The 115,343-nt window shown below is 40.9% G+C and carries 93 protein-coding genes and 3 tRNA genes (1 of these 96 running past the window's edge); 36 read left to right on the top strand and 60 right to left on the bottom strand.

Annotated elements, in window-relative coordinates; translation table 11 throughout:
* From BWD42_RS10750 to BWD42_RS10715, 8 genes are all read right to left on the bottom strand, one after another.
* Nucleotides 1–1,563, bottom strand: the 5' portion of a protein-coding gene (locus tag BWD42_RS10750; protein ID WP_077436129.1) for a TIM-barrel domain-containing protein. The gene continues 588 nt to the left of window position 1, outside the view; only the first 1,563 of its 2,151 coding nucleotides appear in the window; it begins with the start codon at nucleotides 1,561–1,563; its stop codon lies beyond the left edge, outside the window.
* Between the two features lie 5 nt (nucleotides 1,564–1,568).
* On the bottom strand, nucleotides 1,569–2,705 hold the full coding sequence (locus BWD42_RS10745; RefSeq protein WP_077436127.1) for a glycoside hydrolase family 105 protein: 1,137 nt from the start codon (nucleotides 2,703–2,705) through the stop codon (nucleotides 1,569–1,571).
* A 118-nt stretch (nucleotides 2,706–2,823) separates the two neighbouring features.
* Nucleotides 2,824–3,993: an NRAMP family divalent metal transporter gene (locus BWD42_RS10740; protein WP_077436125.1), complete on the bottom strand. Its 1,170-nt coding sequence runs from the start codon at nucleotides 3,991–3,993 to the stop codon at nucleotides 2,824–2,826.
* On the bottom strand, nucleotides 3,990–4,748 hold the full coding sequence (locus BWD42_RS10735) for a LamB/YcsF family protein (RefSeq protein WP_077436123.1): 759 nt from the start codon (nucleotides 4,746–4,748) through the stop codon (nucleotides 3,990–3,992). The genes BWD42_RS10740 and BWD42_RS10735 overlap by 4 nt, the downstream gene beginning before the upstream one ends.
* Nucleotides 4,741–5,697, bottom strand: coding sequence for a biotin-dependent carboxyltransferase family protein (locus BWD42_RS10730; RefSeq protein WP_077436121.1), 957 nt, complete (start codon nucleotides 5,695–5,697; stop codon nucleotides 4,741–4,743). The genes BWD42_RS10735 and BWD42_RS10730 overlap by 8 nt, the downstream gene beginning before the upstream one ends.
* Nucleotides 5,687–6,412, bottom strand: coding sequence for a 5-oxoprolinase subunit PxpB (pxpB, locus tag BWD42_RS10725; protein WP_175992025.1), 726 nt, complete (start codon nucleotides 6,410–6,412; stop codon nucleotides 5,687–5,689). Before pxpB ends, BWD42_RS10730 begins: the two co-directional genes overlap by 11 nt.
* A 498-nt stretch (nucleotides 6,413–6,910) precedes the next feature.
* Nucleotides 6,911–8,476 carry a hypothetical protein gene (locus tag BWD42_RS10720; protein WP_139351117.1) on the bottom strand — a complete coding sequence of 522 codons (1,566 nt, stop codon included), beginning with the start codon at nucleotides 8,474–8,476 and terminating at the stop codon, nucleotides 6,911–6,913.
* A 1,203-nt stretch (nucleotides 8,477–9,679) separates the two neighbouring features.
* Entirely contained in the window at nucleotides 9,680–12,901 is a 3,222-nt protein-coding gene (locus tag BWD42_RS10715) for a carboxypeptidase regulatory-like domain-containing protein (RefSeq protein ID WP_077436117.1), read from the bottom strand.
* Nucleotides 12,902–13,368: 467 nt separating this feature from the next.
* On the opposite strand from BWD42_RS10715, the gene BWD42_RS10710 reads away from it, so the two are divergent.
* The 5 genes from BWD42_RS10710 (at nucleotide 13,369) to BWD42_RS10690 (ending at nucleotide 22,628) form a co-directional block, all read left to right on the top strand.
* Nucleotides 13,369–13,845 (top strand): hypothetical protein, encoded by a 477-nt coding sequence (locus BWD42_RS10710; protein ID WP_077436115.1) that lies wholly within the window; start codon nucleotides 13,369–13,371, stop codon nucleotides 13,843–13,845.
* A 666-nt stretch (nucleotides 13,846–14,511) separates the two neighbouring features.
* Entirely contained in the window at nucleotides 14,512–17,637 is a 3,126-nt protein-coding gene (locus BWD42_RS10705; RefSeq protein WP_077436113.1) for a SusC/RagA family TonB-linked outer membrane protein, read from the top strand.
* Between the two features lie 18 nt (nucleotides 17,638–17,655).
* A complete protein-coding gene (locus BWD42_RS10700; RefSeq protein WP_077436111.1) occupies nucleotides 17,656–19,611 on the top strand; it encodes a RagB/SusD family nutrient uptake outer membrane protein in 1,956 nt (651 codons plus the stop codon).
* Nucleotides 19,612–19,649: 38 nt separating this feature from the next.
* A complete protein-coding gene (locus tag BWD42_RS10695) occupies nucleotides 19,650–20,927 on the top strand; it encodes a DUF4959 domain-containing protein (RefSeq protein ID WP_217700056.1) in 1,278 nt (425 codons plus the stop codon).
* A 24-nt stretch (nucleotides 20,928–20,951) separates the two neighbouring features.
* The gene (locus BWD42_RS10690) at nucleotides 20,952–22,628 is read left to right on the top strand and encodes a DUF4998 domain-containing protein (RefSeq protein ID WP_217700055.1); all 1,677 of its coding nucleotides are present in this window, start codon (nucleotides 20,952–20,954) and stop codon (nucleotides 22,626–22,628) included.
* Between the two features lie 147 nt (nucleotides 22,629–22,775).
* On the opposite strand, the gene BWD42_RS10685 is transcribed toward BWD42_RS10690, so the two are convergent.
* The 4 genes from BWD42_RS10685 to BWD42_RS10670 form a co-directional block, all read right to left on the bottom strand.
* Complete coding sequence (locus tag BWD42_RS10685) at nucleotides 22,776–23,606, bottom strand: M48 family metallopeptidase (RefSeq protein ID WP_254846216.1); 831 nt, start codon at nucleotides 23,604–23,606, stop codon at nucleotides 22,776–22,778.
* A 156-nt stretch (nucleotides 23,607–23,762) separates the two neighbouring features.
* A complete protein-coding gene (gene plsY, locus BWD42_RS10680) occupies nucleotides 23,763–24,413 on the bottom strand; it encodes a glycerol-3-phosphate 1-O-acyltransferase PlsY (protein ID WP_077436109.1) in 651 nt (216 codons plus the stop codon).
* A gap of 16 nt (nucleotides 24,414–24,429) precedes the next feature.
* On the bottom strand, nucleotides 24,430–25,287 hold the full coding sequence (gene nadC, locus BWD42_RS10675) for a carboxylating nicotinate-nucleotide diphosphorylase (protein ID WP_077436107.1): 858 nt from the start codon (nucleotides 25,285–25,287) through the stop codon (nucleotides 24,430–24,432).
* 76 nt (nucleotides 25,288–25,363) lie between these two features.
* The gene (locus BWD42_RS10670) at nucleotides 25,364–25,822 is read right to left on the bottom strand and encodes a DUF4783 domain-containing protein (RefSeq protein ID WP_077436105.1); all 459 of its coding nucleotides are present in this window, start codon (nucleotides 25,820–25,822) and stop codon (nucleotides 25,364–25,366) included.
* Nucleotides 25,823–25,996: 174 nt separating this feature from the next.
* Between BWD42_RS10670 and gpmI the strand changes: the two genes are divergently transcribed.
* From gpmI to BWD42_RS10650, 4 genes are all read left to right on the top strand, one after another.
* Nucleotides 25,997–27,529, top strand: coding sequence for a 2,3-bisphosphoglycerate-independent phosphoglycerate mutase (gpmI, locus tag BWD42_RS10665; protein WP_077436103.1), 1,533 nt, complete (start codon nucleotides 25,997–25,999; stop codon nucleotides 27,527–27,529).
* On the top strand, nucleotides 27,510–28,100 hold the full coding sequence (locus tag BWD42_RS10660) for a hypothetical protein (protein ID WP_077436101.1): 591 nt from the start codon (nucleotides 27,510–27,512) through the stop codon (nucleotides 28,098–28,100). The genes gpmI and BWD42_RS10660 overlap by 20 nt, the downstream gene beginning before the upstream one ends.
* A gap of 166 nt (nucleotides 28,101–28,266) precedes the next feature.
* Nucleotides 28,267–28,614, top strand: a complete 348-nt coding sequence (locus tag BWD42_RS10655) for a hypothetical protein (RefSeq protein ID WP_139351116.1) — start codon at nucleotides 28,267–28,269, stop codon at nucleotides 28,612–28,614.
* 257 nt (nucleotides 28,615–28,871) lie between these two features.
* Complete coding sequence (locus tag BWD42_RS10650; RefSeq protein WP_077436097.1) at nucleotides 28,872–31,169, top strand: TonB-dependent receptor; 2,298 nt, start codon at nucleotides 28,872–28,874, stop codon at nucleotides 31,167–31,169.
* A 97-nt stretch (nucleotides 31,170–31,266) separates the two neighbouring features.
* Here the strand turns inward: BWD42_RS10650 and BWD42_RS10645 are convergent, their stop codons facing one another.
* Nucleotides 31,267–31,821, bottom strand: a complete 555-nt coding sequence (locus tag BWD42_RS10645; protein ID WP_077436095.1) for a ferritin — start codon at nucleotides 31,819–31,821, stop codon at nucleotides 31,267–31,269.
* A gap of 211 nt (nucleotides 31,822–32,032) precedes the next feature.
* Nucleotides 32,033–32,683, bottom strand: a complete 651-nt coding sequence (locus BWD42_RS10640; protein ID WP_077436093.1) for a tetratricopeptide repeat protein — start codon at nucleotides 32,681–32,683, stop codon at nucleotides 32,033–32,035.
* Nucleotides 32,684–33,029: 346 nt separating this feature from the next.
* Between BWD42_RS10640 and lon the strand changes: the two genes are divergently transcribed.
* Complete coding sequence (gene lon, locus BWD42_RS10635; protein WP_077436091.1) at nucleotides 33,030–35,507, top strand: endopeptidase La; 2,478 nt, start codon at nucleotides 33,030–33,032, stop codon at nucleotides 35,505–35,507.
* 250 nt (nucleotides 35,508–35,757) lie between these two features.
* Here the strand turns inward: lon and dctA are convergent, their stop codons facing one another.
* The 9 genes from dctA to BWD42_RS10590 all read right to left on the bottom strand — a co-directional run bounded on the left by dctA (nucleotide 35,758) and on the right by BWD42_RS10590 (nucleotide 49,867).
* The gene (dctA, locus tag BWD42_RS10630; protein WP_077436089.1) at nucleotides 35,758–37,011 is read right to left on the bottom strand and encodes a C4-dicarboxylate transporter DctA; all 1,254 of its coding nucleotides are present in this window, start codon (nucleotides 37,009–37,011) and stop codon (nucleotides 35,758–35,760) included.
* 4 nt (nucleotides 37,012–37,015) lie between these two features.
* Nucleotides 37,016–38,071, bottom strand: a complete 1,056-nt coding sequence (locus tag BWD42_RS10625; protein WP_077436087.1) for an alpha/beta hydrolase — start codon at nucleotides 38,069–38,071, stop codon at nucleotides 37,016–37,018.
* A 354-nt stretch (nucleotides 38,072–38,425) separates the two neighbouring features.
* Nucleotides 38,426–40,336 (bottom strand): class II glutamine amidotransferase, encoded by a 1,911-nt coding sequence (locus tag BWD42_RS10620; RefSeq protein ID WP_077436085.1) that lies wholly within the window; start codon nucleotides 40,334–40,336, stop codon nucleotides 38,426–38,428.
* A 120-nt stretch (nucleotides 40,337–40,456) separates the two neighbouring features.
* Nucleotides 40,457–42,334 (bottom strand): Nramp family divalent metal transporter, encoded by a 1,878-nt coding sequence (locus tag BWD42_RS10615; RefSeq protein ID WP_077436083.1) that lies wholly within the window; start codon nucleotides 42,332–42,334, stop codon nucleotides 40,457–40,459.
* A gap of 83 nt (nucleotides 42,335–42,417) precedes the next feature.
* Entirely contained in the window at nucleotides 42,418–43,020 is a 603-nt protein-coding gene (locus tag BWD42_RS10610; RefSeq protein ID WP_077436081.1) for a 2'-5' RNA ligase family protein, read from the bottom strand.
* 75 nt (nucleotides 43,021–43,095) lie between these two features.
* Complete coding sequence (locus tag BWD42_RS10605; protein ID WP_077436079.1) at nucleotides 43,096–45,048, bottom strand: gamma-glutamyltransferase family protein; 1,953 nt, start codon at nucleotides 45,046–45,048, stop codon at nucleotides 43,096–43,098.
* Nucleotides 45,049–45,323: 275 nt separating this feature from the next.
* Nucleotides 45,324–47,000 carry a sodium/sugar symporter gene (locus BWD42_RS10600; protein ID WP_077436077.1) on the bottom strand — a complete coding sequence of 559 codons (1,677 nt, stop codon included), beginning with the start codon at nucleotides 46,998–47,000 and terminating at the stop codon, nucleotides 45,324–45,326.
* Between the two features lie 52 nt (nucleotides 47,001–47,052).
* Nucleotides 47,053–48,381: a xylose isomerase gene (gene xylA, locus BWD42_RS10595; protein ID WP_077436075.1), complete on the bottom strand. Its 1,329-nt coding sequence runs from the start codon at nucleotides 48,379–48,381 to the stop codon at nucleotides 47,053–47,055.
* 1 nt (nucleotide 48,382) lies between these two features.
* On the bottom strand, nucleotides 48,383–49,867 hold the full coding sequence (locus BWD42_RS10590) for a xylulokinase (RefSeq protein ID WP_077436073.1): 1,485 nt from the start codon (nucleotides 49,865–49,867) through the stop codon (nucleotides 48,383–48,385).
* A gap of 121 nt (nucleotides 49,868–49,988) precedes the next feature.
* On the opposite strand from BWD42_RS10590, the gene BWD42_RS10585 reads away from it, so the two are divergent.
* The 4 genes from BWD42_RS10585 to BWD42_RS10570 all read left to right on the top strand — a co-directional run bounded on the left by BWD42_RS10585 (nucleotide 49,989) and on the right by BWD42_RS10570 (nucleotide 53,384).
* Nucleotides 49,989–51,011 carry a LacI family DNA-binding transcriptional regulator gene (locus BWD42_RS10585; protein WP_077436071.1) on the top strand — a complete coding sequence of 341 codons (1,023 nt, stop codon included), beginning with the start codon at nucleotides 49,989–49,991 and terminating at the stop codon, nucleotides 51,009–51,011.
* A gap of 113 nt (nucleotides 51,012–51,124) precedes the next feature.
* Nucleotides 51,125–51,682, top strand: coding sequence for a hypothetical protein (locus BWD42_RS10580; RefSeq protein WP_077436069.1), 558 nt, complete (start codon nucleotides 51,125–51,127; stop codon nucleotides 51,680–51,682).
* 1 nt (nucleotide 51,683) lies between these two features.
* Nucleotides 51,684–52,157 (top strand): hypothetical protein, encoded by a 474-nt coding sequence (locus BWD42_RS10575; RefSeq protein ID WP_077436067.1) that lies wholly within the window; start codon nucleotides 51,684–51,686, stop codon nucleotides 52,155–52,157.
* Between the two features lie 204 nt (nucleotides 52,158–52,361).
* Nucleotides 52,362–53,384 (top strand): WD40/YVTN/BNR-like repeat-containing protein, encoded by a 1,023-nt coding sequence (locus BWD42_RS10570; protein ID WP_077436065.1) that lies wholly within the window; start codon nucleotides 52,362–52,364, stop codon nucleotides 53,382–53,384.
* A gap of 41 nt (nucleotides 53,385–53,425) precedes the next feature.
* Here the strand turns inward: BWD42_RS10570 and BWD42_RS10565 are convergent, their stop codons facing one another.
* The gene (locus BWD42_RS10565) at nucleotides 53,426–55,501 is read right to left on the bottom strand and encodes a Na+/H+ antiporter (protein WP_077436063.1); all 2,076 of its coding nucleotides are present in this window, start codon (nucleotides 55,499–55,501) and stop codon (nucleotides 53,426–53,428) included.
* Between the two features lie 84 nt (nucleotides 55,502–55,585).
* Nucleotides 55,586–56,968, bottom strand: coding sequence for a phosphoglucosamine mutase (glmM, locus tag BWD42_RS10560; RefSeq protein ID WP_077436061.1), 1,383 nt, complete (start codon nucleotides 56,966–56,968; stop codon nucleotides 55,586–55,588).
* 201 nt (nucleotides 56,969–57,169) lie between these two features.
* Here glmM and BWD42_RS10555 point away from each other — a divergent pair, with 201 nt between their 5' ends.
* The gene (locus tag BWD42_RS10555; RefSeq protein ID WP_077436059.1) at nucleotides 57,170–57,751 is read left to right on the top strand and encodes a phosphatase PAP2 family protein; all 582 of its coding nucleotides are present in this window, start codon (nucleotides 57,170–57,172) and stop codon (nucleotides 57,749–57,751) included.
* Nucleotides 57,751–58,578 carry a ZIP family metal transporter gene (locus tag BWD42_RS10550; protein ID WP_077436057.1) on the top strand — a complete coding sequence of 276 codons (828 nt, stop codon included), beginning with the start codon at nucleotides 57,751–57,753 and terminating at the stop codon, nucleotides 58,576–58,578. The genes BWD42_RS10555 and BWD42_RS10550 overlap by 1 nt, the downstream gene beginning before the upstream one ends.
* Here BWD42_RS10550 and BWD42_RS10545 read toward each other — a convergent pair whose 3' ends face one another.
* Nucleotides 58,579–59,028, bottom strand: a complete 450-nt coding sequence (locus tag BWD42_RS10545; protein WP_077436055.1) for a MarR family winged helix-turn-helix transcriptional regulator — start codon at nucleotides 59,026–59,028, stop codon at nucleotides 58,579–58,581.
* 131 nt (nucleotides 59,029–59,159) lie between these two features.
* Here BWD42_RS10545 and BWD42_RS10540 point away from each other — a divergent pair, with 131 nt between their 5' ends.
* The 4 genes from BWD42_RS10540 to BWD42_RS10520 all read left to right on the top strand — a co-directional run bounded on the left by BWD42_RS10540 (nucleotide 59,160) and on the right by BWD42_RS10520 (nucleotide 63,523).
* Entirely contained in the window at nucleotides 59,160–59,399 is a 240-nt protein-coding gene (locus BWD42_RS10540; protein WP_077436053.1) for a ferrous iron transport protein A, read from the top strand.
* Complete coding sequence (gene feoB / locus BWD42_RS10535; protein WP_077436051.1) at nucleotides 59,399–61,501, top strand: ferrous iron transport protein B; 2,103 nt, start codon at nucleotides 59,399–59,401, stop codon at nucleotides 61,499–61,501. The genes BWD42_RS10540 and feoB overlap by 1 nt, the downstream gene beginning before the upstream one ends.
* A 61-nt stretch (nucleotides 61,502–61,562) precedes the next feature.
* Complete coding sequence (locus BWD42_RS10530) at nucleotides 61,563–61,727, top strand: FeoB-associated Cys-rich membrane protein (RefSeq protein ID WP_077436049.1); 165 nt, start codon at nucleotides 61,563–61,565, stop codon at nucleotides 61,725–61,727.
* A 374-nt stretch (nucleotides 61,728–62,101) separates the two neighbouring features.
* Complete coding sequence (locus BWD42_RS10520) at nucleotides 62,102–63,523, top strand: amino acid permease (RefSeq protein ID WP_077436045.1); 1,422 nt, start codon at nucleotides 62,102–62,104, stop codon at nucleotides 63,521–63,523.
* Nucleotides 63,524–63,618: 95 nt separating this feature from the next.
* Here BWD42_RS10520 and BWD42_RS10515 read toward each other — a convergent pair whose 3' ends face one another.
* From BWD42_RS10515 to BWD42_RS10505, 3 genes are all read right to left on the bottom strand, one after another.
* Nucleotides 63,619–64,683: a PA0069 family radical SAM protein gene (locus tag BWD42_RS10515; protein ID WP_077436043.1), complete on the bottom strand. Its 1,065-nt coding sequence runs from the start codon at nucleotides 64,681–64,683 to the stop codon at nucleotides 63,619–63,621.
* Nucleotides 64,684–64,936: 253 nt separating this feature from the next.
* Nucleotides 64,937–66,205, bottom strand: a complete 1,269-nt coding sequence (locus tag BWD42_RS10510) for a hypothetical protein (RefSeq protein WP_077436041.1) — start codon at nucleotides 66,203–66,205, stop codon at nucleotides 64,937–64,939.
* 13 nt (nucleotides 66,206–66,218) lie between these two features.
* On the bottom strand, nucleotides 66,219–67,385 hold the full coding sequence (locus BWD42_RS10505) for a hypothetical protein (protein ID WP_139351115.1): 1,167 nt from the start codon (nucleotides 67,383–67,385) through the stop codon (nucleotides 66,219–66,221).
* A gap of 523 nt (nucleotides 67,386–67,908) precedes the next feature.
* Here BWD42_RS10505 and BWD42_RS10500 point away from each other — a divergent pair.
* On the top strand, nucleotides 67,909–68,655 hold the full coding sequence (locus BWD42_RS10500) for a hypothetical protein (RefSeq protein WP_077436037.1): 747 nt from the start codon (nucleotides 67,909–67,911) through the stop codon (nucleotides 68,653–68,655).
* 106 nt (nucleotides 68,656–68,761) lie between these two features.
* Here the strand turns inward: BWD42_RS10500 and mnmA are convergent, their stop codons facing one another.
* A complete protein-coding gene (mnmA, locus tag BWD42_RS10495; protein ID WP_046672147.1) occupies nucleotides 68,762–69,853 on the bottom strand; it encodes a tRNA 2-thiouridine(34) synthase MnmA in 1,092 nt (363 codons plus the stop codon).
* 188 nt (nucleotides 69,854–70,041) lie between these two features.
* Here mnmA and BWD42_RS10490 point away from each other — a divergent pair.
* Together BWD42_RS10490 and BWD42_RS10485 are read left to right on the top strand one after the other, a co-directional pair.
* Nucleotides 70,042–70,114: transfer RNA gene (locus BWD42_RS10490), tRNA-Phe, on the top strand.
* A 42-nt stretch (nucleotides 70,115–70,156) separates the two neighbouring features.
* Nucleotides 70,157–70,229, top strand: a tRNA-Phe gene (locus BWD42_RS10485).
* Between the two features lie 340 nt (nucleotides 70,230–70,569).
* Here BWD42_RS10485 and BWD42_RS10480 read toward each other — a convergent pair.
* The 8 genes from BWD42_RS10480 to fucP form a co-directional block, all read right to left on the bottom strand.
* A complete protein-coding gene (locus BWD42_RS10480; protein ID WP_077436035.1) occupies nucleotides 70,570–71,361 on the bottom strand; it encodes an SDR family oxidoreductase in 792 nt (263 codons plus the stop codon).
* A gap of 181 nt (nucleotides 71,362–71,542) precedes the next feature.
* Nucleotides 71,543–72,370, bottom strand: a complete 828-nt coding sequence (locus BWD42_RS10475) for an amidohydrolase family protein (RefSeq protein ID WP_077436033.1) — start codon at nucleotides 72,368–72,370, stop codon at nucleotides 71,543–71,545.
* A 25-nt stretch (nucleotides 72,371–72,395) separates the two neighbouring features.
* A complete protein-coding gene (locus BWD42_RS10470) occupies nucleotides 72,396–73,253 on the bottom strand; it encodes a fumarylacetoacetate hydrolase family protein (protein WP_077436031.1) in 858 nt (285 codons plus the stop codon).
* A 48-nt stretch (nucleotides 73,254–73,301) separates the two neighbouring features.
* Complete coding sequence (locus BWD42_RS10465; protein ID WP_077436029.1) at nucleotides 73,302–74,066, bottom strand: SDR family NAD(P)-dependent oxidoreductase; 765 nt, start codon at nucleotides 74,064–74,066, stop codon at nucleotides 73,302–73,304.
* Nucleotides 74,067–74,068: 2 nt separating this feature from the next.
* Nucleotides 74,069–75,382, bottom strand: a complete 1,314-nt coding sequence (locus tag BWD42_RS10460) for an alpha-L-fucosidase (protein WP_077436027.1) — start codon at nucleotides 75,380–75,382, stop codon at nucleotides 74,069–74,071.
* Between the two features lie 21 nt (nucleotides 75,383–75,403).
* Complete coding sequence (locus BWD42_RS10455) at nucleotides 75,404–77,062, bottom strand: UxaA family hydrolase (RefSeq protein WP_077436025.1); 1,659 nt, start codon at nucleotides 77,060–77,062, stop codon at nucleotides 75,404–75,406.
* Between the two features lie 3 nt (nucleotides 77,063–77,065).
* Nucleotides 77,066–77,398: an L-rhamnose mutarotase gene (locus BWD42_RS10450; RefSeq protein ID WP_077436023.1), complete on the bottom strand. Its 333-nt coding sequence runs from the start codon at nucleotides 77,396–77,398 to the stop codon at nucleotides 77,066–77,068.
* A 9-nt stretch (nucleotides 77,399–77,407) separates the two neighbouring features.
* A complete protein-coding gene (fucP, locus tag BWD42_RS10445) occupies nucleotides 77,408–78,673 on the bottom strand; it encodes an L-fucose:H+ symporter permease (RefSeq protein ID WP_077436021.1) in 1,266 nt (421 codons plus the stop codon).
* Between the two features lie 144 nt (nucleotides 78,674–78,817).
* Between fucP and BWD42_RS10440 the strand changes: the two genes are divergently transcribed.
* Entirely contained in the window at nucleotides 78,818–79,681 is an 864-nt protein-coding gene (locus BWD42_RS10440) for an AraC family transcriptional regulator (protein WP_077436019.1), read from the top strand.
* On the opposite strand, the gene BWD42_RS10435 is transcribed toward BWD42_RS10440, so the two are convergent.
* The 8 genes from BWD42_RS10435 to BWD42_RS10400 all read right to left on the bottom strand — a co-directional run bounded on the left by BWD42_RS10435 (nucleotide 79,670) and on the right by BWD42_RS10400 (nucleotide 87,557).
* Complete coding sequence (locus BWD42_RS10435) at nucleotides 79,670–80,638, bottom strand: NAD(P)H-quinone oxidoreductase (RefSeq protein ID WP_077436017.1); 969 nt, start codon at nucleotides 80,636–80,638, stop codon at nucleotides 79,670–79,672. The genes BWD42_RS10440 and BWD42_RS10435 overlap by 12 nt on opposite strands.
* Before the next feature lie 143 nt (nucleotides 80,639–80,781).
* Complete coding sequence (locus BWD42_RS10430) at nucleotides 80,782–83,547, bottom strand: TonB-dependent receptor (RefSeq protein ID WP_077436015.1); 2,766 nt, start codon at nucleotides 83,545–83,547, stop codon at nucleotides 80,782–80,784.
* A 136-nt stretch (nucleotides 83,548–83,683) separates the two neighbouring features.
* A complete protein-coding gene (locus tag BWD42_RS10425) occupies nucleotides 83,684–84,211 on the bottom strand; it encodes a ferritin (protein ID WP_077436013.1) in 528 nt (175 codons plus the stop codon).
* A 385-nt stretch (nucleotides 84,212–84,596) separates the two neighbouring features.
* On the bottom strand, nucleotides 84,597–84,971 hold the full coding sequence (locus tag BWD42_RS10420) for a DUF6686 family protein (protein WP_077436011.1): 375 nt from the start codon (nucleotides 84,969–84,971) through the stop codon (nucleotides 84,597–84,599).
* 310 nt (nucleotides 84,972–85,281) lie between these two features.
* On the bottom strand, nucleotides 85,282–85,641 hold the full coding sequence (hpf, locus tag BWD42_RS10415; RefSeq protein ID WP_077436009.1) for a ribosome hibernation-promoting factor, HPF/YfiA family: 360 nt from the start codon (nucleotides 85,639–85,641) through the stop codon (nucleotides 85,282–85,284).
* 14 nt (nucleotides 85,642–85,655) lie between these two features.
* Nucleotides 85,656–86,537, bottom strand: coding sequence for a tyrosine-type recombinase/integrase (locus tag BWD42_RS10410; RefSeq protein WP_077436007.1), 882 nt, complete (start codon nucleotides 86,535–86,537; stop codon nucleotides 85,656–85,658).
* Nucleotides 86,538–86,640: 103 nt separating this feature from the next.
* Nucleotides 86,641–86,835, bottom strand: coding sequence for a 30S ribosomal protein S21 (rpsU, locus tag BWD42_RS10405; protein ID WP_046672133.1), 195 nt, complete (start codon nucleotides 86,833–86,835; stop codon nucleotides 86,641–86,643).
* 89 nt (nucleotides 86,836–86,924) lie between these two features.
* A complete protein-coding gene (locus BWD42_RS10400) occupies nucleotides 86,925–87,557 on the bottom strand; it encodes an HAD family hydrolase (RefSeq protein ID WP_175992024.1) in 633 nt (210 codons plus the stop codon).
* A gap of 89 nt (nucleotides 87,558–87,646) precedes the next feature.
* Here BWD42_RS10400 and BWD42_RS10395 point away from each other — a divergent pair.
* Nucleotides 87,647–87,720, top strand: a tRNA-Ile gene (locus BWD42_RS10395).
* Between the two features lie 206 nt (nucleotides 87,721–87,926).
* On the opposite strand, the gene BWD42_RS10390 is transcribed toward BWD42_RS10395, so the two are convergent.
* From BWD42_RS10390 to BWD42_RS10340, 10 genes are all read right to left on the bottom strand, one after another.
* A complete protein-coding gene (locus BWD42_RS10390) occupies nucleotides 87,927–88,727 on the bottom strand; it encodes a hypothetical protein (RefSeq protein WP_077436003.1) in 801 nt (266 codons plus the stop codon).
* Nucleotides 88,728–89,136: 409 nt separating this feature from the next.
* Complete coding sequence (locus tag BWD42_RS10385) at nucleotides 89,137–90,114, bottom strand: hypothetical protein (RefSeq protein WP_077436001.1); 978 nt, start codon at nucleotides 90,112–90,114, stop codon at nucleotides 89,137–89,139.
* Nucleotides 90,115–90,222: 108 nt separating this feature from the next.
* Nucleotides 90,223–91,527 (bottom strand): hypothetical protein, encoded by a 1,305-nt coding sequence (locus tag BWD42_RS10380; RefSeq protein ID WP_077435999.1) that lies wholly within the window; start codon nucleotides 91,525–91,527, stop codon nucleotides 90,223–90,225.
* A 237-nt stretch (nucleotides 91,528–91,764) separates the two neighbouring features.
* A complete protein-coding gene (locus tag BWD42_RS10375) occupies nucleotides 91,765–95,409 on the bottom strand; it encodes a M1 family aminopeptidase (RefSeq protein WP_077435997.1) in 3,645 nt (1,214 codons plus the stop codon).
* The gene (locus BWD42_RS10370; RefSeq protein ID WP_077435995.1) at nucleotides 95,402–96,286 is read right to left on the bottom strand and encodes an ABC transporter ATP-binding protein; all 885 of its coding nucleotides are present in this window, start codon (nucleotides 96,284–96,286) and stop codon (nucleotides 95,402–95,404) included. Before BWD42_RS10370 ends, BWD42_RS10375 begins: the two co-directional genes overlap by 8 nt.
* A gap of 192 nt (nucleotides 96,287–96,478) precedes the next feature.
* On the bottom strand, nucleotides 96,479–96,991 hold the full coding sequence (locus tag BWD42_RS10365) for a GNAT family N-acetyltransferase (protein ID WP_077435993.1): 513 nt from the start codon (nucleotides 96,989–96,991) through the stop codon (nucleotides 96,479–96,481).
* 394 nt (nucleotides 96,992–97,385) lie between these two features.
* Nucleotides 97,386–97,772: a glyoxalase gene (locus BWD42_RS10355; RefSeq protein WP_077435991.1), complete on the bottom strand. Its 387-nt coding sequence runs from the start codon at nucleotides 97,770–97,772 to the stop codon at nucleotides 97,386–97,388.
* 22 nt (nucleotides 97,773–97,794) lie between these two features.
* Nucleotides 97,795–98,244 carry an SRPBCC family protein gene (locus BWD42_RS10350; RefSeq protein ID WP_077435989.1) on the bottom strand — a complete coding sequence of 150 codons (450 nt, stop codon included), beginning with the start codon at nucleotides 98,242–98,244 and terminating at the stop codon, nucleotides 97,795–97,797.
* A gap of 109 nt (nucleotides 98,245–98,353) precedes the next feature.
* A complete protein-coding gene (locus BWD42_RS10345; RefSeq protein WP_077435987.1) occupies nucleotides 98,354–98,773 on the bottom strand; it encodes a DoxX family protein in 420 nt (139 codons plus the stop codon).
* A 21-nt stretch (nucleotides 98,774–98,794) separates the two neighbouring features.
* Nucleotides 98,795–99,217: an SRPBCC family protein gene (locus BWD42_RS10340; RefSeq protein ID WP_077435985.1), complete on the bottom strand. Its 423-nt coding sequence runs from the start codon at nucleotides 99,215–99,217 to the stop codon at nucleotides 98,795–98,797.
* A 137-nt stretch (nucleotides 99,218–99,354) separates the two neighbouring features.
* Here BWD42_RS10340 and BWD42_RS10335 point away from each other — a divergent pair, with 137 nt between their 5' ends.
* Nucleotides 99,355–100,323: a GlxA family transcriptional regulator gene (locus BWD42_RS10335; protein ID WP_077435983.1), complete on the top strand. Its 969-nt coding sequence runs from the start codon at nucleotides 99,355–99,357 to the stop codon at nucleotides 100,321–100,323.
* A 143-nt stretch (nucleotides 100,324–100,466) separates the two neighbouring features.
* Here BWD42_RS10335 and BWD42_RS10330 read toward each other — a convergent pair whose 3' ends face one another.
* Nucleotides 100,467–102,224 (bottom strand): DUF885 domain-containing protein, encoded by a 1,758-nt coding sequence (locus BWD42_RS10330; RefSeq protein ID WP_077435981.1) that lies wholly within the window; start codon nucleotides 102,222–102,224, stop codon nucleotides 100,467–100,469.
* A 325-nt stretch (nucleotides 102,225–102,549) separates the two neighbouring features.
* On the opposite strand from BWD42_RS10330, the gene BWD42_RS10325 reads away from it, so the two are divergent.
* The 3 genes from BWD42_RS10325 to BWD42_RS10315 are packed head-to-tail and all read left to right on the top strand — an operon-like array spanning nucleotide 102,550 to nucleotide 104,688.
* Nucleotides 102,550–103,023, top strand: coding sequence for a carboxymuconolactone decarboxylase family protein (locus tag BWD42_RS10325; protein ID WP_077435979.1), 474 nt, complete (start codon nucleotides 102,550–102,552; stop codon nucleotides 103,021–103,023).
* A gap of 51 nt (nucleotides 103,024–103,074) precedes the next feature.
* The gene (locus BWD42_RS10320) at nucleotides 103,075–103,413 is read left to right on the top strand and encodes a YciI family protein (protein ID WP_077435977.1); all 339 of its coding nucleotides are present in this window, start codon (nucleotides 103,075–103,077) and stop codon (nucleotides 103,411–103,413) included.
* A gap of 45 nt (nucleotides 103,414–103,458) precedes the next feature.
* Nucleotides 103,459–104,688, top strand: a complete 1,230-nt coding sequence (locus BWD42_RS10315) for an RNA polymerase sigma factor (protein ID WP_254846215.1) — start codon at nucleotides 103,459–103,461, stop codon at nucleotides 104,686–104,688.
* A gap of 248 nt (nucleotides 104,689–104,936) precedes the next feature.
* On the opposite strand, the gene BWD42_RS10310 is transcribed toward BWD42_RS10315, so the two are convergent.
* Nucleotides 104,937–105,470, bottom strand: a complete 534-nt coding sequence (locus BWD42_RS10310) for a hypothetical protein (RefSeq protein WP_139351114.1) — start codon at nucleotides 105,468–105,470, stop codon at nucleotides 104,937–104,939.
* Between the two features lie 200 nt (nucleotides 105,471–105,670).
* On the opposite strand from BWD42_RS10310, the gene BWD42_RS10305 reads away from it, so the two are divergent.
* The 7 genes from BWD42_RS10305 to BWD42_RS10275 all read left to right on the top strand — a co-directional run bounded on the left by BWD42_RS10305 (nucleotide 105,671) and on the right by BWD42_RS10275 (nucleotide 110,776).
* Complete coding sequence (locus BWD42_RS10305) at nucleotides 105,671–106,489, top strand: hypothetical protein (protein ID WP_077435973.1); 819 nt, start codon at nucleotides 105,671–105,673, stop codon at nucleotides 106,487–106,489.
* Between the two features lie 20 nt (nucleotides 106,490–106,509).
* Nucleotides 106,510–106,968: an SRPBCC family protein gene (locus tag BWD42_RS10300; RefSeq protein ID WP_077435971.1), complete on the top strand. Its 459-nt coding sequence runs from the start codon at nucleotides 106,510–106,512 to the stop codon at nucleotides 106,966–106,968.
* A 31-nt stretch (nucleotides 106,969–106,999) separates the two neighbouring features.
* Complete coding sequence (locus BWD42_RS10295; protein WP_077435969.1) at nucleotides 107,000–108,088, top strand: DUF6688 family protein; 1,089 nt, start codon at nucleotides 107,000–107,002, stop codon at nucleotides 108,086–108,088.
* 80 nt (nucleotides 108,089–108,168) lie between these two features.
* A complete protein-coding gene (locus BWD42_RS10290) occupies nucleotides 108,169–108,735 on the top strand; it encodes an AAA family ATPase (RefSeq protein ID WP_077435967.1) in 567 nt (188 codons plus the stop codon).
* A 258-nt stretch (nucleotides 108,736–108,993) separates the two neighbouring features.
* On the top strand, nucleotides 108,994–109,416 hold the full coding sequence (locus BWD42_RS10285) for an OsmC family protein (protein WP_077435965.1): 423 nt from the start codon (nucleotides 108,994–108,996) through the stop codon (nucleotides 109,414–109,416).
* Nucleotides 109,417–109,734: a hypothetical protein gene (locus BWD42_RS10280; RefSeq protein ID WP_077435963.1), complete on the top strand. Its 318-nt coding sequence runs from the start codon at nucleotides 109,417–109,419 to the stop codon at nucleotides 109,732–109,734.
* 163 nt (nucleotides 109,735–109,897) lie between these two features.
* Nucleotides 109,898–110,776 carry a pirin family protein gene (locus tag BWD42_RS10275; RefSeq protein ID WP_077436972.1) on the top strand — a complete coding sequence of 293 codons (879 nt, stop codon included), beginning with the start codon at nucleotides 109,898–109,900 and terminating at the stop codon, nucleotides 110,774–110,776.
* Between the two features lie 146 nt (nucleotides 110,777–110,922).
* On the opposite strand, the gene BWD42_RS10270 is transcribed toward BWD42_RS10275, so the two are convergent.
* Complete coding sequence (locus BWD42_RS10270) at nucleotides 110,923–114,789, bottom strand: TIM-barrel domain-containing protein (RefSeq protein WP_077435961.1); 3,867 nt, start codon at nucleotides 114,787–114,789, stop codon at nucleotides 110,923–110,925.
* 312 nt (nucleotides 114,790–115,101) lie between these two features.
* Nucleotides 115,102–115,343 (bottom strand): hypothetical protein (locus BWD42_RS24865; protein ID WP_217700054.1); only part of this gene is annotated, 242 nt, incomplete at its 5' end.

The following is a 115,343-nucleotide window of genomic DNA, read 5'->3' as shown; positions in this document are numbered from 1 at the left end:
TGTGCCCTCAAAATGATACTTTGCAAATTCGGAATATAAATACGGCATCAGCTCCATCCTTAATTGTGCATAGTATTTCACCTGATCAGCGACTTCGGGAAAAGACCAAGGTTTTGTCCCGCTGGACCAGGCATTGATCATAGCCATTGGCGAAAAGACAACGGACTGAAAACGACGTAACCATTCCTGTCCTGTTTTCGATCCCCGCACTTCCGGCGTCCATAGTACACCGCAAAATCCACTATTGACCAGTGCTGTGATAAAATCTTGATGACTATAATAGTCGTTATAGATGACATAGGGCAAATTATTGGCTCCCGCATTCGATGCGCGCACCAGCCCATAGGTTCGCGTATTCTTGCTCCGGTATAAACTATCTGTCAGTTTCTGCGCCAGCACACCATAGGTTTGCCGCATCTGGATCCCACTGATACCCGAGGGAAATTTGGCCATATCGGGCCAAAGGTAATAATCGTAGCCATCGACTTCATCCATTTTATAACCACTGACGCCAATATTGAGCTGCGCATCCATGAATTGTTTAGCGAGGATCTTTCTGGCCTCAGGATGATTTAAATCTGGTACCGTACCGCTCCATACCGTATGGGAGCACGTATAAGGTTCGATAGCCTTACTGATCCCCGCTTCGGGTGAAATATATGGGTTCGTCCAGAGATTTAGACGGATTGCTTTTGTGGCCAACTTCTTGATCAGGGAAGCAGGATCTGGAAAACGTCCTTTATCCCATTCAAAGGTACAAGGGTAAGCGCGCGATTGCCATCCGGGCTCAAGGCCAATGAAATCAAGTGGGAAACCATGTTTTTCAAACTGGTCGGCTTCGTTGAGCACCTCTTCAGCAGTGTAGAGTTTCTGCACCCGTTGTGTAAATCCTAGCCCCCATCGCGGTGGCAATGTACCACCACCACAGAAAAGATTGTATCTTTTGATGGCGTCCAGGGGGTTGATGCCTGCGAAGACATAAATTTCCACGCCTGCAGCCGGGATATAAATCTCCATCGCATCTGAGTAAGGACGCGAGTTCCAGCTTTTATCGGTATTACGATCCTTGGCTTCCGCTGGTTCCTTTGCATCTTTACGAACACCGGTACCAACATAGTAAGTCAGGTACTGGGCAGAATTTACAAGCACACCATAGCCCCTGGAAGAAACATAAAAAGGAACAGGAGCATGTGTACGACCGTTATCTTTACCTCCATAATGGTCAACATGCAGGTTGAGGATCTTACCACGTTGGTGAACAGTCTGGAAATTCAGGCCTAAACCATAGATCTGTTCATTTTTTGTCAATGGCATCCGTACATAGGTTTTCCCGTCAATCAGTTCCGCATGAACCTCCATTTTTGGTAATGGAAAATCAGTTGACTGTAGCTGTTCAAGTGTTGCGGCCCGCGGTTTAATAGCAGCAGCACCTAGCAGCGTGTATTTCTCGGGTTGACCGAAAGTACCTTTCCATACACCCGGATACTGCTCCTTCCACTGAATAGGTTGTGCTTTTGCCTGACTACAGAGCAACAGCATAAGAATCATTAGTATTCTTTCCATTGCAGTTATTTTTTTAACAGGGCATATACACACCAAAGTATGGGAGCCTGTCCATGCATATCACCCGTTTTTTGTTTTCGGTCTAGATAATATTGATAATCATTTTTTCGGTTGGTACCCTCACAGACATTGGCGATATCTCCTTGTTCGTTAATGTAACCAACGAGAGCCAACCAAGCCTTGCGAGCGATCTGTGCATATTCCTTTTCATCCAGCCAACCATTTCGCACTCCCGTAATCAAGGCATAAGTAAACATGGCTGACCCGGAAGTTTCCACCCAGGATTCCGGTTTATCAATCAGCTGTCCCCATAGACCGTCTCCCCGCTGATACTTTTTGAGACTTGCCATCATTTTTTTGTAAGCGGCTAATATTGCAGGTCTATTGGGATTATCGGTTGGTAAGGAAGACAACAGTTCACTCATCCCTGCCGCCATCCAGCCATTTCCCCTTCCCCAAAAGAAAGGTGCATCCGGCGCATGATAGAATAGACCATTCTCCTTTTGGATGGTATCGAGGTAGACCAGCATTTCATGGGCGGCTCTATCGATATATTTACGTTCCCCCGTCACCTGAAATGCCTTGGACTGCACCATTGTGATCATATACATATCGTCTATCCAATAACGTGTCTGCCAGGTCAATCCCTTATCCAAAAACTTTTGGTAGTTATCCTTCACCGCTTGAGGTGAATCAATTGGGATAGTCCATTGCGCATCAGCGAAACGCATCCCCATCTCCCGAAAGGTTTTGTTTTTTGTCTGCTGATAGAGTTCCAAGGGAACGGTTCCAAATACGGCAAAATCCACATGCCAGGGCCGTGGCACCAAATGTTTTTCCGTATCAAAAAAAGGCATAAAGCGTTTGGTAAGCTGCTCAAGTAAGACCTTATCCTGATTGATATCAGCAAACTTCAGGGCACCATACCAGGTACAGACTTCGGGGTAAGTAATAGATCGGGGGGGCGCCGGTGGTTTAAAGCTGTTATGTGGACTTTCGACAAAACGCTGCGTGACCAAACGGCCCACGGTTACAGGATTGGCCTTCTCGGGCCAGTTTTTTAAATCGATGCTTTGTGCCTGGCCATATAGTGCCACGAACACAGCAATACCCGAGAGTATTGACCTCAAAACATTCATCATTAGCTTGGTTTATATTCAGTTATTACACCAAATATCGCTATGTAGCAGCTTTTTTGAGGGGTAATTTTCGGTCATTTAGGTGGAAATATTGGCAGCTTCGATCGAATACAGAAAAAAATTACAGATCCAGAATTACGCTGATACTCATAAAAGCCATTAAGACAACAATCGTCGCACCGGCCAGGGTCAGCAGTATCGGTTGTTTATAAACTCCTACAATAGCAGGCTTATAGGCCGCGATCAGCATCACTGTCAGTGAGACCGGCAATATAATACCATTCACAGCACCCGCGATAATCAATAGATGGACAGGCTTACCTACAAAAACAAATATGAGCGTGGAAATAAATATAAAAGCAATAATAATCCAATTTTCATTTTTAGCAATCTGTGTATTGAATGTTTTTATAAAGGAGACGGAGGTATAAGCCGAACCGATAATCGAGGTAATCGAAGCCGCGAACATCACTAGGCCAAACAGGCGATAGCCAAAATTGCCCGCGGCAAGCTGGAAAACTGATGCTGTAGGATTAGCGTCGTCGATCATTAAGCCTTGGCTCAGCACACCAAGCGCAGCCAAAAATAGACAGACCCTAACCAGCGAAGCAACAGAGATCCCCATGACAGCACTTCTATTCACGGTAGGCAGCGCATCAAATCCTTTTACTCCAGCATCAATCAGACGATGGCCACCCGCAAAAGTGATATAACCACCGACCGTACCACCTACCAATGTAATGATCGATACAAAATCAATCTTTACAGGGGCGACCGTCCGCAGCGCGGCCTCCCCCATTGGTGGCGAAGAGATCCATGTAATGTAGATAAATGCTAAAATCATGATTGCTCCCATGAGTTGCGTAAAACGGTCCATGGCTTTACCGATCTGTCTGTTTATAAAAACAGCAATGGCGATTAAAGCTGAAATACAGGCCCCAGTCACAACATGCACACCAAAGAGTGCCTCCAACCCTAGTCCCGCTCCAGCGACATTACCGATATTGAACGCCAGACCACCGAGAATAATAAGCAGCGAGATAAAACCGCCTAGACCAGGCAACAGTTTATTGGCAATATCCTGCGCCCTCATTTCGGAGACAGCGATCACGCGCCAGATATTTAACTGCACACCTATATCAATCAGGATGGATACGAGAATAACGAATCCAAAGCTAGCTCCCAGCGACTTTGTAAAAAATGTTGTTTGAGTCAGGAAGCCTGGGCCAATTGCCGATGTGGCCATTAACAAGGCCGCGCCAAACAGGGCTGATGTATTTTTTTGTTTCATCGGATCAGTATATCGTGATCTTTTAATATTTGATTGATTGTCCTCGCAAACTGTACAGCTTCGGGATTATCTCCATGTAGACAAACGGTATCGGCTTGGATGTCCACTTCCGCACCTTGCAGGGAAATCACTTTTCCGGTTTTGATCATATGTACGACCTGTTTGGCAGCCTGTTCAGCGTTATGGATATGTGCATTTTTATCCGTCCTTGCTGTCAATGTGCCATCCTGTTGGTAAGTGCGGTCGGCAAAGACCTCACTATATACCTTCAACCCCTTATTCCTACCTGCTTTGATCAGTTCGCTTCCCGAAAGACCATATAGGATGAGGTTTGGATCGATCGCGTAGACCGCTGCCGCGATGGCATCGGCCAATTCAGGTTTGCGCGCCGCCATATTATAGAGCGCTCCATGCGGCTTCACATGTTGCAATCTTGTCTGTTGTACCTGGGCACATGCTGCAAGTGCACCAACCTGATAGACGACCAGTTCATAAACTTCCCGAGCTGTAGCCTGAATCTCCCGTCTTCCAAAACCTGCCAGATCCTGAAAACCGGGATGAGCGCCTATTTTGACATTATATTTTAGAGCTAGCTGAATGGTTTTCATCATTGTCGAAGGATCTCCGGCGTGAAAACCACAGGCAATATTGACAGCGGAAACATGAGGCATTATCGCCTCATCATTGCCCATTGTCCAAGCGCCAAAGCTCTCGCCCATATCACAATTTAAATCTATCGTCAGTTGCTTATTCATATTTCAATGCGATTGCTCTTTTTAGTATAATTAATTGTATGTATCGCTGTTTCAATAAGTTTTGGGCTTCATCCAGTTCGATCCGTTCAAAACGGATGCTTTCCTGGGCTCCCTTTTGCGCCAAGAGCGGAAGGTCTACGGTAGCCACCTGTGCAATGACGGGATACCCGCCTGTCGTCGGATGGTCGGCCATTAGGATAATCGGGTTGCCATCGGGAGGTACCTGTATACTACCAAAGGTGACGGCCGTTGACAACAATTCTTTTCGTTTGCTTAGCTGCAGTGGCCTTAACTGTAAGCGATATCCCATGCGGTCCGAGTTTTTGCTAATGGTAAATACATCCGCAAAGAAACTTTGCAATGAGTCGCTTTCAAACTGATCCCACTGTGGGCCATCCATCACCCGAATGACTCCCGCAGAAAGGTCGGGATACAGCGCAGGGTCAATACGCCAAGGAAATTGCGTTTGTTCCCCATCATAGGGATTATTGAAAGCAATCCGATCCTGTTCTTTGAGCGCCCGACCTTGAAAGCCACCTATTTGTCCTTTGCTATAAGTCGATCTACTGCCCAGTACTTCAGGGATATCAAGTCCGCCGCGGAAACAGATATAAGCCCGACAGCCCGAATTTGGTCGCCCGAAGGAGAGCAAGGAGCCAGCCTCAATCAGGACAGGTTTCCACATCGGTAAGGGCTGACCGTCAACCTTGGGCGACAGGTCCGCTCCTGTCACTGCGATAAGCTGTGGCTGCTCGAAATAAATTGTTGGGCCAAGGAGCGTACATTCTATTGCAGCTTCGTTGTCTGCATTTCCCAGGATACTATTACCCAGAAGTAAAGCATAGCTATCCATAGCTCCACTGACTGCCATACCGTAACGCTGTAGACCGTAACGCCCTAAGTCCTGTATCGTGCTCAACAAACCCGCCTTGATGATTTTAATACCCATTGGCTTCTGTTTTTAGTTGCATAAACTCCTCATAACCAATAGGCGCAAAGCATACAAGATCCCCTACATCGAGTAATGAGGGATTTTCACGGTTGAGGTTAAACAATTGTAGTGGTGTATGACCAATAATCTGCCAGCCTCCGGGGGTTGACATGGGATATACCCCAGTCTGCTGACCAGCAATCCCCACCGCACCGGCTTCGATCCTCAAACGAGGAACTTCTTTACGTGGTGTCGCGATCCGGTTGTCCATTCCGCCCAAATACGGAAATCCAGGGACAAAACCGATCATGTACACCCGATATTCCGGGGCACAATGTATGCGGATAACTTCCTCCTCAGTCAAACCATTGTATTGAGCGACATAAGCGAGGTCATCTCCATTGTAGTAAACCGGGATTTCTTTTTTCGCACTTCTATAGTTAAAATCATCCGATATATTTTGTAAGGTTATTTGAAGCGCAGCTAATAGTTCCTGATAGCTAACAATTAACGGATCGTAATAAATCGTGATTGTCGTGTAGGCGGGGACATATTCTATTACACCGGCCTGTGGCCAGTTTTCAAGACAGGTTATAACCTTACGAACCCGTATATGAATAGCTTCGGAAATTACGTCACCAAAAGAAAGGACAATTGCCTGATCTCCCAGGGGATAATGCCGAATGGAATTGGGCAAGTCTATACCTAAAGACTGCTTGTGGGAACCTCCCATAATTTGTATGTTATAATCTATACAAAGATTATAAATACCAAACGATAATCAAATAACAGAATTTAAAAAGCAAGTTCCCGTAATCGCTCAGTATTTTTTTGCAAAAACACGAAGAAAACTACGGGAAGCTTACACTTGCTCTAACCACTCTGTCTGCCTTAATCAGAGTAGAGAGAGTCAATCATTGTCCATAATAACCTGGACAATTCTATATATTAATAAGTCTCGAGTAAATTTACCCCTATCAATCGGAATTTGAAAGAAAAATAAATTGCTAATTTCAACTATAATGTTGCTATTTTCGATTCAAATGCACTAATTTTTCTGTAACAAAACATGCCGTAGTTGGTCCGCTATCAAATTAAATGGAGACCATTGATTAAAATATAGTGACGTATAGTCTACTACTAAAATAAAACAGGAAAGGTCAAGTGATAATCTTGACCTTTCTGGCATTGATCTTAAATAGAATTACGACCTATTGGCTTATTGAATTATCTAACTTTTAATATCAATGGGATTTGCCTTTATTTTAAATGACTTAACTATTTTAGTTCGAGAGGAGCCATTATTGGGCACCACATCAAAGCTTATCCGAAGAAAAAATCCAGTCATTAATTGTTCATTTGAATCCCAAGGACTCGGACTTGCAGGTTGGGGTATATATCCTCCATTTCCGTCCCAACCAATATTACCAACGGTAATTCTATAATGGCTCGAAAACTCATAATTAATCGGAAAAACATTAATTAAATTGCCATCTTTTTCTCGCTGAACAAGCTCTTGCTTTAGATTTTCAACTCTTGCTCCATCAGGGCTTGTATTTATGATATCTGGATTAAACAGGATATTATAGGAATTCTGGACCAGTCTATAGTCTGAGGGATTGTAAATAGAAAACCTCTCGTCACGGTCGCCAGGCATACCTCTTTCAGTATACCATTCTTCCTTCGCTGTTGCGTTCACAATTGGCGTTTTATCTAAAGTGAAAACGCCGAGCACTTTGTTGTAAAGTGGCAAAATACCCAATGAGTTGCTGGAATTACTGGCACCTGGAGGAACTAACACTGGTGCAGCAATCAAATAGCTATCATTAACAGATCCCGAAAGCTTATAACTTGTTGTACTTTTTAAATTAATTACCTGGCTGGTTGTAGTGGACGAGCCTCCAAAAATTGCACTTAATACTTTCCCGGCGGCGGCGGCATAACCTCCAGAAGCAAGAGAAGAAGCAAAGTTGAGCAAATATTCTGATTTTATTAATTTATTTTCGTTTATCTCTTTGAGCATACTGTCTCCTAAATGTTTACCATACAACATAACAGTTCCTTTTAATGAGCTGTTTAAAATGTTCTCGGGCCCCGCAACGCTTTGTGTCATTGTTCCTTTAATTGTTCCTTCTGAAGTTCCATTAATGGTAATTTGCGAGATGTTAGTAGAGTTAACGTCCCATTGTAACAAACTACCTTGCGCGGGCATATTGCGAATTGCTGGTGTATAATTGATTTCAAATTCCGCAGCATACCAACAGCCTGTAGCACTAGTTCGATAGGGCTGAACCTGAGAAATTTCTTTTGCATTTTTAACTAATGAAGCTATCTCATCTGAGCCATAGTTTAAAACGGGTATGGATGCATTATCCTTCAATTTTAAACTATGTGTGACATAGGTACTAGGAATTGGGCTTATAGGATCTAGATAAAAAAAAGCCCTTAGTAAACCTCTAAATTTATTGTAAATTATAAAAAATTTAGGATTAACAGTTTCGGTAGTGCTAAAAGAATTGTAAACTAATTCCCAACCATTTGATTTAAACCTATCCTCAATAAAAAATGCAGGAAAGGCAATATTTGCTCCCGATGACCAGGGTGATAAAATTGTTGGGTGATTAATTGGAACCGGCATTCTCTCCACGTTTTCCCAGTTGAAAGTAGTAGAAGCCACTGCCATTGACTTCAATTTAATGTTTTTTTCTTCGTTTATAGTTTGTAACTCGTTTTTGTTGCAAGATACGAGAATCAAAGAAATTGAAGCAGTTAATAACGATCGTCTAAATATTTTCATAATTCATCCTATTTATTTATATAAAAATAATTTAAATAATCCAAAATAAAAACTAGCTCATATAAAATTAATAAAAATTTAAAATAGCGTTAATTAGCCTCTATTTTACATAAAAAATAAACCACGAGAAATATTCAATTCTTTTATAATTTAAATAATGAACGTAGATCGCTTGGGAAAAACAGCTATTCTTGTGTATTTTCAAATTCCCCATTCATATTTTCGATCACATTCACGTACTACACACTTTGTTCTTGCTTTTCATTGCTAATATGGTCGTCGATTTTCCTCAAGCATCTGCAATATTGCTCGTACTTTCAATTTGGAAAAAACGATTACTGTTCTAAACTATCCCTAAAATTCTTAATAGCTTTCTTGGTTAATCGTAAGCTATAAATCAAGAAACCATAGGAAAAAAAATGCGAAGCTCTTTTCGAGCTCCGCATTCCTATAACCTACACACTAGATGTGAAAGTGTTTTAATTGAAGATATAACGAATACCTAATTGCATTTGATATCTAGAATCTATACCTGTATTATTTCTAAATGTCTTCTCTTTAAGATTCTGGCTCACAGTATACGTAGGTTTATTATCAACTACACCTTGATATTGCATAAAGTTGGTAATATTATGAGTTTTTGTATCCCCCATTTGCTACTCAATAGGTTACCAACGTTGGTAATATCAAAAGAAACTTGCAATCTGTGATTATCTTTTGTTTTCAATACTTTAGATAATTATATTGAATATAATTCAGGCCCTTATGGTACCGATCCTTACACATGGGCTGAAGGGTTGATGGCAATACACTAAAAACAAACAATTTACAGATCAACCCAGCAATTGGTTTAACACTTAAATCCATCAGAATCAAGGCAAGCTCTTCGCCAGGAGGCGGAGATGGTTACGGTTATTTTGTACCGTTAACAAACACTTTTCAATATAACGATTCTACAAGAGAGGGATTTATGATGGGTAATAGCGAAAACTTTAAAATTGGATTGGAACTAATTTTCAAAAGAAATGACGATCCGGATCCATCAAAAGATTTAATTTTCATGAAGGATTTCGAAACGGCGACTGACATTTATGTGGATTACATTTATTACAACTAGACATCGCTAATCGATTTTTGTTAAGTAATAAATCAAAAAGACCGTCCTAAAATTCAGGACGGTCTTTTTAAGATATATTCTTCAGATTAGTTGAAGATATAGCGAATACCAATTTGTGCAGACCATCTTGATGGAATATCCGAGACAAAATAAGGATTATTTTTGTTTAGGTCCCCTAATTTGTATTGAGGAATTTTAGTATCCTTAACAAAACTATCAAACGCTATTGCACGGAAGGAATTGTCCCAGAAACTTCCCCCTCCTGAATATTGTTCTCCCCATTTTTTATTTATTAAAGCACCAACATTCATAATATCCAACGAAATTTGAATTTTATTTTTTGTATTACCAATGTTGGTAAATACATCTTGTAATATTTTCAAATCGAATCTATGAGAGAACGGTGCTTTATCGCCATTTCTTTCAGCGTATTTACCTCTCCTATTTTTTAAATAAGGATTAGCTTCAATAAATTGATTAAAAGCATTCCATTGATCATCGGGTGTTTGATCCCCATTTTGAACAAATCGGATTTCGCTCTTATCACGAGGAATATACATCAATGAAAATTGATCACTAGCACTTCCCGCTGAGTACCTTCCTGGATCACCAGTAATTAAATATGAAAATCTCGCGCCGGATTGACCATTATAAACCAATGATAAAGTAGTTCCTAAGTGACCTAAATATTCTTTTGTGTAAGATGCAAAACCGATAATTCTACTTCCAGTACTAAATGGATTATGTCCTAAAGTGACACTATTTGACCCATTTACTGTCGCCGTTCTAAAGAAATTTGATTGATTTTGGGAAGAAGAGCCTGAAAACAAATCTTTCGATTCAGTATAAGTGTAGGCTAATGAACCGAAAAATCCGCTTGCAAATGATTTCGATAATTGGGCTGTTGCCGACCAAGAATATCCTTGATTAACATTATTAATATAAATAACCTGAGTATAATTTGGCAAAACACGTTTTTCTGCGTTTGTCGCCCCATACAACAATCTATTATCAGCACCTTCCAATTGGCCAATAGGATCTTTCATGTTCAAATCTGTAAATTTAAAAGAACTTAAATTTTTAGAATACATAAACTCAGCTGTTCCCTGAATATCCCAAGGTAGTCTATAATCAAATCCTAGGGAAGTTCTAGCAATTTGAGGTAACCTTAGGTTTTTATCTAATACGGATATATTTCCCGAAGGCTTAACTTCTTGATTACTTTTAGGTTGGGCATTTGGATCTGCAATAAACTTAATATTTGGCGCGTTTCCAGAACCAGCATTTAATTGGTTCCCTCCTAACAATGCACCACTTTGTGTATAAGCACCTGCTGACCAAACAAATGGGAATCTTGAAGTAAAGATACCAAGTCCCCCTCGTAGAATAGCAGATCTATCGCCTCTGATATCCCAATTAAAACCGAGTCGAGGAGACCACATGAATGTAGTTTGTGGCATTCTATTGGTCATAACGTCATAACGCTTTGCCAAGATTGAGTTGTTAAAGTCTGTATTCTCCATTGGATCTGTCAAATACATTGGAATATCTACTCGAATACCACCTGTTAATTTAAAATTAGTTGCTAGCTGGTAATCATCTTGAATATAAAAACCTAACTGCATTGCTTTAAAATCAGCCCCTTGTCTTGGATCATCTGTATTACTATAATTATACTGAAAACTACTTGCCAAACCACGGTCAAAGTTCTCGATAGCAGTATAAGATTTTCCAGTGGCTGGATTTATATCAGTCGCGGGAGAATTACTAAAAGTATAATTTCCAAAGGCACTTCCAATAAATCCGTTGTACATTTTGTAAAACTCATTATGAGTACCAAAAGTAAATCTATGATTACCCTTATATACAGTCAGATTATCGGTAAGTGTAAACACATCTTGATCCAATTGATTTACTGTTGAGAATGGTTCCGTGCCTAAATTTACATTTCTATCACCTAGCTGCAAAGTTACCCGAGGGAAAGGGTTACCAGGAGCCGACCTTGGTTCACTTACTTTTGTGTAGCCAATAACTAAATTATTAGATAATGTGTTAGAAAAACGGCTATTTAACTCCAATACTGCTGAATTTGTAGTACTTTCTCTTAAAATGGCACCATTCGAAAAAGTCAATGCCGTTTGCGAACGGCTTAAATCTGTTGCAGTTCCTTTAACGTAACTATATCGAGCCGATAGTTTGTGCTTTTCATTGATATTATAATCGAACCTAGTAAAGATTTTGTCAGATTTATTGCTACTTTCTTGATCTAAAAAACTACCAGCATCATATCCTAAAGCCTTAGCACGATTAGCTATTTGTTCTAGCTCAGCTACTGTAAATTTCGAACCATCAACACCCGGAGCAAATCCTAGAGGGGTATTATTCTCTGTTTTTTCATAGTTCAGGAAAAAAAACAATTTATCCTTAATAATTGGTCCTCCAACACGAACGCCATATTGCTTTTCGCTGAAATTATCTAACTTCTTTCTCTCTTGGTCTCCAGAAATCAAAGAATAAGGAGTTTTACCCGTAAGATTTTGGTTTCTGGTAAAATAATAAACTGAAGCTTGTGGTTTGTTAGTACCAGAACGCGTTACAGCTGAGATTCCTCCACCAGCAAAACCGCCAGCTCGAACATCAAATGGGGCAATCTGTACAGTCATCTCCTCTATTGCATCCAAAGAAATTGGAGAAACACCTGTACTCGCGCCATTAGTACCACCACTACTCAAACCGAAGACATCATTACTAACAGCTCCATCAATAGTTAATTGGTTAAATCTATTATTCATACCACCAATGGATAAAGCATCTCCTTTAATATCTGCCTGAGGAGTTAAGCGTGTAAAATCATTTAGTCCTCTTGAAATAGTCGGTAAAGTTTGCAATTGACGGTTTGAAATGCTTGTGGAAGCACCAGTTTTAAGGTTTTGTCCCTTTTTTGTTCTAGTGACTGTAACCTCATCAATAACAGTTGCACTTTCTCCAAATACTGGATTTAGTTCTAAATCGCGGCCCAATTGCAAATAAACATTCTCATAAACAACTGGATTCTGTCCAACATAAGTTACCTCAACTCGATAGGGCCCTCCTACACGCATACCTGGCAAACTGAACCTGCCGGCTTCATTTGACGAACTTGAATATACAGTCCCTGAAGGTACGTGCACTGCTTTAATAGTTGCACCAGTTGTTTTTATACCATTAGTTTGAGTTACTACCCCCGTCATGCTACTTGTCGTAACCTGAGCTTGTACAGCACCGTAACTGGCCATGACAAGAGCGAAAAAGAGTAAAGATCTTTTCATATAATGTGATTTGTTAAAAAATGTTAAGCAAAATTACTAAGAGATTTTAAATAACAAAGGACTTAATATAAACTTAACATACTACAGCACATTCACTTCCTATCCCACCCACCAAAATAACTATGTTAGAACACAATTTTTTTTATAATAAAACGTTATAACATCTTTTAAACCACCATTCCCAGCAAACTCTCTATATACAAAATAGTTTTCCACAGTCAACATATTCGATGGATTTGTAACAACATTCTTCCATTCCTGACCTAAACTTTTTAAAAAAAATTCATTAACTTTCTTCCAACCGAGCGTTTTATTAATCAACTCGTTTCTGTAGCCATTGCGCTACGCGCCTTATATTTATTTAAAAACTGTAAACTATTGTCTTTGCGAACTGGTTTTCTTTAAAAATCTGCTTTTAAAAACGGAGAACTTTTTAGAAATTCGCACACCTTTATAACTCATTTTTCATGGAAGTCGGTATTCAAAATTCTTCTTTTCAGGAGCCCGAAGACATTAAATTGTCTCCAGCAGGGCTTTCTTTCTTAGCTTCAGCTGCTAAATGGGCCAATTTTTTGGCTATTATCTGTTTTATTTTTATCGGACTGTCGGCTATAACCATGATCAGCCTGATCTTTGGAGCAAGTGCCTTATCCTTAGGTCAGGGCGAATATGTTTCAGCAGGTACCATATCAACCTTCGGTATACTTTACCTGCTAATGATGGCTTTCGCCTGTCTCCCGATCTATTTCCTCTATAATTTTGGATCAAAAGCAAAAAAAGCTATCGAAAACCGCGATAGCATCCAGCTTGAACTCTGCCTCGAAGCCCTAAAAAAACATTATAAGTTTATCGGAATAATAGTCATTATTACCATCGGATTTAATTTTATGGGTCTGCTCATAGGAATTGTATTAGGTATTCACGACGCGTTTGCTGCTGTATAAGCCAGACACGCTGAAAATCCCTTAGTCAACACATCCAAAGACTGCAACGGAGTAGCACTGCTATTCCGTTGCCTATCGATATCCTCCTCTTCTCTCTCCTTTCTACACAAACCCTAACATTTCGGTCCCAGAAACAATCACTTTTGAAGTATTATGTACTGAAATACGCCCTAATTCCACTTCTTGATCAAGTAATTATTTTGAAAAACAATAAAAACAAACCGCAAATAATTAAACAGCAGAAAACTAAACTTCCAACAACAAATATATTTTTCATTTAATTTAATTTTTTCCAAACAATATCCTGCTTAAATCGTTATAGCAATAGTGAAAGGAAAAATAAGATCAATAGTTTTTTCGCTTTCACTTGAAAACAACCAATTTGTATAATCTAAAACCTAACCTTTATGCAAAAACAAAGAATACATTGACTGTTGTTCCTGGCTCCTGCAAGAAGACCATGAGGGAAATAGGTAGTCAGGGCGATACCGAAAATCTGAATAGGGAGAAATAACCAAATTATTTAAAAACCAACTTAAACCATTTATTTTTTAGGGCAACTCCTGTATTGGGGGCTCCTTGTCTTTAAAAAGGAAGAATTGATAAATCATGCCTACTCTTCCCAAAGTAAATCAACCAATTAATTTATCTAATTACCTATCAATTATGCAAAAACGAAAAGAAAAACTGTTTCTTTTCCTATTGCTCTTTACCTTACCCATGCTGTCTTTTGCGCAAAAGCAGCTAACAGGTATTGTGAAAGACGCATCAAATGGAGAGAAAATTGAAGGCGTTACCATCCTCAAAAATAGGGTTCCGGTAACGAAGTCCGATGCTAATGGAGAGTTTCAGCTCTCCGGCGTTCTAGGCGACAGCCTGCTCTTTAAATTTGTTGGAAAGAAAGATGAAAAGCGTGTCATCGGTCCACAAAACATTATTGAAGTATTAATGTATGACGATGGAAAGAGCCTGGATGAAGTTACTGTAGTCGCTTTCGGAACACAGAAAAAGGCAACCGTAGTCGGCGCTATCACCACCGTAAAAGCCTCAGACCTAAAAATTCCGGCTACCAACCTGACCAGTGCCTTTGCGGGACGTATACCTGGTGTGATTTCCTTTCAAAACTCAGGCGAACCTGGTGCCGACAATGCCCAGTTCTTCGTCCGCGGCGTGACAACATTCGGCTATCAGGCTTCCCCACTGATACTGATTGACGGTTTTGAATCCACCACAGACAACCTTGCCCGGATACAGCCCGACGATATCGAAAGCTTTTCGATATTAAAAGATGCCTCAGCAACCGTGCTCTACGGTGCGCGCGGCGCCAATGGTATTATCATGGTCACCACCAAAGCGGGACGAGAAGGTCCCGTTGCATTGAATGCCCGTGTGGATGTCAATACCGCATCTCCAACCCGAATAATCAAAATGGTCGATGGCATTGAATATATGAAACTCTATAATGAGGCCCGTATGACCAGGTTTCCTATTCTCGGCCCTTATTATTCCCAGCAGAAAATACAGTCGACAATGGATAACGAAAATCCGATGATCTTCCCAAATATTGACTGGTATAACACCCTGCTCAAAAACTATACGGTCAATACAAAAGCCAATGTCAACCTGAGTGGCGGTGGACAGGTGGCAACATACTATGTATCGGGCGGTTTTGACAAAGAGTCTGGTCTACTGAAAGTAGATGACCGAAACAATTTCAATAACAACATCAATATCAACCGCTTTTTCATTCGCTCAAATGTCATCTTTAAGCTGACAAAAACAACCACCTTAGACACCCGGATCCAAGGTCGGTTTGAACGTTATAACGGGCCATTCAAATCGGCAAGCGATATCTTCCGGATGGTGATGAACAGCAATCCTGTTGATTTTCCGGCAGTATTTTCTCCTGACGCCAAAAACGAATTCACCCAGCATACCTTATTTGGAAATACCTTTGTCACAGGGTCGCTAAAAGATAATCCCTACGCGGAGATGGTGCGCGGCTATGAAGACCGCAATGAAAATACCATCACCGCACAGGCCACTTTGATGCAAGATCTGGATTTTCTGACACCGGGCTTGAAAGTTCAGGGTCGGGCTTCGGTAACAACCTGGAGCAAATATGCCGGCGTCAGGAGCTATGATCCATTTTACTACGATTTGGAGAATTACAATCAGATTACAGGCGAGTACAGTCTGTACGCGCTCAACCCGACAACAGGTCGGGCTACGCTCGGCGATGTGGATCCAAAAAGGGATGCCAGCTCCAATTATTATTTCGAAGCCAGGTTTAACTGGAACCGTAGTTTCGGCAGCCACAACTTAGGCGCTATGACCGTGGGGATGATTGAGGAAAAATTACTGACATCCGGAAATAGCAACTCCATCTACGAAACCCTACCCGAACGAAATATGGGCAACTCGGGACGCCTGACCTATGATTTCGACAATAAATACTTTGCAGAATTTGCCTATGGTTTAAATGGTTCAGAAAAATTCATGGGGCAAAAACGGTTTGGTTTCTTCCCCTCTTTGGGTGGGGGCTGGATGATTTCGAGTGAACGCTTTTTCGAACCTCTTAAATCCGTTGTCAGTACATTAAAACTGCGCGGTACCTGGGGACGTGTCGGAAATGACGCTATTGCCGAACGAAGAGATCGCTTCTTTTACCTATCGGATATTTCAAGAGGTAGTGAGGCGATGTATCGTTGGGGAACCGATTTTATGAATGCTTATAATGGATTTAATGTAAACCGCTACGCTAATCCAAATATCACCTGGGAAGAGTCCGAAAAATGGAATGTTGGTGTGGAAGCGAATTTCTTTAATGAGTCGCTTAAATTGCAGGGTGACTTTTTTAAAGATGTGCGGAGCAAAATCTATATGCGACGGGAAAACTTCCCCGCCTCTGCTGGATTGGAGGCCGCCATCAGTGGTAATGTGGGCAAAGTCAGTTCACAGGGATTTGATGGCTCATTGACCTATCAAAAATTCTTCGAAACAGATCTCTGGCTTTCGGCCCGTGCCAATTTCACCTATGCGACCAATAAATATCTTGCACTGGACGAGAAAAACTATTCAGATACCTACCTCAAAAAACTTGGACATAATTTGAGGCAAGAATGGGGATTGCTTGCCGAACGGCTATTTGTCGATCAGTATGAAATTGATAATTCACCAAAGCAGGATTTCGGGGAATATATGGCTGGCGATATCAAATATAAGGATATCAATGGTGATGGCATTATCAATGATAACGACAGGATCCCAATGGGCTATCCTACTGTTCCGGAGATCCAATATGGTTTTGGTATGTCTGCTGGTTATAAAGCTTTTGATTTTTCCTTCTTCTTTCAGGGGAATAAAAATGTCTCTTTCTTTATTAACTCTACTGCTGAATCCAACCCAAATACCGGATCTTATGGAATAGCTCCCTTCGCTAACCGAAGAAACGCTTTGGCTATTATTGCTGAAGATTATTGGAGCGAGACCAATCCAAATACGCACGCATTCTGGCCACGACTTTCCACAGACCCCATTAATAATAATATACAACAATCTTCCTGGTGGTTGCGCGATGGTTCCTTTATCCGGTTAAAATCACTTGAAATCGGTTACAGCCCGCGGAATTTAGAACGTTTTGGCTTTGGCAAAGGCAGCCGCATCTATATCAGTGGTGAAAACCTGGCTGTATTCAGCCCTTTTAAACTCTGGGATCCCGAAACAGGACGAAATGGACTTGGTTATCCGCCAAACCGCCGGTTTAATGTCGGTATTCAATTATCATTTTAACACATAACGGACTTATACATGAAAACAATAAAATATATCGCAATTGCAACAGCTTTCTTTTTGGGTTCCTGCTCCAAGTACCTTGATGTGGTACCCGATAATACCCTAAAATTGGAGGATATATTCAACATCAAAGTTGAGGCTTACAATGCACTGGCAAAAGTATACAGTTACCTGCCCAATGATGATCAAACGCATGCAACCTCCTGGTCGCTGGGGGACGAATGGCTCGGCCGGTTAGATCTAAACCCCAATACGGGCAATCTGCGGGCAATCCGTATTATGCGGGGTTTACAATCGCAGACCTCGCCACAACTCGGACTTTGGTCTGGCACCGAAGGTGGTAAGCCGCTCTATCAGGGTATACGTCAATGTGAGGTTTTTCTCGCTAATATTGATAAAGTACGTGACATGACCGAAGGAGAGAAAGCAGAGTGGAAAGCGCAAGTCAAATTTCTAAAAGGTTATTTTGCTTTTCTCCTGATTCAGCGTTATGGTCCCATCGTCCTACCTACAGGTCTTGCATCGCCAACATCCACACCGGAGGAATTGTTTTTGAGCCGTTCTAAAGTAGAGGACTGCTTTAATTATGTATTAAACCTCATGAACGAGGCTATTCCAAACCTGACTGAACGTGTATCATCAAACAACCTCGGACAGATTGACCAAGTGGCGGCCAAAGCAATCAAAGCAAGGGTACTACTGTTCAGAGCAAGCCCATTTTTCAACGGCAACCGAGAATATTTTGGCGATTTTATGGACAGCGACGGGCAGCCTTTCTTTCCGCAGGCGGAGGATAAAGAGAAATGGAAGACAGCCATTGATGCCCTTAACGAATCAATTGCATTGTGTGAGGCAAATGGGTTGGGTCTCTATCATTTTGCCAAAGAACCTTTTATTTACGATCGTCCTGCGTTCACGGCCAATCCCGAAAGAATGCAAACACTATATGACCTACGAATGCTTATCGTGGATCCATGGAATAAAGAACTGGTTTGGGGCAATTCAAACCTCAATTACTATAACCAAGGTGAATTGGCTCATTCCTCCAATATACGCTTGCCTGAAGGCTATGGCGACGGGGTTGTGAACGAACCTTCGTATTCTTGGCAATGGATGGGTGCTACTTACCAAATGGCTGAACGTTACTACACCGAAAATGGATTGCCTATTGATGAGGATCTGACCTATGATTTCACCAACAAATATGAAATCATCAAGACACCAGCGTCCAGTGAAAGCAGCTATACACACTGGAATGGTTACATGCAGCCCAATACCGAAACTATTAAATTATACATGAACCGAGAACCTCGATTCTATGCCAACTTGGGTATTACAGCAGGTTATTGGCGGGCACATACCGTTCGTATCAATACCATGTTTTATGGAAATTCACATGGAGGCTATAACTCCTCGCAGCATACCACAGACTTTTTTGCGACAGGTATCGGCACACAGAAAATGGTTCACCCGGAGTCACAGTCCGGCGCCTGGCAGCGTACGATAAAATTCCCTTATCCCATTATCCGAATGGCTGATCTGTACCTGATGAAAGCGGAAGCTTTAAATGAATATTCGGGGCCATCAGCGGAAGTTTATGCCCTCCTGGACCGTGTTCGTGACCGTGCCGGAATCCCTTCTGTGGAAAAAGCCTGGTCTGATGCTTCTCTTGCCAAGACCGTCAATAAGCACAGGACAAAAGAAGGCTTACGTGATATTATTCTACAGGAACGCAGTATTGAGTTTGCATTTGAAGGCATCCACTTTTGGGATATGATGCGCCACAAACGAGCGACATCGGCATTTTCAATGCCCATATGGGGCTGGAATCATACCGGTACTTCAGGCTCTTCATTCTTTGTGCTTGATGTCAAACAGGAACGACGCTTCACCATCCGGGACTGCTTGTGGCCAATTGATCTCAATGAGATGAATACAAATGGTAAACTTATCCAGAATCCAGGCTGGTAATGCTAAATTCTTATGATAACAATTAATAAAAGAATAACATGATCAAATTAAATTTCAAATATATCTATATCGCATTTAGTCTCCTGTTGCTTTTTATTGCCTGTAAAGAGATTGAGCGATTTTCTCCGGCTGCGGACGATAGTACGCCCCCCGGAAAGGTAGAACTGCGCCGCTATACGCCGCTATATGGTGGAGCACGTTTTTTTTACAATATACCAAAAGATGAAGACCTCATGAGTATCGATGCCGTTTATACCAATCCCAATGGCAAGTCCTTTACCTTCTCCGCATCCTATTTTGTGGATTCCCTGGATGTGTATGGATTACCCAGCACAGATGAATATACCATAAAACTATATGCTGTGGACCGTACAGGCAACAGATCCGAACCACTGGATGTCAAGGTGCAGTCATTGGAACCTGCTTTTACCCGGGTGGCCAGCTCCATTCAGGTCAAACCCGGTTTCAGCTCCTTCTTCCTTGATTGGGAGAATGAACTCAAACAGGACGTCAATGTGTATGTCGACTTTACTTTTAACCAAAATGGCACCAGCCGTAGCCTCACCTCGGTCTTTTCCTCCAATCTGCCGACCGACCGCAGGTTTATCAATGATCTCGTGCTCCCTCCGACAGAAAAAGTAAGTGTAAAAGTCCGCGTCGAGGATAGCTACGGAAATACCACAGCGACTATCGACAAAGGAAATATATCCCTGCTCGAAGACACGAAAATATCCAAAAAAGACTGGGTGTTACCCAAAGCAGCCGATTCTATTGGTGGTATACCCATGGCCTTTGGCGACGGACTAGAGGGGCGATCACGTTATGTAATAGACGATATCATCGACCGCGGCGACAACCTCAACTTTATGCATACGCACGGAAGAGGACGGACGGGAAAAACAGCAGATGGCAATATGCCGTGGAACTTTATCATTGACCTGGGTGCTTATTATGAGCTGAGCCGGATTATTACCGTACAACGGCACTCGGGAGGATTAGCCAATATTTCTAGAGGGCAATACTATCGCAGCGAAAATGTCGGAAGGTTCAAAATGTATATCTGGGATGATGATAAACGGGATTGGGAACCTGTTTCAGAGCACTTTATTCCGGTACCTTTTGGGATCAGTGAACTGGAATATGTAAAAAAAGGGGAAGCTGGCGATATGGCTTATATGTATCCCGATAATCCGAAGTATACCAAAAAGACAAGATGGTTTAGGTATGAAGCTTTAAAGGGTTTCACATCTGATTACACGTTAGAGGATGCGAACTGTCTTTCCGAAATCACGCTTTACGGACGCAAAAGCAATTAAACTGGAACAATAAAGACATAAAGTATGAAAACGAAAAATAAGTTCAGAAAAATAGCTGGTTTTTTAGTTGTCTTGACATTAATTGCTTTTAGCTTTTCCTGCAAGAAAATGTACGATAATATAAAACCTTACGCGGAGGAAACCGTGTATCCCCAACGCTATGACACTATTGCTGCCAAAATCGGTTATGAACGGGTGGAAATTGATCTGATAAAGGCCGGACGGATTCCCTCCAGTCAGATCCGGATGGGAAAATCCAAAAAAACGATTGTTGAATATGACAATCAGAAAATTGTCATTGATTCATTGGTTTCCTGGTTGAATATCAAAGGCCTCAAGCAGTCCAAACTGTACCGGTTCAAAGTCTATACCATAGACGAATTTGAAAATAAATCGGTGCCACAGCAAATCGCTGTCATCCCATTTACCGAAAGTGACGTGAAAAATCTGGTCATCGCTTCCCCTCGGATTATGGCCTCGCCCAATGCGATGGTTATTGACTGGACGAGCTCGTTATCTTCGATCCTATTGACTTATAAAAGTCTTTCTTTTGAATATAAAGATAAGACCGGAAAAGTAATTACAGGCACCCGAGGGGCCTCACCGCGTATTTTTGCAGCAAATCTCAACCCCGGATCAACCGTAGCAATGAAACTAGCCTATAACGTCGTCCCCAAAATAGGTGGACAGGAAATAGCTGACTCCATTACTTATACACAGACGCTCGACATTACGCTGCCAACCGGAGAGACAACCTTCAATCCGACAGAACGGGATATTCTCGTCGCTAACGGAATTACCACCTTCAATGCGAATGTCGCTGCGGGGATTAAGAAATTGACCTTTCCAATTCACACCAACAGTTTACAGGATTTATTCTATTTTTCCAATGTAACCGAGTTGGATCTGACCGGCGGTGAGCTGTTTAATCTTAAAACCCTTGATTACAACAGAAATGGTGTAGTCAAAACGATCGGTGGTGGCAAGTTTCAACCTTTTATACGTCATGTGTCAGCCATATCAAATGCGAATGCACAAGCGATGTTAGATCTTCTGGATCTGGGGATAATCAAAAAAATTAAATATATCCCCAATTCACTAGGAATAGATGAGTTACTGAAACGCTATGAGGACAAAAACATTGTCGAATGGGTAACACCTCCAGATGAAAGTTTAATTCCGATGAATTTCTTCCTAGACGGAAAGATTCAGGACAATGCCTGGGCAACGGATATTGTCAATCCGGCGACCGACTATCCGGCAGGAGCAAATATTTTAAATCCTCTAAAAGTCACGCTAAAAGCCTCAAGTGCTTCCTTTGTATTTACGCTTCCGAAGGAATACCGATTTAACATCGCAACCTACAAGTATCTTAAATTTAAAGTCTATGCGCCCGACAAATCTAAATTTACCGGCAGTTATAGCGCATTTCAAAAATTGTGGCCTAGATTTATGAACTATATGTGGGCATTTTCCAGTGAAAGTACTTTTGGTCAGGAATACTGGGATCTGGACAGAAATGCTACCCCGATTCCAGACAGCGATCTAATGAAATGGAAGGATGTGACCATTGATTTGTCTTCGGCAAAAGATAAACACAATAGAGTAATTGTTATTAACATCGGTGGCGAACCCGGTGGAACTTTCAGTCCTCCGGCAGATATCGTATACTACTTTGCTAATTTCAGATTTTCGAAATAATGCAAAGAAATATTCCCTCAAAAAGCCTCCTTGCTCGGAATAATTGAAAGAGGCGTTAAAAAAATGAAATAAAAACGGGAGTGTCCAAAGGTGGACACTCCCGTTTTTGTTCGATATGAGCATATAAGCTATGCTTGTATTTTTTTGCTATTTTTTATAATACCGCATCGCATTAGGAATCTGCTTCTCGATATCAGCAATACGTCTTGCATCACTTGGGTGGGTACTCAAGAATTCTGGTTGCCCTTTTTGACTGCCTGAGGCCATACGTTTCCAAAAACCAATGGCTTCGTTTGGATCATAGCCAGCCAATGCCATAATGATCAATCCAGCCGCATCTGCCGAGGATTCATCGCTGCGCGAGAATTTCAACTGAGCCAAACTACCACCTAAGCCATACAGGTTGTTAAAAATCCCTAGGGAAGTACTCCCTGTCATACCTGCTGCTGAGCCCAATATCTGTCCCCCCATTTGTAGGGCCATCTGATTGGAAGCCTGTGCCACCGAATGCTCCTCGATAGCGTGGGCAATTTCATGGCCCATTACTGTTGCCATACCAGCTTCTGTACGTGTTACCGGTAGGATTCCTGTATATACAGCGACCTTACCACCAGGCATACACCAAGCGTTCACATCATCACTCTTGACAAGGTTAAATTCCCAGTTGAAATTATATTTATTGGCTATCCCCTTGCTCTGCAGGTACTGGTTGACCGCTGTCGCCAATCGGTTACCCACACGTTTCACCATCGCCGCATCTGCCGTACCGGTAATTACTTTTGCACTATTTTTAGACAAAAAATCCTTATAAGCTAATGCTGCTTGCTGGTTGACCTGGTCTGCACTAACCAGCTTCAAATATTTTTTCCCGGTAACAGCTGAAGTCGCACAACCTGACAACCCCGATGCCAGTGCAACACAGGCCATTACCATTGCCGAATACTTAAACATCCCTTTCATATGTATTTTATTATTCATCTGTGTTAATTTCAATTGCATTTACGAGCGCGTCGGCCCATTTATTTTTTCAATGGTGATATGCAACATCCAGATTATCCTCAGCAGGGTGCCTGCTTCATAATGGATATTTTAACATAATCTATTAAATACTTTGTTAAGATGCAATTATTGTGCCTATTCCTTTGCCTTCGCTTTTTTCTTGAATAGATAAATCTTGGATTCATGTCCTTTCAGCAAACGCTCAATATTTTTTTGATGGGTAATTAACAACAGCGCACAGATGGCAATGCCATAAAGTAATACCGAGGGAATCGTGGTTTTAAAAATAAATGCCAAGCTAAATGGAAAGGCAAATCCAGCAGATATCGAACTTAAAGACACGTAGTGAGTAGTCAATAGGATAATCACAAATACAGATACACAGACCAATGCTGCGGGTGTATGTATGGCTAGGATCATCCCGCACAGGGTTGCCACCCCTTTTCCACCCCGGAAGCCCGCAAAAACAGGGAATAGGTGTCCAATTACGGCAATCACCCCCAAAGCTAACTGAAAATTAACAAACTGAACGTCACTCGTATTCTGTCCCAATTCGATCAGATAGGCGAGATTTGTCGCGGTCCAGCCCTTGAAAATATCCACAAACATCACAATGGAACCCGCCCGCGGTCCTAATACGCGAAAAGTGTTAGTCGCTCCAGCATTACCACTCCCATACTCCCGAACATCTACGCCATAAAATGCCTGACCCAACCAAACTGCCGTAGGTATTGAACCAAACAAATAAGCTAGTAATACTGCAATTACTAAATAAATCGATATCATTAAATTAAATCAGTTCTTATAATAATTTGGCTTTCAGACTAAGATCCAAACTCTTGACACTGTGTGTCAAAGCGCCCACCGAGATATAGTCTACTCCAGCCTCTGCGTAGGCCCGAATGGTTTCAAATGTTATTCCCCCAGAGGCTTCTGTCTTAAATCGATGATCGATAATCTGAACAGCTTTGGCCACATCCGCAGGTGAAAAATTATCCAACATGATTCGGTCCACTTCGCCAAAGTTAAGAACTTCGTCAAGTTCCGCAAAATTTCGGACCTCAATTTCTATTTCTATTGGTTTATTTAATTTCTTTCGATAGTCGTTTGCGCGAGTCAAGGCCGGTATAATGCCACCGCTATAATCCACATGATTGTCCTTAATCAAAATCATGTCGAACAATCCAAAACGGTGATTGCTGCCCCCACCGATTTTAACGGCTTCCTTTTCCAACACACGTAGTAAAGGTGTTGTTTTACGGGTATCCAATATCTTTGTATCCGTACCTTTTAATAGTTCCACATATTTTCGGGTTGTCGTCGCTATGCCACTCATACGTTGCATCACATTCAACACCAAACGCTCCGCCAATAGGATACTCTGGATATTTCCGCGAACGTAAAAAGCAATATCACCAACTTTTACCTGACTCCCATCTTGGATAAACACCTCACAGGTCAAGGTTTCGTCAACGTAACTCATAATCGCCTGGGCAACTTCTACACCGGCCAAAATGCCATCGTCCTTCACAATTAGTTTCGCCTCTCCCTGCGCCCCTGTCGCTATCGTGGACAACGAAGTATGATCGCCATCGCCAAGATCCTCTGCAACAGATTGTTTTACAAATTGCGCCAAATAATCCTTGATTTCCTTCTCCATAAATACAATTTATTGGGCTAAGATGTGGAATAATTTTTTAATCGAAAAATAGAATGATAAAAAAGTATGGACTGGCCTAACTTTTATCGATCCGGAGTTCTTCTATTGTCTGGTTATTGGATCCGGCTCCGATCTTGATAAATACACGATAATTAGCCTGTTCGCTAGCTAATGAAAAGGTGAAATATTGATAACCATTGTTCGCATTGCTGGCCTGGGTCAGCTTGACGGTCTTGGGCTTATGCTGGTTAAAAAAAGAACCCAGCATAATCTCAGACTGATATTTGGTATACACGCCGTTTTCACCCAAGAGGGATAAGGTCAGATTGGAACCAAAATATTTGGCTATATTCTTTGCATTCCCTTCCCGTAGATAGGTTTTAAGTTCTTCGGAAATACTTCCCAAGGACATGATCTCAACCTGTATACCAGGTTGTGATGATTCGCTTAAATCTTTTGAAATATGCCCCGCGGCGTTAGTATGTATAAAAAGACTACAAACAAATACAAGTACGCAATAGCTTAAAAGTTTCATATAGCTCAATATAAGATAGAACAGTTTCCACAATAGATGTATCAATCATTAGGTAGCATAGTTTACACCAAACATAAACTATGCCACAAACCTATAAAATTATTGCGGATAAACAAGGGAAGATTTTAAAGATACATTGATAGATTCTAAAATTAAGGTTATCTTTGTTATACGATGAATAAGAAAAAAGTTGCACTCCTTATCCTGGATGGACTAGGATATGGAAAACATGATAAATCAAATGCAGTTGAAGCTGCAAATACCCCATTTTTAGATCACTTATTGGACACATACCCAAATTCAACGCTGGAAGCTTCGGGCGAAGCTGTAGGCCTTCCAGAGGGACAGATGGGAAATTCTGAAGTTGGTCACATGAATCTTGGTGCCGGAAGAATTGTCTATCAAGAATTAGGACGTATTCACAAAGCTGTAAATGACGGTGTATTCAATACAGATATCGTTATCCAGGATGCCTTTAAATATGCACTTGAAAACCATAAAAAAGTACACTTTATCGGCTTACTTTCCGATGGTGGCGTACATGCACATACCAAACACCTGAAAGGCCTTTGTGATGCCGCAAAACATGCCGGGTTAAACAGTGACCAGGTATTTATCCATGCCTTCCTAGACGGTCGTGATACAGACCCCAATTCAGGCATCGGCTATGTCAAAGATCTACAGGAATATCTAAAAACTACCTCAGGCACCTTCGCTTCGGCCATCGGCAGATATTATGCAATGGACCGGGACAACAGATGGGAACGCGTTAAGTTAGCTTACGACCTATTGGTGAAAGCCGAAGGTGAAAAATCCAGTGACCTCGTTGCTGCTATCCAGAAATCATACGATGAGGGCGTGACGGACGAATTTGTTAAACCAATTGCATTAGTTGATGCTGAGGGTAAAGCTGTAGCGACCATTCAGGACGGTGATGTTGTGTTCTGCTATAATTTCAGGACGGACCGTGGCCGTGAAATTACCATTGCACTGACTCAAAAAGCTTTCCCTGAGTATGATCTTGCTCCATTAAATCTATACTATGTCACCATGACAGCGTATGATGAAACCTTCAAAAATGTACGTGTTGTTTTCCAAAAAGATAATCTAACAAATACACTCGGTGAAGTTTTGGAAGCAAATCATAAAACGCAGACCCGTATTGCCGAAACAGAAAAGTATCCGCACGTGACATTCTTCTTTTCAGGTGGCCGTGAGCAACAATTCGAAGGTGAAAACCGACTTTTGGTGCCTTCACCAAAGGTAGCAACTTACGATCTTCAACCAGAGATGTCGGCCAACGGAATTACCGAAGCGATCGTCAATGATATGGAAACGCTGCAACCTGACTTTATCTGTCTCAATTTCGCCAATCCAGATATGGTAGGCCATACCGGTGTATTTGAGGCTGTCGTAAAAGCAGTAGAGACAGTGGATCAATGCACAAAAACTGTAGTGGAAACAGGATTGAAAAATGGCTACTCCTTTATCATTTTGGCCGATCACGGTAATTCAGAATTTATGATCAACGAGGATGGCTCACCAAATACAGCACATACAACAAATTTGGTTCCCTGCATCTTGATTGATGAGCAGTACAAAAAAATAGCAGATGGTAAATTGGGAGATATTGCCCCAACCGTCCTCAAACTTTTGGGCGTAGATATCCCCGTTGAAATGACAGGAAATGTATTGGTATCAGAATAAGAATTTATATAAAACATTAGGCAGCGCACTTCCCCTATTAGTGGGTGGTGCGCTACTTTTTTGGAGCTGCAGTTCCCCCTCAGGCCCAAAAAAAGCTAAAAAGACGACGGATATCTTTTCGGTAGACTCTTTTTTCAGCGCCGAAGCACAACGCCTGCAGCAGATCAACCCCTTGGTGTTAAAATCTGTCAACAAAGACGGCGAAAAGGAACAACGTGAACTCAAGATCGAAAACTGGCAAAATGAACTTTCGGCTTTCCAGTCCGCGGATATCAGCAAGAATTTTGATCCCACGCTTTATGAGGTCAAAGCCATAGATTGCGTAACGGAATTTACCGCCAAAAAGAAAGAATTGCAGATACAGAAACTCCGCATCGAGTTTGATCGTAAAAATGAGCGCGTGAAACATATACATATCGATAAAAAAATAGCGAACTCCCTTTATGATAGCAATGAAAAACTGGATTATTATATCGATTCATTGTACAGTATCATAAAACTCCAAGACGTACAAGGGCTTGACGCCAATCAATATGAAATTATTGGACGATTTGTACAGTCCAAAAAATAATACTGAAACCAAAAAAGTTTCAATAAAAAAGGACCAATCCCAAAATGCTGTCCCTAAAACCGTCTAGCTTTTTGGGGCTGCTACAGCACGGCTTTTGGTTCTTTTTTTAATAATAGATGCAACATGATTGCTTTATTTATAATTTTCCTTATATTTGCGGTATTGATTGTCTGCAGAGACATCGTATAAGAAGAATAAGGTGCGCGGTATTCCATTGAACAAATTAGCAGCGTTTACGCTTTTGATGGCCTTTTTAATCGGTCAGTTCATTGTCTATACCCATTCCCACGAGCCGATAGCCTTGAGTACGGTGGACTGTAGCGCGAAAAAACATCATGCAGACCATCCAAAATGTTCCATTTGTGATCAGAATGCACACCCACAGTTGCTCTTTCAGTTTAGCCAAAATGAAATTCTGCTTCCCGAACTGGAAATAGCATTTGGCTTCTTTGTACCAAACGACCAGATGATCAACGCGCTGCTATCTGGTAATCGCGGCCCTCCTCATTGTTAAATTTCATCCAATATGCTACGACAAAGTTATCCATGAAAACTTTGTTCACTATGATTACAATACACTTCAAGCCAGACTTTCTAGCAATTGCTGCGGACGTAATCATAATGGATTTCCCTTAATTTAACAATCAGCGATTCATTTGATGAATCCATCCCTATTGACAGCTATTTTCATAACTGATGGAAATACAGATCCAATAAGGTCGGTTATCAGGTGAATAGGCGCCATCTACTGATGGTATAAACTAGTTACAGATGAAACTCAAAATCAAAGGCAGCATATGTTTGCTTGTCTTCTATTTCTTGCTATTTTCTGTTCAGGCCGCGACCATTTCGGGCAAAGTGACGGATTCAAAAACAAATCAACCAATAGCGGGGGCAACCATATCTTTGCTCCAGCTGCGCTCAAGTACCTCTTCGGACCAACAGGGTCATTACACATTCAAATCACTTCCTTCACGCGGACGTTATCTCGTTGAAGTGCGTTTTATTGGTTACCAATCACTGATCAAAACAATAGAGCTGACATCGGAGGACGTCTCGGTAGACTTTTCGTTGACTGAAAGTATTATCGAGACAAACGAAGTGGTAGTAACGGGCACACTCGTTACAGCGCAAAGCCGTCGAAATAGCACTTCGGTTTCCGTTGTATCCAAAGAAGAACTACAAGGTGCTGGGACAAATCTCATTGACGCACTAGCTCGCCAGGTTCCTGGACTGAGCCAGGTAACAACGGGACAGGGCATTTCCAAACCAGTCATCCGCGGCCTTGGCTACAACCGGGTTGTCACTGTCAACGATGGGGTAAAACAAATGGGCCAGCAATGGGGAGACGAACATGGTATTGAGATCGACCAAAATCAACCCGACCGAGTAGAAGTTCTGCGGGGAGCAGCTTCACTGATGTATGGCTCAGATGCCATCGGTGGTGTCATCAATATCCTCGAACCAAGTGTCCCTACTGCGGGGGAAATAAAAGGAGAACTGCTGTCCAGCTATTCGACCAACAATGGCCTGACCAATACTTCATTGATGCTTACAGGAAACGAAAATGGCTTCGTATGGCGGGGACGTGGATCTTATCAGAATGCCCATGCCTACAATACACCTGCTGGACACTATATCAATAGTGGTTTTAATAACACCAACCTTAGTGGAATGCTGGGGTTAAATAAACAATGGGGATATTCACATCTAAATTTCTCTTACCTCAAAAATAACATCGGTTTTTATGATGCCGAGCCTGGAGATCCTCTATACAACAACTCCAAAAGCCGTACCCTGGATTTTCCGAAACAGGATATCCGTCATTATAAACTCGCACTCAATAATAATTTTGTGATCGGCTCGGGAAATTTAAAACTGGATTTGGGCTTCCAAAAAAATCAGCGTCGCGAACTTGAAAGCGCAAGTCCTTCCTTATTTTTTGATTTAAACACCTACTCGCTTGATGCGAAGTATCACCTGGCTGAAAGGAATGGCTGGCAGCATGTCTTTGGTATCAGTGCTAGTCAGGAACATAGCATCAACAAGGGAGTCGAATTTTTGATCCCTGCTTATGATCAGATCGAGCTAGGAGCTTTTGCTTACGCCAAGAAAACCTGGGGAGAGAATACCTTCAACATGGGACTTCGTTATGATTACGTCAATAGCAAGGGCAAACAGCTTTTTGTTGAAGATGAGGAGCAATTTCCAGGATTTAAAAACAGGTTCAGCAATCTTAGCGGTGCCCTTGGGTATACACATAGCTTCAGTGAAGATTTCAATTTCAAAGCCAATGCAGGGTCAGCCTTTAGGGCACCTAATCCTGCGGAACTTGGCTCAAACGGTGTGCACGAAGGAACTTCCCGCTACGAAATCGGGAACGAGAACCTGAAAGCGGAGCGTAGTTTTCAGGCAGACGCAACCCTTGAATTTGGACATAGTATAGTAACGGGCAGCATCGGTATTTATGAAAATTATATTCATAATTTTATCTATGCCTCAGCAAAAAAAGGCGATACGAAAACAATCCTCGATGAGGATAATAATGAACAGACCTATGATGTCTATCGTTATGGCCAAGTAAATGCCAATCTTTTTGGTTTCGAAGGGAGCCTAAACTTCCATCCGCTCAACTGGGTACATCTAGATAACACATTTACCTATACCCATGCGCAAAACAAGACCTTCGACAGGCCGCTGGCATTGATTCCTGCAGGTGTCTTACATAATACCCTGCGCCTCGAACCCAAGATAAATGGCCTACATGCGTTTTACGTATCCGTAGGTTTAGACAATTATTTTAAACAAAACCGTATTGACGAAACTTTCGAAACGGCTGCAGATTCATATTCATTGATCAATGCCGGAATAGGTACTACCTTACATTTAGGAAAACAACCAGTGAAGGTATATGCAACTGCATCTAACCTTACCAACAAACGCTATTATGACGCCCTGAGCAGGTTACGCCCAGGAAGGTTATCGCAGGAGGACCCAAGCTACGGGGTTTACAATATGGGAAGGAATATTACTTTCGGCGTCTACCTCCCACTCAGCATAAAAAAATAAAACGCCCTATAAAAAATCAGGGATCCAAAAGGATCCCTGATTTCTTTTGAGGCCTATCCCCGTCCATTCAAATGATCCAAGAGTAGGCTACTTGACATTATTTGGGGTCATCGGCCGTTGCCTCACGGGCCAAAGGCACATCGTCGGGCATCCGCTCTAAGGACGAATCCAATGCAAAAAGCGACTCATCCGAAGCCCGGTCCCCGCCCGCTATCTTCAATTTATCAATTAATTCAAGAGCAAGTTTTTCCTCTTCGATCTGTTCTTTGACAAACCATTGGGCAAAGTTCCATGTCGCCCAGTCTTTCTGTTCCATAGCGAGATTGACAATACGATAAATAGCTTCGGTGTTGTCCACCTCGTGTTTAAATACCCGTTGGAAACATTCAGTTAGGCTTTGGGGATCAGCCGGTGGGGAAGCAATGGCCTGAATTCGGGGACGCCCGCCGCGCTCGAGGATGTAACCCATAATTTTTGTCATATGATTGCGTTCCTCCTGCGCATGCCGATATAGAAAATTGGCAATTCCACCGTAGCCCTGATCATCGGCCCATACACCCAACGCCAAATAAATTTGCGCTGCTTCAGCTTCTTTTGTCATCTGACTGATTAAAATGTCCTGCATTTCTGCTGACAATCGATTCGTTTCCATATACTAAATTCCTGTTGATTCAAGTATAGAACAGAATTTCCCTACTTTTCGTTTGTAAATTTATCAAATGCAACATACAGCAGCTGGATCAGATCGAAGATACAGAGGGCAGAATTGACTGCGAGAATAACTGGGAAATATCTGAGTCAATTGAGCACATAAAAAGGGGAACTCAATGAGCTCCCCCTTTTTATGTTATAGTTTGATAAGCTTATTTCAAGTTATCTCTATACACTTTTGCTTTTTTGACTTCTGTTTGGATATCTTTTTTAGAAGAATCAAAACTCAATACCTTTTCGTAATCCTTGATCGCATTATTATAAGCATCGGTCGCCATTGCTTTGTTGTAATTAGGTGTACCCGCTGTTCCAATCAAAATACCCAAATCGCGGTTTGCGATCGCTCTATTTTGATAGAATTTGGAATCCGTAGGGGTGATTTGAATTGCTTTTGAATAATCTTCAATTGCTACGCGTAATAACTGCTCTTTGTTAGCTGCAGACACTTTGTTTGACTGAACAGCAAGCGTGTTGTTCGCTTTCGCTTTGAAGTACAATGCATTTGCATTTTTAGGACTCAATGCAACAACCTTTCCGAAAGTTTCAGCTGACTTTTTATAATCACCATTTTGAAATTGGGAGTAACCCAACATATACAAGACATCCGGATCTTTGCCCTCCTGAGGTAAAGCTTTTGTCAAGTATGACTCTGCATTTTTGAAGTCACCATCCAAAAGAGCTTTTTGCCCCATTCTCACATTGGCATTGCTATGCTCAGCTTGTTTTTGTTGTGCATTGGCACTAAGTGCGACCAAAGCAAAAACTCCTGTGAACAAACCTAATTTAAGTGATTTTAAGTTCATATCTAAATAGTTACGTTGTTTCTATGTACGTTATTAATGATCATTACTGACCGTTTATTATCCTAAGAAAAAATAGTCCTAAAGCTTTATCTCTCGCAAAAATCTGCCATCGTCTATTCTTTCACATTCCAATATTACAATTATTATGCCTATTTCTCCAACAAATGGCAGATAAATTTTATTTAACCTGCCTTTTTTGCATATTCTAGAAAATAGATTTGTAATTTTGCTACCTTTTAGCAATTGGCACTTCCCTTGCAATATAGGGGAAACAACATTTGAAGTTTAAAATTTGAACGTCTACCGACAACATGTCAGCGACTGCCAAATACACAAAATAAACACTATGAGCAAATTCGAAACTTTTGATTTCAGTCAGGCTATTCCAATCGTTACGGAAGATACAGAATTTTTCCCCCTTTTGACACAGCAGGATGAAGACGATATGGCAAATGCTGAAATTCCAGAAGCATTATCTATTTTGCCTTTGCGCAATACCGTTTTATTTCCCGGTGTTGTCATTCCGATTACTGTAGGGCGGGATAAATCTATCAAATTGGTAAAAGAAGCCTATAAAGGGAACAAAACAATTGGTGTAGTCTCGCAAAAGGATATGACCGTCGAGGACCCTGGCTTTGAAGAACTGAATAAAGTGGGTACGGTTGCTCACATTATCAAAGTGCTCCAGATGCCGGATGGAAACACGACGGTTATCATTCAGGGAAAACAACGTTTTAACCTGGTAGAGATTGTAGAAACCGAACCTTATCTGAAGGCACGCGTAGAAAAATTCAGTGAGGCAAAACCAAAGATGACCAAACATTTTAAGGCGACAATCTCCACCTTGAAAGAAATGGCATTGCAGATCATTCAGCTTTCACCGAATCTTCCCAGCGAAGCCGGTATAGCGATCAAAAATATCGAAAGCCCCTCTTTTCTGATCAACTTTATTTCGTCCAACATCAATGTCGAAATGATCAAAAAACAAGAGCTACTTCAAATCCCAAAAGTTGAAAACCGTGCAAAACTTTTGTTGGAACTGTTGACCACCGAAATCCAGATGCTGGAACTGAAACATCAGATCCAGAATAAGGTTCGTGTAGACCTGGACAAGCAACAACGGGATTATTTCCTCAACCAACAATTGAAAACCATCCAAGAGGAACTCGGTGGAAATACACCTGATCTTGAACTCGAAGAACTCAAAAAACGCGGTAAGACAAAAAAATGGAGTCTCGATGTCGAAAAGCATTTCAACAAGGAGCTCGAAAAGCTTTCACGTATCAATCCGGCGGCAGCAGATTATTCTGTGCAACTAAATTATCTTGAACTGCTTCTTGATTTGCCTTGGAATGAAACAACCAAAGACAATTTTGACTTGAATAAAGCACAAAAAGTGCTGGACAAGGATCATTATGGATTGGAAAAAGTCAAAAAACGTATCATCGAATACCTTGCGGTATTAAAATTAAAAAATGATATGAAAGCCCCAATCCTCTGTTTGGTCGGCCCTCCTGGAGTCGGAAAAACATCTTTAGGAAGATCTATCGCTAAAGCATTGGGACGTAAATATACCCGCATGGCGCTGGGTGGTGTGCGTGACGAAGCTGAAATCAGAGGCCACCGTAAAACGTACATCGGCGCAATGCCAGGTCGTATTATCCAATCGCTGAAAAAAGCAGGCGCTGCCAATCCGGTCTTTATCCTGGATGAGATCGATAAAATGAGCGCAGATTTCAAAGGAGATCCTTCTTCTGCCCTACTTGAGGTATTGGATCCGGAGCAAAACACACATTTCTACGATCATTACGTGGAAATGGAGTTTGACCTATCCAAAGTGATGTTTATTGCAACCGCCAATTCGCTAAGTGCCATCCAGCCCGCTTTATTGGACCGTATGGAAATCATCGAAGTCAACGGATATACCATTGAGGAAAAGATTGAGATAGCAAAAAAACACCTGCTTCCGAAACAACGTGAAATGCACGGTATGGCATCCAAAGACGTCGCCCTGAAAGGTAAAATCATTGAAAAAATCATCGAAGACTATACCCGCGAATCAGGCGTACGTGGACTGGAGAAGAAAATAGGTTCTATCGTCCGTGGTATTGCGACACGTATTGTCATGGAAAAGGATTATAATCCAAGTATCAACGATCAGGATGTTGTGGATATCCTGGGCGCTCCGATCTTTGATAAAGATATCTACGAAAACAACAATGTTGCCGGTGTAGTGACAGGCCTGGCCTGGACTTCCGTGGGTGGTGATATTCTGTTTATCGAATCATCCCTAAGTCCCGGTAAAGGACGCTTGAGCCTGACAGGTAATCTTGGTGATGTCATGAAAGAATCTGCCTCTATTGCATTGGCCTACTTAAAAGCTCATGCGGCTGATTTCGGTATTGACTATCGAGTATTTGACCATTGGGATATTCATATCCACGTTCCTGCAGGTGCTATTCCTAAGGATGGTCCATCCGCCGGAGTAACGATGTTAACGGCACTGACCTCCTTATTTACACAACATAAGGTTAAAGAGAAACTGGCTATGACCGGGGAAATTACGCTGCGGGGAAAAGTATTACCGGTAGGTGGTATCAAAGAAAAGATCCTTGCGGCCAAACGTGCAAATATCAAAGAGATTATCCTTTGCAAATCCAACGAAAAAGATATCCTTGAAATCAAGGAAGACTATATTAAAGATATGCAGTTCCATTATGTCACCGAGATGGCACAAGTGATCAAACTTGCACTTCTTAAAGAAAAAGTAGCTGGTGCCTTGGATCTAACCCAAGGTATTGAAAATCCGAAAAAAGAAGCTTAATTTCTTACTAAGGGATCAGACAAATTATTCAGAAAACGGGGCGTCCAAAAAGGCTTGGCGCCCCGTTTTTTTTATGCTATTTGTATCCTGTACTGTTTTAGGTTAACCTTTTCATTATCCTCACTATCTTGCTTCAACTCGTCAATACAAAAACAGCTCTGATCTTTCTTTTTGAACTAACTATTCCTGCAAAAACAGATACCATTGGGTAGAATGATCAAGCTAACCTCCGTGTTCATCTGAGGCAGTATCAGCCAAGTTTCTCCTGGAGCACTTCCTCGTCCAAGCTATTTTCGTATTTGGAAATCACGAGTGTTGCAGCCGAATTGCCAATCAGATTGGTGATGGCGCGCGCTTCACTCATAAACCGGTCCACTCCAAATACCAATGCCACAGACTCCACAGGCACATGCCCGACAACTGGTAAGGTCAGCGCCAAAGTCACAAAACCACTTCCTGTGACACCCGCAGCCCCCTTGGAAGTTAGCAATAGGACCAACAACAGGGTAATTTCCTGCTGTAAGCTCAGGTGCATATTCAGTGCCTGCGAAATAAACACCGCTGCCATCGTTAGGTAGATACTCGTTCCGTCGAGATTAAAAGAATACCCGGTTGGGATCACCAATCCAACGACAGACTTCGCACAACCCGCATCCTCCATTTTTTGCATAATGCCCGGCAATGCGGACTCCGAAGAAGATGTTCCCAATACAATCAGAATCTCGTCTTTGATGTATTTCAGAAATTTGAAAATATTAACCTTAAGATAGAAATATAATACCGCACCGATGACAATGACAATAAAGATAAAACAGGTCAGATAGAAACTTAACATTAACATACCCAGTTTGGTCAAAGCCTGAATTCCAAACTTACCTATGGTAAATCCCATCGCTCCCATGGCCCCCAATGGCGCCAGGTACATCACCATTTTAATAATGGAGAAAAGTACCTTTAGAAAAGACTGCAACACATTGATAACGGGTTCAGCGGCTTTGTGGCCGATCTTGGTCATCCCTATGCCAAAGAGCACCGCAAAAACCAATACCTGCAATATATTGTCTGACGCAACTGATGCAATAACATTCTCCGGAATAATATCCATGATAAAATCCATGAAACTATGGGGTTTCTTGGACTCGGCGATATAATGTGATACAGAAGAGATATCTAGACTTGCCAGATCAGCATTCATACCCTTACCGGGCTGAATTACATTCACAAAAACCAAACCGATGATCAAGGCAATGGTAGTCATCACTTCAAAATAGATTATCGACGTCAGTCCGATCTTGCCTACTTTTTTCACGTCCTGCATCCCGGCGATACCAATCACGATAGAACTAAAGATCAGTGGCGCTATCACCATCTTGATCAACTTGATAAAGACATCACCCAGCGGCTTTAGCTTAACGGCAAAGTCCGGGAAATAGACCCCACAGAAAATACCGATCAATATACCGACAATAACCTGAAAATAGAGACTCTTAAAAATATGCTTCATTGTGCTAACGATTAACGGCAATACCCTCTGCTTTCAACATCGTTTTAAATTTGGGGTTTCGGATGTATTTATTAAAATCATGGCTTTTCATACCTGTAAAATCCGTATACTTCATAATCGGATAATATTTTACCAATTCATCGCATACATTGGATTTATAGCCTAGATCAGTCGCTCTTAGTTTATTCGACAAAAATCCAACAAATTTCTTTAACATCACATCTGTATTATTGACCGTGATATGGATCCGCTTGACCTGTTTGCTTAGGCTGCAGAATGAATCTGTTCCTGTCGTGAGATCCTTGATCTTAAAATCATCAAGGCCTATGGCTGGCGCAAGCATTATACAGGTAATCTCATTCCCGTTTTCAGCTAGCTTTTTTGCTGCATCAACGTCTACATTATGGTTCACTAAGGTTCCTTTGGCAAAACTTTCACTAAAGGTCGCATTGCTCAATGCACTTAGTACAACCGATGCTCCACGACTATGTGAAATGAGGAAAATCTTTTTGTTGCTGATGCTGTTCAACAGGTTACGCAACCCAAACTCACCCGCCATCTGGCTAAAAGAGGTCGCCGAAAACCAAACCTTCGCCCCGCCAAAGGGATTGGTCGTATGCAAACCATCCCAGTAGAATTTAACAACCTCATCTTTATTGGTATTGAGTTTTAGTAATTTGCGCATATACTCATAACTCTCGTTGACCTCATTTGATGGTGCATTGAAACCATGTACAAATATAAACACACGGTCTTTTGCCTTTACTTTACTGCTTATTGCCAACATCCGGGTCTTTTCAAAACCTTTCAGCTGGTTTTCTATCCCCTTCTCCGTTGCGATTTTCATTAGCGAATAGGCATTGATATCACCGCTCTTGGGTGGCTCACCATAAGTCTTTCGCCAATTGTCGGGATAAAAGTTCCCATTCTGATCCACAAATGAATTCACAATATTCGGTTTGTCAAACGAATTGGGATAAGGCCCCTTGGGCACATTATGGCTTATCCCACAGGAAACCATCGAAAAAAGAAGAAAAAGATAGTAAAGTTGTCCTCTCATGGAGCTATTTATTTACACTGTTAAAAACCATAATTTCGTTAAGGTAAAAGGTCGACTGAATCATCAAAGTATATATTGGCAAAATACAGCAATTAAATTCTGATGCACTGCATCTTAATAATCAATTCGTATTACGAATATATAAAAAAAAGAAACTGTACAAAATGCAAAAGCAATCTCAGGGATGTGAATACTAAAAAAGAGGTTGAAAAGAATACGAGATATCCAAAAATAAATAGGGAGCCCATTGGCCTTGAAGGTAAAAAAGACTTCGTGCTTAAATAAAATAAGATGGAAGAAAAAAAAGGGGGCATTCTATATATAGAACGCCCCCTTCTCTTGATATCTTTAAACTTAGCTACTGAAGTATGCACGTACATTTTTACCTTCAATCCAGTTCATATAGGCTTTATTAACAACCTTGTTTCCACCTGGAGTAGGATAATTACCAGAGAAGTACCAATCTCCGCTATGAGCCGGACATGCTTTATGTAGGTTGTCCAATGTCTGATACACCACCTCTAGCTCAGCTTTCAAATGATGCGGTCTGACGATACGGCCAATTTCTTCAGAAATCTCCTCGTCTGTAAATGGCGCATAAATGGCTTTCACATGGTTTTCGATTTCATTGACATCTTGGGTCATCGACAAGAGACATTTTTGATACACCTCATCAATAATATGTGCCATACCACGTTGCTTCAACAGATTGATCGCTGCTTCGAATGCAACGAATTCACCCATACGCGACATATCGATACCGTAACAATCCGGATAACGGATTTGAGGCGCCGAGGAAACGATCACAATTTTCTTCGGATTCAAACGATCCAAGATCGTGAGGATACTTTGCTTCAACGTTGTTCCCCGTACAATGGAGTCATCGATTGCAACGATGGTATCTTCATGATCCTTAACAATACCATAAGTGGTATCATACACATGTTGTACCATATCTGTACGATCCGCATCTTGCGTAATGAAAGTACGCAATTTGGCATCTTTTACGTTCAGCTTTTCAAAGCGTGGTTTGATGCTTAGGATTTCGTCCAACTCCTCGTCAGAAATTTTATCAGCCCGTTTTAATAAGGTCTCTTTCTGGAAATCCCTAACGTAGGTATTGATACCATCCATCAAACCGTAGTACGATACTTCGGCTGTATTAGGGATAAAGGAAAATACCGTATTCTTAATATTACTTTTGACAGATTCCAATACCTGCGGTACCAATAATCTACCCAGTTCTTTACGTTCTTTATAGATATCAGCATCCGATCCACGGGAGAAATAGATACGTTCAAAAGAGCAAGAACGTTGTTCAACAGGTTGTCTGAACATCTCCTGCGATACAGTTCCGTCTTTTTTCGCGATCAAGGCATGTCCCGGTTTAATTTCTTTAACGGCACCAATAGGCACATTGAAAGCAGTTTGGATAACAGGCCTTTCCGAAGCTACAACCAAAATTTCTTCATCTTGGTAATAGAATGCCGGACGGATACCTGCAGGGTCACGCATCACGAATGCATCCCCGTGCCCAAAGATACCGGCAATGGTATAACCACCGTCCCAGGTCTTAGCGGAACGCTTAAGGATCTTGGAAACATCAATATTTTTGGCAATCAATGAACTGATCTCAACGTTGGAATATCCTTCTTTTTTGAACTGATCGAAAAGATCCTGGTTTTCATCATCTAAGAAATGTCCAATTTTTTCCAAAACGGTTACAGTATCCGCTTTTTCCTTTGGATGTTGTCCCAACTCATACAGTTGTTGCAAGAGTTCATCCACATTGGTCATGTTGAAGTTACCCGCAACAACAAGATTGCGTGACATCCAGTTGTTTTGTCTTAAAAATGGGTGACAGCTTTCGATACTGTTCTTTCCATGCGTTCCATAACGCAAATGTCCTAAAAGTACTTCCCCTGTAAAACTGACATTATCCTTTAACCATTGGGTATCCTTTGATTCATCCGGAAATGCCTTCTGAACAGAAGCAAATTTTTTCTGTACATATTCGAATATATCTGCCACAGCAGAGGAGCCCATAGCTCTGTAACGCGAAATGTAACGATTTCCAGGTTTAACATCAAATTTAATGGTTGCAATTCCAGCCCCGTCTTGTCCACGGTTGTGCTGTTTTTCCATTAATAGGTACAATTTGTTGATGCCATAGAATGGCGTACCATATTTTTCCTGATAATAAGATAAGGGTTTTAACAGGCGAATTAGTGCGATTCCGCACTCGTGTTTAATAGCGTCGCTCATATCTTGATTTGATGACGCAAAAATAAGAATTATTTAGAACTTACCGATCCCTCCCCACACTTTTTCCATAATAAAATTACAGTGAATCGACACTGTCTCTTCGGGATAGGTTTCTATGCCCTATTGTGCGATAAAAACCGGAACTTTCACAGCATGGCGCAACTTGTTTACTGTCTCTCCAAACACAAAATCTTTGACGCCGGTGTGACCGTGGCTTCCCACAACCAAGAGATCTGCATGGTATTTTTCACAAACTTCGGCAATACTTTTGATCCGGTTGTTGTAACCAAGTTCATATTCCGTCTGATGTCCTTTGGACAATAAAAAGTCTGCATATAGTTTCAGCCGTTCCATATCTTGTCGCGACTCAAAATCATCGGTAGACTCTCCTGTATATTTAACAGAGGCACTTTCGACAATATGGACAACGACAAAACTGGTATCAGCATGCGACAGCTGCAAAGCATACTGAATCACTTTCTGATCTGAGCCGGAGAAATCCAACGCGACCACCACCTTCTTGAAAGAACCCCTGTCCTCAAAATGTAAGGCCTCAAATGGTGGATGAATTTCCAATTCAATCGGTTTTGATTTACGCATAATAGGAATTAATACCGTCATAATCAGCAAAAATAACAGCCCAAGGGCTCCTAGAACAAGTAACACTGTGACCAAAGGATTGTTTGCTTCAATGATCCAGCCGCTGACCTCATCGTACACCAGCTTAAAATTCAACACCGCAATCACTGCAGCAATCAGCCATGCAAATGTTTTAGTCAATGGTTTAATGGCGAAAATGCCCATCTTGGCTTTATCACTGACAAAATGAATCAAGGGAATGACCGCAAAGGCCAGCTGCATACTCAGGATGACCTGACTGAAGATCAACAACTGTCCTACCCGCCCTTCGCCAGAGATCAAGATCACCAAAACAGCAGGTATAATTGCCAAAAGCCGTGTAATAATGCGACGAAGTGTTGGACTGATACGCAGTCTTAGATAGCCTTCCATTACAATCTGACCAGCCAAGGTACCGGTTACCGTGGAACTCTGTCCGGCCAGAATCAATGCCACAGCAAATAACTTCGATGCCCATTCAGTGCCAAGTAAATTGCCCAATAGATGATAAGCGTCTTCAAGTTCGGCGACATCGTGCATACCGTTCTTATGAAAGACCGATGCTGCAAGAATAAGAATTGCAGCATTGACCAGAAATGCCAGATTTAAGGCAATGGCACTATCCCAAAAATTATACTTTAGCGATTTTTGTATGGAGACTTCATTACGGTCAATCTTTCGGGTCTGTACCAGAGCGGAATGCAGATAGAGATTGTGTGGCATGACAGTAGCACCGATAATACCAATTGCAATATAGAGCGCAGCGCTATTGGGAATACTCGGGATAAAACCTGTGGCCACCTCCGCAAAATCAGGTTTGGCCAGAAACATCTCCACCAAAAAACACATACCGATCAGGGAAATTAAGCCGATAATGAACAGTTCCATCTTGCGCATTCCGAGCTTCTGCAAGTAGAGCAACAGAAAGGTATCGGCAAAACTGATCAATACCCCCCAGAGCAAATCAATACCAAATAAGAGGTTAAGACCAATAGCCATTCCCAATACTTCGGCCAGATCACAGGCGGCTATGGCAATTTCAGCCAAAATATATAGCACAAAATTCATCCGCTTGGGGTAGGTCTCGCGATTACATTGCGCCAGATCCTTACCCCGCACAATCCCCAAACGGGCACAAAGATTTTGAAGCAATAAGGCCATAATATTACTCATCAGTAAGACCCAGATCAGCGCATAGCCAAACTGACTTCCTCCAGCGAGGTCCGTCGCCCAGTTGCCCGGGTCCATATAGCCTACACTGATCAGATAGGCGGGACCAAAAAAACTGAGTATCTTTTTGAACTTGGATTTTCCTTTATTGACATCGACACTTTCGTGGATATCGGATAATGATTTATGATGGGAGTCGTCGTGATGCATAGCTTACATGAGGACAATATATTTTATTGCTAGGGCTAAAGATAAAAAGCTTTACAATATTAGGCAATTAAACAGCCATATAATTAGAATTTAATTGTAAGTTGGCCCGAGCTTTCTTTAGATTGGTTTCCGAATTTAACAAAATCAACAGGCTCGTACTGCCCCATATCGGGATTGAAGCCGCGGATATGCACTCCGGCACACATAAAACTCAGATCAACCGAACGTAATAGTTTTTTTGCGATTTCCAGTCGCTGCGGTTCCAGCCTACGCCCGATAGATATATGAGGTTCATCACTGATCTCGATCAGATCAAACGAGCTTAAAGTATTTACAACTTTTCGGGCTCGATCCTTGAGGTAACTTCGCGCATGTACTGTGGGGGCAATATAAAAGGCCCCTTCTGCAAAAGAAGAAAAATGATCAAAATAAACATACTGACTACGTTCATATAACAGCGCCTGCTGCAGAACTTCAGTAGCCCGTATCAACGTATCCTCATTTCCTGTAAAAGCACAAATTGTCACATGAGCTTTGGAATTACAACTATGGTACCAGCCCTTGTCTTTGTCTGGAAATTCCGCCGCCAATGCTGCTCTCAACTGCTGCTTTAATCCATCGACCAATACCAAACCCGCCTCATCAGGCTGAAAAACAAACGAATATTTATTGACACTACCCTCCATAACAAAAAGTCACCTTTTGATCAGTAGGTAAGATACCAAATCCGATGGAGATAACAAAACGATGCGACGCTAATGCTACCATCCAATTCCATAATCCTCCCCATTGTTACTGCTGCCGCCCCAGAGTGTACCATGCTGTTGATCAAAGTAGATCGCGTTGATCGGGCCACTGTTACGTTCACCGAACTGGATATTATAGCCCATTTTCTGCAATTTTTCGGCAACTTCCTTCGGAGTGCGTTTATCGAGCAGTAAACTTCCGGCACGAGGTTTTCGGTCTTCGATTTTGGTCCCGCCCAAAGATAACCACAACTGATTACTATTGATATTTGGAGCCTCGCTGGCCTGCTGCGGCGTCATGCCAAACTCTACTGTATTCAGAAAGAATTGCAACAGGTTCTGATCTTGTGTGTCACCACCTTGTACAGCAAAAGAAAGATAGGGTTTCCCTTCTTTTAGCGCCAAAGCTGGAGTAAGCGTCACACGGGGTCTTTTGCCCGGGGCCACCACGTTAAAAGGATTGATCAGGGAGTCGAGAACAAAACTTTGTAAACGTTGACTCATCCCTACCCCGGTATTTCCAGCGATACAGGCGGGCAACCAACCCCCACTTGGTGTGATAGAAACAACCCAGCCTTCCGCATCCGCGGCCTCCACACTGGTCGTTCCTCGCAATAGCCGATCCATATAGACACTATCTGTTGCCAGCGAGGCCCAAAGGGCTGTATCCGGCAGGGATAACAAGGATGATGTTGAATTGGCATCATGCTTGGGAACAAAATCTTTTTTTGACTCCGTATCCGGAGTAAATTGTTTACTACGTTGTTGAAGTAGCTTGGCAAATGGATTCTTTTTCCCTTCATACGGATAAGGATCGCCCGGAAGCACCTGTGGATTGTTCTGCTGCGGATCAATCGTAGCGGCCCGTGCCTTGGCATAAGACTCACTCAATAGTCCCTGAATAGGTGCCTTAGGTTTGAAATAGGGATCCCCATAATAAAAATCTCGGTCTGCAAAGGCAAGATTCATGACCTGATATATCGTATGTATATAGGGTGCTGAGTTATAGCCCATGGCTTTTAGATCAAAATTTTTCAGCAGCTGCAAGCTCTGCAGCATGGCGGGTCCCTGCGTCCACTCCTGTAGTTTATAGACATCTATACCTTTATAATTAACATGCAAAGGCACCTCTTCAATGGGTTTCCAGTTGGCAAGGTCTTCTTTGGTAATCAAGCCCCCCTGCTCTTTACTGCCACGGACAAATTCATCCGCAATATCTCCTTTATAGAAGCGGTCGAAGGCAGCCATGATGGCTTCTTTTCGATCCTTGCCGGCTGCAAGGGCTTTCTTTTCCGCTTCAACAAGTTTGGTTAAGGTCTGCTGCAGATCCTGCTGTACAAAAATTTCCCCGGCTTCCGGTGCTTCTCTTTCTTGGCCTTCATGGACAAGGAAAACCTTTTTGCTATAAGGCCATTCTTTGATGCGAGCTTTACCCCGTTCGATACTATTGGCCGTCTGCGAGTCGATGGGATAACCAGCCGCCATTTCAAGCGCCGGAGCAAGTACCTCTGCAAGGCTTTTGGTACCGTACTGAGCCAACATATAACATAATCCACCCGGTGTACCCGGTGTGACTGCAGCGAGAGGTCCGTATTCTGGTGGAAATTCATACCCCTTTGAGCGAAAGAAATCAACCGTTGCCCCTGTCGGTGCCACACCGAGGGCATTGATAGCGATCACTTTTTTTAGTTTCGGATGATAGATCAACGCCTGTGTTTCTCCACCCCAGCTGAGCACATCCCACATGGTACAGGTGGCAGCAAGCATGGCACAGGCTGCATCCACCGCATTACCGCCTTGATGAAATAACTGTGCCCCGGCCGTTGCTGCCAAAGGTTTTCCGGTAATTGCCATCCAATGTTTGCCGTGCAAAGGTGGCTTCTCCGTACGTTGTGTCTGTCCTTGAGCTGGCGCAAATGTTGTCATCATTCCAACAAAAGCAGTGAATAGCATATATCTTCTTTTCATCCTTATTATTGTTATAGTGCCCAAAGTCCGCCCCTTTCGGTTTCCTCTTTTTTGGCTCCCTCTTTTTGCTGAACAGGGATATCGGCCGGCTTAGCGCATCGCAGTACATGTATTTTTTATGGAAGACAAGATAGCAAATTTTTAAAAATCCATCAGATCCAGTGGTTAAACTGGAGATACAACCTATTTAAAGGGAAATAGAGCTCGCAAAAACAACGTGCCCATACCAACCGGAGTTGCTATGGGCACGCTATTGGATCTGCTTGATGATCGGATTACCAATAAATGGAATATAATGCTGTCACTAATAAAGCAACAATCAATGTACCGATCAAGAATGCTTTATGTGGTTTAAACATGGTTGTATCTACTTCCAGGCCGGCTGGTACTACCCCACGTTTGTTGTCAATCAAACTGATAATGATCATACCGATGATACAGATTGCAAAGACAAAACCCATCCGGTCCAAAAACGGAATTTCGTAAATTCCCGTTGTCGGATTTGGGATAGAGAAACCGGTCGAAGCCAAGAAAGAAAGATCTGCCCAATCCGGTAATTTTTTGAAGATAATGGATAGAATAAATCCACCTATCGTCGCAAATAATGCCGCATTTGATGTTGTTTTTTTCCAGAAAAATCCCAAGATAAACATGGCAAAAATACCCGGCGATACAAATCCGGTATACTCCTGGATGTATTGAAATCCACCCTTTTTGTCGATTCCCAAATGTGGTGCGATGATCACGGCCAAAATCATGGCAACAACAACCGTCACCTTACCTATATTAACCAACTTCTTGTCGGAAGCATCCGTATTAAATACCTTTTTGTAAATATCCAATGAGAAGATCGTGGCAATACTATTTGCTTTACCTGCCAATGAGGCAACTACCGCAGCAGTCAGCGCCGCAAATGAAAGTCCTTTTAGACCAGCAGGTAATAGATTCAATAAGACTGGGTAAGCATGATCCGGATTGACCTCGCCATGTTGCATCATTTCATTTTGAAATAAACCATCTTTCCACATAACATACGCGGCAATACCAGGCAATACGACGATAATCGGCATCAACAGTTTCAAGAATGCGGCAAACAAAATCCCGTTACGTGCAGTCTTCAAATCAGCGCCCAATGCCCGCTGTGTGATATATTGGTTACAGCCCCAGTAGTTCAGATTGACAATCCACATACCACCGATCAGAACAGTCAGTCCCGGTAAGTCAAGGTAATTCTCGTTTTTACGGTCCAGAACCATATGGAAGTGGTCGGAAGCCTTTTCGGTCATCAATTGATAGCCCTGCAAGATACCTGAACCACCATAGTGTTCGGAAACAAGGTTTAATGCCAGATAGGTTGTTGCCAAACCACCCAATACCAAAAAGAATACTTGAATAATATCCGTATATCCGATCACCTTCATACCTCCCAATGTGATGATAACAGCAAAAATGGCAATAGCATACATACAAGCTTCCAGACTTATTCCGGAAATGCTGCTCACCGCAATAGCGCCCAAGTAAAGAATCGAAGTCAGATTGACAACCACATACAATAGTAACCAAAAGACTGCCATAATCATGGCTACAGTACCATTATACCGCTTGTGCAGAAACTGCGGCATTGTAAAGATCTTATTCTTGAGGTATACCGGTATAAAAAACACCGCTACAACAATCAGGGTAATTGCTGCCATCCACTCGTACGTGGCAATGGCAAGTCCCATTTTGAAGCCCGACCCACTCATGCCGATAAATTGTTCCGCAGAAATATTGGATGCAATCAGGGAGGCTCCAATCGCCCACCAGGTCAACGATCCTTCGGCAAGGAAATAATCCTTGGAGCCTACAGACTCAGACTTTTTGCGATAATACACCCATAATCCGTAACCTGCAACAATGACAAAGTATATCAGGAAAACGATGTAATCTTTTGTACTTAAATAATTATTCATGTATTGGTAATTGGTTTAATTTGATCGCCTAATATATAAATATTTTGATTAACTATATATATCTATTGATCAAATTTTCTAAATACTCTTGCCTTCCGCTGATCGTTTGTGGTTCACCAGATTCTACCGCTAAATCTCTCAAATATTCCAGTGTCAGCTTACCCTGCTCAAAAGAAGCCCCATGACCACTATCGAAGGATGCATAACGGTCGGTTCTTATTTTACGGTATTCACCATCTTGCAAGATACGTTCTGCCGTAAGCAAAGCCCGTGCGAAAAGATCCATTCCGCCGATATGTGCGTAGAATAAATCCTGAGGATCAGTCGAGTTGCGACGAATTTTGGCATCAAAATTAACACCACCGCCCTGGAAGCCCCCCCCTTCTAAAATGATCAACATCGATTCGGTCAGTTCATTGATATCATTGGGAAATTGGTCAGTATCCCAGCCATTTTGATAATCACCGCGATTGGCGTCAATGGATCCCAGTTTTCCGGCATCAATAGCAACCTGCAATTCGTGTTGGAAGGTATGCCCTGCTAAGGTTGCATGATTCACTTCAAGATTGAGTTTGAAATCGTCCAATAGGTCATACTGTCTCAAAAATCCCAATACGGTGGCCGCATCATAGTCATATTGATGTTTAGTCGGTTCACATGGTTTGGGCTCGATAAAGAAAGTGCCTTTGAACCCATTTTTACGCGCATAATCCTTGGCTAAATGTAGAAACTGGGCAAGATGTTCCTGTTCCCGCTTCATATTGGTATTCAACAGGCTCATATAACCTTCCCTTCCACCCCAGAACACGTAGTTTTCACCACCGAGCGCAATGGTGGCATCCAACGCTGCTTTCACCTGTGCAGCACCATGCGTCAATACCTGAAAATCCGGATTCGTCGCAGCGCCATTCATATAACGTCTGTGGCTAAAGAGGTTGGCTGTGCCCCAGAGAAGCTTGATACCACTCGCCTGCTGTTTTTCTTTCGCATAGTCCACGATCGTTGCCAGTCTTTTTTCGTTTTCCAGCACATTATCCGTGTAATCCACCAAATCCACATCATGAAAACAGTAGTAGGGAATATTCATTTTGCTGATAAACTCAAAAGCAGCATCCATCTTATCTTTTGCACGTGTAATCGGGTCACTGCTTTCATCCCAGGGAAATCTGTGGGTTGGCCCGCCGAACGGATCAGATCCATCACCATTGAAAGAATGCCAATACGAACAGGCGAACTTAAAATATTCTTCCATGGTCTTACCTGCAACCACTTGTTTTGGATTGTAATAACGAAAAGCAAATGGATTTTTGCTTTCCTGTCCTTCAAATTCGATCTGTCCAATCCCTTTGAAAAACTCCTTTTGTTCTTTGATAATGTTCATTTTATTTAGTATTGATTTTTGTTTCTAAAATTTCTCTCCACTGTTGATAATTTTCTTCATACTGATCAACCCCCTTAGGTTCCACAGTATAAACCGGTTTTAAGCTGTCAAAAGCCTCTACGAAACTGGCATAATAGCCACTACCGATTCCAGCACCTAAAGCAGCGCCCACACTGCCATCATGATCATATACTTCCACAGGGACATTAGTCGCACCCACAAACGAGTCACGAAATACAGGGCTCAAAAATAGATTGGCATTGCCGGCACGGATCATCTGAGGAAATAATCCATTTTCGCGCATAATATCCAGTCCATAGCGAAAAGCAAAAGCGATTCCTTCCTGAATGGCTCGCAGGATATCAGCAGATTCATGTCTATTGAGGTCGATTGATGTTATCGATGCCCCCACCAATTGATTATTTAACATACGCTCCGCACCATTTCCAAAAGGGATAACCTGTAAACCTTTACTACCGATGGGCGAAGTCGCGGCCATACTATTTATCTGATCGTAGGACAAATCCTTTCCCAGAAGCTTCCGACCCCAACTGTTCATAATACCAGTACCGTTAATGCAGAGCAATACACCCGTCCGGATCTCATCCGGCCCATAGTTGACATGGGCGAATGTATTGACACGAGACTCACGATCCGCTATCAACTGGTCACTCACACCATAGATAACACCCGAAGTGCCCGCCGTGGCAGCGACTTCACCCGGTTGGAGTACATTCAGGGAAAGCGCATTATTCGGCTGATCTCCGGCCTTATAGTTGATTGTTACTTTCGGTGATAGCCCCAATTCATCGGCTACGGTTGGCTTAATCTGACCGTGTTCCGCAAAAACGGGCAATATGGACGGTATTAAATCCGTATCGAAACCATAATAGTCCATCAGTGCCGTAGACAGTTCATTGCGCTGAAAATCCCAGAATACCCCCTCCGATAATGCCGAGATAGAGGTGCTGATAGTTCCTGAAAGTTTCATGGCTATAAAATCCCCGGGAAGCATGATCTTATCGATTTTCTGATAGATTTCCGGTTCATTGGCTTTGACCCACGCCAATTTGGAAGCGGTAAAATTGCCCGGTGAATTGAGGTGATGTTTTAAATTGAATTCCTTCCCAATCTCCTCAAAAGCTTTGTTTCCCAATGCGACAGCCCGGCTATCACACCAAATAATCGCATTGCGCAATACCTGTTGCTCCTGATCGACAACAACAAGCCCATGCATCTGATAGGCTATACCGATTGCCGTAATCTGCTTGGGATCATAAAGCCCCGAAGCGTTTGCCTGGGATAAAGCCCGTTTGAAATAGGTCCACCAGTCCTGGGGATCCTGCTCCGCCCAATTGGGCTGCGGCGAAATAATAAGAGCCTCTTCAGCGGGATATTGCGCCGAACAGACCTTACGTTGGGAGGATGCTTCAACAATGGAAACCTTGACCGAAGAAGTACCAATATCTATACCTAAAAAATACATGCCTAATCGTATAACTGGTTATTTAAATTATATCCGGCAACAAAATTGCAACCGGTTGCATAAAAGTAGGATATGTTTCCGAATTTTCCAAAATATTCAATAAAATTATTTACTTTGGGGTGTGAAAAGAAAAACAACGATTTATGATATTGCGCGGGCGCTTGGAATCACGGTTTCAACGGTTTCACGTGCCCTGAATAATATACCCACCATTAGTGAGGCTACACGGCAGTTGGTCCTGGACAAAGCAAAAGAACTCAATTATAGTGTCAATAAAATTGCATCCTCACTCTCTTCGGGCCGGTCCAATACCATTGGAGTTATCGTACCAACGATGCAAATCCATTTTTTTGCAGAAGCAGTTCACAGCATTGAAAAAGAATTAAAAAAGCACAACTATAGCTTACTGCTTTATCAATCGAATGAATCCTATTCGGATGAAGTAAACGGAGTCAAAACTTTGTTGGAAGCACAGGTGGACGGCATCATAGCCTCACTTTCCTTGGAAACCCAGCAAATAGCACATTTCCAGGAAGTCATCAAGCAAGGCAAAAGTCTGATTATCTTTGACCGTACCCACCAGGACATTGCAGCACCTGTAGTTAAATTGAATGATTTTGAAGCGGGCTACCTTGCAACCACACATCTGATCGAACAAGGATATAAAAAAATTGGTTTTATCACCACGAATAAAGAAATTGCTATCTTTCAGGATCGTTTTAGCGGTTTTGAAGCAGCCTTAAAAGAAGCAGGTCTTCCACAGCTGGATGAACTTATAGTCCGCGGGGAACTCTCTATTGAAGCAGGGATCAAAGGCACCGAGCAGATCCTGCAATCTTCCGTTCAACCGGATGCGATCATTGGAGGTGACGACTTTACCGCTGTGGGCATTATCCAGGCGCTCAAAGCTGCTCAGATTGACATTCCAGCAACAGGCGTTATCGGCTTTGCGAACCAGACGTTCTCTTCGTTTATTACACCGACTTTATCGAGTATCGATCAACAGGCCAACAAAATGGGCGAGGAATGTGCTAAACTCTTTATGAAGATGGTTAAACAAAAGGATCCTTATGAAGATATCGAACAAGTTGTTCTCGATCCAATACTGGTAAAAAGAAAATCCACCTGTAGAACAGACAACTAATTGATAACATGATGAGGATATCCAACAGTTTATACGCGATTCAATCCTGATAAAAAGAAAATCTACCTGTGGAATAGACAAATAATTGATAACTTTGCCGAAATTTGAAATCAATGCAAGCCAGGCAGAAGTTTAGAATTTTAAGTATTTGCTTATTATTTGTTATCCAGGCGCTCTTTTTAGTCGCCATTTTTGTTGAAAATACCAACTCATATATTGTACTGTCATTCATCGGATTACTTTCCTTATTTATCTTATATAGCTACCTCAAATCGCCGATACACCACCACATCCATGAATATGAGTCAATCAAAATAGCGGCATGGGTGCCAGTAGGTGCCATCATCTCCTATTACTTCAATCAGATCTTTGGGCTCGGACCTGTCATGGGCGCTGCACTGACTGGTACATTAGCTTCATTTATCCCCAATATCAATAAGAAGTCAAGTTACCTCCCTCATCTTCCTGCAGCCATCTATTGTGGTGCGTTTGTGGGTATGTCAAGTTCCCAGGTCGCTCATGGTTTTTCTTTTATATTGACAGCGGGTGTCTTTACCGCAGTCTTTCTGGTGATTTCAAAAAGCTTACTGAATGGTGTCGGTGGCAAATTGGGCACACTGGCTTTCCTCGGTGTTTCGTTGACCTATTTACTACTTTATCTTTTCAAATAACATGGAAACATTCATTCTATATCTTGTCGGAATTATCGGAAGTACAGCGACATATTATGTAAACACAAAATACAGACAGGGCGCTGTACGCTCCTCTGCATTGCTAACGTTGATCGTATCCGCTTTCCTATATTTCTTCCCCCATCTACTCTCCACCTATCTCACTCAGTATATTCCGGCCGTATTTATCGGCGCTTCTTTTATCGGTATGGTATCCAAGACACAGCTGTCTACTTATTTTGGACTTTCCTTGGCAGGTGTTATATTCACCACCATCCTGCTCAATACCAGTAAGTTTTTCAATGGATATGGTGGCGCATTGGGGACATCGGCCTGTATATCCTTGCTCGTCATATTGAGTATCCCTTATTTTAAATCGCCAAGAAAAATGACAGTTGGCTTGCTCCTGTTGAGGAAAACGATAATGAAAAAAGGACGTAAAGCATCCCGCAGAAGTGTAGATTTGTCTAAATAATATGCGTAGATTTACCGTAACAATGCGAATGGATTTACAGCAAAAAGTACAATTGAATTTAACGTAAATAGATCTACTGCAATTATATTACTGCATTTAGTGCAAATGAATTTACCACAGTAATACGAACAGATCTCCCGCAACAATACATTTAAGTTTAACGTCATTATACACTGAATTTATTGCAATAACTAGTATAACCACATGAAACCACTATTTTTTTTCTTTCTCGTCCAGGTCTTTCTTATCGAAAGTCTATCTGCACAAAAAAACACAATTAGGCTGTTGAATCAAGAACGCAATAGCAGTTATCGGGGACTAAGTGTTGTCGATGATCAGACACTATGGGTCAGCGGAAACAACGGTACAGTGGGTTTGAGTACCGATGCTGGAAAAAATTGGCAGTGGGTCAATCCCATCGGTTACGAAAAGATAGACTTTAGGGATATCGAGGCTTTCGATGAAAATCAGGCCCTGATTATTTCAGCAGGTTCCCCGGCCTTAATATTACTAACCAATGATGCGGGCAGAAGCTGGAAAGAGGTTTTTAAAGATACACGTCCCGAAATATTTTATGATGGTTTTGCTTTTACACCAAAAGGTGTGGGTATCGCTTTCGGCGATGCTATCCAAGGACAGATGCCCCTCTTAAAAACAACAGATTTTGGGCAGACCTGGAAAGATATATCCTCCAACCTTAGCTATACCATTGCCGAAGGTGAGGCCGGTTTTGCAGCCAGTGGTACCTCCATCTTTAGTCTTGCCACGGGCGACTTTTGGATCGCAACCGGCGGAACGGTTTCCAATATCTACACGAGCAAAGATCAGGGAGATACCTGGCAGCGTTACAGATGTCCCATTACGCAGGGGCAAAATAGCACTGGCCCTTTTTCCATTGCATTCAGTTCGCCTAAATCGGGGATTGTCGTTGGTGGGGATTACCGAAATGATAAAAATAAGGATAAAGCCTGCTTTTTGAGCAATGATGGTGGTAAAACTTGGCAAGCTTCCCATCAGCCAGTATCGGGTTTTAAATCGGCTGTTATCTATCTCTCGAACAAACAACTTATCTGTACCGGAACATCAGGAACAGATCTGTCAGCGGACAAAGGAAAAACATGGTATAATATCTCGCCAGATAGCTACAATGCCGTGCAGAAGGCGAAAAAGGGTAAAGCTGTTTTCTTAGCTGGTGATAAAGGAAAAATAGCCAGGTTGGTCCAATAGGTTAACCCGGCTATTTTTGAATCTCTAGGGCTCAGTCCTCCTTATTTGCGTGTCAGGCGCGACTCTTCTAAGTCCAATGAATATTCTAAATCTTTGATGACGTCACTGTCGTACTCTTTGCTCTCCTTCATTTTCGCTAATCCTTCCCGACGTACCGCCAGAATTTCGAGCATAATTTTATTATATAATCCCCTGACAGCCGATAACTGCGCCCGGGTGTCCTCTTCTTTGGCTCGTTCAGATGCATTTATGCTTCGGATAAGCTGCTCTTTTACCCTTGCGATTGTTTCGTATTCCATCATCTCTTTGGCATAATGCTTATCGAGATAAGCGATGGAGTCCTTACCTAGCCGAACACGGATTTCATCAATTTGCTCTTCCATCGGTACCTGTTCATCAACCTCCTCGATCTTGATCAATTTTATCAGCAGGGGCAGTGTAAGTCCCTGAAACACCAGAGTCACCAGAATAACGACAAAAGTGATAAACAAAATAAGATTACGATGCGGGAAAGCTGTTCCGTCATATAATGTCATCGGGATAGCCAAGGCTGAGGCAAGCGAAACAACGCCCCGCATACCGGCCCAGCCGACGATCAACGGCAGCTTCCAACCCGGGCCTTTTTCTTTGACACGAACTCTTTTAAACAATAAACGTGGAACATAGGCAGAAAGATAAACCGCAACCAAGCGCAATACAATGACAATAACACAGATGGCCAGAGAAAAATCAATTGCTTCTTCCATCGAATATTCCCCCAGCCCATTGATGATCACTGGCAGTTCAAGTCCAATCAAGATAAAAACAAAACCATTCAATAAAAATCCAATTGTTGCCCAAACTTCCTTGGTTTGTATCCGGGTATGATAGTTCAGATAATCACCCGCCCGGAAAGAAAGGAACAAGCCGCCACTGACCACAGCCAGAACACCTGACCATTCAAAATGTTCGGCAACGATATACATCAGGTAAGGAGCGATCAACGTAATTGGCGTCGATATACTGGAGGATTTAGCTACATAACGCAAGAAGAAATACAAGATATGGCCGATCACAAGTCCGACAACAACACCCATTACGGAGAGTACAAGAAATTGTGTTGTTGCAGTACCCATCGCAAACTGCCCCGTTAGGATAGCGATGGAAGCAAACCGAAATACAGTCAAAGAAGCCGCATCGTTGACGAGACTCTCCCCTTCCAAGATCGTGATACCCCGTTTAGGTATACTCACGCCTTTTAATACCGAACTGGCAGCAACTGCGTCCGGAGGAGAAATAATCCCGCCCAGCAAAAAGCCCAAAGCCAAGGTGAACCCTGGAATAATACTCACCGAAAAATATGCGATTGCCAAGGAAGTAAAAAAGACCAGCCCAAAACCCATGATGAAAATAGATCGCCGCCATTTCAAAAAATTGTTCCAGTTGGTATACCAGGCCGCTTCAAACAGCAAGGGTGGTAAAAATACCAAAAAGACAATATCCGGATCTATACTAATCACTGGCGCTCCGGGAATAAGGGAAATCCCTAGACCACCTATAACCAATAAGATGGGATAGGATATTTTTAGTCGTTGACTCAGCACAAACAGCATGGCCATAAAGAAAAACAGCACCATGACCAGCAACAGGTTATTATGCACATTGTGTCCCAGCTTTCCACCAATGGCCGACTTGACCTCCTGATAAGGCGTAAGCATGGACAGGTTATATTGCCTGATCTTCCAATCATTATCGATCTTGCTCAGCACACCTGTACCCCGAAAATACTTGGTGTTTATCTTAAAAGTCTCATCAAACCAAGCCGTTGTACTATCGGTATTAAAATGGATATATCTGTTTTGATAAGTATAGTTCCAAGCATATTGGGCGTTAAAATATTGCTCAGAGAATGTACTACTATGGTTTTTATCCCAGCGTTCCTGCCGGTCGGCTCCCAAGATAACGGCATCTGCTGCCAGCGCGTTTAGAAAAGGCCCAAATTTGACTTCGCCCGAAGATTTATGCCAGGTATCCAAAGTCGCATTGACTGCATCAACAGGCTTCTGAGCCATCAGCGGAACTGCATATAAAAATAGACTCAAAAAACAATAAATCGCTATAAGGGTCTTCTTCATCATAAATTATGCTTACGTATTTTATTTGTGGAAATATATTGCCGTGTAGATCATAAAACAAAAAGCTGCGGATGCAGCTTTTTGTTTTTATTTAATTATTTCTTCGATCTCGCGAATGATTTTTTGCGCGATCTGCTCCGCGGCCTCCGGTGTTGGCCCTTCGGAGTAGATCCGAATGATAGGCTCCGTATTGGATTTACGCAAATGCACCCACTCATTTTCAAAGTCTATTTTCAGTCCATCGATGGTACTGTGTTCTTCATTTTTATACTTTTCTTCCATTTTCGCCAAAAGATTGTCGATATCCAGTTCTGGTGTCAACGTGATCTTATTCTTGGACATAAAATATTGTGGCAGTGAAGCGCGGTACTCCGAAGCTTTCTTACCCAACTTAGCCAAATGCGTCAGGAAAATAGCCACACCTACCAGAGCATCACGACCATAGTGTGAGGCTGGATAGATTACCCCACCATTACCTTCGCCACCGATCACAGCATCTACTTCTTTCATTTTGGTGACCACATTAACTTCGCCTACAGCAGCAGCATAATATTCACCACCGTGAGCTTTGGTTACATCACGTAGGGCACGTGTCGACGATAAATTGGAGACTGTATTCCCTTTTTTGTGCTGCAAAAGATAATCTGCAACAGCAACAAGTGTATACTCCTCACCAAATAACTCCCCGTCTTCCATCATGAATACCAAACGGTCCACGTCAGGATCGACAGCAATTCCCAAGTCAGCTTTATTTTCGATCACGGCAGCAGATAAATCTGTGAGATGTTCCTTTAGAGGCTCGGGGTTATGCGGGAAATTGCCATTCGGCTCACAGTGAATTTTATAAATTGTCTGTACACCCAGCGCATCCAGTAAGGCAGGAATAAATGTTCCACCCGTACTATTCACCGCATCCAAAGCAACTTTAAAGTTCGCCGCTTTGATCGCTTCCTTATCTACATATTCCAATGCCAATACAGCATCAACATGTTTTTGTAGATAAGAATAATCTTTGTGTACCGAACCTAGTTGCTCGACAGCAGAAAAATCAAAATCCAGGGATTCACCAAGGGCTAAAACTTCCTGACCTTCCGCGTCGGATATAAATTCGCCTTTTGCATTCAACAGTTTTAGCGCATTCCATTGTCCCGGATTATGCGAAGCTGTCAGGATAATCCCTCCGGCCGCTTTTTCCATGGGAACAGCAATCTCCACTGTAGGCGTTGTCGATAATCCCAAATCAATGACGTCAACACCGATACTTTGCAGGGTTCCGATAACAAGGTTACTGACCATTTCGCCAGAAACACGGGCATCTCTTCCAACTACAATTTTCTTTATTCCGGTTTGCTTTACAATAATAGTTCCGTAAGCAGCTGTAAATTTAACAATATCTATTGGCGTAAGTCCTTCTCCTGCACGACCGCCTATCGTACCGCGTATTCCTGAGATTGATTTAATTAAAGTCATTTCCTTTGAATTGATTAACGTGTAAATTTAGCATTATGGCAATAAAATATCGAATTAAAATTATAATTATTGAATATTTAACGTATCTTTGTTGCAACAAAGTTGTTTTTAAAAGAAACAATCGTTTGCAATGAAATTATTTTTACTTTTGAAAAGCGAGTTTTTAAAAGTTTGGGAATTTCATTGTAATCAACAACATTTATGATTCAACAATTAGTACACATCGACCAGGAAATTTTTCTTGCCATCAATCAAGGTTTAAGTAACCCTGTATTTGACTGGCTGTTGCCTATTTTACGTAATCCATACACATGGGCTCCACTGTATCTATTTCTGGTTATTTTTTTCATAAAAACTTATGGAAAAATGGGTATACTGATTGTGGCAATGACATTGGTTACTTTTGGTATTTCTGATGGGATCTCATCGCATTTGATCAAAAAGACTGTCAAAAGAATCAGGCCCTGCAATGATGTGGAGTTTAAGGAAAATGTCAATATTCGGGTACGCTGTGGCTCCGGATTTAGCTTTACCTCCTCCCATGCGGCCAATCACTTTTCCCTGGCCTTCTTCTGGATTGTGCTTTTCCGACGAAGATGGAAATATGTGCTTTGGCTTTGTATTGCCTGGGCATTCCTGATTTCGGTCTCTCAAATCTATGTTGGTGTTCATTACCCCTTTGATATACTCTGTGGCTCCGCACTTGGAATCCTGGTCGGATTGGCTACAGGCTATCTATTTAAGCGGTTTGTACCTAGCTTTTTTAAAACTGAACAAGTATAATGAATTCAATTTTATTGATTTTAATTTTATTCGTACCTGCATTTGCAAGTGGTATCGCTGTTTTTTTCGTCCAGAAAAAAGGAACAAATTTTCTAAAATTGATCCTTTCTTTTAGTGGGGCTTATCTATTCTCCATTACTGTACTGCATTTAATTCCACATGTATACCAGTCGACGAATACCTCACCCGAAATATTGGGCATCTATGTACTCGGTGGCTTTTTATTCCAGTTGTTTCTTGAGCAATTTTCTCAGGGAATTGAACACGGACATATCCATACCGAGAATGGGCATGGCCATCACAGCCACAGCTTTCCAATCGGTATCATGTTTAGCTTATGTCTACACGCCTTCCTTGAGGGAATGCCATTGGCAGCGACACATCAGACCGAGCTAGCCTTGGGGATCTCGATCCACCATATTCCTGCGGCATTCGCCTTAGGTAGCATACTTATCAGCACACACCTGAAAAAAAACACGATTATCATTACACTGGCACTATTCGCGGCCATGACCCCTTTCGGCTTCCTATTGAGTAAAGCGATTAGCGCTGGCGAGGTTGGTCATATTCAACAATATTTTGATAAGATCATGGCCGTGGTAATTGGTATATTTCTACATATATCGACAACCATATTGTTCGAGTCCGGATCTATAGACCATCATAAATTTAACAAAAAGAAAATGATTGCGGTAATCGCCGGAGTGGCCATTGCCTTAGCAAGTTTTGCTTTCGCTGGCGAGCATGATCATGCTCACGACCACGGACAGGGCAAGCAAGAAGAGCTGCATGATCATGATCATCATGACCATGACCATGCACATTAATTAGCCTCTCAGCTTGTCCAATAAAGCGCTGAGCTGGGTTGCTTCTTTGGGAGTAATCCTATCGGACAAAATATCTTTCATTAACATTGGTTCCTCCAGGTTCTTAAGGATCTCCAGCCCCTTATCGGTGATAACCAGATCAACTGCCCGCTTATCACCGCCGGATTGACAACGGGAAACAAGTCCTTTCGTTACCATTCTATCTATCATTCGGGAGATATCAGGTGTCGTACTTAACATCCTTGATTTGATCAGGCTATTGGTTGCAGGTTTTGGGTATTGTCCCCGGAGAATGCGTAAGACATTAAATTGTTTCAAAGTGATCCGCTCTTTGGCTGCCCTTTGCTCAAGTTCGTTGTTAAGCCAATTGTACGTGTATAGGATATTTACGGTACAACGATGCCATTCATTACTGAATTTACTTACTTTGATTTCGTCCTCGATTTTCATTTTGGTTGATAATTAATCCCTTTTTACCCGTAAAGATAGCTGTTTTTTGCGCTAAATACATAACTATGACATTAGAATCATTCTAAATGGTAGAAAATCTGTATATTTGGAGGATACAAAAAAACAGGTAGATGCGTAATAAAACTAGCTTAGACAAGCTAAAAAAAGGGGAAAAAGCGGTAATTATTGATTTTGATTCGCACGATATTCCAGCTAAATTTTTCGAATTGGGTTTTGTACCCGGTACAGAAGTAGAAGTGAAACATATCGCACCTTTAAATGGTCCTATATGTTTAAATATTATTGCTAATAACGCCTTGATTGCCATTCGCAAATCAGAAGCTAAAGTCATCCTTATTGATCAAAAATAATGAATAACCCGATTATTGCACTTTTGGGTAATCCAAATGTGGGTAAAACCTCTTTGTTTAACCGGATTACAAAATTAAATCAGAAAGTAGGAAACTATCCTGGTATCACGGTAGAGAAACGTGAGGGACAAGTTAAAGCCAACAACAAGACCTATCGTGTCATCGATCTTCCCGGAACCTATACATTGTTCCCAAGCTCAATGGATGAAGAAGTCGTCTTTAATACACTGGTCAACAAAGAAAACAGTTTTAGGCCCAATCTCGTTGTTGTCGTTGCCGAACCGACAAACCTAAAAAGGTCTGTCATCCTCTATCAACAAGCGCGCGAACTCGGTCTTCCGGCCATCTTCGTCATCAATATGATCGATGAGGCCAAAGAAAAAGGAATCAGTATAGATATCCCAAAACTCGAACAGCTACTCAATACAAAAGTATACGAAACAAATGCACGCACAGGGCAAGGCATAGATCAGCTGATCAAAAACTTCGATGCAGTACCGCCGATGTATATCAGCAAGTTTCAATTGCCAGCCATAGCGAATGAAGCATTGGAAGAGACCAAAAGACTGTTCCCTTTGGATACCGAATACCATACCTGGCAATATTTGGCCAAAGGTGAAGTATCTTTTTTATCCAAAGAAAAAAATCAGGCAATTCAACAAATCCGTGAAAAGCATCAATTAAAAGCGGAGAAATTGCAAAAAGAAGAAGCCATCCTGCGGAGCAAATCCTTAGATGGCAACTTAGCTGAAATCTATACCAAGGACGATGCGTCCAACAAAAATAAGACAAACGCGATCGACAAGGTATTGCTCCATCCGATCTTTGGCTATCTGATCTTTTTTGGTATTCTTTTCCTGATTTTCCAGGCCATATATACCTGGTCAGGTCCGGCTATGGACTTTATAGATGGCCTTTTTGGCGATTTCGCAGCCTACATTCAAGCAACCCTACCTGCGGGTCCATTAACAGATCTGTTGAGCAACGGTATTATCAAAGGTATCGGAGGTATCGTCATCTTTATTCCACAGATCGTTATTTTATACATTTTTATTTCGATTATGGAAGAGACCGGCTATATGAGCCGTGTGGTTTTCCTGATGGACCGCTGGCTCAGACCTTTTGGCTTAAATGGAAAATCGGTCATCCCACTGATCTCTGGCGTGGCATGTGCCGTACCTGCCGTCATGTCTGCACGTAATATTGAAAATGCAAAGGAAAGATTAGTCACCATATTGGTTACGCCATTCATGACCTGTTCTGCACGTCTCCCTATCTACATCGTACTGATCGGATTGGTGATCCCCAATACCAAATACGCCGGATTTCAACTGCAGGGGATGGTTTTGTTTGTCATGTATATCCTCGGGATATTTGCCGCATTATTTTCAGCAATTCTTCTGACAAAAATCATTAAGTCCAAACACAAGTCTTTCCTCATCTTTGAGCTTCCGACTTATAAGTCTCCGGACTGGAAAAATGTCGCTCTAAATGTGTGGGAGAAAACATCAAGTTTTGTCTTCGGTGCGGGTAAGATCATCTTGGCAATCTCGGTCATCCTTTGGGCCTTGGGCAGCTTTGGACCTAACGACAAATTCAGTAATGCAAAAGAATATGTGATACAAAACAATCCTAATCTCTCGGGCGAAGACCTAGACCATGAGATCTCTTCTTACCGTCTGGAACATTCTTTCCTCGGTTATCTTGGCATGGCAATTGAACCGGTTGTAGAGCCACTAGGTTACGACTGGAAGATGGGAATTGGCCTGATCTCTTCTTTTGCTGCAAGAGAGGTTTTCGTCGGAACCATGGCGACGGTATACAGTCTAGGCGACGAGGTTGATATTGAAGATGAAGCAACGAAAACAACCGTATTAAGCAAAATGCGGACGGAGATCAACCGTAACACAGGCTTACCAGCCTACAATTTTGCTTCGGGAATATCGCTTCTCTTATTTTATGCGTTTGCCATGCAATGTATGAGTACCATAGCAGCGGTTAAAAGAGAAACAGGTTCGTGGAAATGGACATTAATTCAGGTTGGTTTTATGACAGGTCTGGCGTATTTCAGTGCCTTGATTGCTTACCAGCTTTTAAAATAGATTAACGTGTTGTGCGAGTTCGCTCAGTAGCGACTTTTACAGCCCTTAAAAATAATAGGTCATGGATAATATAACAGTACAATATCTCATCGTTGGAGTTTTGGTATTAGCGGCTGTATGGTATGTCGTTAGAAATGTCCGTAAATCACTCAAAGGTAAATCAGCTTGCTCCAAAGGTTGCGGATGTAGTTGCGGAACAGCGGAAAAACCACAAAAAGCAAATTAATTTATCTTTTATTGTATCATTTACAAACAAAATTTCGTTCTAAGGTGGAGTGGCCAAAAATCACACTAGCTACGAACAAAAGAAACGCTACCATTCTCATGGTAGCGTTTTCCATTAAAAAGCTGTCTTTCAGCAGCATTAATCAAGATTACTTTCCGGTTCAGCAAAAAGCGAAGCCCAAGTTGTATAAAATACCTAAGTGTTTTACTAACTTTATGCGCTTAGGTAAACATGCTGTAGTAGCAAATTAAATAATTTGTAGTACTTTGCAGATAAACCGATTTCATCTCAATCCTACGTTGGAAAAGAGACGAGTAGAATATTCAGGATCAAGACTGATCGACATTAAATAAGTAACCGTATTAACCATACAAATGGAGAAACAGAATAACAAGGATTCGAAACAATTAAAAAGAGGACTTCAAAATAGACATATTCAGCTGATCGCACTTGGTGGCGCCATCGGAACCGGATTGTTTCTTGGGATAGGAAAAGCTGCCACACTAGCGGGACCGGCAGTGATACTTGGTTATGCCTTTGCAGGGATAATTGCATTTTTTATTATGCGTCAATTGGGGGAAATGGTGGTTGAGGAACCCGTATCTGGTAGCTTTAGTTACTTCGCCAATAAATATTGGGGGTCTTTTGCCGGCTATGCCTCTGGCTGGAACTACTGGGTGCTCTATATTTTAGTGAGCATGGCCGAACTAACAGCTATTGGAGTATATGTTCAATTCTGGTGGCCGGAAATCCCACTCTGGGGATCCAGCTTATTTTTCTTCTTCGCTATCAATGCCCTTAATCTTGCTTCGGTAAAAATTTATGGCGAGACAGAATTTTGGTTTTCAATCATTAAGGTTGTCGCTATTATTGCCATGATTGTCTTTGGTGTCTATCTCCTGGTTAGTGGTACCGGAGGTGAACAGGCGAGCCTGGGCAACCTGACTTCGCATGGGGGGTTCTTTCCAAAAGGCTGGTTTAACCAAGCTGGAGATGGCAGCTATGAAGGTCTGCTATCCGCCATGGCACTGATCATGTTTTCTTTTGGTGGACTCGAATTGGTGGGTATTACTGCTGCCGAAGCCGAGCATCCCGAGAAAAATATACCAAAAGCTACCAATCAGGTTATCTACCGCATACTAATCTTTTATGTGGGTGCTCTGATTATCTTGTTTTCCCTCACACCTTGGACAAATATCACCGCGGATACGAGTCCTTTTGTATTGGTCTTTGACAAACTTAATGGTTTTGAATTTACCCTATTCGGAAAAACATTCTATTTCACAAAAATTATCGCAAACGCACTCAACCTGATCGTGCTCACCGCGGCCTTATCTGTATACAATAGCAGTGTTTACAGTAATAGCAGAATGCTCTTTGGGCTCGCTGAACAAGGTAATGCACCCAAGTTTTTGTCCAAGCTTAACAAAAATCATGCGCCTATAAATGCTATTCTGGTTTCAGCAGTGTTTGCCGCGATTTGTGTCTTTATCAATTATGTTGCACCAAAAAATGCATTGGAGATCCTGATGTCGCTGGTTGTTTCTTCATTGATCATCAACTGGCTAATGATTTCAATCACGCATTTATACTTTAGAAAAAACAAAATCGATGCGCATGTAAAAACGAAATTTCCTTCGTTTCTCTATCCATTGAGCAATTATATCTGTCTGATCTTTCTGATTGCTGTGCTGGGTATCATGTGGGTAACTGGCATGAAATTACCGGTTGAATTGATTCCGGTGTGGTTATTACTATTATATATCAGTTACGTATTGATCAATAGAAAAAAATAAGAATTTGAGCATCAATTTATGACTCCGTGCTTTCGGAAGCCGTATTCTGCTCAGAACAAAGGCCAGACTCTCAAATGAATCTGGCCTTTGTTGTATTAAAATAATCCCAGTTGCACACCCGCATCCGGCAAGCGGAAAAGATCCCTTCTCAGAGGCGGAAGCACCCCATTATTCATATATTTCTTCACAGAAAGTTTAAATAAATGCTGCAGGCTCTCTGCCATATTGCCATCCCCTTTTATACGCCGTCCGAAATCAGTATCATTAATTTTTCCGCCATGACAAGCCTCGATCCAATGCAATACCTTTTCGGCGCGATCGGGATAATTCTGATACAACCAATCTTTAAATATACCACCGATCTGCCCGTTAAGTCTAACAATGGTATAAGAGGCGGTAATTGCGCCCGCATCTGCTCCCGAACGGATCAAATCTGAAATCTCGTCGCTGTTGATCCCGGGAACAATGGGCGCTATCATTAGCATCACAGGCACACCTATCCCCGCCAATCCCTCAATGAGTTTTAAACGGGCCGAGGCAGTAGCCGTCCTGGGTTCCATCTTTTGCCGAACCTCCTCCCTTAGGGAATTAATGGTCACGGCAACGGATACCAGATTCAGTGCTGCAAGCTCACGCAAGAGGTCAAAATCCCTTCGCATCAATACATTCTTGCTGATGATGGAAACTGGATTTCGATATTTTAGCATCAATTCTAAAAGCGATCGTGTGATCCCCAATTTCCGTTCGATAGGTTGGTAGCAATCGGTATTGCCTGAGAGCATAATCAAATCAGGCTGGTAACTGGACTTGCGGAATTCATGCTCCAGAAGTTGAGCAGCATTGTGTTTGACCAGGATTTTGCGCTCGAAGTCTAATCCGGCACTAAAGCCCCAGTATTCATGTGAATTGCGGGCATAGCAGTAAATACAGCCATGCTCACAGCCCTGATAGGGATTGATTGATCGTTCAAATCGCAGGTCTGGGCTATTGGATTTGGAGATAATGGACTTCGGATGTGTCGGAATAAATTGCGTTTTTTCGGCCCCAAGAAATTCCTCATCCAAGCCTTCAATGTGCTCCTGCACATACTGGTTGGAAAAAAATTTGTTATTGGGGTTGATCTGTGCCCCTCTGCCCTTAAAATATTCTGACTGATTCATAAGTTAAAATTACTAAAATTATTAGTAATTTTAACAAAATTATGTCATCTTATTTTCCCTTTTGAATGAAGTTCATGAAAGAAATCGCTCAAAAAAAAAGCAATTTCAATCGATTATTGCTTTTTTTTTGAGCAATCCAACATCCTCCTCTCTATTATCAATCTCTTATTACGAGCCTAGCATACTAAAAAACCATTATGGTGTAATCTCCGCGGGAAATAGTCATAAAGCGTAAGTTTTGCAAATGGCATCGCTATTCTTTTTCTTCTAGTAGAACCAGGTGAAATAAATAGGCTAGTTCAATAAACTTAGCACAATTCGTTTTTAAGCTCTCTATAACTATAATATTGAGAGATGAGCTTCCTTTTCCAACAGAAACTTCAAAACAGTCTGTTAGCACAGACCTCAAATACCCTATTTCTCTTTGGTATTCAGAAAAAATCCAATTAAGAGCAAATAATGGTTCTGATCTTTCCTTTATCTCCAAATAATTAGTTTGATAATTTAATGATTCAAAAGAAGAAGTGTAAAAGGCATTTTCATCGCTATCATCATCTTTCAATCCAATGCGCGGCCTCTTATGCGGCTTAAATATCCAACAAAATTCCACAATCTTTAAAACGGATGTGTAAACAGTATAGACGCGCTTAAAATCACTAATCTCTTGTCCGTTTAAAATAGAATCCAACCACCAAAACATTTCATTAAGAATTGTATCAATAGTAGATTTTCCAAATATCTTAAGCAGCACTGTTTGTGGACTTATAATTTCGTCTATCGTTAAATTTGACGGATATTCACCGAATTCTGAATATAAAAATGCCCTTGAATCTGGAATATAATCTTCATAGCGATTTATCAAATAAGCCATTTCTGTTAATTTCTGAAAAAGAACATACGTATCATAAACTTCTCCACCATCAATCTCTTGACAAATACTTGTTGATAAGAAAGTATATTCTCCCCATTTAGCAAGCAATTGAATCCAATCGAGATGTGTCCTATTTTCAAAAATAGACCTATAAAACATATAAGGATTTTCAATTTCGTCCAACGACAACCAACGAACCTTCCCCTTAAAGCGGTAAACCACTTCCATATAATCATCTTCGCGTCTAAATGGTTTATATTGTTCATCAAATTTAATGTGTAAACACGAATAATCATCAAAGTAGTATGTGCTATTATTGACATAACAAAACTCTGGCCGGTATCTTTTTGAATCATCAACAATACGAAACTCACACCCCCCTCCAACATTTTCTTTATAAGTCAGATACAGCCATGCTAAATCTATCAATCTCCTATTTAACTCTAATCGATATGTCGCGTTTGCAAGATATAAATCAGGATAAATTTCGTTCGACATCACAGTTCTTAAAAGCTTATCATTGGCAAGCAAATGACTTTCGTAGTCAGTCGCGTCAAAAAACTGCCAATATAATGTAAGCATACTTTTGTAAGATATATCGTGTTTACTTGTCTCTAGATCAATTATTCCGATCGGTTTTAGTATATCCATAATTTAAAATTAATTACCATTCTGTTTGTACACGGCTCAACATAATGAGATAGAGAACTTCCAACAACTCCTCTAACCCTTGAAACAAAGAAATCACACGAGTATAATTATCTGTAAATTCGTCTTCGGGGCCAACTAAAAGCAACATAAATTCATGAAGATTTCGATGAAGTAAGTCATATTTAATGCCTTTTAACTTAGTGACCAAGTAATCTAAGTCCATTTTTGGTAAATGATGAAAGGGAGGGTTATCATAATCCGTCCAAAAATTCTCAAACTCCGAAACTTCATGCATTATAAAGTGTTTTACATCCCCAAAAAAGCTTTCATTGTTCAATGATAGCTGGTGAGCAAGATCTATCAATTTGTGAAAGGTATGGGCTATACCCCCCCTATCCCCCATAATTCCTTCTTCAAGACCTCCATGGGATTCCATTGTATAAAATAATTTTCGAAGAAATTCCTTTAAATCTTCATATTCCCATTTATTAAATATTCTCATTATTGTCTTTACGGGCTGCCTCCCTTCCTCCAAAGAAAGATAGCTACTGCAGGCATACACATTTTGTGACTCTCTCATTTTTTGTGACTCTTTCATTCCATTACTTCTATAAATAAAATTCATTATTTCGACCATTAGGGTAAGTCGCCTAAACTCAGGAATTTCACTTCCCACATTACATCGGTCACCGACATCCAGATGCCGCCAGCCCACTCCCATCTCCCACCAATGCCGCAATACATTCATGAATCCCTGAAGCCCTTCTTCTTGATCAAAAGTTGTAGTAATCACTGACTTCAAGCTATTATTCGACTCAGTAAAAAACGAACAATAATTATTGTCCTTGAATTCTTGGAAAGCAAGGTTATCGCTGGCAACTAAAAGTTGAGCACAACCAAACTCCTTGTCGATTAACCAGCCTACATTAAGGAGCTTTTGTATTTTACCCATGAAGTGATAAAGCGTATGTATACCATTGCCAAACGAAAAGAGATAGGGTCGGTAGTGGCAATGCTTCCATTCCCATAATAGATATTGACAATCAACCAAAGAATAATTTGAAAACACATCTTCAAGCGCAATTATTGGATTTTGCAATTCATTAGTATCTAATGAATAAGGATAGTCTTCGTCCCAGATCCAGACCGACTGCCTTTTTATTGGCTGTTCTTCTACCATAATTATATTAGTATAGTTTATAAATACAAAAATAAAGTATTTACAAACAAATAAAAATAAATTGTAAATATTTTCTATACACATAGAAATAACTATAATACATACGTATACTAAACCGTTCAAAAAAAATGTCCTTAAAAAACGAAAAACAGAAAACGCATTGTATATTTACAAGAGATCAGGTTTATCTCATTTCACCCACAGGGAACAAACATAACAGACGAACATCCTAAACCACCTTATTCCGGGCTGAGTCCGTGTTCACTCCGTGTTGACACCGAGTTTACCTCGCACGCAAACTGATATAATCTCAGAAGCACCTCCCACACAATACCTTTCTTAATCGGATGTAAAAGCTATCTTAGCTAAGTCAGTAGCGAACCATAGTGCTATCTGTTAGCAATTTCATTATCTTGAAGTACCACTAATTTCAAAATTCGTAAAGCCCCTTACTTCACGATTTTAAATTTCGCAAAAGTTACGATAAATTACCTAAAAGAAATTTAAAAGCGTATCTTTAGGTATGGCTATAATTGAAAATGGATATCTGAGAGGTCAAATTAGAAATTTGGTCAATCGTAAAGTTGGAGACAAAAATGTCGTGCAGTCCAAGTCATTGGACAAAATACGCCAAACAAGGTGGACTGAAGCTGCTGCTTCCGATTTCGGAACCGCGAGCGCAGCGGGTGCAACAATCCGCCGGGCTTTCAATGCTGTGCATCAAAACATACATGACAGCGGCATGCACAACAGACTGGTTAGACGTATGCAACGTGTACTGCTTGGTAATGGAAAATACGACCCCGGAGAACAAAGAATCGCTCGAGGAAATATCCAGGGACTGGTCGGCTTTCAATTCAATAAGAATTGCCACATCTATGATTATCTTTATTTCGATACCAATGTGACTTTTGCTGCTACGGGAACCACCTCAGTACAACTGCCCGAATTGAACACACAACAAAATTTCTATTGGCCTAAGGCATGTAACCTTATCATCCTAAAAATTGAAATTGTAGCCTTATCTTTTGATCAAAAATATGCGCTAACAATTGGCTCCCACGAAATCGAATTAACACGATATGATAATCAAAAGCATGAGGCCACAACACTCACCTTTGATTCACCTGATAAAAATTACGATACCATCTTGGTATCGCTTTCGACTCTCTATCTTGAAAAAAGAAGTAGTTATGCCCTACTTCTCAATTCGGTTGACTTAAATCCTGCCGGCATAATAGCAGCACACAACCTTAGAAATCCCGAATAAAAATAGAATAGCAAGAACGTTACACCCCTTATAAAATAAAAATCCCTATACTGTATTTACAGTATAGGGATTAGAATTCTTATGCTGAATTTCAGATCAGCTTTTATTATTTCATCAAGAAACCACCACCTAAAAGGTCATTTCCTTCGTAGAATACGGCTGATTGTCCCGGCGCGATACCTTTTACATTATGCACAAAGTCTATACGTACCTTATCACCCTCTTGCGAAATCGTCGACAAAGCTCCTGAATCTTTATAACGTACTTTTGAAATTGCCTCCATTGGCTGGTCAAGACCCGCATATTTGACAAAATTCACATTACGCACATAGGCATGTGATTTTTCAAGCTCATGCTCCTCCCCCAATACCACCGTATTGCTTTCAGGGAGAATTTCGATCACAAACATGGGTTTACCCAAAGCAATGCCTAAACCTTTACGTTGGCCGATGGTAAAATACGGGTACCCAATATGTTTACCGACAACTGTTCCGTCTGAAAGGATAAAATTACCCGGACCGATCTGCTGATCTAATGTAGGTACTTTATGTCTCAGAAACGCACGGTAGTCATTGTCTGGCACAAAACAGATTTCGTAGCTTTCCGATTTATTGGCAAGCTCCTTCTGTCCCATATCGAGCGCCATTTGACGGATCTCCTTTTTCGTGAAAGATCCTAACGGAAACTGTGTACGAGCTAGGTTCTCCTGCGATACGCCCCATAAGACGTAAGACTGATCTTTATTTTCATCCTTACCCTTTGATATGACATAACGGCCATTGTCGTGCATACGGATATTGGCGTAGTGTCCCGTAGCGATAAATTCACAATCCAATTTATCAGCACGTTTCATCAACGCTTCCCATTTGATGTGGGTATTACAAAGAACACATGGATTGGGTGTACGCCCAGCAATATATTCCTCAACAAAATTATCTATTACAAAGTCTCCAAACTCATCGCGTATATCTAATATATAATGCGGGAAACCATAGTTTACGGCTAATGTACGAGCATCATTGATACTGTCGAGGCTACAACATCCCGTCTCCTTGGATGAACCACCTGCAGATGCATAATCCCAGGTCTTCATCGTGATACCTATGACCTCATATCCTTGTTCGTGGAGCATGACAGAAGCAACGGAGCTATCGACCCCTCCACTCATTGCAACTAAAACTCTTCCTCTTTTACTCATCGCTATTTATTGAAATGCAAAGATACAGCTTATTCCTTTTCCTCTATGTTAGTTTCTTGTAATTTTATCTCGATCAAAATCAACACTTTCGAAAAAAGAGCGAAAATAATCTCCATAAAAATTTTAGAATTCAAATTATCACACTATATTTGCATCGCAATAGGGGAACAAACCCATAGCAAAAAAGCGGTGCCATAGCTCAGCTGGTAGAGCAAAGGACTGAAAATCCTTGTGTCCCTGGTTCGAACCCAGGTGGCACCACGCTTCAATCTGATGATCACAGATTTAAATAAAAGGTCAACTGGTGCCATAGCTCAGCTGGTAGAGCAAAGGACTGAAAATCCTTGTGTCCCTGGTTCGAACCCAGGTGGCACCACAAAAAAAGCCTGTTCTTCTGAACAGGCTTTTTTTGTTTAATTGCCCCCTCCTTAATTAAGTTGACACCTAATAAGACTTATAAACGAAAACATCTAAAACACCCAAATAGGTGCCCCCAACGGAACGACCTATTCATTCGCCTGTCCCGTCCTGACATAAATTAACCGCAAATAAAAACTAGCAATAAAAAATCCTTGTCCGCGTACCGAACAAGGACTATTTAAGCTTAAATTCTTTTCCAATGACTCCCTTCTCCTGGTAAGCATTCTTTTTAGCTATTGCGAAATACTACCTTTTTCCAGCAGAATTTTAACGACAAGTGGACAGATAAAGATCGATTATTGCTCATTGATGATCGAACGGTCCAAATGCACATAACCGCCGTCGACGTGGATCAATTGGCCCGTTGTATGGCTTGACTTGTCAGACAATAAGAATACGGTTGTATTTGCTATTTCTTCCGCTGTCGTCATTCGATGCTCGAATGGAATGCGGTCCGTAATTTTCTTCAATGTTTCCTCCGGATTCGGCAAAGTCTGGATCCAGGTATCGTATTGTGGTGTAGCGCATTCAGCAACAATAATCGCGTTGACACGAATTGAATAAGGCAATAGTTCTACCGCCCATTCGCGTGTCAATGCATTTCGTCCGCCATTGGAAGCAGCATAGGCAGATGTATTACCTTGCCCTGTTTCCCCTGTTTTGGAAGATATATTGACAATACTTCCTTTAGATGTTTTCAATGCATCCAATGCATGATGCGCCATTAAATAATAATGGATCAGGTTTTTATGCAATGAAGCCACAAATTTTTCGTAATTGCCCGAAGCTAGGCCTACTCCATCGTTTTGCCCGGCATTGTTTACCAAACCATCTATACGGCCATAAACCTCGAGTGTCTTTTGTACTGCTCTAGCACAATCTTCCGGTTTGGACAATTCAGCTTCGATACACAAAGCATCAATACCAAACTGTTTCACTTCTTCCCTGACTTTCTCATTGTCGGCCTGCTTACGTCCCACAATAACAGGAATAGCCTGTTCCTTGGCCAAGGCATGCACTACAGCGCGCCCTATCCCTTTTGCACCACCTGTAACAATAACTACTTTATCTTTTAAATGAAGATCCATAATAATTTTATTGAATTGTATGATTCATTGATGAGCGTCTGTTTTCTACATCAACGAACTTGTTTCACTGGTTATTGATTAAAGCTTATTCCAATGGCAGCGAGCTGATTAGACTCAATTTATCTGCCATGAAAAGACTTCAGTATACATTCCTTCCCTTTCATGCATACTGAAGTCTTTTTTATAGATTATATACACGTATGGCATTCTCAGCCCAAAACGCATTTTTTTCCTTTTCTGTAAACTCGCCCAACTTGTCTTCAACGATAGCGATACTTTCCTCATAGGAGGCCGCTAACAGGCATACAGGCCAGTCCGATCCAAACATAATCCTTTGTTTTCCAAAACGTAGGAAAATATGGTCAAGATATTGTTTGAAGTCATCCAACTTCCAACCCGACCAATCTGCCTCTGTAGCCAATCCCGAAACTTTACACACCACATTTGAAAAGGCAGCAAGTTTATCGATAAACGCAGCCCACTCATCAAACTCCCTTGATTTAATCGGAGGTTTGGCAATATGGTCCAGTACAAATTGAAGATTTGGATTTTGCTGAACACATTGTAATGTAGCCTCATAATGACGCGGACGGATCAGTAAATCGTAGGTATAACCAAATTTGGCCAATGCTTTTAACCCATTCAACACTGCGGGGCGAATCAGAAAATCCGGATCCAATTCTCCCTCAACAATGTGTCGGAAGCCTTTGATCACCGGTAGTTCTTTGTAACTTTTCAACTGCTGTTCAATATCTTCGGCCTGGAGGTCAATCCATCCGACCACACCTTTGATAAAGGGGTGGCTTTTGGACAGCTGAACCAAATAATTCGTTTCCGCGTCAGATTGATCAGCCTGAACGGCCACACTACCTGCAAATCCATTTCGTTCCAATACAAACTGAATATCCAATGGCGTGAAATCCCGTTTGATAACGCTCATTTCGTCTGTAATCCAATTGTCTCTCACAGGATCGAATTGCCAAAAATGCTGATGGGTATCTATGCGCATAATAAAACCTAAAATAGGAGATAAATTAATTTTTTGAATAAGCAACCACCGTCTGACGTGATTCGCCAAGTCCATCTGCGCCCAATTCAATCACATCACCAGGTTTTAAGTAAATAGGAGGATTAAATCCAAGACCTACACCCGCAGGAGTTCCTGTTGAAATCACATCTCCCGGTAATAGGGTCATAAATCTAGAAACATAGGAAACAACATGCGCAATTGAAAATATTAAATCTTTGGTATTTCCGTCCTGATAAGTTTTACCATTAACTTTCAACCAGATACGTACATTGTTAATATCCTTGATTTCCTCTTTCGTGGCCATGAATGGTCCCATAGGCGCAAATGTATCACAGCCTTTTCCTTTATCCCAGGTTCCGCCGCGTTCCAGTTGATACTCACGTTCAGATACGTCATTGTGAAGTACATACCCTGCAACATAATCCAAAGCCTCATTTTCTTCTACATAAGAGGCTTTTTTACCAATTACAATACAAAATTCCACTTCCCAATCCGTCTTTACAGAGTCTTTAGGAATCATCACATTATCGTATGGTCCTATTAATGAAGTAGTGGATTTCATAAAAATAATAGGCTCAGCAGGAATCGGTGCATTTGTTTCCTTGGCATGATCCATATAATTCAGTCCGATACAAACTATTTTAGATGGACGGGCAAAAGGTGCCCCGATACGCTCACCTTGTGGGATTTCAGTCAGTTTACCTGTATTAGCCTTGACAAATTCCTCTAAACGAGCCAAGCCATCTTCCGCAAAAAATTGCTCATTGTAATCACCACCAAATGCACTTACATCGTAGTTTACTCCGTCAACCTGAACTCCAATCTTCTCTCTGCCAAAGGCTCCAAAACGTATTAATTTCATATTTTTTTATATTTGAGATATGAGAATCTAATGCCTCAAATCTAACACTTAGTTATTCAATTTAATAAAACCACCGTCAATAGGATAGTCATTCCCTGTAATAAATCCTGCGTCGTCGCTACAAAGGAAAAGTGCCAATTTCGCAATTTCCTCGGGTTGTGCCATACGCCCTATTGGTTGACTTGCAGACAACTTTTCAAACATTTCAGCCTCTTGACCGGGATAGTTCTTTGCGATAAAACCATCCACAAAAGGGGTATGTACACGCGCTGGAGAGATGCTGTTGCAACGGATACCAAAAGCCATGTAATCACGCGCTACCGACAAAGACATCGCATAGATCGCACCTTTACTCATCGAATAGGCAAAACGATCCGTAATTCCTACCCAAGCTGCAATCGAAGCGAGATTAAGAATAGCTCCTGAACCTTGTGCTTTCATGATCGGCACGATAGCATATAACGCATTGTAGGCACCTTTCACATTCACATTAAACACGCGTTCAAAGTCTTCGGATTTACAATTTTCCAAATTGCCGACATGAGCAATTCCAGCATTATTCACTAAAATATCAATTTTCCCGATATGTTGAGCGATGCCGATAATTTCCTCTTGGTCGGTTACGTTACAACGATTGAACACTGCCTGCCCACCTAGAGCCAAAATTTCTGCTACTACAGCATTCCCACCTTCTTCATTTAAATCCAGAATGTGGACTTTCGCTCCCTCTGTAGCAAATTGCACACTGATAGCACGACCAATCCCACTACCACCGCCTGTAACAACAGCTACTTTCTGTTCTAATTTTCCCATTGTTATTTAATTGTTAGTGTTAAAACTAGATTTGCCTCTTCAGTCGCTGCCGGCAAATCCAGTCGTAAACTATTATCTTTATTACTAAATTTAATGTCCTTATTGCCGATAAATGTCTTTACTTTTTTCACCTGATAGGGAAGCTTGGCAATATACAATTCCTTCTTTTCAGGTTTAAGGATATGCAGGTACACCTGATTTCCTTTTCGCGTCAACGCGTAATCGTCTGTAGGTGGTACCCCTCCGGCTTCAGTTCCATAGATAGTCTCACCATAAACAGCCAGCCATTTACCGAGATCTTTTAGGCGATCTTGTTGATAATCCTGAATCTCCCCGTTAGGCATCGGTCCTACATTGAGTAACAGGTTTGAACCATGGCCTGCAGCTTTAACCAAGTAAGTCAATACCTCTCTGAACGATTTACGGGTCCGGTCTTTCAATTCAAAACCCCAAGATCCAGCGATGGTACCACAAACCTCTTTGGGCAATTTACCCACATCATGTGCGCTTGTTCCAAATCCTGTGGTATTTTCTCCGGGTAAATCGCGTTCAAACATCTGAAAGTCCTCGCCCTCAAAAGGAGCTAAATGATGATTATTGCCCACCAAACATTGCGGCTGCAACTTATGGATCAACTCATAGATTTCTTTAAAATGCCAATCTTCTTTAGGTTTGTCCCAATGACCATCAAACCAAATTCCATCAACTTGACCATAACTTGTAAGAAGCTCAGTCAACTGACTCTTCATAAATTGGACATAATGATTCCAATCACCTTTTGTAGAATCACGCCCAGCGATGCCTCCTCCCGTTTTACCTGCAGGTAGATAATCATCGCGCTTCCAGTCAAGCAATGAATAATAAAACATGACTTTTATCCCCTCGGCATGACATGCTGCAACCAACTCTTTTACAATATCGCGTTTGAATGGCGATTTTTTCACGATATTATAATCCGAAGTTTGGCTATTCCACATGGCGAAACCATCGTGGTGCCTTGTCGTGAATGTAATATATTTTGCCCCAGCTTGTTTAAATAATTTAGCCCATTCTTTTGCATCAAAAGAAATGGGATTAAAAAATTTGGGCAAGAGTGCATACTCATCCAGGCTGATGTTCTGATTATTCATGACCCACTCACCATCCCCCAACACACTATAGACACCCCAATGGATAAAGACCCCGAATCGAGATTGTTCAAACCATTCCCTATTTTTTAAATTTTCAGGACTTGGCTGGTACTGTTGTTGACTATAACCAGAGGAGAGTGATCCGATGAGCAAAGCCAAGCTGCAGATGACATGTTTTAATTTCATTATGTTCGATTTATTGGTTTTTTACAAAGAAACGCCCCTTCGCCAAGGAATAAAATCATCCTGTCCCAACAGTACTGCTTTAGGCTTAACCTCGCCTGAAGCAACTTCAATTACATAATCAAGGATACGATGCGCCGCCTGTTCAATGGTCTCTGTACCTTCGATAATGGTACCACAATTAAGATCGATGATATCAGGCATTTTTTCAAAAGTCTTCGTATTCGTCGATAGTTTTACAACGGGCGTAATCGGATTTCCCGTAGGTGTCCCTAAACCAGTCGTAAATAAGACAATATTAGCACCTGCGGCAACCTCTGCTGTGGTACTCTCCACGTCATTACCCGGCGTACACAGCAAATTCAAACCCGGCCCATTGGCCAATTCCGGATAGTCAATTACCGCAGCCACAGGTGACGTCCCACCCTTTTTTGCCGCTCCTGCCGATTTAATCGCATCCGTAATAAGACCATCACGGATATTACCTGGTGATGGGTTCATATAGAAACCCGATCCATCTGCTTCTGCTTTCGCATTATAGGTACGCATCAAGCTCATAAATTTCTCGGCAGTAGGCTCATCGATACAACGGTCACTGAGTTCTTGTTCCACCCCACATAACTCCGGAAATTCAGCTAAAATAACAGAACCACCCAAAGCCACTAGAATATCGGAAACAAAACCAAGTGCCGGATTGGCCGAAATACCCGAAAAACCATCTGATCCACCACACTCTAAGCCGATACATAGCTTATCTAGCGTGGCTGGTTTACGTTCATTTTGGTCAGCTTGCATCATGCCTGCAAAGGTTGCTTTGATAGCCTTTTGCATCAATTCTTTTTCGGTCCCCTCCTTTTGCTGCTCAAAAATATATAAAGGACGGTCAAACCCGGGATCCCTTTTCTCGATTTCCGCTTTTAAAATGGAGGCTTGGGCATGTTGGCAACCTAAGCTCAATACCGTCGCACCTGCCACATTTGGATGTGTGATATATCCTGCCAACAAACCGCATAGCGCATCAGAGTCCATGCGTGTACCACCACAGCCCATTTCATGGTTCAAAAACTTAATGCCATCCACGTTTTTAAACAAACGTTCCTGCTCGTTTGACGCCGAATTAGCCAATAAATCCTGTCCCAAAATTTGGTTTACATCCGCACCGGATTTATATAATCCGATCAAGTCTTCTACTTCGGAGATGTAATTATTGGCTTTGACCTTATAACCAAGTTTCTCCTCGAAAGCAGCTTTTAATGTCAATACATTCCGGTTCTCGCAAAATACCAGCGGAATAACCAACCAATAGTTGGCCGTTCCGACCGTACCATTCGAACGGTGGAAACCATTGAATGTTTTATCTTTAAATGCAGCAACATCCGGTTTGATCCAGGCGGTCTTGCGATCCCCCATCCTAAAATCTTCGGAAGCATGACGTAGATTTTCTGTTGTAATCAACTCTCCAGCTTCCAAATCAACATTCAGCTTCCCAACCAAAACACCGTACATCAATATTTCGGCGTCTTGCTTCATGGGCTGAATCGTAAACTTATGTTTGGCCGCAACGGCTTGTTTCAAGGTAAACTCTTTATGCTCGAAAACAATTGTTGTTCCTTCAGCCAAGTCCTGTAATGCAACCAGGACATTATCCATTGGATGGATCTGTAAATAGCGTTGTATGGCCATAACTTATACTAATTCAAATATTTTATTCATCATTACCCACTTTTCACCTGGTTTGGACCCCGGAATAGCGGCCTGATATTTCCACATCAGCTGCTCCCATTCCTGAACTTTTTCATTGGCGGCATCCATAGCAGATTTGCGCTCAAATGAAAAATCTTCATCAACCTCCATATTCATAAACAATCTATTCTCAAAACGATAGATCTCCATTTGAGTTACCCCAGCATCCAGAATCGATTGTTTAATTTCTGGCCATACCGCACGGTGGTAATCCTCATATTCTTTGATCAATTGTGGATCATTGACAAGATCCAGCGCCATGACATATTTTTTCATTGCAATCTATTAATGTGATTTAAGATTTTCTGTTTCGGCGATGCTCACGTTCCTATTCTGAAAGGCAAAAGCCAATACTACAATGAAACATACGAGCGGTACGAAATAGCCATATTGAAAGTGACCTGTTTCATCCGATATTAAACCCAAAAGTGGCGGCAAAAAAGCACCGCCGACGATTGACATTACAATCAGACTGGAAGCAGATTTGGTGTCCGCACCGATCCCCTGAACACCAAAGGCAAAAATAGTTGGAAACATGATGGACATAAAAAATGCGATTCCGATCAAGGCATATAATGTTTGTACACCTGTTCCAAAAATAACGAACAGTGATAATGCAATCGTCACAAATGAATATATGATCAACAGTTTAGATGCTGAAACAAAACGCATAAAGAAGGTTCCAATAAATCGGCCTAACATAAATGCTAATCCTGCAAAACCAGCATAGTCCGCACCATCTTTCCCTGATATCCCCGCTACTTCTGTCGCGTATAGCACCAGAAAGCTTAAGATACAGACCTGAGCACCAACATAAAAAAACTGGGCAATGACCGCCCATCTTACATTTTTATGTCTCAAGGCATGGAAAAAGCCCGCTTTACCCTCTTCCTCATCATCTTTGATGTCAGGCAGCTTGGTAAAGAAGAACAAAGCTGCAATCAACAGGATCAATACGCCCAAAACAAGGTAAGGCATTTTTACAGAAGCTGTTTCCGATTGGATGTAGGCCTGTTTTGCCTGTTCAGCCATTTGTGCAAGCTCTTCCTGTGATTTCGGTTCGTGTGACAAAATAAATTTACCACCAAATATAGGAGCCAAAAAAGCCGCCAGACCATTGAATGACTGCGCAAAATTAAGTCGTTGAGCAGATGTTGCAGGATCTCCCAATATCGCCACATATGGGTTAGCCGCCGTTTCCAGTATAGTCAAACCACATGCAACCACAAACAAAGCACCCAAAAAGAAAGCGTAACTGATGGTATTCGCTGCCGGAACAAACATAAAACAGCCCAGCGCAAAAAATAACAGCCCGATCAGAATACCGGCCTTATAGCCATAACGTTTCATAATAATTCCTGCAGGGATTGCCATCACGAAATAAGCGATAAATACCGCTGAATCGACCAAAGAAGCCTGGAAATGTGATAAACTAAAAGCATTCCGCAAATGTGGAATCAAGATCGGGTCAAGGTTATGGATAAATCCCCAGAAGAAGAACAAGGAGGTCACCAAAATCAAGGCAAATGTGTAACTCTTTTTGTTAGTCATATATTCAAATGGTTATAAAGTAGTTATTTTATGTAAAATAAGCCTAAAAATCCTAGACAATATTCAAGTATATTATCAATTTATTAAGCTATATTACCATACCTTAACAAGAATACGTAACTTTAATGCATATATTTCATAGTTATGAAAGCACAGTTACTGCATTTAAACAACAATCACACACATTCATTCAATGCGCGAAGAGATAATACACCACAATACCACAACATTTGGCATTATCACGAAGAACTTGAGTTGATTTATTTTGCAGAAGGCTCGGGCACACAATTTATTGGCGACAGCGTTCGTCGTTTTGAATCTGGAGATATTACACTGGTAGGTTCTAATCTCCCGCATTATTGGCTGTTTGATGAAATCTACCTAAAAGAGGAAAATCCACGGGCGGCAGATATACGGGTACTGCATTTTAAAGAAAATTTCTGGGGAAATGAATTCATCAATCTGCCCGAAAACAAACACATCAAAGACTTGATACGGATTTCGAAACGGGGTATCGCACTTTCCCGATCAATCCGGGCTGAGACCATAACACATATTGATGCAATACTTAATATGTCCGGTACAGCAAGAATCATCCATCTGCTGCAAATCTTAACTTGCATTGCAGCGGATGAGCACCCTGATCTATTAACCAGCAAAGGCTTTACAATCCAGTCCCAGGATCAGGACGCAGATCGCATGCGCATAGCCATGCACTACATCGGTGAAAATTATCGGGATCAGATCCGCTTACAGGAACTAGCCTCATTGACAGGAATGACTCCCAATTCATTTTGCCGTTATTTTAAATCACAGATCGGTAAGACACTTTTTCAGTTTCTAATTGAGATGCGTGTAAAGACAGCCTGTAATTTATTACTCGAAAATAAACAAACGATCAAGCAGATCTGCTTTGAATCCGGATTCCAAAACTTCTCAAGCTTTCATAAATATTTCAAGAATATCACGGGAACGACGCCGCTTAACTATCAAAAATCAAAAACTTAATACAATCTTTCCCAACAGATTCGAATCCTCCATGAGTTGATGTGCCTTTGCGGCTTCATGATAAGGCAATACACGAAACAGCCTGGGTTTAAAATCACCTGAAATGATCTTAGGCCATACCTCATCCCAGATCTCATTACGTAATGTTTCTTTAAATTGACGATCTCTTGCTCTTAATGTACTTCCGGTAAGTATAATCCGCTTTTGCATCAATTTGAGCAGATTGATTTCTGCTTTAGCTCCTTCCATGGCGTTGATATAGACCAAGCGACCATCGGGATTTAGGAGATTGATGTTTTTCTCGAAATAGGCACCACCTATACTGTCTAAAATCACATCAACTCCCAAGTCGGCCAATACCTGTTGGAAGTCCCCCGTTTTATAGTTTATTACTTTTGATGCACCTAGTGATTGGCAAAAAAGACCTTTCTCTTCCGAACTAACAGTTGTATAAACTTCCGCACCGAATAATACCCCTAATTGAATAGCTGTACTACCGATTCCGCCGGCTCCACCATGCACCAGGAAGTGTTCCCCCGATTGTAGTTTTCCCCTGCGAAAGACATTGTCCCACACGGTGAATACTGTCTCAGGGAGTGCCGCCGCTTCTTCAAAACTCAGATTGGCCGGAATAGGGAGACAATGTCCCTGGTAAACAGAAACATAACTCGCATACCCACCACCGGCAACCAGCGCACATACACGGTCACCTATATTCCAGTCAACGACCGACGGTCCTTTTTCCACAATAACGCCAGCTACCTCCAGTCCAGGAATACGCGGATCAACCCCAGCAGGCGCAGGATAATTTCCTTTTCGCTGAAAAACATCAGGTCTATTCACACCTGCGGCCCTGACCTCGATCAACACATCCATGTCTCCAATCTTTGGACGTTCCAACTCTTCAACCCTGAGTACCTCAGGACCTCCTGCCCTGCTTATTACAACTGCTTTCATCTTTAAATAATTATTTCTCTCGTTTTAAGATCAATAGTAGATAGCATCCTACGATGCCAGCCCCAACTTATCCGATCAGCCTCCTGCACTCCAATATGTTATAGGGCATATTTAAAATTGACACCTTATTAATGGAGACCTCTTTAGGATTTCTTCGGATATTTCTGTAAACGGACATTGAGTGATAGCATAAAATAACGGGCCAGACGATTATTTTGAACGTCCAATATATCATTCCCTACAACAGCACGGGATATTCCCGTATTCTGGTTCATTAAATCAAAGCCCTGAAACCGCAACATGCCCAGATTATTCCGTCCGAAAGTATATTCCATGTAAGCATTGATGATCGTTGGACTAATATTACTCCATGAACTTGAATACCCCGCATTAAACTTTTGAGATAGCTCCAGCCCCATCGTAAAATGCTTTCCCAAATAAGCCTTGGAACCGAGTCCGACAATTCCGGAATGCGCTGTGATATTATCCCGTACTGGCCAGTCAAAAGTTGCCCGGTTCAACGAGTAATTACCATTTAATTCCGCCTCAAAAATATCATTCCAGGCATAACGAAATTGAATGGCCTGTGTAATTAGAATATGTCCACCAAAGCTCTTCTTATCATTCATAAAGGAGATATTGTTATAATAGTCCCCATTTCCATTGAGACTCATCTGCAAATTATCCGAGAACAGGGAAGCCGTAAAAAGGTAATAGCTTTTGATATCAAAATAACCGTCCGTATTCCGATATGTTGTTTTTTGTATGGTTGAATTAGGCTCTATGGTACGGTCAGCAACAATTTTATCGTTGACCAGATTATAGGCAAAACTCGCTTCAAAGTACTGGCCTTTGCCTGTCATTGACTTGCGGTATTTTGAAACAATTGTATTTGCAAACTCTGACCTTAAATCTATATTACCAATAATAATATTTTGCGTATTTGTATTATCGACCACCGGTTGTATCTGGTAGAAACTAGGTTGGTTATTACGTCCATAATAATCTATCGAGAGATCTTCCTCCTTGGTAAATCTCCATTTCAATCCAGCTGAGGGTACAAAGTTTACATTCGGATAGGAGGTTGGATCGGACTGACCTGCTAGCTCTCCCTTCAACTCTGAAGCTTGAACGGCAAAGCCAAAATTCACCTTAATGTTTTTACCCATATCCTGCCGATAAACCATCCCAACCTTATTACTGGCAAAAGAATAATTATATTTCAGGCTGAGCGAATCGATCAATATAGGTTCCTTATCAGGATCCTTGCGGTCAAAAGTTGAGCGGCTGGCATCTATTTTCGTGTAATCCAGGTCATAGTTGATCTCCAATACACCGCCCAGATCCACCGGTTCGACAAGGGATAGCCGGCTCTGAATATTTTTGCTCTCGTTATCCGTTCGGGTCGTTTGATTCACAAAGGTCTCGGTGATCTTAGGTGGTGCCATCGTACTGTCTATCCCCCTATTGTTATCACGCAGTACTTCGTCCTTATCCAACGCATTGAAATCGCTGTGAAATGTATATAAAATCTTTCGGCCTGGCTTATCAAAACTCCTCGTATAGAAAAGGTCAAGGGCTGCTGCCGGACTTTCCGTACTATTCGCAGACTCATAATGACCGGTACTGCTTAATCTATTGTTCTTTATCCGTCGATCTTTTAATGTTCGGCTTGTCGAATTGGTCCAGGAGAGTTTGGGAGAGAGCTTCAATTGATCTTTAGGCGATAGTTTCATATCAAAATCCCAGTCCATCTTATGTGTCCGGTCCACAGATTTTATCCGATAGTCTTCATAATTACTGATTGAAGTATTCACTCCTTTTCCAGATCCGTAGATAGATTGTAAAAACGAATTCCCTACGGTATAATTGTTACGCTGTGTGAAGGAATATTTTCCACTCGCATTGACATTCTTTGATAATGGGCTGGAAAAACTGGCGCCAATAGAACCTATTTTATTGACACCGTCTGTAGGATCGGCAAAATCTGCCAGCTCGCCCATTTCCCGCTCCCGCTCGCCCCCATTGGGAGAACCAAAAGAAAACAGATTGGTATTGGTATTATTTATGGAGGATACAATAGAATATTCCTTCCCATTATCAAATCTATTTATGCCGACACTTCCAAGGTAGCGGTCAGCAGTACCTCCGCCCAATGTTGCCTGTCCAAAAGTGATTTTTTTCTTATCCTCCCGAAGTACAATATTCAATATCTTTTCGGATTCGGTGCTTTTGATCCCTTTGGCCGTGGCTTCGTCGCCATAAAAATCAATAACCTGCACACTTTTCACAAAATCGGCAGGTAAATTTCGTGTAGCCGTCAGGACATCTCCACCAAAAAAACGCTTTCCATCAACTTTTACAGAAGAAATAGCCTTTCCGAAAGCGTAAACAGATCCATCCCGAGATACCTGTACATTTGGCAAGGCTTTAAGCGCCTCTTCCAAAAGAGCACGTCTATCAAATTGAAAGGCATCTAAGTTAAACTGTACAGTATCTTGCTTATAGACAATAGGTTTATATTTTTGAATAACAATCTCCTTTAACAAAGAAACATGTGGAAACATGGTCAATTTTCCCACATCCAGTTTAGCCGTACTGCTATTGTAAAGTGGATAGCTACGCTCTAGGATACTCAGGCCTATCTGACTGCAGCTTATCCGGATATCGTTACCTAAAACGCGTGCAAAATGAAAATATCCGGTCTCTGAAGTGGATGAAAACAACGTATCCCGGGAACTTGTTAAATGTACATTGACACCTTTGAGAGGCTTGCCAGCTGTATCTATAACAATTCCATAAACTTCTTTTTTTGTCGCCTGACCAAACGAATTACTTGGCAGAAAAAACAAGCTTATAATAGATAACAAAAGTATAAACCGGATGATATTCCCGCCCCTTAGTTTCATCAAACAGACTTTGCAATAATACAATTCAATATAAGAATTCTTAAGCTATTAACGTAAAAACTTGTGATTTTGTATAAAAAAAAAACGAGCTGTCAGGAAAACAACTCGTTTTTTCAACTAATTTTTTTATAATTTGTTACTCGCCTGCGAAGCTAACCTTAACAAGATGCTTGTCAATTTCCCAACGGCCAGTACCATCTTCACCAATTACATCAAATAATTCCAGGATACGTCTTGCAACAAATTCCTCCTCTACTTGCTCTTCCAAGAACCATTGTACAAAGTTAAATGTCACATAATCTTTAGCTTTTGCACATTTGTCTGCAATATTATTGAATTGCTCTGTTACAAACATTTCTTGCTCCAACGTTTGCTCAAATACGCCACGGAAGGATTCGAAATCCTGTGGAATTCCCGTAATTTCCGGAGAGATTGCACGGCCGCCACGATTATTGATATAGTTGAACAGTTTCAACATATGCTCACGTTCTTCATTGGACTGTTTTGCAAAAAAATCAGCAGCATTTTCCAAACCTTGGTCATCACACCATGAAGACATTGCTAAATATAATGCTGAAGAATGTGCTTCAACTTTAATCTGTGCATTCAGTATATTTTCGATCTCTTCTTTCAAAGAAGATTTTAATTTCAATAAATCTTTCATATTTACCTTAAGTTTAATTTCTAAAACAAGATCAGGTGATACACCTTATCATCTGATTACATTACAAAGATACATCGCATTTCGAAAATCTGTATACATTATATGCAATACAAATTCAGTCTAAATTAGACAATTAAACCACAACTTGTTTAGAATCAATACAATTACAAATACCGATCATCGACACTTTCAATAACCCATAAATTTAAATTATAGGCGCATAATTAGGTCTAGCAAATACTGAATCACAATAAATACACAAATGGCACCCTAGCGTACTTATTTAATTTTAATTTAAATAAGTACTTGGCATAATAGAAAAAGCGGTGTATATCTACTAGGATATACACCGCTTTTTCGAAAATAGGATATTAAGAACTCCTCCTTACGCTGACACAGCAAAGGGCGAGACCTGTAAACAGGTTCTGATAACCGAATTTAATTCCATCATAAATTTAGCCCCATCCAGCAATTCGCGAAGCTGAAGCACATCTTCTACAGCAAGAATAAAACATCTTTCCGTACGAAAAGGCATAATAATTTCAAAATCAGACGAACGTGTAGTATCATGAATCATACGTTCAATATCGATCATATCCACACGTTTCTTGAATTTCAAAAAGTCTGAAACCGAAAATGATGTAGTCTCATTGTTATATTCTAACCAGAAGCAATTTTTACGACTACATTGATAAACTTTACCCGCTGCAGTGGCAAACACTTCTTCAACATGCGCTAATGGACAAACCAATTCTGACATCTTTATTACCCTTATCTTTTAAACTGCTCAAAAATAAATATTATTTATAATCAATCCAAGTAAAACAAGTGATTATTTTGATTTAATATAAATAAGCAGTTTTAGTGCTTATACTAGCGAACAAACTGCCCCTTGCCATATGATTAATTGCTAAAAGTTAGCGATCGCCCTGACCGGCTAAACAGCGCTATAAAAATAAACCGAATTGTCAACGCATAAAAATCTATAGCAATTCATACGGCAAGACACCTTCAAAAAAAAGGAGGTCAATTTAGATTGACCTCCTCCGTTACAATGTATATATTATATCTTAATCGTATTCTTCCTCTTCTTCTTCCTCTACAGCAAGTACTTCTTTGCGGTTGCTAACGATTGTATTTTTTGTCTTTGTTTTATGTTTGTTAATCTGTCTACGCAAGGACTCCACCGCGATATCCGTCGCCTCCTCAAAACTCTTCGCCTGCCCTTTTGCGAAAAGCTGGCTCCCCGGAATATTCAGTTTGATTTCTGAAATCTTATTTGCCTCGTCATCGACATTTTCCAATCGCAGGTAGCATTCACCACCGATGATTGAATCCAAAAACTGCTCTAATTTTCCCGTTTTCTTTTTAATGAATTCGATAAGCTTTTGATCTGCATTAAATCGAATGGATTGCACAGTAATGTTCATTTTTCCTCCTTTTTTTAAGCTTTTGGATGAGCTTGTTTATAAATAGACTTCAATCGTTCTGCTGAGTTATGCGTGTACACTTGCGTTGCGGCAAGTCCGGCATGTCCCAACAGTTCTTTAATTGCATTTAAATCCGCACCATTATCCAATAGAGCGGTGGCGTATGTATGCCTCAGAATATGAGGACTGCGCTTACCTTGTGTGGAAATCAGGGTCAGATGCCGATGCACAATATCATAGATAAGCTTGGCATAAGCTGGTTTACCCTCTTTTGTAACAATCAGTAAGCTGTTATTAGTATCAACAAATTGCGCCGCTTTTTGTTGCAAATAGTTTTTCAATTCTTTTACCAAAAGATCATTTATCGGAACAAGGCGTTCCTTGCTCCTTTTACCTAATATAAGAATATTTTTATTAAAAAAATCAATATCCTGCTCCTTAATTTTCAACAATTCAGCCAAGCGAATACCTGTCCCAAAAAGCAATTCCATCACCAGGTAATTCCGACAGGATTCAAAGTCTTCTTGCTCTTGTCCCAGATGATCCAGCAACTGAACCAATTTTTCCTTTTCCACAACAACAGGTAGCTTTTTCGCAGTTTTCAACGCCTTGATCAGTGCCATCGGATTTTTAGCTAGACATCCTTCGCGTTGCAGAAATTTAAAATAGGTACGCAACGAAGACATGCTTCGATTGACCGAACTTGCATTTTTACCTGATTCCATCATCTGAGCAAAGTAATGACGTAGATCCCGATAAACAACATCCGGTACCGCCAAGCCTTCTACGGTCAAAAAGGATTGAAACATTTCAAGTTCATGCCGATACGCAATAACCGTATGTTCTGAATATCTCTTTTCAATCTGCAAATACCGGATAAATTCCTTTTCCAACATAAATTCCCTCGCTATACTATCCTTAAATTACAAACTTAAAAGCACAAAAAAAAGGGAAAAGCAATGCTTTTCCCTTTATATTTTTAAATTCTCAACGAATCAATTAGTTAGCCACATCTTGATTCAAAGATTGTTTGTAAATCGCTTTTTTCACTTGAATGCGACGAGTTACAGATCTCTTTTCATAAGCTTGACGTGAACGCAGCTCTCTTAAAACACCAGTTTTCTCGAATTTCTTCTTGAAACGTTTCAATGCTCTATCTAAAGATTCTCCTTCTTTTACATTTACGATAATCATGCGTTGTATATACCTCCTTTCGTCGCTTTTAAAATTTAAAGTGGGACAAAGGTACAATATTTCCACGAATATGAAAAGAAAAATAATTTTTATAATAATCCGAACTCCTCCAGTATCAATTGCAATGGTTTTTCCTTGGTACACAGCGCTGTATGCCAGCCCAATTGTTTTGCGGTAGCCAAATGCTGGGGACTATCGTCAACAAACAACGTCTCCTCTGGCTTCAACTGCTGCTCCGCCATCAGCAGTTCGAAAATCTCCGCGTCAGGCTTACGCATGCCAACCAAATGCGAATAATAGGTTTTTTCAAAAAATCCCGAATTGTCAGCAACAGCATATTTTTCTTGAATAGCTTTCATACAATAAGCATAATGGATCGCATTATTATTACTCAACAAAAAAGTGCGATACTTATCTCTCAATGACAATAATAACTCGTGATATCCTTCAGGAACCCCGATCAGCAAACTGTTCCAGGCCGTATCAATCTGCGTATCGGTCAAGGCATGGTTTTTAGTGATTTCCCGAATTCCATCCCGAAATTGCCTAGCATCAATTTTTCCCTTGTCAAAATCATCAAAAAGCGCACTTTGACCATGATGCCCAAAAACTTCGTCAACATTCGCTATACCTAACTGAGTAAAAGCACCTTTCAACTTTATAAAGTCGATCATGAAGATTACATTCCCATAATCAAGAACAATATTTTTAATTTTTTCCATCGAATTATTTTGAAATACCGATGCAAATATCGATAATTGCATCGTCAAAACAGTATTAACAAAACTAAAATTGACAATACAAACGACCTGCTCCTATAGCTCAGTCGGTTAGAGTAGAAGACTCATAATCTTTTGGTCCCTGGTTCGAGCCCAGGTGGGAGCACAAAAAAAATCGCTTATCTGAACAAGAAAGCGATTTTTTTGTTTCTACGCATCAGTTTTCATTGATGAAAAGTATTTTTATCCACTTGATTTTTTATTTATATCCTGCCAGCCATAATAGCCAGAAAATTTCACATTGCTATTTGTTTATCATAATAGCTACCAAGTCTCCTAAATATATTCTTACATCGAGATCCCGATATAATGTTATTTATACTTGTACGTTGTTTTTGTTACCAACTCACTTGACCCAAAATATCCGCGTTGTATCAATGATAGCGGATAACCATAGTCATCGTAAACATATTCATTCTTAAAAATAGATAGTATTGCGCCAGTTTTAGTGTCTATACTTGTAATTTTTCTCGAATTGTGACGTGGAAGGTTATTGAACACAATATATGGATGGTTCATGGACAAGGGCAAAATATTAATTTTATTGTCGTATTCTTTATAATAAGTCTCACGCCATGGTACAAAGTTCTTCGAGCCCGGATGCAAAATAGCAGCCATGACCACTGTAAGATTTCCGTTTTGATCATAATTATAAGAGTTTTTAATAAAAGTTCCCTCATTGTCTCCCAAATGTAGACGGTCTATAATCTCTTTCAAAAATCCTTTCATATCATAATGATAAGAGTGCGTAACCACAACACGCCCTTTGTGGTCAAATTCTTCGGTATGTTCAATCACACCCGGGCTTTCATAATAAAACTTCAATTTATAGACCTCATTACTATTTATTTCTGAAATAAAATTATCATCATTATATTTAATTGTAACAAGGGATTTAGAAGTATTTTCCGGCAAAGTGACTGTAGTTGTATAACCGACCAGTCTATCATTCCTATCATAGGTCAACATAATCTTACTTTCCGAACTACTTGTTTTACTGTTGATTTCAGAAAGTACCTTTTTACCATACTGACCAACAACAACTTCATTATATTTTCTGCAACCGCTTAAGACAATCAGCAAAAAAAAACCACTAATAATTCCTATATTCATTGCATTTTCAATTATTTATCAATAAATAAAAGTCATTTCTATCTTCTAAAATATGAGCTACAACAATCTCAACGAAATTAGAAAAATCAATTGTGGCTTCTATCACATGCTCATGTGATTTTTAATACCCGTATTCCTCCTTTCATAAAACGGCTAGCGAATATAGATTACTACTGTTAAGGCATGATTATTAAATTAACAATAACCTTTTTGTATCTAGCTATTAAATTCAATCTCATTCACCATAAACTTTGTAACATGACCATATTTGATAATTGAAAAATATTTTAATGATTTGCTTTTGCAAGACAGAACCAACATTCTAGCATCTAGTAATGTGGTACCGATAAAAAAACTCATAATCTTTTGCTCCCTGGTTCGAGCCCAGGTGGGAGCACAAAAGCAAAAATCATTTTTTTAGTTTATTCGCTTTGGGATAAACCCAGTAGAGTTGCCGGTTTATGCTACACAAAAGAGTATCCTTGTTGTTTTTAGGAAAATACAAGGGCGAAGGAAAAGCATCTGTCTTATTCTTGTACCTAAAGTTGAAATACCTGTCTCCAAATTTAACACTAAAGTATTCGATCTCATGTTGTCTGAAAGAAATATTGAGGTAATGCGAATGGATGAAATTGCTTTCTATGGTTGGTTTCGCCGCCATTTCATAAGGTCGAACGCCATACTCAATAATTTTAGGCCTTATACTTTCATTATAACCTACCCTTGTCTTTCCGACAGTATATAATTTTCCTTTTGCATCGGTATAGAATTCTGTCTCCGTATCATTTCCGATTCCTATTTTGGTTACAGGATAAAGTGTTCGGTAAAAATCGATCTCCGTTGTTTTTTCTTTTATATAGGCAGCATCTAGCCTTTCTTTTTCTTCATCAGTCGGATTGCTCGTTTGAGGATAGTTTTTCCTTTTCAAAAATTCCGACTGTGTCTCCTCCAGGATAAAATCCGCTGGAACCAGGTCTTCCTCTTTATGATAATCAGAAAAACGGATACCTATCAGTTGCTTTTTAAAGAGTGTATCGTTTTTAAAAATCTCTTTAGAAAAGATAAATCGCTGATTCAGTGAATCAATATAGAAATCTTTTGTTTTGGCAATTTCCCTTATCTTCCTGCCTTTTTCAGTGGCTAAAGTCGCTTGAATAACATCGTCAATTTTTACTAATAGAATATCATTTTTTGAATTGTCCACCTGAAACACCCTATCCGCTTCCATGCCCGTTTTTTCGATTTCAAAAAATGGATCATTATTTTGGGGCATAAAAATCCAATCCCGGTGTTTAGACCATTCCGGAATCCGATATCCCATAGAAAACGCAATTGCGGCCGTAATAACAATTGCAATGATCAAAAGATAGATTTTCTTATTTCTCATATTTTCATCTTTCCAAACATTTGCATAAAATAGATGCTACCAGATTATATTATCCTAAGTACATGCCCAAACACCCCGATAAAGACCGCAGCCAGCAAAATAAAACATTCAACTATTGAATGCTCCGTAGAAAGCCTTGGCCTTTCTCTTTTCTTCCAATAGATTGTAGATAACCTCGACCGTATAGTGTTGATCAAAATAAAACACCATCATTCTCTTATTACTTTGGATTGGAAAAAAAAGTAAAACCGAACCAATAGCGGTATCATATACTATTTCAAACCTTCTTACCTCAGTAAACAGAAATCGTTTATATCGTGGAAAAATATATAATCTATAAATTACATCCAATGCATTACTCGTAGATTCGGCGTATGACAGATCCATATCGATACAGCGAAAGCCATCTTGATCAATCTCAAGCAATACTGCTTTCCTTCTATTTATAAAAATACGCACTGCAAACAAAAAAGCAATACCACCAAAAAGTAAAAAGAAAATAGGGGCCAGTTCAAAACGATTAAAATCAACCAGCTGAAGACCAATAAAGGAAATTAGAACACCTACAAACCCCAAAGCAAACAAAATCATAGTTGACTTTTCCTTCGGTGCATAGAAAACGATTTTATCCGTTACGATACTATTTTTGGGAGTAAGGGAGCCCATATCCGATCCCCTACCTATCGGCGTATCCGGATAATATTCGGGAGCCGGATTTCCTAGCTGCTCACCAAGGGGCTTTCCACTTAGCTCAAAAAATGCTGCTATACCCTCATATTCGGTCTTCATCGCTTTTGCAAATCCAAATGAAGATAAGAGCGCCGCAATTCCACCTGCCGCATATTGACCGATACCGATTGCCATACAAATGACAAGTAAAGCACTCATACCGCCACTAAATTTGATAAATGTATGCAACCTAAGTCCATCGTAAATACCAATACAGGCTAAATATGGTAAAAAGATCATCACATTGAGAATGAATAATATTGCTCCGCCTGCCAAGAGGCTACTTGAAGTAATATATGTAGTGAATACGGTTTCAAAGACTACCAAACTCATCATCAATGAGGCAAATATTAAAAAAAAGACCAAAAGCCTGATCGAGAAAATCTTGAATAAAATAGATTTAAATGGAGTCGAATCAACTCGTTTTACAGTGATTAGTTTTTCTTGAGACCATAAAAATAAAAACAATAGCAACGAAATAAAGCCAACAATACCATACAGAAAATTTTTGTCCGCTTGGATACGTTTCTCCCCATACAGCTCATGCATTGGCACAAGTGCTTCATTTACCTCAAACAATTTGTTGTACTTAAATTGGAAAACTGCCTCGACAATCGGATCCACAGTAAATAGAAGTGAAGTGATAATTACCAGGACAAGTATGCGATATATATTTTTAGCCATTTGATTATATTTCACTGTTGGACAGCTTTAAACAAATAAACCTCTTATTATCCATATCCTCAGAACACGTTTACAATCTGTTATGATTATTTTACAATTCGTCAATACAATGAGCGAGACCATAATACTTAGCAGGAGTACAAAAAAAGGTTGAATAGCTCACAAATCAAGATATGTAAGCTATTCAACCAGAAAAAAGGACCTTCGTATTGCTATGCTTTCATTGCCCTGGCCGCACTAAATATCTTTTCTATTATCATCCGAGTCTATGTCAATCAGTTTGTTGTATGGGTCGATACCGACCTGAATGGGCTGCCGATCGACGATCAGCGTCAGCTTATTATTAATCTGGTCAATACGATGTTTCTTCAGATAAAGCTCCTGCGGTTTCCCGTTTTTCTTATCTGTTGACTTGGAAAAAACTCCCACCTCGATATAATCCCTAAGGGGTAAAGATTTCAATGTCACCCGGTCGGATTTTTTAAACACTATCGGTTGTCCCCCCTGATCATGATAGCTCTTTTTCCCATTGGCATCTACACGATATTTGGCGACTTCAAATTGGATATCGACCTGGTATTTTCCATTATTCAGTTTTTTAGTACGCACCTGCTCCACCCTATTATTATATAAGGTAATCGTTTCAAACATATCTTTGATCAGATAACGCAATGAATCTGGCGTGGCACTACGAAATGCATCCACAAACTCCACGGATGTTGTATAAGGTGGATTTTGGAAAGCGGTATTTTTCAAATATGTTTTCGCCGTATGGTTGAAAACCGCTTCTCCCAGATAATCGCTCAGTGCGTACAAAACCAATGAACCTTTCTGATAATGTATGTATGTCTGATTTTCATTGTACATCAATGGCCTTTCACCAAATGACTCTGCCCCTCTTCCTTTTAAATACTCATCCAGCGCATCTTTGAGAAACTTGCGCATCTGCCCTTTTCCATAACGCTTTTCCAGTACTTTCAAAGAGGAATATTCAGACATACTTTCTGACATCAATGTAGCTCCCTGCGTATTGGCGCCTACCACCTGATGTGCCCACCACTGGTGCGCTATTTCATGCGCAGTGACAGCATAGGGATAATCCACCGCATCATCTTTTTTTTCGTCCACATCGGCAATAAAACCTATAGCCTCAGAAAATGGAATAGTATTGGCAAAGGATTGTGCAAAAGTTCCGGCTGTTCGGGGAAATTCAACAATACGCAACTGTCGATGTTGATAAGGACTATACTCGCTAGTATAATAGGCTAACGAAGCCTTACTCGAAGCCATCATCCGGTCCAGATTGTAGGTATGTCCTTTGTGGTAATATATCTCTAAGTTGACTCCATTCCATTTGTCCTTTTTAATTTCATATCGAGCGGAGTTAAAAGCGAAGAAATTCAATATAGCAGCATCCATTTTATACTGATAGTATTTCCGCCCATCTTTCTCCCATTGTTTGGTCAGATATCCCGGCGCAATGGCCAGCTGGTCTGGATCCGTGCTCACAGTGGCCTCAAAGCGGATCCAGTCTGCATCATTGGAAATGTAATTATCCTTTCGCGCATTGGAATCACTGGGTGGAGCCATACGGTCCCGATGGGGCAAGCCATATTTTTTTCGGATATCATTATCCACCAGCTCCCCCCGATCCAGGTAGCCGATATTCGGAAACAGCATATTGTTAATAAAAGTTCCATTGCCTTTAACGGGTGATTTCTCGTTCACCCAAGTGTTAGCCGGACTAAGTGTACTGAAATTTAAGATAATGGAATCCCCTGGAGCCATTGGTTTGGCCAACTTATAGATATTGAAATTGTAAATATCATCAGCCGAGATCAGCTTATGGGGAACATTGAAAGAAAAGGTATAGTCGTAATCATTATAATTGACAAATATGGAATCTATGGCAACTGCAGTTTTATTCTTCAATACATAAGATGCCTGAGCTTTAAAGCTGCGTGTGGAAGGATAGATATCCATATTGAACTTGATATCAACAACACGTGGTTGGGGCCGAAGCTCGTATTTTTTATACTTCTTCTCCCATTCCACAGACTGTTTTTCATGATCAAGACTGGTGTAATAAGGGTTTTTAATATGGTTTTCATAATATATACCCGCACCAATGCCCACAAAACCAAGAAAACTGACCAGAAGCACAGTTATACTCGTCGGACTTGAGTTTGTCTTTAATATTGCCCAGCGTTCCTTCGTTCCGGAGAAGCCGCCTCTACGCCATAACAAGAGAGCTACCGTAAGAAAAAACACCGCGAACAACAGCCAATATACCCGATAGGTTAAAAAAGGTATGATATAGCCAAAACCATCCATATCTGAATACTCGAGATCTGGCCCCTGGTTAAATTGATAAATCGTCTGCTCCACGCCTACCAAGGATAAAAATGGCAATCCGATAAACAGGGTTAGCAGAATAAAAAAACCGGCCAGATAATTCTTAAAGAGCGTATGCACAAAAATGGATACAAATAGCCATACGATATTTCCCAACATACCATATAGCATGAGATGCATAACGTACTGCCCTATTTCGAAATTATAGTAACGATGGTAAACCTGAAATGCCATACAGGTGAGCATTACCACCGTAAGCAAGGTTAATTGCATTAAGATAATTGCGATTATTTTGGACCCCATAAGCGTCCAATTTGGGACGGGTGTTGCATCCAATAAACCACCCATGCGTGTAATCGTACCACGATGGACCAGTAAACCTGTAAAAAGAAAAGTCAGGATCAACAAAAAGAATTTAAAGGTCGTTCCCGGTATCATCAGCATCTTCCAAGTAACCGGATAAGTCGACGTACCAAAAATTGCACCGATTGTACTGGCCATTAATATAATAAACAAAACACCGACAAGCGTTAAAATCAAAAAGACCGGATTTTTAACAATATACCGATAGTCATATCGCGCCAATGTCCAGGTCGTTTTCAAATAATGAACAAACGAAAAGTCGTAGCTAACTATAGGTAGGTTAAGCCGAAAAACACTATCGAAGTTATTTTTTGTCAATCTTTTCCCCCTCTTACCTGTTTTGACTGAAATGGACTCCTGGGAGAAAGAAAATAAAAGGTAAAATCCACCAATAAATAATGCCGCTACTGCGAGCCATATCAGACGATTATAAATAATCGCTCCTAGAAAAGGAAGATTATTTGTATTCTTTTCTTCAGGCGACCAGTACTGGGTGTAATAAGAAATAGCACTATCACCAAAGGGATCGATCAATGCCCCAAGATAACGCTGATCAGCATTTGTTGTCAGATTTTGGACAAGCACCTGTAGAATAATAAGTACCAGTACCGCAACAAAACCGACATATACATTACGCGTAAAAGTGACCAACACAAAAATAATAGCACTAAGGATAATCAGGTTGGGGATGACCTGAATGAGATAGGTCTGGAAATAAGCTAAAACATGTACCGGCCCCAACAAATCTGGATTAATCCCTGGGACAAACTGTGCAACAACAATACCCAAGGTCGACGCCAGTACGATAACGAGTACCACTGCGATCGATCCGAAAAACTTACCCAGCAGATAGTCCGTTTTGGTAAAAGGATAACTAAAGAGAATGGTATGTACATTATATTGAAAATCCCGATAAACACTGGCACCCACAATCGAAGGAATTAAGAAATAGATAATCGAAGACATTCCGTTTATCATCTCATTAATAGCCCAAGGGGAATTTCTGACCGTATTGGATGAAGTAGTCGCTGTGACCCCATCAAATATACCCAGTGAGGACAACATGATGAATAACGACAGGACAAAGAATAAAGCCATATAAATATAGACGGCGACACTCTTAAACCAGCGCGTAAATTCAAAATTAAAAATCGGACTAAACATGGCGCTGGTCATTTTTTAGTGCGACAAAATAAACGTCTTCCAGTTGGCCCTGTGCATTGACAAAGGATTCATCTGGTCGTACATCACTATAAACCCGGATGTTGAGTGTGTTGTCCTGATTGTAGTTGGTGGAAATAACATTATACGTTTGTGTATACTGATCCAATTGATCACGGCTAATGATACGTACCCAGATCTTGCCTTCCAATTTTTCTATAGTCTCTTTTGGTGTGCCACGCAATAATATTTTACCGCCATTGAGGATAGCCAGTTCATGACATAATTCGCGGACATCATCCACAATATGTGTCGAAAAAATAACGGTATGATTGGTTCCGATCTCCCGTAGTACATTTAAAAAACGATGTCTTTCGGCTGGATCCAATCCGGCCGTAGGTTCATCAACAATAATTAGTTTAGGATCGTTAAGCAATAATTGGGCAATGCCAAAGCGTTGTTTCATCCCGCCTGAATAGCCACTGACACTTTTGTTGCGTACGTCCCAAAGGTTGGTTACTTCAAGAACACGCTTGATAATGGCCTGCCGGTCAGCTCCTGTCTTAATCCCCTTGAGTTTTGCGAAATACTGTAATAAATCTGTCGCTGAAAGATTCGGATAAACACCAAATTCCTGCGGCAAATAGCCTAAAACTTTACGCAGCTCCATCTGCTTACCAAGGACATCGATATCCCCAAAAGTAATGCGGCCATGATCAGGCTTCTGAAGTGTGGCTATGGTACGCATCAGGGAGGATTTTCCCGCTCCATTTGGTCCAAGAAGACCAAACATACCCGGTTTTATTTCAAGATTTACTTCGTCAAGGGCTTTTACACCATTCGGATAGGTTTTACTGAGACTTTCAATTGATAAATTCATAAATAAGTTTAACTGTTAATAATTCGTTAGTATACCCAAACGACAATTTGTTACAACAATATAACAAAATTTCGCAAAAAACAGGCAGATCGACCTATTTTTCAGGGCAATATCAACAAAAAAACAGTTACTGATTACACAGCTTCCACATCTCAAAAAAACGGTGTAAACAAATTGGCTTGATTAAAGCGCTCAAAGTTTTATCTCAAACAAACTTACGGTAGCATTGTCATAATGTGCCGGTAAGCCTGCTGTATTACGAAGCTTCTTTAATCCCAAAAAATCAAAACCACATTTCGTGTAGTGGTCAATCAATCCGCTATTCTCACCCACTGTGTCCAATCGAACAAACTTCTTATTATTTGCAATCGCATATTCAATCGACCAATTCACAATATTGTTAACAAGATTCTTACCTCTAAAATTAGGATTCGTTGCGATGCGATGGATGTAAACTGCCGGATCGTCATTTCTCTCCTCCCAAATATCAGGGTCGTCGAATGTTGTCGCCCAGACACAGGCGATATCCTGATCCGCAATCATTTTCCATTGCCTATTCTCCTCGAGCTCCTGTTCGATAAGCTTCCGATCAAACTCAGGCCAGGAAACCATGGACTTCGCTTTTTGAAAATCTGTTGCAAGCTTATAAAACTTAAAAATTGTTTCGATGTCGTTTAGGCTGCTATTCGCTATCTGTAGTTCCATGCGCGTTACTAAACTAAATTACCATTGATTAAAGTGTGCCCGAAGCACACACGAAGTTACACTTCATCAGAAAATATTTAAGGGTACAGATCAAAGCGCGCACATGGTACCAGAAAAGGTGAGACAATAATAATTCGCTTCCTTCTGTAATGGATCTGGATTAAAATCATTCATTTAAAATCGCCTTACTAACGGTTGCGTGCTACAACGGAATGAGCCACCAAAACTTCTGCTAATCTGGAAATCAACATATTCTACATGGATCCTGTAGAGAGCTAGCTTATCGCCCACGGATTTGAATACGGGATCGGTAACATATACATTCGGATTGATCGGCAGACCATTGGTCGCCACTGATTTTGTCCCAACTAGACAAAAAATAAGTGTAAAAACGTTATTGTATGCCCAATATCCACCTTACATCAAATATATCGGTCACCTCTATCAGCGGGTCCGTCTCGTTGTTTCCTTGTACAGCATGTCGTCCAGATGTCAATTTGGAAACAAGCTCACCACGATCAATCACATTTGTACAAGACAAAAATACCGAAAGATAATTGCCAATTTTTCGCCCATCATCGTGTACCAGATCCGAACCATAGATAACCACATTTGGGGAAATAAGTGAAGCACTTACAATAGGTAGCTCTGCATATCCATTTATCTTTTTATCCAGTATATCAAACTCCAAACTTCCCCCAAAACATGACTGATAAAACGTAAGTGCCTTTCTACAATTTCCCGAAAATGTGATAAAAACTCCACTTCTTAACCCTTCCATATCCCAAACAAATTGAATTAAACTATGCGTCTGGTATGACAGGCTCCACAAGTTTTTTCATTTTTTCCAGAGATTCCTGCCATCCCAGGTAACACATTTCTGCAGGAATAACCTCAGGAATGCCTGTTTGTTCAATTTTAAGTTCGGTACCGCAGCTGACTGCACGTAAGGAAACCGTCGTCGTCATCTCTCCGGGTAAGTTGGGATCATCAAAGCGGTCGACATACTTGATAAATTCATTGTTCGTAATTTCGAGATACTCGCCACCAAAAGAATGTCCATTACCTGTACCGAAATTGATAAACGTCATCTTGAATTGACCGCCTACCTTAAAATCCATCTGCTGTACGGTACAGACAAAACCATAAGGAGGTAGCCAGGTAGCATGCGCTACAGGATCTGCGAAAGCGCGGAAGACTTTTTCAGGACTTGCCTGAATAACCCGATGTAAAGAAACTGAATTTGTTTTCATCTTGATTGATTGTTTATAATGTAAATAGATAATACTATATTTTTGTTCTGTCTAATAAATTTTCAATAAACCTATCCTTTCGGACGGGAACACTGTCATACCACTAATATTAAGATAGCGCCGATGCGCCAGTATACACATTTTGCTGCGAGGCAGAATTTGCACCAGCTAGCTTTGAACGATAGACATAAGATAACATCAGAATAGCCAGTACGATAAGTGGCAATAACATGTAGGTTATATTTTTGTCCACACAAGCATGACTGATAAAGGCAAATAACAAACTGAATGTTAATCCTGCATAAGCCCATTCTTTTAATTTAGCCGGAACCTGTGGAATGGCAATGGCAATGACGCCAAGAACTTTACAGATAATAAGTGCATAGGCAAAATAATCCGGGTAGCCCAAAGGTTTTGTCCCCGCATTGATATATTGCGGTGCAAATAGTAGTGTACCTAATGGCATAATGCCTTCCCAGATAACAATAAATACTGTTGCGATCCAGAAAATAATTCGATTCTTTTTCATGGTGTTGATATTTTATGCTGATTAATTTGTTGATTCAACATGTTTTACAAAGTTGTTCAGAATGGATTGCCAACCTTGCTTCTGAAATTCAGGATCATTCATCTGCTCCGCATCAAATGTGGTGATCATGACTGTTTCTCCATCCGTCTCAGAAAATAGTGTACTCACTGTCCGACCGTCGGCCATGGTATAGGCAATTTCCTGATATAACTCGACCTTATCGTACGTTCCCTCAAAATCGAACCCAAAACTTCCATCCTTGGCTTCCATGCGATTCTTGAATGTGCCATTTACACGCAGATCATTTTCGCTGCTTGGACAATGCCAGCTTGGATCCGCAGCATTCCACTGCATAATATCTGCTGGTGTATTCCATTGCTGCCATACTTTTGCCACTGGAGCTTTTACAGTTGCTTCTACCTTGATTTTTGTTTGTGTTTTCATGATTTATTTTTATTTGTTTATAATGATATAGCAAAGATGCAAAGGATTTTAAAGGTCGGCACATTGTAAAACCGACAACTTTAGGGGTGGATTACGACAAAAACAATTTGTACCTTTATCACATAAACCCAAAAGATATGCAGATCTCTGTTTTTGTTCCCCAATATGGTACAATTGAAGGTATCACACCGGCATTTAGGACCTTCCACACAGCCAATGAATTTCTATTGGCATTTGGAAAGAAACCGATATTCGAGGTTGAGTATGTCGGTCTTAGTGAATATGTACCGGCCAATAGCGGTGAGTATACGATAAAAACAAATCGCTTACTGCAAGATGTCGACCGTACCGATCTACTGATTATACCGCCGACTTTTGGTGATATTGACACCGGAATAAGGGACAACGCCGAAGCAATACCTTATTTTAGAAAACTTCACTTAAGGGGTACCCGTTTGGCTAGCTTATGCGTCGGTGCTTTTCTATTGGCTGAAACTGGGTTGTTAAATGGTAAGAAATGCTCTACTCACTGGGCCTATATCAGCGAATTTCAGGAAAAATACCCCGAGATAGAAGTCGAAGATGGCGCCGTTATCACCGAAAACGATAATATCTACAGTAGCGGTGGGGCCAGCAGCCTATGGAATTTAATTCTGTACCTCGTCGAAAAATTTTCTGATCGCGAAACAGCTGTTATGATCGCTAAATATTTTGCACTGGATATCAGTAGGGACAGTCAGTCTCAGTTTGCAATATTCCGGGGACAGCGAAATCACGATGACGTTGATATCCAAAAAGCACAAGACTACATTGAGCTGAAATACGAGGAAAAAATTACGGTAGAAGATTTAGCCAATTTTGTTAATATTGGCCGTCGAACTTTCGAACGCAGATTCAAAGAAGCAACAAATAATACGCCCGTGGAATATATCCAGCGTGTACGCATTGAGGCCGCAAAGAAATTTTTTGAGGCATCAAGGAAAAATGTCTCCCAGGTAATGTATGATGTAGGCTACACGGACACCAAAGCATTTCGGGATATCTTCAAAAAAATAACAGGCCTGACCCCAATAGAGTATCGGAACAGGTTTGCTAAAGTCGCTTAAAAGAGAAAACTTAACCGCTATAACGTCTCAATCAAGCTTGTTACAAAAATAAAAAGCCACCCGGTGTGTGTACTGCCCCAAATAGTGTATAACTTTTTTGGGGCAGTGCATGTCAGGTGGCTTTCCAATACGGTTTCTTATACCTATTTTTTCAGCATCATTTCCCGGATATATTTTACGGGCGAATTGCCAAAACTTAAAAATTTCTCATTGAAGTTTTTGAGCTTAAATTTGGCACCTTCCTCTTTTTTCACAGCTTCTCTTAAATCATAGATTTCTTTATATCCTGTAAAATAAGAAGTCAGCTGCACGCTGCTTACGGATACCCTTTTCCATTTCCCAGCGGCTTCTGCCTGTTGTTGAAATGCTTCGTCAACCAAGAGATGCATAGCATCCTTTTCACTCATATTCTTTACGTGTACGCTATAATCCAGGATCGCATTACATACGGTACGTAAATGCCATTTGTACCACATCAACCACATTTCAGGTGCATTGTCACCATAGCCATTTTCAAGCATCATCTGCTCCGTATATACAGCCCATCCTTCGATCATGGCCCCATTTCCTAAAATGCTCTTGATTAAGCTCGGGGACTGATTGGCATATACCAATTGCGTATAATGGCCTGGGATAGCTTCGTGAATATTCAGAATCTGCAAAATATAGTGATTATACTCCCGTAGATAGCTTTCTGAAGCCTCTTTTGTCCATCCTGCGAGACTACCAACGTTGTAATAGGTATTTCCGCCTTTATCATAGGGACCGGGCGCGCTGATAGAAGCACCGGCCACCCCGGCCATGTATGCAGGTTCTTTCCGTACAACGAGTGGTTTACTGTCATCAATGTATAAGAGATCTTTCTTTTTCACAAATTCAACCAGTTTTGGGATCTGTGCCTCAATAGCAGACTGAAAATCTTCCGCTTTGACGTGGTTAACAGATAAAGTATCGATCATCTTACGGATCAGCACCAAACTATCTGCGGGCTGCGCAGTCTTTCCAAAATATTTTGGCCATAGCTCCTTACTGATTTTATACATTTCCGCATGCAGATAGCGCTTACGTGCTATGGCGGCATCGTAGATCTCCGCCGCAGTAGATCCTGACTGGATGTCATACTTAAACTTTTGATCGTATAGTTCCTGCCCCAGTCTAAAGCTCCGCGGTGATGGGTTCGGATTAGTTTTTAAAAATGCTACAAATCCATTTATTGCTTTTATGGCCTGATCGGCTTTAACTTGAATAGCTGCTTTTTCAGCTGCCGGAAGATTAGATTTTTTTAAAGAATCACGTAGATCCGTTTCAAATACCGATAACCCACCTAAATTCTGTTGTATCGCCAGATCCGTCAATACGATTGCTGGATTTTTAATTTGTGCTTTAGCGGCTTCGTAATAGGCAGGGATTTTCGCCATACGCTGTTCAATAGCGTGAAGACGGTCGTGCAGTGGGGCGTAGTTCTCGGCCAGCATAAAGGCAATGGTACCGCTCACATTATAGGCAGAGGGATTCCATTCGTAAGCTTTTTCCTTTTCGATCGACCATACATTGGATTCCAGGTAATTCTGGATTAGGTGATAATCTGTCTGCTGTGAGAGGTTCAGATCGTCCAGGTCAAAGCTTTTTAACTGATTGAGATGCTGTTTCGAAAATTCCAAACGTAAAGACCTGCTTTTGGCGTCAGGGATCGTTAGCAATGAGTCGTATCGATGAAAACCTACCTGTGTGGCCCATTCAGGATTTTCTTTCCAAAGCTGTTCGATGAACCGATCTTCGTAAGCTTTAAAGCTTGCATTGGAGGCAGTATCCGCAAGAGCTTTTTTTGTATTGGATCCCGACCCGCAGGATGCCAGGATGCCAAATCCCAGTATTGTAAACGTATATGTTATTAATTTCATTGAAGTAATTTGATTAAAATTAACAATTGTTGTCAACTTTTAATCACATTACGCCAAGGATGTTACAATTCAACCGCTGCATTATTCCGATCTAAAGCTAATACACATAGCTCATTCATCCTTTCTGCAAAGGTCAATCGTTGTTCTCAAAATGACGGAAATAATTATAAAAAATGATTTGAATTTCATATTCGAAAATCAAATTAAAGCGCTAAAAATCAAAAACTTAAAAAGAAATAAAAAAATATTACAGGCCTTATGTCCAATTTCTTTAACTTCAATCATTATTGTAGTGTAAAACAGTTACACTTAAAACAATAATAAAATGAAACAACGAATCAATTTTTTCGCAAAAGGCCAAAATGCTATGAAAGCAATGTTTGGATTGGGTGCTTATTTAGCTAAATGTACGATTGAACAAGAGCTTTTACATCTCATTTATTTTAGAGTGTCACAGATCAACGGCTGTGCCTATTGTCTGGATATGCATTCTAAAGATCTACTAGCAACCGGTGAAAATCCACAACGCCTGTTTTTATTGGACGCTTGGCGTGAAGCACCACTATACAGTGCACGTGAACGCGCGGCCTTGGCCTGGGCAGAAGCAGTAACGAAGATAACCAATGGGGATGTACCGGACGAAGTGTACGCCATAGCGAATCAGGAATTTTCTGAGGAAGAGCTGATTGACCTGACGCTTGCTATAACCACGATCAATGCATACAACCGTTTTAACATTTCTTTCCGTACTGAAGCCGGTGGGTACAAAGTCGGTCAGCATAAAGTGCAGACAGCATAGCATAAACTAAAACGAGATACATCAATTTATTTAACAAATTAAACGCTAAGCATGAAGGATTTCATCTTATTATTTCGGCAGGCAGGCAATGAGCAGCCTCTTTTGAATGATGAAGAAATTGCCAAGATAAATAAAAAATGGCATGATTGGATCGCTGGTATTGAAGCGCAGGGAAAACTTTCCGACCATGGGTCACGACTTGAAAAAAGTGGAAAAGTGTTAAAACCCGGCGGAGTCATCACCGATGGCCCATTTGTGGAGATCCGAGAAAGTCTTGGCGGGTTTATTGTCATCTCAGCAGAGAATCTTGAGGAAGCGACAACTTTGGCCCATGGTTGTCCTATTTTGGAATCCAATGGTAGTGTTGAGATCAGGGCACTATTAGTTTAAAAAGCTTTAGGGGCAATTGTAAAATATGCAATTGCCCTATTCTATATGATGGAATCTAATTTTCTTAAACAGCTCTTTCAACAGGAATTCAGTAAGATTGTCGCAGTAATTTCAAAAGGTTTCGGTCTACAGTATATTGAAATTGCAGAAGATATCGTCAGTGAGACATTTTTGCTGGCTACGGAATCGTGGCAGACAAAAGGCTTGCCTCCAAATCCAACGGCATGGCTTTACACGGTAGCCAAGCAGAAAACCTTAAGTCACTTTAGACGGAATAAGATTTTCGAAAGCAAGGTAATGCCAGAAATACATCAAAAACAAGTCCTTGTGGAAGATACTGATGAATTTAGCTTTACGCAGGAGAATATCAAGGATAGCCAGTTAAAGATGCTATTCGCCATCTGTACACCTGCAATTGCCAGTGAGGCCCAGATCGGACTCGCTTTGCGGATTCTATGCGGTTTTGGTATTGAAGAAATTGCCGAAGCCTTTCTCTCCAATAAGGAAACCATCAACAAGCGCTTGTTCCGGGCAAAAGAAAAGCTCCGCACAGAGAAGATCCAACTTGAGTTGCCCTCCGAAAAGGAAATCGTCCAAAGACTGGACAACGTACTGCATATTATCTACCTCTTATTCAATGAAGGATATTATTCCAAAACACAGAACCAGATTCTAAGAAAAGAACTGTGCATAGAAGCTTTACGTCTCGCGTTAATGTTAGCTACTTATGAGAAGACCAATGTTCCAAAAACAAATGCACTCATCGCCTTAATCTGTTTTCATGCTTCACGTTTCGAAGCCCGGCACAGTACCGATGGTGAATTTATCCTATATGAGCAACAGAACGAGAAACTTTGGAATCAAGAGTTAATCAATCAGGGAATTTATTTTTTGAATCAATCCACCAATGGTGATCAACTGACATCTTATCATATTGAAGCAAAAATAGCACAATGGCATTGCACAAAAGCAGATACCACAGAAAAGTGGAGCGAAATCCTTGAGCTTTACGACCGTTTACTAATGGTCAATTATTCACCTGGCGCAGTACTCAATAGAACATTTGCCTTATATAAGGCAAAAGGAGCAAAAATGGCATTAGTTGAAGCAAAAAAACTAAATCTGTCGGACAATCATTTTTATTTTGTGCTTTTGGGAGAACTTTATAAAAGCATAGACCGCCAAAAAGCAATCGCGAACTTTCAGCGTGCGCAAGCATTGGCAAAAACCTCCCTGGAGCAGGAGACTATCCAACGCAAGATCGATATGCTATAAAGTTCGCGATCCGTTATACAGTGTTAACGTATGCACGCTTATTCATGTACGCTGCTAATTACTGTCCTTTACTGTATCCCCGACTCTGTTTTTCGAATGCTGCCAATAACTCATAAATAATTCGTAAAGTTCGGTCGATTCGATGGCTATCACCGAAGCAGAATACATGATATTTAATTCTTGTGTAGCTTCATAATAAGCCATTTTCCATAACATGGAGGAAAGAGGCGTTAGTTTCCCGATCCATCTTAGTTACCCCAGTTCACATTAAGATTGTGTTTTTCTGCATAGGCTTTTCCTAAAGCATATACTTCGTCAAATACTTTGTCGATCTCGGGCATATGATCTTTTTGAATCTTTTCAAGCAATTTCTGTTTTTCTTCAGCGGATCCCTTTGTATCGCAAAGTTTGGCATAGGCGGTATACTCGTTTTTATAAACCGGAAGTACCTTCTCAAATAAGCTGATAGACTTTTCCTTTAATGCCTTTGCATCCTCATCCGAAACATGGAGCTCATTGATATCTTTCAATGCTTTTTCAACAGTTTGAATTTTTATTTCTACGGATTTTTGGGCTTCATCACCCGATTTCTTACTGGAAGGGATATCGGCAAATTCGACAGTTTCCTGTTCTAAACGTTTACCAAAACGCTCAGGAGCGAAATCAGCGATAAGGTTTGTATTTAAAACAACTTTCCCGAAAAAATTTTCCGGACTTGGAGATTGGCAAGCCGTGAAGAATAAACTTGCCGACATGAAAATAATAAATAGTAAGTGCTTCATATAAATTTTATTTTGCTCCAAAGTACCTAATATTACTTAAAACCACAAACCAGCAGATATCCTACCTCTTTCGATCCGAAATAGTCAGCAAATCGTTATATTGAATTCGGCAAAAAATGATCTTTTGTATAATACTTGTCCAACACGTTAATTTTTAATATTTTAGTAAATAAAAAACAACAGATAAAAAACCGCTGATTATGGGCTTTGACATTAGTTACCATCCAATTTCTGAAGAGCAGATTAATACCTGGTATTTTGAGGTGATTACAAATCCGGAAAAAATCGAGTCCTTGGCTTCCGAGCACCAAATTGATGATTTCTATAAAACAAAATACCAGGATACTATAAATGCAGGTCGGGAAACAGATCAAAATGACTATTTCGACAAGACACATGGTTTCTTCATCGCCGTTGTTCAAGGATTTTTTGAAACCTATTTCTATGTCCGCGGCGGTGGATTATCCTTTTCAGAAAATACGCTGTTAGATTCCTACTATAAAAAATGGGAGGAATTTATCCCCAAGGAGTTACTGACGAAAAAAGTTGAAAATAGGCTTATTGAAAATTATTGCTCGGGTGTATATATTTCTGCGGATCAGGTCGTACGTTTATTAGACGATTATCACCATAATCTGGAGATTAAATCGGAATTGGATCAACTATTTTCAGATGGGCGCATTAGCATTTTCCTAAAGGCTTTGAATTTTGCCAAAGAGCGCGGATTGGGTCTCTTGGAGGCCACAGAAGTTGTAGAGCCACAGCCCCTTGATTTGAATGAATCCAAAAGTTACTCCAACCTATTTAACTGTGATAAAGAAGGCCCACTGCTCTATCAAGCTGTGGCATTCGAACAGATCAAAGACATCGAACAACGCAATGGTCTCCCTGAAAATGAGATCCTGCACAATGTCAAAGTGGAAACCGTGCATGTAGAGCCAACAAATACAACAGCCGGAACAGAGAAAACCAATGCCCCTGCCCAAAAGAAAGGTTTCTGGAAGCGACTATTTGGTTAATATATGCACAATTGAGACAAATGGCCAAATCCTCTTTCATACGTTCAACGGACAACGAAATCGTCAGTTCGAGAATCCTAAATGCCACAATAGCACAAGTCTTTGAAGCTTGCGCCAATCCTTCACATTTAAAAAATTGGTGGGGGCCTGCTGGGTTTACCAATACATTCGAAGAATTTGACTTTAGACCCGGAGGACGATGGAAGTTTATCATGCATGGTCCAGATAAAGGTAATTATCAAAATGAATGCATTTTTTCCGAAATAATTTACCCCAAATTAATTACCTGGGACAGACTGTCCAAGCCACTTTTCCGAATGGAGCTATCGCTGACGGATATTGCTCCCGGCAAAACAAAATTCGGTTTTCGGATGATATTTAGTACAGCTGAGGAATGCAACAAAATCAAAAGCGTTGTCATGGATAAAAATGAAGAAAACTTTGATCGCCTTGAACATGAATTAGAAACAATGATTTGATTACATTCGCTTAATAATTTTATTTGAAGCCATGGACATCGTACTTATTGTAATCGTCACTTTATTTGCTGGATTAATATATCTGTTACGTTCTGCAATTAAAAGACAGAATAAAAAGATTTCATCTATTGAATATGCTGTTATTATTGGCTACATCCTATCCTTAGCCATCTCCGGAGTTGGTCTGTTGACTCATTCCAGTCAGTATCATGAGGCTGTCGATCCTGTTGATGGCGCATGTTACTTACCTTTTGGTGGGAAACATGCCCTTTCATTGTTTCTTTATTTTATTGCTTTCAACTGTGCTGTAATGGCTATTTGGATAAAAGGCCGAAAAATACCACCTATCCCCCTTGTCCTCGCCCTCATTATTTTGATGCTGGGGTCTATAATCAGCCTTTTTGTGCTGACACAGGTAAGCTATCACGATACATCGACCCTTAGTATCTACGTTGGTAATGAAGGAACATTTTACTTTATTTTCACCCCTATTTTCTGCTTTTGTTTTGGCGTAGGTTTTATCTGGAAGGTCATCCAGGAGGAGCGGGAAACATCATTCCTCAGAACTTATCGTAATCCGACACTGAATAGGATCAATAAACTGCTTTCCTCCAAATTTGATTACCCGGTATGGGCACTCATCTTGCTTGTTCCTTTTTTTCTGGTGATGACCGCGGTTCTTATTCTGTTTGGTCAGGATAGCGATTCAATGGCCAAAGTATTTACAGAGACTAGCACTTGGGCTTTCTCCCAAAAAATGCACCCACCTATTTTAGACCACAAGGGACATTATCTTTGTACGGTAGCAGCCAAAGGAGACCCGGCAGTCGTGAAACCACTACGGTTAGGTAAACGGCATGGAAATACGATCATTGTTAACCGTCAACTACTGATAGCCAACGCTTTTGAGGAAATCTTAAGTGATCTATCTCCGATCATTCATCGCTATATACGATCCTTTTATGACAGGTACGGATATAATATCTCCGTCAAAATTAACACAGTCAGCGCATCGAATCTGACCTACAGGATAATGAAACCGCTGGAGTATATTTTTCTTTTCTTCCTGTATTTATTTTATGTGGAACCAGAAAAGAAAATCGCCAGGCAATACACATAACTATTTTAATCTTTACACAATCTTCTCCTTCAAATAGATACGCTTGAAGTATATTGGAGAAGCATTGCATTTTTTTTCATATGGATCAGACAACTTATTTTATTATCCTCACCGGCGGCCCCGGTGTAGGTAAAACCACATTACTAAAAAAACTACAGCAACAGGGCTATCGAACTGTGCCGGAAGATGCACGGAGAATTATTCAGGAACAATTGGTAAACAATGGCAATGGTTTGCCCTGGAAGGATAAGCAATATTATGCCACATTGATGTTGGTTGCATCCAATGCCAGTTTCCTTGATGAAGTAAAAGAGAACTCCACACATCCGGGCTATGTATTTTTTGACCGTGGCATTCCAGATACACTCGCCTACATCGAAATGGAAAATTTAACTATCGGAGAGTCCCTGCTTGAAAAAGCCAAAGCAAACCGTTATCACAAAAAGGTATTTATCCTACCCCCATGGCAGGATATTTATGAAACCGATCATGAGCGCAAACAGACCTGGGAGGAAGCCGAGGCCACATTCCATTGGATGAAAGATGTCTACCAGCGGCTTGGCTATGAAGTCATCGAAGTGCCAAAAACAACAGTCGAAGGACGTTATCAATTTATACTTGAGGCGCTCGGATTAGCCAGCCATTAAGGCTTTGTCAACCATCCGCTCATATGCTGTGCGAATTGACCCCATAATTTTACCGTAAAGAGCCGCTCTAGCGTAATCCTATTATCAAGAATCAGTTACACGGCATCGAGCAGCACCTGCAGTTCCTGTAAAATTGAAAAACCTACAAGTGATCCCAATCAGGAAGTTCTAAGTCTTTCATATTTCTTGAACTACATCAATGGAATTGAATCAAATGGACTTTAATTTTGTTGTATCAGAATTAAAGAAACAAAGCGTATGAAATATATTTTAGAACATCCTGTCAGTGGCCATATTGGTCAGCAAAAATATAAAACAACCATCTTATGGCGTAATGGTGAATTTATTACTGATGAACCGCAAAAATTAGGTGGAGAAGATTTAGGTCCTGACCCCTATACCCTACTGGTATCTTCTCTTGTTTCCTGTACATTGGCCACCCTACGGATGTATATTGACAAAAAGGAACTTCATATCGATGAGATTCAGGTCACAGCCAATATGTATTTACGTATTGAGAAAGAACAAGTGGTCACCTATTTTGATCGAGAAATTTCATTCGGACAAGCTGTTGCAGAAGACCTTGTGGTACGACTCCAGCAAATTGCAGATGAATGTCCGATTTCTAAAATATTGAAAGGGAATGCTATCGTCAATACAATTATGAAAACCAACCTGTAAATGAAAAACTTAGTCATTATTGTATTCGGAAAAAACGAGGAAATTCTCCATACGTTAAAGCGAATCATAGAAAGTACCCAGGGCTGGCAGGCCATCATTCAGCAGGATCTTTCCACTTGCAAGACCTATTTGTCTGCTAATCCTGGCGACATATTATTGCTGAGTTCCGGTCTATCGACGCAGGAAGAGACTGAAATCACAGACCATTTATTGCGTTTAAACCACACTATAGGTTTAATAAAACATTACGGTGGAGGAAGCGGTCTGCTAAAAAATGAAATTTACAGCTTATTCCCCGATTTGATTCCCGGAAATTAAGGAATGTGCTTTAGCGAATTTTTCGAACGTAAACAATCTCCACACTCGAGCTTTTATGTCAATTTTCTGAAAGCTACAATTTTGATTACAAAGCTTTTATTAAACTAGTTCAATGCAAATTAATTTTCGGCAGATTAATTTTGGATATATAAATACAAAGATCATGAATAAACAGAATTTTATAAAAAAAGGACTTTTGGGTTCCGGAATATTCACAGCAAATGCTGTTTCAGCAGGTATTATGAAGAATGACATAGACGAAATAGAACCTTTGGAAGCACTGGATGCCGATGCCGTCCATTATGATTCGGCTCAATTGGAAAATCATAGTGTACTCCATAAGTCAACAAGCCGAGGTCATGCAAACCATGGTTGGTTGCAGAGTAATCATACTTTTAGCTTTGCAAATTACCATAATCCCGAACGCATGCACTTTGGTGTACTCCGTGTACTTAATGATGATATCGTTGCCGCAGGGAGAGGGTTTGGGTTACATCCGCACGATAATATGGAAATCATCAGCATACCTTTAGAAGGAGATCTCGAACATGAAGACAGTATGGGCAATCAGGCCATTATCCGAAAAGGAGATATTCAGGTAATGAGCGCAGGAACCGGGATCATGCATAGTGAATACAATAAAAATAACGATCGGGAAGTGAAGTTTTTACAGATCTGGGTCTATCCGAATCAACGCAATGTGGCACCTCGGTACGATCAGATTACACTGGATAGATCACAAAGGCACAATAAGTTTCAACAAATCCTTTCACCCGATCCCGCTGACGAGGGTGTATGGATACATCAAGATGCCTGGTTTCACCTGGGGCATTTCGACGCTGGTATCACAGAAAACTATAAAGTCAAACAAGCTGGAAATGGTGTCTATATTTTCGTCATCAGCGGAACTGCCAATGTAGAAGGGCAAGAATTGGAGACAAGAGATGGCTTTGGAATCTGGGATATTTCGGAAATTAAGATCACAGCGACTTCGGCAGATACCGAAATTCTTCTGATGGATCTCAACATGATACTAAACTAAGAAAGTATGATAATGACAATACTGCTATTATTCTGGGGGTAAGATCTCTTTATAGCACGATCTCCTTATTCCTATTCGAATCATAATTGTATAAAAAAGGGGAACTTTAACATTCCCCTTTCTCTTTCGACTATTATTATATAATATTAAAAACTGATTGAATTGAGTTTTTTATCAACTAGTATACCGTCAATGGCTTTTAAATTGAAGTTAACGTTACGTTTGGCCTTCAATTTAATTTTAAATAACACTTCAGAACCGTTCAGCGTATCCTTGTTGCCCAGATTTACAAAAGTAGGGTATAGTGCTTTGCTACCGTTTGTATGAAGACGGTCATTGGTATAGTTGTTCATTTCCTTCAGGTGAAGCGGTTCGACGCCCACAAACTCAAAGTCACCCTGATTATACGGTAAGGCAAAACTAAGTGCATTGACTGCTTTAAGATTTTGACCACTTACGGCAATTTCGACAATATCACCAGATTTCAAGGCCGTTTTGGATGCTGTTAATTTAAGCCTACCAGCGACTTTTTCTTCTTTGGTTGGTTTGGCTCCCCCTTCGATCGATACGGCAACATTTGAAATATCATAAGCATCGATCAGGTTATTTTTGTTGACATCACCATTACTCACATAACCCTCGAAATCACCATCCCCCATTCTTAATCCGGTATAGTTAATATAAGAGGTCAAATCATTCTGATCGATCAAGCGGTCGTTATTGATATCTCCTGGCAAATAGCTCGCTGATCCTGGTACTTTGAAGACATAGAGTTCACGACCAGAGCCGAATCCACCAACAGCTTCCGAAACTGAGATCTTAATAAATCGTGCGACAGGACGCTGGCCAAAACTAAAGCCTTTCTTTTCACCATCACGTTTCCAGTCAAAGCTTCCAGCCTCAGACCAAGTCTCTTTATCGTTGCTATAAAATACTTTACCCTTCAAAATGATGCCATTTCCGCCATCTGTGCGCGGAAGATACTCAAACTTATCCAGTTGATTGACCGATTTTAGATCCAACGTGACATCAAATGGAACGGCAGTTTGTCCCCACTTGGTATGCCACATATCTCCTTCGTCATAGTTGAACAGTTTATTGATACCATTGCCACCCTGATTGTCTACAGAGGTTTCTGCTTTAATACCTTCAATCGCAAACTCCAACGGATTGGCTTTTGTTTTTGCACTAAATGTACTCCAATTAGAAGCACCAGCTTTATTCACAGATCTAATCTTAAAACTATAATCAGTCTCGGCTTCCAGACCTTCGAAGAGTAATTGATTGTCTTTAATGGTTGAGTAGGTCAGATCATTGAAAGCAATCTCATAATAGTCCGCATTGGCAACTTTCTCCCATGTCGGTGTTAATGTATAAGCCTGCGTATTACTATCCGTTATCTGGGCGGTAGGAGCTGTCAGGGAACCCGTCTGTACCAAATACGAATCATTTGGCGCAAACTTGAACCCATCAACTTGAATTTCAACTGCTGATGAAGATACATCCTGCTTTCCGATACGTATCAATAGCATCGGATTTTTGATCAGGCTAACCTTTTCAAATGCTGCTCCCTTTGTTGCAAACTGATTCAAATTGGGATGGGCATCGTAGAAGTAGGCATTTTCCAAATTCTTAAATTCTGCTATTGAGTGTGCCGCCTGAAGTTTAATTCCTTTTTTGTTCACTTTAACAGTCACCTTCTTTGGAGCAGCAGTCACATTGAAACGGACCTCCGTTGTTTTCTCTTTTTCGAAGCCTTCAAATTCACCTGTTGACGGCGCTATTGTGAACAGCACTTTATCGCCCTTCTGTATGGAAGAAATCTTTGTATTGACGCCTTTGCCATAACGATATGCTTCTGTTTTTCCGTCATCATCATATTCCGTGAATTCTGAGTTCCCGAATGGATATACTTCGTAAATGCGTTGATCTTTTTTGATTTCCTGCACATTATTATTCGGGTTAGTTACCGGAATAATGGCTCCATTCTTTACAAAAACCGGTAGCTTCCAAATTGGCACATCAAAATTATTGAGGATACGGCCACCTTTATATTTTTCGCCAGTAAAGTAATCTATCCACTCTCCATCAGGCAAATAGATACCGTTGCGGATGTCATTACCCTTTTCATCTGCACGTGTTTCCTGGTAGATGGGTGCCACCAAAAAGTTCGGGCCGTACAAATATTGGTATTGTGTTGCCTTCCCATGCGTATACTGATTTGCCTGCTCCAAAAACATCGCACGAATTATGGGCAGACCATCGACTGCCTGTTTAGCGATACTATAGCTATAAGGAACTAACTGAGATTTAAGCTTCAGGTAAAGACGGTTGATAGAAGTAGCAGGTTCGCCCAAAGCATGCGGATACTTTTCATTGGATCCCCAACCATCCATATTCAGTTCCATCGGTGTCCAGGTCTTCCATTGAAAGTCCCTGATATTAACCTTAAAGTTTTTACCACCAAAGATTCCATCCATATCCGAGGTAATATTTGGCTGTCCGGAAAGACCTGAACCGATATATGTCGGAATATGGAACCGAATATATTCCCAAACCCCACCTGTCTGATCGCCCGACCAAATACCAGCATAGCGTTGCGTTCCTGCCCAGCCGTCCAATGAAATAATAAACGGTCGCGCATTATTTCCATAATAAGGCATGATATGTCCCACATCAGCAACACCGTTTAAGCCAAAGGAATATCCCGGACCTACCCAGGCAACATCCGTCTTTAGTACCCTGACACCAGCATCGCGTACTTCCTTCACAATATCCCTTTGCAATAATGCACTGATGCTGTCTTTGGGATGTAGGTCAGACTGTGTCCATAGGCCAATTTCCACTCCATTTTTACGGGCATAATCACCAAATTCTTTAAGGTTATTGATATTTCCATCTAAAGTTTCGGTCTGACCATACCCAGCGCCGTAACCATCGTTTGGTAGTATCCAGCCCAACGGCATATCATGTTTTTTATAACGGTCTATAACAGCACGGGCGGAAAATTGATAATTCCCTTTTTCACCATTCAGAGACTCTTTGGTGCCGCCATTTTCCTTTTGGCTTTCTTTGTAGCGTTTTCCATCTTCAAACAAAATCCCCTTTTCATCTTCTTTCCAAAAATCCCTATTGTATGCATTTAGGTGGCCCTCGTACAAGCCGAATTTTGGCAGGAGAATAGGATTACCGGTCAACTGGTAAAAGTCATTCAACAAAGGTACCGTACCATCATTGATCATAAAAAAGACATCCAGATAATCAGTGTCATGCGATAACTTCACGGTACCTTTTGTCTTTGCCCCAAAGGCGTAACTCCCTTTTTTGAATGTGTGCCACAAAAAGCCATAGCCATTCGTCGACCAAAAATAAGGTGTAGGCGATGCAACTCCCCCGTCGGTCCAGCTATTTTGATTTTCAATCGCAATGATTTTCCCCTTATGGGAGAACCGACCATTTTGTACACCACCACCGAAAAAGTACTCATCCTTATGTTCTTTTAATTCCAAGGACACTTGTTTAGGTTCAAAAGCGATGGGTTTTAAACTCTCGACAACAACTTTATTTGTAATACGATTTAGGATACTAAATTGAGAAGTCTGTTTATCTATGGAGAATACAATATCTTTTGTTGTGATCGTAGCTTTACTGCCATCGTCTTTTACTTCCAGCTCATTCACCGCCTTACGTGGTTGTTCGACAAGGATCTTCGCTTCGGGTTTTGCCTCTGGATCACGGATAATACCGCCCTTTATGTCCTGAAACATTCTGAAAATATGATTTCCGTAAAAATCCAATGTCAGTCTTTGGTTGTTTTCATATACAATCTCCACCGTCGTTGGATTAATTTTCTGTATGGCAATGATCTTGCTAACAGTTGCAGTTTGTTCGATCTTATAATCAATTGTCAGATGAGTCATCGCACTGACCCTATTCGATTGAAAAATAAATGGAGAAGCCAATCCCAACAATAAACTAACTTGCGCTTTTGTACTCCAAAAAGAAATCTTCATGTGTAGAATTTATAATGTTAAATCGCCTTGCTATGTTTCTATCCTTGTGATAGCTGCGAATGCTGTTAAATTAACATAACAATAATACAATAGTAAATCCAAGTAAAAAAGAGCTTGCGAAATGCAAACGATTGTCCAATAATAATGTTGCAGGAATAATGTAACTATGGGGGACGTCCCATCCAGCCCGGCTGGCCGTCTGCAGAAAAGAGGAGAAGAGAAAACTCCCGAGGGACTGCTGTTGCTGATGCGACTGCTGGTGTCCTTGCTGTTACGCTTGCTGCTAAACTATTGCTGCTACAGCTATTACTGCTACGGTTTTGTAGGTTTTACGGCTGCTGTTACGCTTGCTGCTAAACTATTGTCCAATAAAATCCTGTTGCAGGAATAAAGGGACTGTACGGAACTTCCCATCCAGCCCTGTTGGCTGCCCCCAGAAAAGCAAGAGAAGAGTAAAGTATACAAACGAAAGAAGCCCTTGACTGTTTCCAGCAAGGGCTTCCGTGTAAAAAAAGGCACCGACCTACTCTCCCACCTGTTACGGCAATACCATC

The organism is Sphingobacterium sp. CZ-UAM (assembly GCF_002000245.1).
Taxonomy (GTDB): domain Bacteria; phylum Bacteroidota; class Bacteroidia; order Sphingobacteriales; family Sphingobacteriaceae; genus Sphingobacterium.
This window is presented reverse-complemented; position numbering and strand designations above follow the sequence as displayed.

Bases quoted from the DNA above. Each gene is read 5' to 3' on its own strand.
- BWD42_RS10705 (WP_077436113.1), top strand. From the start codon at position 14,512: ATGCAAAAACGAAAAGAAAAACTGTTTCTTTTCCTATTGCTCTTTACC.
- BWD42_RS10700 (WP_077436111.1), top strand. From the start codon at position 17,656: ATGAAAACAATAAAATATATCGCAATTGCAACAGCTTTCTTTTTGGGT.
- BWD42_RS10295 (WP_077435969.1), top strand. From the start codon at position 107,000: ATGGACATCGTACTTATTGTAATCGTCACTTTATTTGCTGGATTAATA.
- gpmI (WP_077436103.1), top strand. From the start codon at position 25,997: ATGAATAAGAAAAAAGTTGCACTCCTTATCCTGGATGGACTAGGATAT.
- BWD42_RS10385 (WP_077436001.1), bottom strand. From the start codon at position 90,114: ATGAGAAATAAGAAAATCTATCTTTTGATCATTGCAATTGTTATTACG.
- BWD42_RS10540 (WP_077436053.1), top strand. From the start codon at position 59,160: ATGCGTAATAAAACTAGCTTAGACAAGCTAAAAAAAGGGGAAAAAGCG.
- dctA (WP_077436089.1), bottom strand. From the start codon at position 37,011: ATGAAGCATATTTTTAAGAGTCTCTATTTTCAGGTTATTGTCGGTATA.
- BWD42_RS10275 (WP_077436972.1), top strand. From the start codon at position 109,898: ATGAATAAACAGAATTTTATAAAAAAAGGACTTTTGGGTTCCGGAATA.
- BWD42_RS10390 (WP_077436003.1), bottom strand. From the start codon at position 88,727: ATGAATATAGGAATTATTAGTGGTTTTTTTTTGCTGATTGTCTTAAGC.
- BWD42_RS10515 (WP_077436043.1), bottom strand. From the start codon at position 64,683: ATGAATCAGTCAGAATATTTTAAGGGCAGAGGGGCACAGATCAACCCC.
- BWD42_RS10740 (WP_077436125.1), bottom strand. From the start codon at position 3,993: ATGAAACAAAAAAATACATCAGCCCTGTTTGGCGCGGCCTTGTTAATG.
- BWD42_RS10735 (WP_077436123.1), bottom strand. From the start codon at position 4,748: ATGAATAAGCAACTGACGATAGATTTAAATTGTGATATGGGCGAGAGC.
- BWD42_RS10375 (WP_077435997.1), bottom strand. From the start codon at position 95,409: ATGTTTAGTCCGATTTTTAATTTTGAATTTACGCGCTGGTTTAAGAGT.
- BWD42_RS10460 (WP_077436027.1), bottom strand. From the start codon at position 75,382: ATGAAATTAAAACATGTCATCTGCAGCTTGGCTTTGCTCATCGGATCA.
- BWD42_RS10690 (WP_217700055.1), top strand. From the start codon at position 20,952: ATGAAAACGAAAAATAAGTTCAGAAAAATAGCTGGTTTTTTAGTTGTC.
- BWD42_RS10615 (WP_077436083.1), bottom strand. From the start codon at position 42,334: ATGCATCACGACGACTCCCATCATAAATCATTATCCGATATCCACGAA.
- BWD42_RS10625 (WP_077436087.1), bottom strand. From the start codon at position 38,071: ATGAGAGGACAACTTTACTATCTTTTTCTTCTTTTTTCGATGGTTTCC.
- BWD42_RS10470 (WP_077436031.1), bottom strand. From the start codon at position 73,253: ATGAAATTAATACGTTTTGGAGCCTTTGGCAGAGAGAAGATTGGAGTT.
- BWD42_RS10280 (WP_077435963.1), top strand. From the start codon at position 109,417: ATGAAAAACTTAGTCATTATTGTATTCGGAAAAAACGAGGAAATTCTC.
- hpf (WP_077436009.1), bottom strand. From the start codon at position 85,641: ATGAACATTACTGTGCAATCCATTCGATTTAATGCAGATCAAAAGCTT.
- BWD42_RS10325 (WP_077435979.1), top strand. From the start codon at position 102,550: ATGAAACAACGAATCAATTTTTTCGCAAAAGGCCAAAATGCTATGAAA.
- BWD42_RS10300 (WP_077435971.1), top strand. From the start codon at position 106,510: ATGGCCAAATCCTCTTTCATACGTTCAACGGACAACGAAATCGTCAGT.
- BWD42_RS10365 (WP_077435993.1), bottom strand. From the start codon at position 96,991: ATGGAACTACAGATAGCGAATAGCAGCCTAAACGACATCGAAACAATT.
- BWD42_RS10310 (WP_139351114.1), bottom strand. From the start codon at position 105,470: ATGAAGCACTTACTATTTATTATTTTCATGTCGGCAAGTTTATTCTTC.
- BWD42_RS10580 (WP_077436069.1), top strand. From the start codon at position 51,125: ATGCAAGCCAGGCAGAAGTTTAGAATTTTAAGTATTTGCTTATTATTT.
- feoB (WP_077436051.1), top strand. From the start codon at position 59,399: ATGAATAACCCGATTATTGCACTTTTGGGTAATCCAAATGTGGGTAAA.
- BWD42_RS10570 (WP_077436065.1), top strand. From the start codon at position 52,362: ATGAAACCACTATTTTTTTTCTTTCTCGTCCAGGTCTTTCTTATCGAA.
- xylA (WP_077436075.1), bottom strand. From the start codon at position 48,381: ATGAACATTATCAAAGAACAAAAGGAGTTTTTCAAAGGGATTGGACAG.
- BWD42_RS10695 (WP_217700056.1), top strand. From the start codon at position 19,650: ATGATCAAATTAAATTTCAAATATATCTATATCGCATTTAGTCTCCTG.
- BWD42_RS10380 (WP_077435999.1), bottom strand. From the start codon at position 91,527: ATGGCTAAAAATATATATCGCATACTTGTCCTGGTAATTATCACTTCA.
- BWD42_RS10590 (WP_077436073.1), bottom strand. From the start codon at position 49,867: ATGTATTTTTTAGGTATAGATATTGGTACTTCTTCGGTCAAGGTTTCC.
- BWD42_RS10370 (WP_077435995.1), bottom strand. From the start codon at position 96,286: ATGAATTTATCAATTGAAAGTCTCAGTAAAACCTATCCGAATGGTGTA.
- BWD42_RS10350 (WP_077435989.1), bottom strand. From the start codon at position 98,244: ATGAAAACAAATTCAGTTTCTTTACATCGGGTTATTCAGGCAAGTCCT.
- BWD42_RS10645 (WP_077436095.1), bottom strand. From the start codon at position 31,821: ATGGAAACGAATCGATTGTCAGCAGAAATGCAGGACATTTTAATCAGT.
- BWD42_RS10605 (WP_077436079.1), bottom strand. From the start codon at position 45,048: ATGAAAAGAAGATATATGCTATTCACTGCTTTTGTTGGAATGATGACA.
- BWD42_RS10305 (WP_077435973.1), top strand. From the start codon at position 105,671: ATGGGCTTTGACATTAGTTACCATCCAATTTCTGAAGAGCAGATTAAT.
- BWD42_RS10550 (WP_077436057.1), top strand. From the start codon at position 57,751: ATGAATTCAATTTTATTGATTTTAATTTTATTCGTACCTGCATTTGCA.
- BWD42_RS10575 (WP_077436067.1), top strand. From the start codon at position 51,684: ATGGAAACATTCATTCTATATCTTGTCGGAATTATCGGAAGTACAGCG.
- BWD42_RS10730 (WP_077436121.1), bottom strand. From the start codon at position 5,697: ATGGGTATTAAAATCATCAAGGCGGGTTTGTTGAGCACGATACAGGAC.
- BWD42_RS10455 (WP_077436025.1), bottom strand. From the start codon at position 77,062: ATGGCCATACAACGCTATTTACAGATCCATCCAATGGATAATGTCCTG.
- BWD42_RS10660 (WP_077436101.1), top strand. From the start codon at position 27,510: ATGTATTGGTATCAGAATAAGAATTTATATAAAACATTAGGCAGCGCA.
- rpsU (WP_046672133.1), bottom strand. From the start codon at position 86,835: ATGATTATCGTAAATGTAAAAGAAGGAGAATCTTTAGATAGAGCATTG.
- BWD42_RS10410 (WP_077436007.1), bottom strand. From the start codon at position 86,537: ATGTTGGAAAAGGAATTTATCCGGTATTTGCAGATTGAAAAGAGATAT.
- BWD42_RS10620 (WP_077436085.1), bottom strand. From the start codon at position 40,336: ATGAGCGACGCTATTAAACACGAGTGCGGAATCGCACTAATTCGCCTG.
- BWD42_RS10430 (WP_077436015.1), bottom strand. From the start codon at position 83,547: ATGAAACTAAGGGGCGGGAATATCATCCGGTTTATACTTTTGTTATCT.
- BWD42_RS10520 (WP_077436045.1), top strand. From the start codon at position 62,102: ATGGAGAAACAGAATAACAAGGATTCGAAACAATTAAAAAGAGGACTT.
- BWD42_RS10510 (WP_077436041.1), bottom strand. From the start codon at position 66,205: ATGGATATACTAAAACCGATCGGAATAATTGATCTAGAGACAAGTAAA.
- plsY (WP_077436109.1), bottom strand. From the start codon at position 24,413: ATGATATCGATTTATTTAGTAATTGCAGTATTACTAGCTTATTTGTTT.
- BWD42_RS10355 (WP_077435991.1), bottom strand. From the start codon at position 97,772: ATGGAAGGGTTAAGAAGTGGAGTTTTTATCACATTTTCGGGAAATTGT.
- BWD42_RS10505 (WP_139351115.1), bottom strand. From the start codon at position 67,385: ATGGTAGAAGAACAGCCAATAAAAAGGCAGTCGGTCTGGATCTGGGAC.
- BWD42_RS10475 (WP_077436033.1), bottom strand. From the start codon at position 72,370: ATGCGCATAGATACCCATCAGCATTTTTGGCAATTCGATCCTGTGAGA.
- BWD42_RS10315 (WP_254846215.1), top strand. From the start codon at position 103,459: ATGATGGAATCTAATTTTCTTAAACAGCTCTTTCAACAGGAATTCAGT.
- BWD42_RS10530 (WP_077436049.1), top strand. From the start codon at position 61,563: ATGGATAATATAACAGTACAATATCTCATCGTTGGAGTTTTGGTATTA.
- BWD42_RS10290 (WP_077435967.1), top strand. From the start codon at position 108,169: ATGGATCAGACAACTTATTTTATTATCCTCACCGGCGGCCCCGGTGTA.
- BWD42_RS10285 (WP_077435965.1), top strand. From the start codon at position 108,994: ATGAAATATATTTTAGAACATCCTGTCAGTGGCCATATTGGTCAGCAA.
- BWD42_RS10400 (WP_175992024.1), bottom strand. From the start codon at position 87,557: ATGGAAAAAATTAAAAATATTGTTCTTGATTATGGGAATGTAATCTTC.
- BWD42_RS10715 (WP_077436117.1), bottom strand. From the start codon at position 12,901: ATGAAAAGATCTTTACTCTTTTTCGCTCTTGTCATGGCCAGTTACGGT.
- BWD42_RS10670 (WP_077436105.1), bottom strand. From the start codon at position 25,822: ATGAAACTTTTAAGCTATTGCGTACTTGTATTTGTTTGTAGTCTTTTT.
- BWD42_RS10420 (WP_077436011.1), bottom strand. From the start codon at position 84,971: ATGTCAGAATTGGTTTGTCCATTAGCGCATGTTGAAGAAGTGTTTGCC.
- BWD42_RS10685 (WP_254846216.1), bottom strand. From the start codon at position 23,606: ATGAATAATAAAATACATATGAAAGGGATGTTTAAGTATTCGGCAATG.
- BWD42_RS10330 (WP_077435981.1), bottom strand. From the start codon at position 102,224: ATGAAATTAATAACATATACGTTTACAATACTGGGATTTGGCATCCTG.
- BWD42_RS10320 (WP_077435977.1), top strand. From the start codon at position 103,075: ATGAAGGATTTCATCTTATTATTTCGGCAGGCAGGCAATGAGCAGCCT.
- glmM (WP_077436061.1), bottom strand. From the start codon at position 56,968: ATGACTTTAATTAAATCAATCTCAGGAATACGCGGTACGATAGGCGGT.
- lon (WP_077436091.1), top strand. From the start codon at position 33,030: ATGAGCAAATTCGAAACTTTTGATTTCAGTCAGGCTATTCCAATCGTT.
- nadC (WP_077436107.1), bottom strand. From the start codon at position 25,287: ATGGAGAAGGAAATCAAGGATTATTTGGCGCAATTTGTAAAACAATCT.
- BWD42_RS10340 (WP_077435985.1), bottom strand. From the start codon at position 99,217: ATGAAAACACAAACAAAAATCAAGGTAGAAGCAACTGTAAAAGCTCCA.
- BWD42_RS10270 (WP_077435961.1), bottom strand. From the start codon at position 114,789: ATGAAGATTTCTTTTTGGAGTACAAAAGCGCAAGTTAGTTTATTGTTG.
- BWD42_RS10500 (WP_077436037.1), top strand. From the start codon at position 67,909: ATGGCTATAATTGAAAATGGATATCTGAGAGGTCAAATTAGAAATTTG.
- BWD42_RS10345 (WP_077435987.1), bottom strand. From the start codon at position 98,773: ATGAAAAAGAATCGAATTATTTTCTGGATCGCAACAGTATTTATTGTT.
- mnmA (WP_046672147.1), bottom strand. From the start codon at position 69,853: ATGAGTAAAAGAGGAAGAGTTTTAGTTGCAATGAGTGGAGGGGTCGAT.
- BWD42_RS10745 (WP_077436127.1), bottom strand. From the start codon at position 2,705: ATGATGAATGTTTTGAGGTCAATACTCTCGGGTATTGCTGTGTTCGTG.
- BWD42_RS10465 (WP_077436029.1), bottom strand. From the start codon at position 74,066: ATGGGAAAATTAGAACAGAAAGTAGCTGTTGTTACAGGCGGTGGTAGT.
- BWD42_RS10335 (WP_077435983.1), top strand. From the start codon at position 99,355: ATGCAGATCTCTGTTTTTGTTCCCCAATATGGTACAATTGAAGGTATC.
- BWD42_RS10480 (WP_077436035.1), bottom strand. From the start codon at position 71,361: ATGGATCTTCATTTAAAAGATAAAGTAGTTATTGTTACAGGTGGTGCA.
- BWD42_RS10720 (WP_139351117.1), bottom strand. From the start codon at position 8,476: ATGAAAATATTTAGACGATCGTTATTAACTGCTTCAATTTCTTTGATT.
- BWD42_RS10710 (WP_077436115.1), top strand. From the start codon at position 13,369: ATGGAAGTCGGTATTCAAAATTCTTCTTTTCAGGAGCCCGAAGACATT.
- BWD42_RS10440 (WP_077436019.1), top strand. From the start codon at position 78,818: ATGAAAGCACAGTTACTGCATTTAAACAACAATCACACACATTCATTC.
- BWD42_RS10545 (WP_077436055.1), bottom strand. From the start codon at position 59,028: ATGAAAATCGAGGACGAAATCAAAGTAAGTAAATTCAGTAATGAATGG.
- fucP (WP_077436021.1), bottom strand. From the start codon at position 78,673: ATGACTAACAAAAAGAGTTACACATTTGCCTTGATTTTGGTGACCTCC.
- BWD42_RS10565 (WP_077436063.1), bottom strand. From the start codon at position 55,501: ATGATGAAGAAGACCCTTATAGCGATTTATTGTTTTTTGAGTCTATTT.
- BWD42_RS10640 (WP_077436093.1), bottom strand. From the start codon at position 32,683: ATGAACTTAAAATCACTTAAATTAGGTTTGTTCACAGGAGTTTTTGCT.
- BWD42_RS10555 (WP_077436059.1), top strand. From the start codon at position 57,170: ATGATTCAACAATTAGTACACATCGACCAGGAAATTTTTCTTGCCATC.
- pxpB (WP_175992025.1), bottom strand. From the start codon at position 6,412: ATGGGAGGTTCCCACAAGCAGTCTTTAGGTATAGACTTGCCCAATTCC.
- BWD42_RS10425 (WP_077436013.1), bottom strand. From the start codon at position 84,211: ATGAAAGATTTATTGAAATTAAAATCTTCTTTGAAAGAAGAGATCGAA.
- BWD42_RS10450 (WP_077436023.1), bottom strand. From the start codon at position 77,398: ATGAAAAAATATGTCATGGCGCTGGATCTTGTCAATGATCCACAATTG.
- BWD42_RS10610 (WP_077436081.1), bottom strand. From the start codon at position 43,020: ATGGAGGGTAGTGTCAATAAATATTCGTTTGTTTTTCAGCCTGATGAG.
- BWD42_RS10650 (WP_077436097.1), top strand. From the start codon at position 28,872: ATGAAACTCAAAATCAAAGGCAGCATATGTTTGCTTGTCTTCTATTTC.
- BWD42_RS10435 (WP_077436017.1), bottom strand. From the start codon at position 80,638: ATGAAAGCAGTTGTAATAAGCAGGGCAGGAGGTCCTGAGGTACTCAGG.
- BWD42_RS10600 (WP_077436077.1), bottom strand. From the start codon at position 47,000: ATGAATAATTATTTAAGTACAAAAGATTACATCGTTTTCCTGATATAC.